The organism is Pseudomonas sp. M20 (genome assembly GCF_045037865.1).
In the GTDB taxonomy this organism is placed as follows: domain Bacteria; phylum Pseudomonadota; class Gammaproteobacteria; order Pseudomonadales; family Pseudomonadaceae; genus Aquipseudomonas.
Genome location: NZ_CP173611.1, coordinates 3,108,433 through 3,222,138, shown reverse-complemented (window position 1 = coordinate 3,222,138; position 113,706 = coordinate 3,108,433). Strand labels below are relative to the sequence as shown.

Annotated in this window: 107 protein-coding genes and 1 pseudogene (2 of these 108 cut by a window edge); 54 read left to right on the top strand and 54 right to left on the bottom strand. The window is 58.5% G+C overall.

Going from position 1 to position 113,706, the window contains the following annotated elements:
* A protein-coding gene (locus ACI514_RS14255; protein ID WP_405124118.1) for a DNA topoisomerase III crosses the window boundary here: on the bottom strand, positions 1-1,239 show its 5' portion. Its footprint begins 708 nt before the window's first position; 1,239 of the gene's 1,947 nt are visible here — the first part of the coding sequence; the start codon lies at positions 1,237-1,239; its stop codon lies beyond the left edge, outside the window.
* Between the two features lie 278 nt (positions 1,240-1,517).
* Here ACI514_RS14255 and ACI514_RS14250 point away from each other — a divergent pair, with 278 nt between their 5' ends.
* Positions 1,518-2,924: a serralysin family metalloprotease gene (locus ACI514_RS14250; RefSeq protein WP_405124117.1), complete on the top strand. Its 1,407-nt coding sequence runs from the start codon at positions 1,518-1,520 to the stop codon at positions 2,922-2,924.
* Positions 2,925-3,214: 290 nt separating this feature from the next.
* Entirely contained in the window at positions 3,215-3,583 is a 369-nt protein-coding gene (locus ACI514_RS14245; protein ID WP_093437143.1) for a DUF427 domain-containing protein, read from the top strand.
* 55 nt (positions 3,584-3,638) lie between these two features.
* Here ACI514_RS14245 and ACI514_RS14240 read toward each other — a convergent pair whose 3' ends face one another.
* Complete coding sequence (locus ACI514_RS14240; protein WP_095047447.1) at positions 3,639-5,261, bottom strand: MFS transporter; 1,623 nt, start codon at positions 5,259-5,261, stop codon at positions 3,639-3,641.
* Between the two features lie 139 nt (positions 5,262-5,400).
* Positions 5,401-7,053 (bottom strand): GMC family oxidoreductase, encoded by a 1,653-nt coding sequence (locus ACI514_RS14235; protein ID WP_405124116.1) that lies wholly within the window; start codon positions 7,051-7,053, stop codon positions 5,401-5,403.
* 133 nt (positions 7,054-7,186) lie between these two features.
* On the opposite strand from ACI514_RS14235, the gene ACI514_RS14230 reads away from it, so the two are divergent.
* From ACI514_RS14230 to ACI514_RS14170, 13 genes are all read left to right on the top strand, one after another.
* A complete protein-coding gene (locus ACI514_RS14230) occupies positions 7,187-8,071 on the top strand; it encodes a LysR family transcriptional regulator (protein WP_180699467.1) in 885 nt (294 codons plus the stop codon).
* 209 nt (positions 8,072-8,280) lie between these two features.
* Positions 8,281-8,628 (top strand): metalloregulator ArsR/SmtB family transcription factor, encoded by a 348-nt coding sequence (locus tag ACI514_RS14225; RefSeq protein ID WP_026000441.1) that lies wholly within the window; start codon positions 8,281-8,283, stop codon positions 8,626-8,628.
* A 15-nt stretch (positions 8,629-8,643) separates the two neighbouring features.
* Positions 8,644-9,114, top strand: coding sequence for an arsenate reductase ArsC (locus tag ACI514_RS14220; RefSeq protein ID WP_150794676.1), 471 nt, complete (start codon positions 8,644-8,646; stop codon positions 9,112-9,114).
* Between the two features lie 12 nt (positions 9,115-9,126).
* A complete protein-coding gene (gene arsH, locus ACI514_RS14215) occupies positions 9,127-9,819 on the top strand; it encodes an arsenical resistance protein ArsH (protein ID WP_405124115.1) in 693 nt (230 codons plus the stop codon).
* A gap of 58 nt (positions 9,820-9,877) precedes the next feature.
* Positions 9,878-11,005 (top strand): tetratricopeptide repeat protein, encoded by a 1,128-nt coding sequence (locus ACI514_RS14210; protein WP_405124114.1) that lies wholly within the window; start codon positions 9,878-9,880, stop codon positions 11,003-11,005.
* Positions 11,006-11,130: 125 nt separating this feature from the next.
* The gene (locus tag ACI514_RS14205) at positions 11,131-11,343 is read left to right on the top strand and encodes a DUF4287 domain-containing protein (protein WP_405124113.1); all 213 of its coding nucleotides are present in this window, start codon (positions 11,131-11,133) and stop codon (positions 11,341-11,343) included.
* 13 nt (positions 11,344-11,356) lie between these two features.
* Positions 11,357-11,836, top strand: coding sequence for a GNAT family N-acetyltransferase (locus ACI514_RS14200; protein ID WP_405124112.1), 480 nt, complete (start codon positions 11,357-11,359; stop codon positions 11,834-11,836).
* Between the two features lie 644 nt (positions 11,837-12,480).
* On the top strand, positions 12,481-12,843 hold the full coding sequence (locus tag ACI514_RS14195; RefSeq protein WP_016982978.1) for a DUF6124 family protein: 363 nt from the start codon (positions 12,481-12,483) through the stop codon (positions 12,841-12,843).
* Positions 12,844-12,979: 136 nt separating this feature from the next.
* The gene (locus ACI514_RS14190) at positions 12,980-14,521 is read left to right on the top strand and encodes a T6SS phospholipase effector Tle1-like catalytic domain-containing protein (protein ID WP_405124111.1); all 1,542 of its coding nucleotides are present in this window, start codon (positions 12,980-12,982) and stop codon (positions 14,519-14,521) included.
* Positions 14,521-15,177, top strand: a complete 657-nt coding sequence (locus ACI514_RS14185; protein ID WP_405124110.1) for a DUF2931 family protein — start codon at positions 14,521-14,523, stop codon at positions 15,175-15,177. Before ACI514_RS14190 ends, ACI514_RS14185 begins: the two co-directional genes overlap by 1 nt.
* A gap of 11 nt (positions 15,178-15,188) precedes the next feature.
* Positions 15,189-15,845: a DUF2931 family protein gene (locus ACI514_RS14180; protein ID WP_405124109.1), complete on the top strand. Its 657-nt coding sequence runs from the start codon at positions 15,189-15,191 to the stop codon at positions 15,843-15,845.
* An 11-nt stretch (positions 15,846-15,856) separates the two neighbouring features.
* Entirely contained in the window at positions 15,857-16,516 is a 660-nt protein-coding gene (locus tag ACI514_RS14175; protein ID WP_405124108.1) for a DUF2931 family protein, read from the top strand.
* 31 nt (positions 16,517-16,547) lie between these two features.
* Entirely contained in the window at positions 16,548-17,204 is a 657-nt protein-coding gene (locus tag ACI514_RS14170; RefSeq protein ID WP_405124107.1) for a DUF2931 family protein, read from the top strand.
* A 356-nt stretch (positions 17,205-17,560) separates the two neighbouring features.
* Here ACI514_RS14170 and ACI514_RS14165 read toward each other — a convergent pair whose 3' ends face one another.
* The 3 genes from ACI514_RS14165 to ACI514_RS14155 are packed head-to-tail and all read right to left on the bottom strand — an operon-like array spanning position 17,561 to position 20,943.
* Positions 17,561-18,043 (bottom strand): Mov34/MPN/PAD-1 family protein, encoded by a 483-nt coding sequence (locus ACI514_RS14165; protein WP_405124106.1) that lies wholly within the window; start codon positions 18,041-18,043, stop codon positions 17,561-17,563.
* Positions 18,025-19,743 carry a ThiF family adenylyltransferase gene (locus tag ACI514_RS14160; RefSeq protein ID WP_405124105.1) on the bottom strand — a complete coding sequence of 573 codons (1,719 nt, stop codon included), beginning with the start codon at positions 19,741-19,743 and terminating at the stop codon, positions 18,025-18,027. Before ACI514_RS14160 ends, ACI514_RS14165 begins: the two co-directional genes overlap by 19 nt.
* Entirely contained in the window at positions 19,744-20,943 is a 1,200-nt protein-coding gene (locus ACI514_RS14155) for a CBASS cGAMP synthase (RefSeq protein WP_405124104.1), read from the bottom strand.
* A gap of 86 nt (positions 20,944-21,029) precedes the next feature.
* Here ACI514_RS14155 and ACI514_RS14150 point away from each other — a divergent pair, with 86 nt between their 5' ends.
* Positions 21,030-21,734, top strand: a complete 705-nt coding sequence (locus ACI514_RS14150; protein WP_405124103.1) for a hypothetical protein — start codon at positions 21,030-21,032, stop codon at positions 21,732-21,734.
* A gap of 876 nt (positions 21,735-22,610) precedes the next feature.
* Positions 22,611-23,330, top strand: a complete 720-nt coding sequence (locus tag ACI514_RS14145; protein WP_405124102.1) for a hypothetical protein — start codon at positions 22,611-22,613, stop codon at positions 23,328-23,330.
* A 184-nt stretch (positions 23,331-23,514) separates the two neighbouring features.
* Here ACI514_RS14145 and ACI514_RS14140 read toward each other — a convergent pair whose 3' ends face one another.
* The 3 genes from ACI514_RS14140 to ACI514_RS14130 form a co-directional block, all read right to left on the bottom strand.
* Entirely contained in the window at positions 23,515-24,621 is a 1,107-nt protein-coding gene (locus ACI514_RS14140) for a DNA alkylation repair protein (protein ID WP_405124101.1), read from the bottom strand.
* Positions 24,622-24,623: 2 nt separating this feature from the next.
* A complete protein-coding gene (locus tag ACI514_RS14135; protein ID WP_405124100.1) occupies positions 24,624-25,229 on the bottom strand; it encodes a glutathione S-transferase in 606 nt (201 codons plus the stop codon).
* A 61-nt stretch (positions 25,230-25,290) separates the two neighbouring features.
* Positions 25,291-26,199 (bottom strand): MurR/RpiR family transcriptional regulator, encoded by a 909-nt coding sequence (locus ACI514_RS14130; RefSeq protein WP_405124099.1) that lies wholly within the window; start codon positions 26,197-26,199, stop codon positions 25,291-25,293.
* 402 nt (positions 26,200-26,601) lie between these two features.
* Here ACI514_RS14130 and ACI514_RS14125 point away from each other — a divergent pair, with 402 nt between their 5' ends.
* The 3 genes from ACI514_RS14125 to ACI514_RS14115 all read left to right on the top strand — a co-directional run bounded on the left by ACI514_RS14125 (position 26,602) and on the right by ACI514_RS14115 (position 29,156).
* The gene (locus ACI514_RS14125; protein WP_003225981.1) at positions 26,602-27,006 is read left to right on the top strand and encodes a TraR/DksA family transcriptional regulator; all 405 of its coding nucleotides are present in this window, start codon (positions 26,602-26,604) and stop codon (positions 27,004-27,006) included.
* Between the two features lie 228 nt (positions 27,007-27,234).
* Positions 27,235-28,839 (top strand): methyl-accepting chemotaxis protein, encoded by a 1,605-nt coding sequence (locus ACI514_RS14120; protein ID WP_405124098.1) that lies wholly within the window; start codon positions 27,235-27,237, stop codon positions 28,837-28,839.
* 113 nt (positions 28,840-28,952) lie between these two features.
* Positions 28,953-29,156 (top strand): hypothetical protein, encoded by a 204-nt coding sequence (locus ACI514_RS14115; protein ID WP_016982990.1) that lies wholly within the window; start codon positions 28,953-28,955, stop codon positions 29,154-29,156.
* 7 nt (positions 29,157-29,163) lie between these two features.
* On the opposite strand, the gene ACI514_RS14110 is transcribed toward ACI514_RS14115, so the two are convergent.
* Positions 29,164-29,400 (bottom strand): DUF2789 family protein, encoded by a 237-nt coding sequence (locus ACI514_RS14110; protein ID WP_405124097.1) that lies wholly within the window; start codon positions 29,398-29,400, stop codon positions 29,164-29,166.
* 48 nt (positions 29,401-29,448) lie between these two features.
* Positions 29,449-29,700, bottom strand: a complete 252-nt coding sequence (locus ACI514_RS14105) for a hypothetical protein (RefSeq protein ID WP_160057346.1) — start codon at positions 29,698-29,700, stop codon at positions 29,449-29,451.
* 401 nt (positions 29,701-30,101) lie between these two features.
* Between ACI514_RS14105 and ACI514_RS14100 the strand changes: the two genes are divergently transcribed.
* From ACI514_RS14100 to ACI514_RS14090, 3 genes are all read left to right on the top strand, one after another.
* On the top strand, positions 30,102-30,572 hold the full coding sequence (locus tag ACI514_RS14100) for a hypothetical protein (protein ID WP_038366424.1): 471 nt from the start codon (positions 30,102-30,104) through the stop codon (positions 30,570-30,572).
* Positions 30,569-30,766 (top strand): hypothetical protein, encoded by a 198-nt coding sequence (locus tag ACI514_RS14095; protein ID WP_405124096.1) that lies wholly within the window; start codon positions 30,569-30,571, stop codon positions 30,764-30,766. Before ACI514_RS14100 ends, ACI514_RS14095 begins: the two co-directional genes overlap by 4 nt.
* Before the next feature lie 127 nt (positions 30,767-30,893).
* Positions 30,894-31,910 carry an ABC transporter substrate-binding protein gene (locus ACI514_RS14090; RefSeq protein WP_405124095.1) on the top strand — a complete coding sequence of 339 codons (1,017 nt, stop codon included), beginning with the start codon at positions 30,894-30,896 and terminating at the stop codon, positions 31,908-31,910.
* Positions 31,911-31,999: 89 nt separating this feature from the next.
* Here ACI514_RS14090 and ACI514_RS14085 read toward each other — a convergent pair whose 3' ends face one another.
* On the bottom strand, positions 32,000-34,132 hold the full coding sequence (locus ACI514_RS14085) for a TonB-dependent receptor (protein WP_405124094.1): 2,133 nt from the start codon (positions 34,130-34,132) through the stop codon (positions 32,000-32,002).
* Positions 34,133-34,224: 92 nt separating this feature from the next.
* Positions 34,225-34,614 (bottom strand): DUF2946 domain-containing protein, encoded by a 390-nt coding sequence (locus ACI514_RS14080; protein WP_016982997.1) that lies wholly within the window; start codon positions 34,612-34,614, stop codon positions 34,225-34,227.
* 94 nt (positions 34,615-34,708) lie between these two features.
* Between ACI514_RS14080 and ACI514_RS14075 the strand changes: the two genes are divergently transcribed.
* The gene (locus ACI514_RS14075) at positions 34,709-35,149 is read left to right on the top strand and encodes a DUF3995 domain-containing protein (RefSeq protein WP_405124093.1); all 441 of its coding nucleotides are present in this window, start codon (positions 34,709-34,711) and stop codon (positions 35,147-35,149) included.
* A gap of 116 nt (positions 35,150-35,265) precedes the next feature.
* On the opposite strand, the gene ACI514_RS14070 is transcribed toward ACI514_RS14075, so the two are convergent.
* The 7 genes from ACI514_RS14070 to ACI514_RS14040 form a co-directional block, all read right to left on the bottom strand.
* A complete protein-coding gene (locus ACI514_RS14070) occupies positions 35,266-35,628 on the bottom strand; it encodes a Na+/H+ antiporter subunit G (RefSeq protein ID WP_405124092.1) in 363 nt (120 codons plus the stop codon).
* On the bottom strand, positions 35,625-35,903 hold the full coding sequence (locus tag ACI514_RS14065; RefSeq protein ID WP_011334688.1) for a K+/H+ antiporter subunit F: 279 nt from the start codon (positions 35,901-35,903) through the stop codon (positions 35,625-35,627). Before ACI514_RS14065 ends, ACI514_RS14070 begins: the two co-directional genes overlap by 4 nt.
* On the bottom strand, positions 35,900-36,388 hold the full coding sequence (locus ACI514_RS14060) for a Na+/H+ antiporter subunit E (protein ID WP_405124091.1): 489 nt from the start codon (positions 36,386-36,388) through the stop codon (positions 35,900-35,902). The genes ACI514_RS14065 and ACI514_RS14060 overlap by 4 nt, the downstream gene beginning before the upstream one ends.
* A complete protein-coding gene (locus tag ACI514_RS14055; protein WP_405124090.1) occupies positions 36,385-38,064 on the bottom strand; it encodes a monovalent cation/H+ antiporter subunit D in 1,680 nt (559 codons plus the stop codon). The genes ACI514_RS14060 and ACI514_RS14055 overlap by 4 nt, the downstream gene beginning before the upstream one ends.
* The gene (locus ACI514_RS14050; protein WP_007910763.1) at positions 38,061-38,405 is read right to left on the bottom strand and encodes a Na+/H+ antiporter subunit C; all 345 of its coding nucleotides are present in this window, start codon (positions 38,403-38,405) and stop codon (positions 38,061-38,063) included. The genes ACI514_RS14055 and ACI514_RS14050 overlap by 4 nt, the downstream gene beginning before the upstream one ends.
* Positions 38,405-41,323, bottom strand: coding sequence for a monovalent cation/H+ antiporter subunit A (locus tag ACI514_RS14045; RefSeq protein ID WP_405124089.1), 2,919 nt, complete (start codon positions 41,321-41,323; stop codon positions 38,405-38,407). Before ACI514_RS14045 ends, ACI514_RS14050 begins: the two co-directional genes overlap by 1 nt.
* Positions 41,324-41,570: 247 nt before the next feature.
* Entirely contained in the window at positions 41,571-42,506 is a 936-nt protein-coding gene (locus ACI514_RS14040; RefSeq protein ID WP_405124088.1) for a DMT family transporter, read from the bottom strand.
* An 85-nt stretch (positions 42,507-42,591) separates the two neighbouring features.
* On the opposite strand from ACI514_RS14040, the gene ACI514_RS14035 reads away from it, so the two are divergent.
* The 3 genes from ACI514_RS14035 to ACI514_RS14025 all read left to right on the top strand — a co-directional run bounded on the left by ACI514_RS14035 (position 42,592) and on the right by ACI514_RS14025 (position 45,196).
* Positions 42,592-43,155: a helix-turn-helix domain-containing protein gene (locus tag ACI514_RS14035; RefSeq protein WP_160057355.1), complete on the top strand. Its 564-nt coding sequence runs from the start codon at positions 42,592-42,594 to the stop codon at positions 43,153-43,155.
* Positions 43,156-43,272: 117 nt separating this feature from the next.
* Complete coding sequence (locus ACI514_RS14030) at positions 43,273-43,569, top strand: hypothetical protein (RefSeq protein WP_160057356.1); 297 nt, start codon at positions 43,273-43,275, stop codon at positions 43,567-43,569.
* Between the two features lie 199 nt (positions 43,570-43,768).
* Complete coding sequence (locus ACI514_RS14025) at positions 43,769-45,196, top strand: FAD/NAD(P)-binding protein (RefSeq protein WP_160057357.1); 1,428 nt, start codon at positions 43,769-43,771, stop codon at positions 45,194-45,196.
* A 201-nt stretch (positions 45,197-45,397) separates the two neighbouring features.
* On the opposite strand, the gene ppnN is transcribed toward ACI514_RS14025, so the two are convergent.
* Complete coding sequence (gene ppnN, locus ACI514_RS14020; protein WP_008085844.1) at positions 45,398-46,771, bottom strand: nucleotide 5'-monophosphate nucleosidase PpnN; 1,374 nt, start codon at positions 46,769-46,771, stop codon at positions 45,398-45,400.
* A 224-nt stretch (positions 46,772-46,995) separates the two neighbouring features.
* Here ppnN and ACI514_RS14015 point away from each other — a divergent pair, with 224 nt between their 5' ends.
* Positions 46,996-47,523 carry a DUF3087 family protein gene (locus tag ACI514_RS14015; protein ID WP_160057358.1) on the top strand — a complete coding sequence of 176 codons (528 nt, stop codon included), beginning with the start codon at positions 46,996-46,998 and terminating at the stop codon, positions 47,521-47,523.
* Here the strand turns inward: ACI514_RS14015 and ACI514_RS14010 are convergent, their stop codons facing one another.
* A complete protein-coding gene (locus tag ACI514_RS14010) occupies positions 47,524-47,898 on the bottom strand; it encodes a DUF2784 domain-containing protein (RefSeq protein WP_077573342.1) in 375 nt (124 codons plus the stop codon).
* A gap of 186 nt (positions 47,899-48,084) precedes the next feature.
* On the opposite strand from ACI514_RS14010, the gene ACI514_RS14005 reads away from it, so the two are divergent.
* Genes ACI514_RS14005 through ACI514_RS13995 form a run of 3 tightly spaced genes read left to right on the top strand, consistent with a single transcriptional unit; the run spans position 48,085 to position 49,294 of the window.
* Positions 48,085-48,783, top strand: a complete 699-nt coding sequence (locus ACI514_RS14005; protein WP_016983007.1) for an AzlC family ABC transporter permease — start codon at positions 48,085-48,087, stop codon at positions 48,781-48,783.
* Complete coding sequence (locus tag ACI514_RS14000; RefSeq protein ID WP_174244501.1) at positions 48,783-49,094, top strand: AzlD domain-containing protein; 312 nt, start codon at positions 48,783-48,785, stop codon at positions 49,092-49,094. The genes ACI514_RS14005 and ACI514_RS14000 overlap by 1 nt, the downstream gene beginning before the upstream one ends.
* A 53-nt stretch (positions 49,095-49,147) precedes the next feature.
* A complete protein-coding gene (locus ACI514_RS13995) occupies positions 49,148-49,294 on the top strand; it encodes a hypothetical protein (RefSeq protein WP_174244442.1) in 147 nt (48 codons plus the stop codon).
* Between the two features lie 46 nt (positions 49,295-49,340).
* Here the strand turns inward: ACI514_RS13995 and ACI514_RS13990 are convergent, their stop codons facing one another.
* From ACI514_RS13990 to ACI514_RS13975, 4 genes are all read right to left on the bottom strand, one after another.
* On the bottom strand, positions 49,341-49,613 hold the full coding sequence (locus ACI514_RS13990) for a hypothetical protein (RefSeq protein WP_160057359.1): 273 nt from the start codon (positions 49,611-49,613) through the stop codon (positions 49,341-49,343).
* Positions 49,614-49,943: 330 nt separating this feature from the next.
* On the bottom strand, positions 49,944-50,624 hold the full coding sequence (locus ACI514_RS13985; RefSeq protein ID WP_405124087.1) for an SOS response-associated peptidase: 681 nt from the start codon (positions 50,622-50,624) through the stop codon (positions 49,944-49,946).
* Between the two features lie 29 nt (positions 50,625-50,653).
* Positions 50,654-51,496 carry an ABC transporter permease gene (locus ACI514_RS13980; RefSeq protein WP_077573337.1) on the bottom strand — a complete coding sequence of 281 codons (843 nt, stop codon included), beginning with the start codon at positions 51,494-51,496 and terminating at the stop codon, positions 50,654-50,656.
* A 62-nt stretch (positions 51,497-51,558) separates the two neighbouring features.
* The gene (locus ACI514_RS13975; RefSeq protein WP_160057361.1) at positions 51,559-52,539 is read right to left on the bottom strand and encodes an aliphatic sulfonate ABC transporter substrate-binding protein; all 981 of its coding nucleotides are present in this window, start codon (positions 52,537-52,539) and stop codon (positions 51,559-51,561) included.
* A 293-nt stretch (positions 52,540-52,832) separates the two neighbouring features.
* Here ACI514_RS13975 and ACI514_RS13970 point away from each other — a divergent pair, with 293 nt between their 5' ends.
* The 3 genes from ACI514_RS13970 (at position 52,833) to ACI514_RS13960 (ending at position 55,165) form a co-directional block, all read left to right on the top strand.
* Entirely contained in the window at positions 52,833-53,780 is a 948-nt protein-coding gene (locus ACI514_RS13970; protein ID WP_405124086.1) for an ABC transporter substrate-binding protein, read from the top strand.
* 131 nt (positions 53,781-53,911) lie between these two features.
* Complete coding sequence (locus ACI514_RS13965; protein ID WP_405124085.1) at positions 53,912-54,811, top strand: polysaccharide deacetylase family protein; 900 nt, start codon at positions 53,912-53,914, stop codon at positions 54,809-54,811.
* Positions 54,812-54,922: 111 nt separating this feature from the next.
* Positions 54,923-55,165 carry a DUF1652 domain-containing protein gene (locus ACI514_RS13960; protein WP_016983016.1) on the top strand — a complete coding sequence of 81 codons (243 nt, stop codon included), beginning with the start codon at positions 54,923-54,925 and terminating at the stop codon, positions 55,163-55,165.
* A gap of 4 nt (positions 55,166-55,169) precedes the next feature.
* On the opposite strand, the gene ACI514_RS13955 is transcribed toward ACI514_RS13960, so the two are convergent.
* Positions 55,170-55,532: an NUDIX hydrolase gene (locus tag ACI514_RS13955; RefSeq protein WP_405124084.1), complete on the bottom strand. Its 363-nt coding sequence runs from the start codon at positions 55,530-55,532 to the stop codon at positions 55,170-55,172.
* Positions 55,533-55,756: 224 nt separating this feature from the next.
* Between ACI514_RS13955 and ACI514_RS13950 the strand changes: the two genes are divergently transcribed.
* On the top strand, positions 55,757-55,954 hold the full coding sequence (locus ACI514_RS13950) for a DUF2188 domain-containing protein (protein WP_160057365.1): 198 nt from the start codon (positions 55,757-55,759) through the stop codon (positions 55,952-55,954).
* Positions 55,955-56,018: 64 nt separating this feature from the next.
* On the opposite strand, the gene ACI514_RS13945 is transcribed toward ACI514_RS13950, so the two are convergent.
* Positions 56,019-56,258 (bottom strand): hypothetical protein, encoded by a 240-nt coding sequence (locus ACI514_RS13945; RefSeq protein WP_008085812.1) that lies wholly within the window; start codon positions 56,256-56,258, stop codon positions 56,019-56,021.
* 185 nt (positions 56,259-56,443) lie between these two features.
* On the opposite strand from ACI514_RS13945, the gene ACI514_RS13940 reads away from it, so the two are divergent.
* Both ACI514_RS13940 and ACI514_RS13935 read left to right on the top strand, forming a co-directional pair.
* Complete coding sequence (locus ACI514_RS13940) at positions 56,444-56,779, top strand: hypothetical protein (protein ID WP_405124083.1); 336 nt, start codon at positions 56,444-56,446, stop codon at positions 56,777-56,779.
* Positions 56,780-56,979: 200 nt separating this feature from the next.
* A complete protein-coding gene (locus ACI514_RS13935; RefSeq protein WP_405124082.1) occupies positions 56,980-57,585 on the top strand; it encodes a DUF6338 family protein in 606 nt (201 codons plus the stop codon).
* Between the two features lie 126 nt (positions 57,586-57,711).
* Here the strand turns inward: ACI514_RS13935 and ACI514_RS13930 are convergent, their stop codons facing one another.
* The gene (locus ACI514_RS13930; protein ID WP_405124081.1) at positions 57,712-58,611 is read right to left on the bottom strand and encodes a LysR substrate-binding domain-containing protein; all 900 of its coding nucleotides are present in this window, start codon (positions 58,609-58,611) and stop codon (positions 57,712-57,714) included.
* A 119-nt stretch (positions 58,612-58,730) separates the two neighbouring features.
* Between ACI514_RS13930 and ACI514_RS13925 the strand changes: the two genes are divergently transcribed.
* A complete protein-coding gene (locus ACI514_RS13925) occupies positions 58,731-60,098 on the top strand; it encodes an MFS transporter (protein WP_405124080.1) in 1,368 nt (455 codons plus the stop codon).
* A gap of 30 nt (positions 60,099-60,128) precedes the next feature.
* Positions 60,129-61,403, top strand: a complete 1,275-nt coding sequence (locus ACI514_RS13920; protein ID WP_405124079.1) for a glucarate dehydratase family protein — start codon at positions 60,129-60,131, stop codon at positions 61,401-61,403.
* Positions 61,404-61,500: 97 nt separating this feature from the next.
* Here the strand turns inward: ACI514_RS13920 and ACI514_RS13915 are convergent, their stop codons facing one another.
* The gene (locus tag ACI514_RS13915; RefSeq protein ID WP_405124078.1) at positions 61,501-62,385 is read right to left on the bottom strand and encodes a LysR substrate-binding domain-containing protein; all 885 of its coding nucleotides are present in this window, start codon (positions 62,383-62,385) and stop codon (positions 61,501-61,503) included.
* 158 nt (positions 62,386-62,543) lie between these two features.
* Between ACI514_RS13915 and ACI514_RS13910 the strand changes: the two genes are divergently transcribed.
* Positions 62,544-65,570: an FAD-binding and (Fe-S)-binding domain-containing protein gene (locus tag ACI514_RS13910; RefSeq protein WP_405124077.1), complete on the top strand. Its 3,027-nt coding sequence runs from the start codon at positions 62,544-62,546 to the stop codon at positions 65,568-65,570.
* Here the strand turns inward: ACI514_RS13910 and ACI514_RS13905 are convergent.
* Both ACI514_RS13905 and ACI514_RS13900 read right to left on the bottom strand, forming a co-directional pair.
* Positions 65,503-66,192, bottom strand: coding sequence for a paraquat-inducible protein A (locus ACI514_RS13905; protein WP_405124076.1), 690 nt, complete (start codon positions 66,190-66,192; stop codon positions 65,503-65,505). The two genes, ACI514_RS13910 and ACI514_RS13905, sit on opposite strands and share 68 nt — an antisense overlap.
* Positions 66,189-66,785, bottom strand: coding sequence for a paraquat-inducible protein A (locus tag ACI514_RS13900; RefSeq protein ID WP_160057371.1), 597 nt, complete (start codon positions 66,783-66,785; stop codon positions 66,189-66,191). Before ACI514_RS13900 ends, ACI514_RS13905 begins: the two co-directional genes overlap by 4 nt.
* A gap of 218 nt (positions 66,786-67,003) precedes the next feature.
* Between ACI514_RS13900 and ACI514_RS13895 the strand changes: the two genes are divergently transcribed.
* Positions 67,004-68,173, top strand: coding sequence for a DUF1624 domain-containing protein (locus tag ACI514_RS13895; protein WP_405124075.1), 1,170 nt, complete (start codon positions 67,004-67,006; stop codon positions 68,171-68,173).
* 3 nt (positions 68,174-68,176) lie between these two features.
* On the opposite strand, the gene ACI514_RS13890 is transcribed toward ACI514_RS13895, so the two are convergent.
* Positions 68,177-69,067: a LysR family transcriptional regulator gene (locus tag ACI514_RS13890; RefSeq protein WP_405124074.1), complete on the bottom strand. Its 891-nt coding sequence runs from the start codon at positions 69,065-69,067 to the stop codon at positions 68,177-68,179.
* 130 nt (positions 69,068-69,197) lie between these two features.
* On the opposite strand from ACI514_RS13890, the gene ACI514_RS13885 reads away from it, so the two are divergent.
* Both ACI514_RS13885 and ACI514_RS13880 read left to right on the top strand, forming a co-directional pair.
* Positions 69,198-70,028: an oxidoreductase gene (locus ACI514_RS13885; RefSeq protein WP_160057374.1), complete on the top strand. Its 831-nt coding sequence runs from the start codon at positions 69,198-69,200 to the stop codon at positions 70,026-70,028.
* 131 nt (positions 70,029-70,159) lie between these two features.
* A complete protein-coding gene (locus ACI514_RS13880; protein ID WP_405124073.1) occupies positions 70,160-71,704 on the top strand; it encodes an MFS transporter in 1,545 nt (514 codons plus the stop codon).
* Between the two features lie 114 nt (positions 71,705-71,818).
* Here the strand turns inward: ACI514_RS13880 and ACI514_RS13875 are convergent, their stop codons facing one another.
* Entirely contained in the window at positions 71,819-73,210 is a 1,392-nt protein-coding gene (locus ACI514_RS13875) for an aldehyde dehydrogenase family protein (protein WP_405124072.1), read from the bottom strand.
* A 103-nt stretch (positions 73,211-73,313) separates the two neighbouring features.
* On the opposite strand from ACI514_RS13875, the gene ACI514_RS13870 reads away from it, so the two are divergent.
* Positions 73,314-74,192: a putrescine utilization regulator PtrR gene (locus ACI514_RS13870; RefSeq protein WP_160060076.1), complete on the top strand. Its 879-nt coding sequence runs from the start codon at positions 73,314-73,316 to the stop codon at positions 74,190-74,192.
* Between the two features lie 26 nt (positions 74,193-74,218).
* Here ACI514_RS13870 and ACI514_RS13865 read toward each other — a convergent pair whose 3' ends face one another.
* On the bottom strand, positions 74,219-75,784 hold the full coding sequence (locus ACI514_RS13865; RefSeq protein WP_405124071.1) for an aldehyde dehydrogenase (NADP(+)): 1,566 nt from the start codon (positions 75,782-75,784) through the stop codon (positions 74,219-74,221).
* Positions 75,781-76,419, bottom strand: a complete 639-nt coding sequence (locus ACI514_RS13860) for an isochorismatase family cysteine hydrolase (RefSeq protein ID WP_405124070.1) — start codon at positions 76,417-76,419, stop codon at positions 75,781-75,783. The genes ACI514_RS13865 and ACI514_RS13860 overlap by 4 nt, the downstream gene beginning before the upstream one ends.
* 98 nt (positions 76,420-76,517) lie before the next feature.
* Here ACI514_RS13860 and ACI514_RS13855 point away from each other — a divergent pair, with 98 nt between their 5' ends.
* On the top strand, positions 76,518-77,015 hold the full coding sequence (locus ACI514_RS13855) for a helix-turn-helix domain-containing protein (RefSeq protein ID WP_160057379.1): 498 nt from the start codon (positions 76,518-76,520) through the stop codon (positions 77,013-77,015).
* Positions 77,016-77,021: 6 nt separating this feature from the next.
* On the opposite strand, the gene ACI514_RS13850 is transcribed toward ACI514_RS13855, so the two are convergent.
* Both ACI514_RS13850 and ACI514_RS13845 read right to left on the bottom strand, forming a co-directional pair.
* Positions 77,022-77,645 carry a glutathione S-transferase gene (locus tag ACI514_RS13850; protein ID WP_405124069.1) on the bottom strand — a complete coding sequence of 208 codons (624 nt, stop codon included), beginning with the start codon at positions 77,643-77,645 and terminating at the stop codon, positions 77,022-77,024.
* A 99-nt stretch (positions 77,646-77,744) separates the two neighbouring features.
* Positions 77,745-79,160 carry a cytosine permease gene (locus ACI514_RS13845; RefSeq protein WP_160057381.1) on the bottom strand — a complete coding sequence of 472 codons (1,416 nt, stop codon included), beginning with the start codon at positions 79,158-79,160 and terminating at the stop codon, positions 77,745-77,747.
* 234 nt (positions 79,161-79,394) lie between these two features.
* Here ACI514_RS13845 and ACI514_RS13840 point away from each other — a divergent pair, with 234 nt between their 5' ends.
* Entirely contained in the window at positions 79,395-80,306 is a 912-nt protein-coding gene (locus ACI514_RS13840) for a LysR family transcriptional regulator (RefSeq protein ID WP_160057382.1), read from the top strand.
* A gap of 18 nt (positions 80,307-80,324) precedes the next feature.
* Here ACI514_RS13840 and argE read toward each other — a convergent pair whose 3' ends face one another.
* The 6 genes from argE to ACI514_RS13810 form a co-directional block, all read right to left on the bottom strand.
* Positions 80,325-81,473, bottom strand: coding sequence for an acetylornithine deacetylase (gene argE, locus ACI514_RS13835; RefSeq protein WP_405124068.1), 1,149 nt, complete (start codon positions 81,471-81,473; stop codon positions 80,325-80,327).
* Positions 81,470-82,147: a DUF1028 domain-containing protein gene (locus tag ACI514_RS13830; RefSeq protein WP_160057384.1), complete on the bottom strand. Its 678-nt coding sequence runs from the start codon at positions 82,145-82,147 to the stop codon at positions 81,470-81,472. Before ACI514_RS13830 ends, argE begins: the two co-directional genes overlap by 4 nt.
* A gap of 63 nt (positions 82,148-82,210) precedes the next feature.
* Positions 82,211-82,627 (bottom strand): RidA family protein, encoded by a 417-nt coding sequence (locus tag ACI514_RS13825; protein WP_099758743.1) that lies wholly within the window; start codon positions 82,625-82,627, stop codon positions 82,211-82,213.
* A 58-nt stretch (positions 82,628-82,685) separates the two neighbouring features.
* Positions 82,686-84,005, bottom strand: a complete 1,320-nt coding sequence (locus ACI514_RS13820) for an NAD(P)/FAD-dependent oxidoreductase (protein ID WP_160057385.1) — start codon at positions 84,003-84,005, stop codon at positions 82,686-82,688.
* 206 nt (positions 84,006-84,211) lie between these two features.
* The gene (locus tag ACI514_RS13815) at positions 84,212-84,478 is read right to left on the bottom strand and encodes a DUF4880 domain-containing protein (protein WP_160057386.1); all 267 of its coding nucleotides are present in this window, start codon (positions 84,476-84,478) and stop codon (positions 84,212-84,214) included.
* Positions 84,479-84,541: 63 nt separating this feature from the next.
* Positions 84,542-85,360: an alpha/beta fold hydrolase gene (locus ACI514_RS13810; protein WP_160057387.1), complete on the bottom strand. Its 819-nt coding sequence runs from the start codon at positions 85,358-85,360 to the stop codon at positions 84,542-84,544.
* Between the two features lie 180 nt (positions 85,361-85,540).
* On the opposite strand from ACI514_RS13810, the gene ACI514_RS13805 reads away from it, so the two are divergent.
* The 4 genes from ACI514_RS13805 to ACI514_RS13790 all read left to right on the top strand — a co-directional run bounded on the left by ACI514_RS13805 (position 85,541) and on the right by ACI514_RS13790 (position 98,733).
* Positions 85,541-85,990 (top strand): helix-turn-helix domain-containing protein, encoded by a 450-nt coding sequence (locus ACI514_RS13805; RefSeq protein ID WP_160057388.1) that lies wholly within the window; start codon positions 85,541-85,543, stop codon positions 85,988-85,990.
* Positions 85,991-86,184: 194 nt separating this feature from the next.
* Positions 86,185-87,891, top strand: coding sequence for a ShlB/FhaC/HecB family hemolysin secretion/activation protein (locus ACI514_RS13800; protein ID WP_160057389.1), 1,707 nt, complete (start codon positions 86,185-86,187; stop codon positions 87,889-87,891).
* Positions 87,892-87,914: 23 nt separating this feature from the next.
* Complete coding sequence (locus tag ACI514_RS13795) at positions 87,915-98,441, top strand: DUF637 domain-containing protein (RefSeq protein WP_405124067.1); 10,527 nt, start codon at positions 87,915-87,917, stop codon at positions 98,439-98,441.
* Positions 98,425-98,733, top strand: a complete 309-nt coding sequence (locus tag ACI514_RS13790) for a hypothetical protein (RefSeq protein WP_405124066.1) — start codon at positions 98,425-98,427, stop codon at positions 98,731-98,733. The genes ACI514_RS13795 and ACI514_RS13790 overlap by 17 nt, the downstream gene beginning before the upstream one ends.
* Positions 98,734-98,948: 215 nt before the next feature.
* Here the strand turns inward: ACI514_RS13790 and ACI514_RS13785 are convergent, their stop codons facing one another.
* Positions 98,949-99,992: an LLM class flavin-dependent oxidoreductase gene (locus tag ACI514_RS13785; protein WP_160039505.1), complete on the bottom strand. Its 1,044-nt coding sequence runs from the start codon at positions 99,990-99,992 to the stop codon at positions 98,949-98,951.
* Between the two features lie 152 nt (positions 99,993-100,144).
* Positions 100,145-100,630, bottom strand: coding sequence for a flavin reductase family protein (locus ACI514_RS13780; RefSeq protein WP_016987069.1), 486 nt, complete (start codon positions 100,628-100,630; stop codon positions 100,145-100,147).
* Positions 100,631-100,954: 324 nt separating this feature from the next.
* Here ACI514_RS13780 and ACI514_RS13775 point away from each other — a divergent pair, with 324 nt between their 5' ends.
* The gene (locus ACI514_RS13775) at positions 100,955-102,361 is read left to right on the top strand and encodes a purine-cytosine permease family protein (protein WP_405124065.1); all 1,407 of its coding nucleotides are present in this window, start codon (positions 100,955-100,957) and stop codon (positions 102,359-102,361) included.
* 249 nt (positions 102,362-102,610) lie between these two features.
* Positions 102,611-103,711, top strand: coding sequence for a polyamine ABC transporter substrate-binding protein (locus tag ACI514_RS13770; protein WP_405124064.1), 1,101 nt, complete (start codon positions 102,611-102,613; stop codon positions 103,709-103,711).
* 20 nt (positions 103,712-103,731) lie between these two features.
* Here the strand turns inward: ACI514_RS13770 and ACI514_RS13765 are convergent.
* Together ACI514_RS13765 and ACI514_RS13760 are read right to left on the bottom strand one after the other, a co-directional pair.
* Positions 103,732-103,857: pseudogene (locus tag ACI514_RS13765) on the bottom strand (metal ABC transporter ATP-binding protein); the annotation flags it as partial.
* A complete protein-coding gene (locus tag ACI514_RS13760; RefSeq protein WP_212622333.1) occupies positions 103,835-104,809 on the bottom strand; it encodes a TerC family protein in 975 nt (324 codons plus the stop codon). The gene ACI514_RS13760 and the pseudogene ACI514_RS13765, both read right to left, overlap by 23 nt.
* Positions 104,810-104,974: 165 nt before the next feature.
* Between ACI514_RS13760 and ACI514_RS13755 the strand changes: the two genes are divergently transcribed.
* Positions 104,975-105,919 carry a Dyp-type peroxidase gene (locus tag ACI514_RS13755; RefSeq protein ID WP_405124063.1) on the top strand — a complete coding sequence of 315 codons (945 nt, stop codon included), beginning with the start codon at positions 104,975-104,977 and terminating at the stop codon, positions 105,917-105,919.
* Here the strand turns inward: ACI514_RS13755 and ACI514_RS13750 are convergent, their stop codons facing one another.
* Positions 105,920-106,708 carry a helix-turn-helix domain-containing protein gene (locus tag ACI514_RS13750; protein WP_123593825.1) on the bottom strand — a complete coding sequence of 263 codons (789 nt, stop codon included), beginning with the start codon at positions 106,706-106,708 and terminating at the stop codon, positions 105,920-105,922.
* Between the two features lie 84 nt (positions 106,709-106,792).
* Between ACI514_RS13750 and ACI514_RS13745 the strand changes: the two genes are divergently transcribed.
* Complete coding sequence (locus ACI514_RS13745) at positions 106,793-107,791, top strand: bile acid:sodium symporter family protein (RefSeq protein ID WP_160057397.1); 999 nt, start codon at positions 106,793-106,795, stop codon at positions 107,789-107,791.
* Positions 107,792-107,894: 103 nt separating this feature from the next.
* On the opposite strand, the gene ACI514_RS13740 is transcribed toward ACI514_RS13745, so the two are convergent.
* From ACI514_RS13740 to ACI514_RS13720, 5 genes are all read right to left on the bottom strand, one after another.
* Complete coding sequence (locus ACI514_RS13740; protein WP_405124062.1) at positions 107,895-108,650, bottom strand: ABC transporter ATP-binding protein; 756 nt, start codon at positions 108,648-108,650, stop codon at positions 107,895-107,897.
* Positions 108,644-109,705: an iron ABC transporter permease gene (locus ACI514_RS13735; protein ID WP_077573294.1), complete on the bottom strand. Its 1,062-nt coding sequence runs from the start codon at positions 109,703-109,705 to the stop codon at positions 108,644-108,646. Before ACI514_RS13735 ends, ACI514_RS13740 begins: the two co-directional genes overlap by 7 nt.
* Entirely contained in the window at positions 109,702-110,883 is a 1,182-nt protein-coding gene (locus tag ACI514_RS13730) for an ABC transporter substrate-binding protein (protein ID WP_405124223.1), read from the bottom strand. Before ACI514_RS13730 ends, ACI514_RS13735 begins: the two co-directional genes overlap by 4 nt.
* Positions 110,884-110,945: 62 nt before the next feature.
* A complete protein-coding gene (locus ACI514_RS13725) occupies positions 110,946-113,360 on the bottom strand; it encodes a TonB-dependent siderophore receptor (RefSeq protein ID WP_405124061.1) in 2,415 nt (804 codons plus the stop codon).
* A gap of 97 nt (positions 113,361-113,457) precedes the next feature.
* Positions 113,458-113,706: the end of a FecR domain-containing protein gene (locus tag ACI514_RS13720; RefSeq protein WP_160057401.1), read on the bottom strand. 729 nt of this gene lie beyond the right edge of the window; only the last 249 of its 978 coding nucleotides appear in the window; its start codon lies beyond the right edge, outside the window; it ends in the stop codon at positions 113,458-113,460.

The following is a 113,706-nucleotide window of genomic DNA, read 5'->3' as shown; positions in this document are numbered from 1 at the left end:
GTATTCGTGATTGGGCAGGAACTGCGCCAGATAGCGAGCGCGGATCAGGGTGTAGACCGCACGGTGTTTGCCTGTCAGGCGCTCTAGATTCTTCGCTGCAGCGGTGGGAATGATGCCGTGGTGCGCGCTGACCTTGGCGTCGTTCCACGCTCGGGAGCGGCGCTGGGGGTCGAGATGGCCTTGCAGTGCGTCAAGACTCGAGTCGGCCTGACGCAACGCCGCGAGAATTCCCGGCGCCTCACTGTGCTGGCTTAGCGGCAAGTAGCCGCAATCACTGCGCGGGTAGGTGATGACTTTGTAGGTTTCGTAGAGTGCCTGAGCAATGTCGAGGGTTTCCTGCGCGCCGAGGCCGAGCTTCTTCGAACAGACCTCCTGCAAGGTGCCGAGATCGAAGGGCAGGGGCGCCACTTCGCGCATGCGCTCGGTTTTCAGCTTGGCCACCCGGGCATTGGCAGCGCCGTTGATGGCGGCGGCCGCTTGTTGGGCCAGCGTTTGATTCAGGCAGCGCTCCTGATCATCGCAGGCATCCGGTGGTGCACGCCATTGCGCAGTAAACGGAATGCCGTTGTGCAGCAGATCGACATCGATCGCCCAGAACGGCACCGGCACGAAATCGGCGATGCTGCGGTCGCGATCCACCACCAGCCGCAAGGTCGGTGTCTGCACCCGGCCAACCGGTAACACGCCCTGATAACCCGATTGCCGACCGAGCAGCGTGAACAGTCGGCTCATGTTCATGCCGATCAGCCAGTCCGCCCGCGAGCGGCCCAGCGCCGAGTGATACAGGCTGAAGGTCTCGGCCCCCGGTTTCAATGCGGCCAGAGCCTTGCGGATCGAGGCTTCGTCCAGCGCCGACAGCCACAAGCGGCGGATCGGCCCGCGATAACGACAATGCTCGACCAGTTCCCGGGCAATCATCTCGCCCTCACGGTCGGCGTCGGTGGCGATGATCAGCTCGCTGGCCTCGCCGAGCAGGCGCTTGACCGCTTTGTACTGGCTGGCCGTGCGCGGTTTGACGGTCATTTTCCACTTGTCCGGAATGATCGGCAGATCGGCCAGTACCCAGCGCTTGTAGCGGGCGTCATAGGCATCCGGCGGCGCGGTTTCGAGCAAGTGGCCGATGCACCAGGTCACCGTGACGTCCGTTCCCAGCCAGCAGCCGTCGCCCCGACGCTTGGCGCCGAGCACGGCCGCAATGTCTTTGGCCTGGGAGGGTTTTTCACAGAGGTACAGCCGCATAACCACCATCGTCGATCAAGGTCCGAACAGGTGCACAGAATGGCCGGACTTGGCGTCAGGGGCAACTTTTATCTGTATGGATATACAGATAAAAAACATTGCAGCAGGTGACGGGCAATACAGGGACGCAGGCCCGGCTATCGAGAAATTGATTAGCGCCCGGTTTGCGCCTGTGTCAGGTTTTTCGCCGATTCAAAACACGCGAGTGACAGGACGATCTCGCCAGAAGATCGCCGTGGTCTGTCGACACTGACTACTCAGAAACAAGGAAGTCCATCATGGCTCAAGCCAAATCCAACACCAGCAGCGCCTTCGACGAAATCGATACCTTCAGCCATCTGTATGACCGTGGCGTCGGGCTGGTCAATGGCAAACCCTCATTCACTGCCGATCAGGCTGCGGATGAAATCCTGCGCAAAGGCCTGTCGTGGGGCGACAAGAACGCTGACGGCAAAGTAGACCTCAGTTACACCTTCCTGACCGAGAAACCGACGAACTACAACGTCAAACTGGGCAACTTCAGCGAGTTCAGCGCCCAGCAAAAGGCCCAGGCCGTGCTGGCCATGCAATCCTGGGCTGATGTCGCCAACGTCACCTTCACTGAAGGCAAGGGCGGCGATGGCCACATGACCTTCGGTAACTACGATGTCAGCACCGGTGGTGCGGCATTCGCTTACTTACCGAGCGGTGGCAGCTATGACGGCCAGTCGTGGTACCTGATCAACGATCAATACCAGGTCAACAAAACCCCGGACATCAACAACTACGGGCGCCAGACCCTGACCCACGAGATCGGTCACACCCTTGGCCTGTCGCATCCGGGCGCGTACAACGCCGGTAATGGCAACCCGACCTATAACGACGCAAAGTACGCCGAAGACACCCGTGGCTACAGCCTGATGAGCTACTGGAGCGAAGCCAACACCGAGCAAAACTTCAGCAAGGACGGCAGCGGCGCGTACGCCTCGGCGCCGTTGCTCGACGATATCGTCGCGGTGCAGAAACTGTATGGCGCCAACTACGCGACCCGCGCCGATGACACCACCTACGGCTTCAACTCCAATGCCGAGCGCGATTTCTACAGCGCCACTTCGGCGTCCTCCAAAGTGGTGTTCTCGGTGTGGGATGGCGGCGGTAATGACACGCTGGATTTCTCCGGCTTCAGCCAGAACCAGAAGATCAACCTCAATGAAGGTTCGTTCTCCGACATCGGTGGCCTCGTCGGTAATGTGTCCATCGCTTACGGTGTGACCGTGGAAAATGCCATCGGCGGTTCAGGCAATGACCTGCTGATCGGCAACACCGTTGCCAACGAACTGGTCGGCGGTGCCGGCAATGACATCCTTTACGGTGGTGGCGGTGGCGACACCTTGTGGGGTGGTGCAGGTGCGGACACCTTCGTGTTTGGCGCGGCCAGTGATTCGACCATGACCGCGCCGGACTGGATCATGGATTTCACCAGCGGCCTGGACAAGATCGACCTGTCGGGGATCGCCGGTTTCGCCACGGGCGCGGCGTCGCTGAACTTTGTCAGCGGCTTCACCGGGCATGCGGGCGACGCGATCCTGACCTACTTCGCGCAGACCAATCAGACCAGCCTGATGGTTGACCTGACGGGGCAGGGGGCGGTGGACTTTGCCGTGGGCGTGGTGGGGCAAGCGGTGGCAACTGATATCGTTGCGTGATGCCTGAAGAACGGCCCTCACCCTAACCCTCTCCCAGAGGTAGAGGGGACTGACCGAGTTGTCTGGCGAAATCCATCGACCTGGAAAACCGAGTCGATTATGGATTCAAAGCCAAACGTTCAAGTCGGTGAAGTTCGCCAATATCCCCCAATCGGCTCCCTCTCCCTCGGGGAGAGGGCTGGGGTGAGGGGCTTTTGATGTTGAAGGGCCGTTCGGCTGCAAACCCACCCCAACCAGAACCAATGAGCTATACCTGAACCGGTCTCTTCGCCGTATCCAGGAGAACCCCCATGAAAAGCTCCGGCCCTAGTCCCGTCATTGCCCTCGAACAACTTCCCGGCTGCCTGATAGTGAAATTCCACGGCATCCAGGTCGCCGCGTCCTCCCACGTACTGATCCTCAACGAAGCCAACTACCCGCCGGTCTATTACGTCCCTCGCGAAGACATCGACGAAAAGTACTTCGCCCGCACCGACCACACCAGTTATTGCCCGTACAAGGGCGACGCCAACTACTTCAGCCTGCAAGTGCCGGGGCATGAAGGGGCGAACGCGGTGTGGACTTATGAGAAGCCGAAAATCTCGGTCGGGCCGATCAAGGACTACGTGGCGTTTTATCCGGATCAGGTGAAATTCGAAGTGATCAAGGCTGATGCCTGAGCAAAAAAATCGGCGAGAGTAAAAACCCTCGCCGATTGAATTATCTGGTTGAGTTTCAGTTCTTGTCGAGATCGATATTCTTCGTCTCACGCAAACAGATCATCCCCACCACCAGGCTCACCCCGGTAATCAACACCGGATACCACAGCCCATAAAAGATGTCCCCGGTGTACACCACCAACGCGAACGACACCGTCGGCAGGAATCCGCCAAACCAGCCGTTGCCGATGTGATATGGCAGCGACATCGAGGTGTAGCGAATGCGCGTCGGGAACAGTTCGACCATCAGCGCCGCCAACGGGCCGTAGCACATCGCCGAGATGATGATCAACGCCACGATCAGGGCGACGATCATCGGTTTGTTGATCTGCTGCAGATCGGCCTGTTGCGGGTAGCCGGCCAGCGTGATCGCACCGCGCAGTGCAGCCTCATCGAAGCCGTCGAGTTTGACGTCGCCGACGCTCACTTGCACGGCGCTGCCAGCAGGCGCAGCGGCGCTGGAGTAGGGCAGGCCTTGCTTGACCAGGAAGGTCTTGACCTTGTCGCACGGGCTGTCGAATTTGGCTTTGCCGACCGGGTCGAACTGGAAGGTGCAGGTCGCCGGATCCGCCAGCACGGTGATCGGCGCCTGACGGCTGGCCTGATCGATCGCCGGGTTGGCGTAGTGCGCGAGGGATTTGAAGATCGGGAAGTACAACGCGGTGGCCAGCAGCAAGCCCAGCATCAGCACCGGTTTACGCCCGACCTTGTCCGACAGCCAGCCGAAAAAGATGAAGAACGGCGCGCCGATGACCACGCTGATGATCAGCAAGGTGTTGGCCACCGCCGGGTCCATTTTCAGGAACTGGGTGAGGAAGAACAGCACGTAGAACTGCGCCGCGTAAAAGGTCACCGCTTGCCCGGCGTTGATGCTGAACAGGGCGATCAGCACAACTTTGAGGTTTTCCCATTTGCCGAAGGATTCGCGTATCGGCGCTTTCGAGGTTTTACCTTCCTCTTTCATTTTCAGGTACGCCGGCGACTCGTGCAGGCTCAGGCGAATCCAAGTGGAAATGCCCAGCAGTACGATCGACAGCAGGAAGGGAATACGCCAGCCCCACACCTCAAACTGATCGCCGGTGAAGTAGCGGCAACCGAGCACCACCAGCAGCGACAGCAACAGGCCGAGAGTCGCGGTGGATTGAATCCAACTGGTGTGGAATCCGCGTTTGCCGATTGGCGCATGCTCGGCCACATAGGTCGCCGCGCCGCCGTATTCACCGCCAAGCGCCAGGCCCTGCAGCATGCGCAGCACCACCAGAATGATCGGCGCGGCGATGCCAATGCTGGCGTAGGTCGGCAGCAGACCGACGCAGAACGTCGCCACGCCCATCAGAATGATCGTCGCGAGAAAGGTGTATTTACGCCCGATCATGTCGCCCAACCGACCAAACACCAGCGCCCCGAACGGCCGCACGATAAAGCCTGCGGCGAAAGCCATCAGCGCAAAGATGAACGCCGTGGTGTCGTTGACTCCGGCGAAAAACTGCTTGCTGATCACCGCCGCGAGGGCGCCGTAGAGGAAGAAGTCATACCACTCGAACACCGTTCCCAGTGATGAGGCGAAGATGACTTTGCGTGTATCCGGGCTGGTCTCCGCGCTGCGCACGGCGTCCAGCGGCTGAACGTGTTCTGACATATCGGTATCCCTCACAGTGATTGTTTTTGTTGTTCCACTGGTGTTGCGTGTCCGGGTGATGCCTTGAATTAAACGCGGTCCCTTGTAGGAGTGAGCCTGCTCGCGATAGCGGTGTATCAGCCAACGCAGATGTTGAATGTTATTCAGTCATCGCGAGCAGGCTCACTCCTACAGGGGTTGTGTTCACAGCATTAGGGTTGAGGATGAGTTGTGCCGCTTTCTCGGCAATCATCAGCGTAGGCGAACAGGTGTTGCCCGAGGTGATGCGCGGCATGATCGACGCGTCGGCAATGCGCAAACCGGGCACGCCGTGGACGCGCAGCTGTGCGTCGACCACCGCATCGCCGTCATTGCCCATGCGGCAGGTACCGACTGGATGGAAAATCGTCGTGCCGATCGTCGCCGCTGCTTGCTGCAATTGTTCTTCACTTTGCAGGTTGGCGCCGGGCAGGTACTCCACCGGTTTGAACGCTTGCAGGGCAGGGGCGCTGACGATGCGGCGGGTCAGGCGAATCGCATCTGCCGCGACGCGCAAATCCTCTGGATGACTGAGGTAGTTGGGCTGAATCAACGGCGCTTCCTGCGGATCCGCCGAACGAATGTCGATGCGCCCACGACTCTGCGGACGCAGGTCGCACACAGAAGCGGTGAACGCCGGGAAACTGTGCAACGGCTCGCCAAAACGCTCCAGCGACAGTGGCTGCACGTGGTACTCAAGGTTCGCCGAAGTCTGCTCCGGCCCCGAGCGCGCAAACGCGCCCAACTGACTCGGCGCCATCGACAGCGGCCCGCTACGGTCATACAGATAACGCAGGCCCATGCCCATTTTGCCCCATACGCTGCCGGCGATCTGGTTTAGGGTGCGGGCGTTTTCCAGTTTGTAGATCAGGCGCAATTGCAGGTGATCCTGCAGGTTGCCGCCGACGCCCGGCAGCTCATGAATCACGCCGATACCCAAGCGTTCGAGCAGTGGCCGAGGACCAATCCCGGAGCGTTGCAAAATACTTGGTGAACCGACCGCGCCGGCGCACAAGACAATCTCTTTGCGCGCCTTGAACTGCTTGGCCTGACCTTCGTGACGCGCGCTGACTTTCGAGGCGCGACCGTCCTCCAGCAGAACACGATCCACCTCAACCCCGGTCAGCACCGTCAGATTCGTCCGGTCGCGCACCGGTTTCAAAAACGCCTTCGCCGCGTTCCAGCGCACGCCGGATTTCTGATTGACCTGGAAGTAGCCGCAACCCTCGTTGTCGCCCTGATTGAAGTCATCGATGCTGGCGATGCCGCTCTGCTCAGCCGCACTGCGAAAGGCATCCAGAATCGGCCACGACAGGCGCTGCTGTTCAACCCGCCATTCACCCTTGGCGCCGTGAAACTCAGCCGCGCCGGCAAAGTGGTTTTCGCTCTCTTTGAACAGCGGCAGCACATCATTCCAAGCCCAGCCCGGATTGCCCTCGGCAGCCCAGCCATCGTAATCGTTGGCCTGGCCACGCATGTAGATCATGCCGTTGATGGACGAACAACCGCCCAGCACTTTGCCGCGCGGATAGCTCAGCGCGCGGCCGTTGAGGCCCGGTTGTTCTTCAGTCTTGAAGCACCAGTCGGTGCGCGGGTTACCGATGCAGAACAGGTAACCGACAGGAATGTGAATCCACGCATAGTTGTCGCGCCCGCCGGCTTCGAGCAACAGCACGCGCTGCTGAGGATCTGCCGACAGCCGATTGGCCAGCAAGCACCCGGCAGGGCCGGCGCCGACCACGATGTAGTCGTATTCATCGAGGGAAGTCTGCATTCCCTGACCTCGCTTTTTGTTTTTATTGTCGGACACTCTAGTTGTTAGCTTTCGTTAAAAGAATGTTAGTTTTTGCGCAGCCGCTGTGCGTTTTCAAACAGCCTGCATAGACCATAGCCGACAAGGACACGCAATGTTCGACTGGAACGACCTGCGGTTTTTTCTCGAACTGCAACGCAGCGGCCGCCTGCTCACCGCCGCTCGCCGCCTCAACACCACCCACGCCACCGTCGCCCGCCATATCGAAGCCATCGAAAAAAGCCTCGGCACCGCACTGTTCGTCCAGCACGCCCAAGGCTACGAAATGACCCCGGCGGGGGAGGCTTTGCTCAAACATGCCGAAGCGATGGAAAACGTTGCGCTGTTGGCGCAGGAAGAGATCACCCAATCCACCGCGCCACTGGGCAAGATTCGTGTCGGCGTCACTGAAGGGCTGGGCATCAAGTTTCTCGCCAGTCGCATGATCGGCTTGTTCGAACGCTATCCGGGATTGGAAGTGGAACTGGTCGCCGTGCCGCGCTTTGTCAGCATCCTCAACCGTGAAGCGGAAATCAGCATCCATCTGGAGCGCCCGGCGGCCGACATGCTCGTCACGCGCAAACTCACGGACTATCGACTCGCGTTGTATGCCAGCCAACGCTATCTCGATAAGGCGCCGCCACTGCACAGCCGCGAAGACCTCGGGCGGCATGCGTGGATCGGTTATGTCGATGATTTGCTGTTCAGCCAGGAACTGATGTTTCTCAACAGCTTCTGCCGCAGCCCGCGCGTGGTGTTTCATAGCACCAGTGTCATTGCGCAGCAGGAAGCGGCGCGGTCGGGATTGGGCATTGCGGTGCTGCCTTGCTACATGGCCGAGTCGGATCCCGATCTGGTGCCGTTGCTGCCGGATGAAAGCATCGAGCGCAGTTACTGGATCAGCACGCGGCGCGAGCTGCACAAATCGGTGCGGCTGCGGGTGGTCTGGGATTATGTGGTGGGGTTATGTGAAGCGGAGCAGGGGCTTTTACGCGGTTAACCAGTTAGATCCAAATCCCCCTGTGGGAGCGAGCCTGCTCGCGAAAGCGATGTATCTGATACGCAAATCTCGCCTGACCCACCGCCTTCGCGAGCAGGCTCGCTCCCACAGGGGGTCTGCGCATATCACTCGAGATGTGTGTCATCTCCGGGTTGATTTATATATGGATATCCGTATATTCGAATTTCCGTATGTGTTGAGCCCGTTCCATGATCACCCCCACCGAAGTCTTCAAGAGCCTCGCCGATGAAACCCGCGTCCGCGCCATGCTGCTCATCGCCGATCAAGGTGAACTCTGCGTCTGCGAGCTGATGTGTGCGCTCGACGACAGCCAACCGAAAATCAGCCGCCATCTCGCGCAACTGCGCAGCAATGGTTTGCTGCTTGATCGCCGTCAGGGGCAATGGGTCTATTACCGCCTCAACCCTGATCTTCCTGCGTGGGTACGCGAAATCCTGCAAGTGACGTCCAAAGCCAACGCCGATTGGCTCAAGGACAATGCCGCGCGCCTGCAGAACATGGACGGTCGTCCCGTCCGTGAAACCGCCTGCTGCTGAGGAAGCAAGAAAACCATGCGAATTCTGTTTATGTGCACGGCCAACAGCTGCCGCAGCATCCTGTCCGAAGCCATGTTCAATCATCTGGCGCGCCCCGGATTCGAGGCCGTGAGTTCCGGAAGTTTCCCCAAGGGCCAAGTGTTGCCGCGCAGCCTGTCGACGCTGCAACAGGCCGGCATTGCCATCGATGGTCTGTATAGCAAGGGCAATGACGCGTTCGAAGACAATCCACCAGACATTGTCATCACCGTCTGTGACAAGGCCGCCGGTGAGAGCTGCCCGGTGTACTTCGGCCCCGCGCTCAAAGCCCATTGGGGGCTGGCAGATCCCTCGGATGTGCTCGGTGACGATGCCGCCGTGGACGCGGCATTTGCTGCCACGCTGGCGATCATCGAGCGGCGCTGCGCGACCTTCCTCGGCCTGCCATTTAAAGCACTCAGCCGCGCTGAACTCCAGCGTGAGCTGGATCGTATCGGCTCTCTCTGAGCTGGAGGACACATGTCAGAACACCTGCCCCATCTTGATCATTCGCTGTTCGAAGTAGCGTCCCCTTTGCGCGAACACAAACCGCGCATCCTGCTGCTCTACGGCTCGACCCGCGAACGCTCGTTCAGCCGTTTGCTGGTAGAGGAGGCCGCGCGCCTGCTCGAACATTTCGGCGCTGAAACGCGCATCTTCAACCCGTCCGGTCTGCCACTGCCCGACGACGTTCCGGTCGACCATCCCAAGGTGCAGGAATTGCGTGATCTGGTGCTGTGGTCGGAAGGCCAGGTCTGGTGCTCACCCGAACGTCATGGCGCCATGTCTGCCGTGTTCAAGGCGCAGATCGACTGGGTGCCGCTGGAACTCGGCGCGGTACGCCCGACTCAGGGTAAAACCCTGGCCGTGATGCAAGTCTGCGGCGGTTCGCAGTCGTTCAACGTGGTCAACCAGTTGCGTGTGTTGGGCCGCTGGATGCGCATGTTCACCATCCCCAACCAATCCTCGGTGCCCAAGGCCTACATGGAGTTCGACGACACCGGGCGGATGAACGCGTCGCCGTTTTATGATCGTGTGGTCGATGTGATGGAAGAACTGGTGAAGTTCACCGTGCTGCTGCGCGATCAACAGGCGCATCTGGTCGATCGTTACTCCGAGCGTAAGGAAAGTGCTGAGCAATTGATGGCGCGGGTCAATCAGCGTTCGACCTGAGGCCGTCCCTCGGCGAGGGACGGCAGACACCACTCTGCGGCGGCTCGCGGGTGCTACGTTGCGAAGCGGGTTAGACATCGACAAGGTGGCGCGCAGGCCGCCCTCAGCGCTGTCGGCCAAGGTGATTCGACCGCCCAACTGCGTGGCGATGGTGTTGATGATCTTGGCTGACACACCGCCTTCGCGAGCAAGCTCGCTCCCACAGGTTTTTGTGGTGTTTTCAAGTAACCGACACTTCAGGTTTTGCGCCTGCCTGCCGATGAAATCTGCACGATTTCAACGGATGCCATTCATGAACAAGGTAGTTGCTGTACTGGCGCTTACTGCCCTCGTTGCAGGCTGCAAATCCCACCATCACCCCAATTTTGCGGACGATGAATTCCCCAGCTTTCGTTGTGCGGCGTACTTCAAGCAAGCGTCGATCAGTGAGCAGCAGTTCGACGAAATCCGCTATCTCAGCACCCAGAACGCCAACTGCAAGGTGATCCTCGGTGAGATGTACGAGCAGGGACATGGCGTGCCGAAAAACATCGAGAAGGCCAAAGACATCTATGAGTCGGTGGCCCGACGTGCGCCGAATGTCTACAGCCGACTGGGCGATATGGCGGCAGCCGGTGTCGGCGGGCCGGTCGATCTGGTGGCTGCCCGGGACTTTTATGAGCGCTCTATCGCGGAGCCCGGCAATACCGCAATGGAACTCAAAGTCGCCGAGTTTCTGGAGAACGGCAAAGGCGGCCCGCAAGACCTTCAGGGGGCGCTGAAGCTGTATTTCAAAGCCGACTCATGGGACAACCTTCAACGCCTGCGCAGCAAAGGCGTGGTGATGACGATCGAACAACAACAGCAGTACAACAAGGTTTATCTCAACCGGATGCAGTATGGCGTCAGGGCGAAGATTGACGGTATCGAGAAGGCTCTGGCGCGAGAAAAGCTGTCGACCCCCGAGCGCAAGTCGGTGCAGCTGGAACTAACTTACACCCCCGGCTCGTTGGTGCCAGCGATCGCCTTGCGGCAAAGTTGCGGTAACAGTGCCATCGACCAAAAAGTCATGCAGGGCTTTAGCGATTACCGATACCCCGGCGAACCGATCCTTTCGCCGCAGCAGAAAAACCACACGACTGTCGCCAGCGTCAGGACCGATGGGCTGACCGATAGAGAGCGACTCAGAGCGCTATCGAAAAAATAAGGGGTGCCGTGTGGCCCGAACTGATCGGCGGGCCACTTGCCGGAACAGCGTCTCGCGTCCACTCTATGACCTGCCGACAAGGAGCGTCCGCCGACCCTCCGTCGTGACCACAGGGAGCTTGCAGCATGAGCGAAGACAACAAGGTAAAAGGCCCAGCCTCCTACTTCCCCTCCATTGAAAAGAAGTACGGCCAGCCTATCGATCACTGGCTGAACCTGCTCGCCGGCATCACCGACAAGAAACACATGGAACTGGTGGCGTGGCTCAAGGACGAACACGGCATCGGCCACGGTCATGCCAACGCCTTGGTGGCGCACCATCTGGCGGGTAAAAAGTGAGGACAGGGCAGCGATGAATTTCTCCCACCGGCCAGTGACGGCCGACGACGTCAACACCCTCTGCAGCTTTCCCCAAGGCGAACAAGAGTTGTTCTTCATGTTCCCGAAAGCCAACTTCCCGCTAACGGAAGAGCAGATGCACAGCGCAATCAGCCAACGCTTCGACTCCACGGCTTTTCTGGCCAACGGCGAGTTCGTCGGCTTCGCCAATTTCTACCGTGTTGAGCATGACGGCATCTGCTGTATTGGCAACGTCATCGTCGCGCCATATGCCCGAGGCCAGGGTGTGGCGCGGTACATCGTCGAGACCATGACCGCGCTGGGCTTCGAAAAATACCAGGCCAAGGAAGTGCGACTGTCCTGCTTCAACGAAAACACCGCAGGCCTGCTGCTCTACCCAAAACTTGGCTTCGTGCCTTACTCCATCGAAGAGCGCCCGGCTCCAAATGGTGGACGATCCGCCCTCATCAACATGACACGCCACCGACCATAGCCATCCGCCAATCCCTGTGGGAGCGGGCTTGCCCGCGATGACGCCAGCCCGCCCGCCGCGAACCCCGAGCCCAACACAAAACCTGTGGGAGCGAGCCTGCTCGCGAAGACGCCAGCCCAATCACTCCAAATCCCAAGCCAGACTCAATCCCCTGTAGGAGTGAGCCTGCTCGCGATAACGCCAGCCCAGCCACCACAAGTCTCGCGCCAACCACAAATCCCTGTGGGAGCGAGCTTGCTCGCGAAGACGCCCACCCAGTCACCCCATCAACCACTGACCGAAATAAACAGTAAAAACCACAACTGTTTAAACGAAGCCTCAAGTAGCCACCAAAACCCTACAACGCCTTGCGCCGTTACCTACGACTAAGCCAGAATCCGCCGGCTTGTGCGTCTAGGTCGCGGGTTCTATCGTCTGTCGGTCGCTGAAAAACAGTGATCGGGTTTGGTAGCCCTGAGTTTTCGTAGATTGCATAAGCATCATGATTCGCAGTGTCTGTTCGACACGGCTTTATGGTGGTCATGCACAGGGCGTCTTCGGGCGCGCCGGTTTTCTACGTCCCGGTCTACCAACCTGCGCATGGCCGCCACCCTCGTTTGGTAGCGAGAGTGATGGCTCCTTTTTTTGACGTAGGAGCTTCATCAATGATCAAACCAACACCCAACCCACCCGAAACCGACCCCACATCCCCCTACGAATCCCCCGACTCCAAGCGATTCCACGAAGCCGCCGAACGCGCCCTCGACCACTACCTCAAACCCGCGAGCCAAATCATGGCCAGCACCCAACAACCCGAACGCATGTACCTCGCCAACCCGAAGTACAACAGCGAATCCCTGCTCGCCAACGCCAGCGAAACCCTCGGCTCCGCCAGCGAAATGCTCCTCAACTTTGCCGCCATGCTCGACACCCCCCACCGCAAAACCGCACTGGGCATCGCCCAAGTCGTGATGCTCGGCGAAATCGCCGTCAATCAAGCGCTGGATAACGTCGAAATCGCCAGCTAACCCCCAGCCCGACGAGGGGAAACCCTCGTCGAACCCCGCTGTCACACCCTGGCTGGCACACGGCCACGGCTTGCGCCCCCCAGCCTCGGCTGTCACCCTTCGGGCCGTTCTCAAGGATCAGAACCAGGAATCACGGATGAGTGGCTACGTACCCAACCCCCCGAAAAATTATCGTTACGAAGAAGCCAAACCCGTCGATATTCACGCCCAGCGTTGGGCGGAATATGAGAAACACGGGAAAGAACCTGCGCGCGAACCTGAGAAAATCGGGATCGCGTTGAGGATTGGGGTTTTCTTTGATGGCACTGGCAATAATGCGAACAACACGGCGGCGGGATTGCTGTGTGGGGCGCAGCATCCGATTGCGCCTCAGGATATTCCTGCGAGTTGCCAGCCTTACATGAGCGACCCTGATAGCAGTTACGGCAACGATGTCAGCAATGTGAAAAGGCTGAGCGACTTGTATGACGCCGTACCCGACGCAGTAGGAGAGGGGCCGCTGAAGCGAACCTCCCGCGTCGTCTATATCGAGGGCATTGGCACCCGCTCCGGAGAGGAAGACAGTAAGTTCGGCTCTGGCACCGGACGCGGTGAAACAGGCGTTGCTGGTCGAGTCGAGTCCTCATTTCCAGTCATTCAACAAGCTATCAGCCGAGTCTTGATCGATAACCCAGGCAGTGAAATCGCTTCATTGACGTTCGACACGTTTGGCTTCAGTCGCGGCGCCGCAGCGGCTCGACATTTTGCCAATGAGATCGTCCGCACCAGTCGTGGCCCGCTTGGCACCGTGCTGAGAAACCTGCCCAGAGCCTTCAGCCCTAAATTTAACGAGCAGTATAAAAGTGACATCAACATGGGGTTTATCGGCTTGTTCGATACCGTCCCATCGATTGCTGGTTGGTCAAATCTTGGCAACATCAAAAGTGCTGTAGCGACCGGCGTCAAACTCTATCTTGATCGTCGTTTTTTTACCGATGTCGTCCAGTTGTCTGCCCGTGATGAATGCCGCGCCAACTTCGCACTCAGTCGCGTCAAAGCGGATCACTTGGAGATAACCTTGCCGGGTGTGCATTCGGATATCGGCGGAGGCTATCTGGAAGAGGCGCAGGAGTGTGTGCTTGTAAGTCCCATGCAAACTCTGATCGTGCCTTTGAATACTGATGTCACGACGACCTCGATCTACCGCGATGCCGTCAATGCCAAGGCCCAATGGTTAGCCAAAGGCTGGCCTACGGAAATGCTTGAAATCGTAACGCCCGACGCATTGCTGATGCCGAACAGCCCGCAAGATCGACTCAGTCCCAATGTGAAGCGTGTGTATGCCGCTCTGCAGCTTAAACGCCCGGTGAGTGGCATGTTGTCGAGGATCTACCTGCGAGTGATGCACCGTTTGGCAAAAGAAAAGGGCGCTCGATTCAACGACATTCCAGATACGCCTGATCTGGCCATTCCTGAAGAGCTGCAACCCCTGTGCGATAGGTTTTTGGCGGGGGACTACAGCGTCACACCGCAAGAAGATGAATTGTTGAAATTGAAGTACATTCACACCTCCGCCAATTGGAACCATCCGCTTGGCCGAAAAGATGGTAGCGGGATCAACGCGGTGTACATCAACGCCCCCACGGAAGACTCAATCCGCGTGCAACATCCTCATGTACCTGACTGGACGCTTTGGTAATGAAAGTTCTTGTGACCCTGCTGTGCGCGCTATTCATGACTGCCTGCCAATCTGCTGATCCGCTATCGGTGAAGAACGACCCCAAATCCGAATCTTGGGAGCTTGCGTTCACCGAGCCCTATTACATGAAAGTTTGGGTTGAGGACAGCGCCGTAGAAGACATCAACGGCAAGCTATTCAAGCGCACAGGATCCGGAACAGCCGCAGGCGGGGAGCCTGAAGACGGAAAAGAGTCTGCTCGGGGCTGGCATGCATTAGGTGGTGCTGCGAAAGCAGTGATTGGTGCTGATCTTCCCAAGCGCATTTACGTGCGCTGGCAATCAATTGTCGAGCCACAGACATATCAGGTTTGGGTTGATGTGCCAGAAGAGGCGAGGAACCTGATGGTGCAGTCAGTTAATCAGCGGTGTCCGGAAGCTCCGGAACAGCAGGCTAGCTACAGCGCTTCTATCTATTTGGGTCTGGCTCCTAGAGGCGTTGTGCAGGTTTTTGTCAGAGACTATTGCCACCGTCCAGTCAAGGTGGCTAGAGCTCAGGCGGAGATCGATCCGCTGGGGCCCAGTCAGGGGAAGAATCAAGGGCGCTATGCATATCCCATCAGCGAAAAGTCCAAGCGTTACATTGAAAAGTACGGCATTCCGTACGGGAGCTGGTAACCCGTCTGCCAATGAAGCAAATCATATTAATGTTGAGTGTTTTACTGGTAGCTGGATGCCAAGCTACCGACCCACTTTCAGCCGAGAACGATCCGAGATCCGATTGGTGGGGACTAGCCTTCACTGAACCGGCTTACATGAATGTTTGGGTAGAAGACAGCACAGTTCTGGACATCAAAAACAGGATGTTTTTCAAGGCAGGAGGGAGAACCGCTGCCGGAGGTGAACCCGAAGATGGCACAGAGTCCGCCCGTGGTTGGGGCACTGTCAGTGGCTCTGGTATTCCGGTAACCGGTGCCGATCTTCCCAAACTCATCTTCGTCCGTTGGCAGTCCATATCAGAGCAGAAGACCTACAAGGGTTTCATTGAAATCCCAGAATCAACCAGGCAGTTGATGGTGGACTCAACGCACCAACGTTGCCCGGAAACTCCTGAAAGAGCTGCACGGTATATGGCCTCTCTGTACGTGGGGCTAGCCCCGGGTGGTGTATTACAAGCGTGGGTCAGAGACTCATGCCACCGCCCGGTTCAAGTCGCTCATGCCCAAGGTGAAGTTGAACCACTTGGCCCAGAGCAGGGGAAACATGGAGGGCGCTATGCCTACCCGGTTAGTGAAAAAGCCAAGAGGTATATCGACAAGTTCGGCATTCCGTATGGGAGTTGGTAAGCCATCAGCCAATGAAGCAACTCATTACGATGCTTTGCATCTTGCTAGTCACGGGATGCCAGGTTGGTGATCCACTATCAGCCAAAAGCGATCCGAAATCCGAGTGGTGGGAGTTGGCGTTTACCGAGCCGGACTACATGAAAGTCTGGGTAGAGAACAGTTCTGTTCAAGACATTAATGGCAGGATTTTCTATAAAACCGGCGGCGGCACCGCTGCGGGGGGAGAGCCGGAAGATGGAACGGAGTCCGCCCGAGGGTGGACAGGTAGGGTAGGCGGCAGCGGAAGGAGGGTGGTGGGAGCAGATTTGCCTGTTCGCATCTGGGTCCGTTGGCAATCGACTGTCGAACAGAAAACGTGGCAGGCATGGGTAGAAATCCCAGAGGAAGCCAGGCAGTTGATGGTGGCGTCCGTCAATCAACGTTGCCCGCAGACGCCTGATCAGGAAGCGAGATTTATGGCGTCGGTTTATTTAGGGTTGGCCCCCGGTGGTGTTGTGCAGGTTTGGGTAAGAGACTCTTGCCACCACCCGGTTAAAGTCGCTCGAGCGCAGGCTGAAATTGAGCCACTGGGGCCGAGCCAAGGTAAGAACGAAGGGCGTTACGCTTATCCGGTGAGTGAAAAGGCAAAGCGGTATATCGATAAATATGGCATTCCATACGGAAGTTGGTAGTGGTGACACTTAACTGAATGGATCTTTTGTAATGAACGCAAGGATTGCGCTGCTGGGCGCTCTATTGTTGTCTGGTTGCCAAATCGCAGGCTCAGAAACCGGCGAAAATGACCCTAAATATCCATGGTGGGAGTTAGTGTTCGTTCAGCCGAATTACATGAAGGTCTGGGTAGAGGACAGCTCCGTCCAAGACATCAATAACAGAATTTTCTTTCGCGCTGGCAAGAGCACTGCTGCTAGCGGTGAGCCCGATATCAGCACAGAGTCTGCTCGTGGTTGGGGGACAGTATCGGGGACTGGGATGCCTGTAACGGGCGCTGATCTTCCAAAACAAATCTTTGTCCGCTGGCAATCCATAACAGAGCAAAAAACCTATCAAGGTTTCATCGAAATTCCGGAGGAAGGCAGGCAACTGATGGTGAAGTCAACACACCAGCGTTGCCCGGAAACACCGGAGAAAACCGCGCGGTTTATGGCGTCGCTGTACGTGGGGCTCGCTCCGGGCGGCGTACTCCAAGCATGGGTTAGAGATTCATGTCGAAATCCGGTTGAAGTCGCCCGAGGTCAAGGTGAATTAGAAGTTTTGGGGCCGGAACAAGGGAAGCACGGTGGTCGTTATGCCTATCCGGTAAGTGAGAAGGCTAAGCGATATGTGGAAAAATACGGCATTCCGTATGGAAGTTGGTAGGAAGCAGGCAGAAGATATTTCTCCTACCTATTTTCCAGTACCGTGGTTTTGAGTAACTATATTTGACAGTTGCCGCGTCAATGCTGGGTTCAACCGAGGTCCGCTTTCGGCCAATAGGAGACGGTCGCTAGTTTTCATGACCACCTATTTTGTAGCGGCGAGGTGCTTAGATTTTCTCTGAGGGCGCGGCCTATCGTTTCACTCATATTGATGATGATAGGCCTGGTCAGCTCTTTTGTTAGGCCAGTGCAAACCAGTAGCGACTTCGGTACCTATCTCTGCGACGATCGCCACTGCTGCATTGGTCGCATACTTGTCTCGTTAGTTGATTTGAACATCACGCCTACTGCACGGTGCTAAAGCCTCGAAATACTTCTCCTACACTCATTGAGTATATGGATTTCTGAGCCGGCCAAAAGGCCAAAATAGTTCGTTTCAATCCCGCCGATGATTACCAACAAAGGGACACGGTGTATTTTCGAAAGTCTTTTCCAATCACGTGTGTCAATGGTTGATGGCGTTGGATGATTTTCAGGGTGAGTGTGCCACTCGCCGATATAGTTCTCTTCTCCGTTTGTTACTCTAAATCTTTCCTCTGCAATCTCCTGATGACCGCCGGGCTGCCGATTGAATCGGCAGCGACTTCGGCTGTCTTTCGGTTGAGGAGCGGTCGCGAAGGTGATCTCAAAATGCTCCCCCCTGCGTTTCCCCATAAGGATGCCTCCCGCCTCACAACCATCGGGAGTAGACTGCCGATAACTTGATATCAGAGACAAGACTTCTTCGTTCACTAATACTAAGCGCTTAGAGTTTGGTTCGATTAGTGATTTATGGCGCATGCGGGGCACTTGAGGTTAGGTGTAGGTGAGATGGGCTTGACAGTTTTTCCACCTTCGTAATCCAGCGTGATGCTCCGAAAGCGAGGATTTGGCTTACCTTTGGCCCATCCAACCGCTAAGTCGGTAGCTAACGCTGCAGCGTGCATAGCCGCCGTTGCCGAAAACGGTACAAGCCAGTCCCCACAGCTTCCGGCAGAGTTCTTAAGCGTCATTTCGTATCCCTTTCGCATTACAGAAGACGAGCCCCCTGGAACGCTATAGTCCAAGCAGTTCAGACATGCATCCTTGCCGTTTGAAAAAAGATAGGCTTGAGCCCCGCAGCCTGCTCCTGCCACCCATGCGAAGACTATAGGTGCATCGAATTTTTCTTTCAGCTTAAGCTCGTTCAAGTAGAGCGAAAGCGCTTGGTTTCCCGTAGCGTCAACCACTAAATCTATACCCACCATCCCTGTTGCAACCACTTCCTGATCCGTTACTTCTGTCACTTCTATTCTTGGATAGCAGTCAAATAGCTGCTGTCTGATAGAACTGGTTTTCTTGTGTTCTAGATCGCCAAAGCCTAAAACGTGACGGCCGATGTTTCCCACTGACAATGTATCCGGATCAGATAGCATCAGTTTTCCGCCTACAAATCCAGCGCCACTCTTTGCGAGGAGATCGGCCAAGTGACCACCGATCGCACCACATCCGATCAAGAGAACATTCTTGCCTGCAAGCCCGGCTTTTGAGTCGGGCATGTTGCGTGTAAGCCAAGATCCTGGATCGGCAGGCATTGGTTCAAGTCTGGTGATTGCGGCTCTGTCAGCCCGAGACTTGATTACTTTCACTCCAGATTGATCAATCTTTTCTGAGGATCTAAAAACCGAACGCATGAAGTCAGCTGCATTTCGGCACGGCAGCATCTTTCTGACATATTCAATGTCGATTAGAACGCAACAGCTCGTGTTTGGAGCTCGGATTAGAAGAAGAAGCTTGTCTAATTTGTGCTCAAAGGCGTCTTTGACGGAATCATAAAGGCCCTTGACTGCAGAGTTTCTGTCACTGAGCAGCCACGTCTTGAGATCGGTAAGTGTTTTAGGAGGCCACGTGGAGGCCATGGCGCCAAGAGGTTTGTCTGAGTCCACAACCCTCATCTTCAAAGACGGGCTTAGAACCTCGAATCCCCAACGAGAATACAAGACCTGAAGTTTGGAAGCGTCTCGACCAAGTAAATACAGGCAGTCGCTTTCAGGGCTTTTGGGGCGCTTCAACAGAGCAACATCCGTGAGGAGGCCAGGCTTTGTTTCCTCCGGAATATCGATTAGGAGAGGTAGTCCGCCCCAGTAAACCGGAAACTCGTCCTGGAAGTCTGTGAGGGCGCCACCATTGGCGAGCCTTTCCAATAGCTGCTCGGCAACTTCCAGGCAACCTAACACAGCTCCCCCGAGGTTGTGTCGAGGGAGGTGAGCTTGGTCGTCGCGCAGATAGCACAGATAGCCATTGTGATTTATATGAGCGCAGACCGAGGGTATTTCTGTAGGGCGTTCAAGCAGTTGGATAGCAGGCAGTCGCTTGAAGCTTTTGTCGAAGATATCTAGGTTAATTGGTATCTGCCTTCCTTTAAAGGAGATGGTCCCAGTATACCGAAGGCTTAGGGGGCTTCTAACTTGCTTGAAGCCCGTTTCCGTCAGAGCCTTGTGAACAGAGCTTAAATCTGTCATTTAGCCCGCCGTCGCTTTTCCAAGCGGGGGAACCGCAGCGGTCTTCTGGGCAGGCTGGCTCTGAACTGTCGATTGAGTCACTCGATCGGGATCATTCGGAACACGCTTGCCCAAAAGTTCGATCAGAATCTCGCAAGCTTGGGATGGAACTCCACAGGTATCGATCGCATATTCAAGCTGGTCGGCAAAATGTTCGATTCTGGCGATGACGTCTTCTCGAATGCCCTTGTTGTCTAGCCGTTTCGCCAAATCTTCCTGCTCGTCCAGAGGCTTATCTCTGGTGGCTGGGTTGGTGACTTTCCCTCGAAGGATGTCTGGCAACCTCTGGAGAACCTTCAGCAGTGCAAGGTCATCGCGCTTTTCGATTGCCATATCGAAAGCAGCGTCTGCGGCAACCATCAGCAGGATCGACTTCGGATCATCTTTTTCCCATTTCTGGAAGTCGCGCCAAGCCTTCAAATAGCGCATGACGCGGCGAAGCTGTTCGCCCTTTAGCTCAACCTGCTCAATCACCCAGTCGCGTACCGGACGAGGATCTGAGTCCTGCCAGCCGCGATTTTTGGTGGCCATTAGTACGCCTTCAGTCGGCATTAGGTGCCACTCTTGCTCGTCAGCAAGCTCTTGAGATTCAGCGCTATCGAAGGCCAAGTGCTCCAGCCCAACGCGATACATTTCCATACTCGCTTTTACAAGCGTCGCGAACTCGATATCGGAAATGCTGTAGACGGGTACATCGATGTGCTTATCGCTATCGATGATCAGGCGGGTGCAATTGTCATTGCTCGTGTCAATTGTCCACCCTTTATCATCCGCAAGCTCCGAGAGAACTTCCTCGACGGCCTCGAAGAGTAGGGCGCTCATCTGTGCCGGTGGTTGGCTTTCGATGTAGCTAAACGGCAGGTAGGCGCCGTCATCTAGGTCAGCCTGCTGAGGAGAGCGACAAGGGGCATTGAGCGTCTTGTAAGCCCACGACCCTTGGGTGAAGAATCTGGGGTCAGGCACTTCAATATGACCCTGACCAGCGTCTTCGGCCTTCTTCTGGATCCGTTTTGGTAGGCGAGCTTTTAGGCGCTGACGGATGTCAGTACGTGCACTGAGCATCAGCTTCCGTTCTTCAGGGGCTAGAGTTAGGTTATCGAGGAAGGCCACCCGGCCTTCGACCCGCGTATCAAACAGGCTATGCAGATTGAGGCTCGGCATTAGTGGCGGTCTCCTAAGAAAGGGTGCAATGTGCCATTATGATATAGGCGCGAAATTAACAGGTTCAATGGCTCGCGAGGAATAAAATGTACGCTGTCTTCGGGCTGAGAAAGGTTCTCACCTTCATTACCGGATTGGTTGTTTTGGTGATCATCGGGCTGATGTTCAAAGAATCCCCTACCGATCTTCTAGAATTTGGCAAGACGGCCTGGAAGGTCGCCTCGGGCGTTGTAACGGCCTTCCTCCTTATAGGAAGCGTACCGTTCTGCTATCGGTGGGCTTGGAAATGCTATGAGTTTGTCTTCAGCGGTGCATATCCAGACCTGTCTGGCGTATGGATAGGCACTGTTGAGTCGAATTATTCAGTTCATCGGGCTATTCAATCGGCAGCATCCTCCTCAACTGATACATTGAGTCCGTTTGATCCGAAACAAATAGATGCGATACCACTTGAAGCTTTCGAAGCAAAGCTGACTATTAAAGCCAGCCTGCTAAAAATTAACATCCTTATGGAAGTCCAAGGTCTGACTGATAAGTCCGACTCGTATAGTATTTCTGCTGCACCGATCGTTGCACAAAATGACGAGCCGCATCGGCTTGTATACATATATAAGTCAAAGCACTTTAAGAAAGCTGCCGATGACGAGTCGAATCATACCGGCGCCGCGGACGTCCAGGTGAGACGCAATTCAGAGGGGGAAATGGAGATGACTGGCTATTACTGGACTGCGCGAAATTGGCGACGTGCAGGAAACACTGCTGGGATTTTGAGTTTCGTTAGAGCAGACTAAATTTTCGGGGCAAATGGGTAACCTCTCGCTGCACATGGGGTCCGCCCTCGTTCTCCGAATACTTGGCCATCCGATGGAGTAAATATGCCGCGCGGTTACGCTCAGCAGGCCTGGTTCAGTAAAGAGATGAGCTTTTGTATTGGCCAACAAGTTGAAACGGATCATGATAATCATCGCTTTCCATCGTTTAATGAAAGCGCTATCGGCCTAAAACCGCGCTGTAATAGCATTTCCAGATGATCTGGCAGCTTGGTGGAGCGGTTTAGTTCATCAGCCATAGAGTAAAGGGCCCTTGTTCAGGCTATTAAGCGGATAGCCCTCAGCCTTGAGGATTGCAATGGGGTCTAGCTTTAAGATATATGGCATTCCAGCTTTACCTCGACCGCCTCGAGATAGCATTATGGCTTCATCGGCCTCACCAAATGCAGGCTCAGCTAGTGGAATATTACACAGTGGAAACCAGCGCGGCATCGCAAGATCGAGACTTTCCAGTAATTTTGTTGGAACAGATCAAAAGGCTGAGATCAGAAGGGTTCTCTGGAGTCGGACTTGTCTTCTATTCCGATCTTGAAGAGTTGCCGAGAGTGCCCCTGGGACATCGGAACGCGATGAAACCAGATCTACCAATCTTCGGAGTTGAGGCAATTTCCCGCATATTAGCTGAGGTTTCAGACCAAGCTTCACCTTGGCACGACGGATTCCATATGATCGACATACAGTCGCAATCACTCACACATATTTCCCAGTTTCTAGCGCCTTCGTTGGAGTGTTTGGCGCAGCCTTCAGAGGATCTACCTAGCGGTGCAAGGCAGATGACAGCGCTACTAACTTCCATCATTCCGGGAATTATATATGTAGGGGTGCTCGGTATGGGGGATGAAATCGTTGTGTACAAAAATGGAAGAGTCTTGTCGCGAGCAACTGAGAAAGATGAATAATTTAAGCCTCACCGAAATCGAACTGCAGCGACTATTGAAGGTATACGTCAGCCTGGTTTTAGCTGTCGCGATCTCTCTCTACCTCGTTCACGTGTTGTTAGGATACGAACCGCTTACAGCGGGGTGGCGTGCCATTTCATACGCATTAACTTGCGTTACATTTCTATTTGGTGTTTTTTTTAAACTGGCGTGGAGATCCCCCCGGATTGCGCGGTGGATGCGAAGACCAATGGTGCATGGAGTATGGCGTGGCACACTTAGCTCTGACTTTCATCAGGCGGATAGAACGCCTTTGCAGATACCTATCATTTTCGTAATACGACAAACATACTTGACTATCTCGATAGAGTCTTTCACAAAGTCTCAAGAAGGTGAGTCAAAACTCGAAGCATTGATTCAAAACGGTAGAACTGAGGCTACCCGGCTTTGCTATGTTTTCGAACTTAAGAGGTTGTACCAAGGCGAAAACAAGCTTGCTACTGGAGCCGGTGACCTCCGCCTAATCAATAACTCCAAGCAACTTAGAGGTCATTACTGGACCAACTCACCGACTTTTGGCGAACTGCAGTTGGAGCTAATTTCCCGTGAATGCGACGGGGTGGATTGTTACGAGATGGCTGAACGGAAATGGCCCTCTGCTAACACCCAAAGCAGCTAGGTATTATAAATAGCGTTGCTAGCGGGGCGACTTCCTTGAATCGCCTCAGATTCCATTGACACATCGATAGATTACTCTTTGCCGGTATCGGCCGCTTGTGAACATCCGCTATGGCCGAAAGCCGCCCCATGCGCAATTTCCTCTCACTCCGAATATTGCCAGATCAACGAATCCACACACAGCCTCATCCAGCAACAATGTCAAACGCAGCGCTACCCAATACCTCCCCATTAACCATCACCCGCACTCTATGCAGCCCCTCAAAATGCTTCCGCGTCGTAAAATCCTTAATCACCTGCCGCCTCCCCACAACCACACTCCCAAACCCCACCAAAACCACCGTCTTCAACTTAAAAACCTTCCCCGAAACCCCACCATTCGCCTTCACATAGTCAATCGCATAATCAATCACCAACCGCTGCTCATGCGCCACCGTCGACTTCACCACAAACGACAACGTAATCGCTTCCCCCAACCTAACCACCGCCGGCTCAACCCGCACATCCAACAACTCAACCTTAGCCTTCGCCCCGGCACCAATCACCGTCAGCGCCCGCAAATCCCCCTGCTTGATCAAACTCCTCAAAGCATGCTTGGCAATCCACGCCGTGTTCTTGTTCTCCAACGACCAACCTTCAATCGTGTCCAACACCCACTCCGGATGCACCTTCGTCACGTCATTCAAATGATTCGCCACGGACTTGCGCACGTACAAACTCTCATCCGCTTTCAAACGATCGAGTATCCCGGCCGCTAAGTGCGGATCCGCCTGCACCGCTTCCAACCGAAACGACCAAGGCAGGCGAGGGCGGCTGCCTTCGCTGGCGAGTCGTCGGACGTGGTGGTTTTCGTCTCGGGTCCAGTCATGCATCAGCTCTAACGACCGTTCCAGGTCGCTGCGCAGAAAGTGGCGGATGGCGAATTCGGAGGAGCCGAAGGTGGTGAAGTACTTCAGGGCGTCCATGGAGGTGTCGAACGCATGTCCGCCGTAGCTCGCGACGTAGTGCGGCAGGCACATGCTGACGAATCCGCTGTTCAGCCGTGGTGCGAGTTCGAAAAGCACTTCTAGGGAATCTTGGTAATCCAGCGGCAACACGGCGTGCAGGCTTTCGCTGACACGCGCCATGCGTTGCATCACTGATAATTCAGCGAGTCCATCCTGGGCGTGTTTGAGAAACGCCTTGGCCTTGAACGCCGGGTACACGGCGCTCATTTCGCTGGCGATGTGCTGCAAGCGCTCGGCGTTGAAGATTTCCTTTAACGCCGGGGCGGCGGTGTCGGTGGTGCTCATGGTCAGGTCATCGGGGTGCTGACGAACGCTTCGAGGGTTTCGGCGTAGGCGGTGTATTGGGCGATGTGGGGGTAGCGGCGGGTGTCGATCTGGTCGGGGACGACGAGGTCGGTGAAGCTCCAGGCGACGGCGAGGCTGATGCCGGCCTGGGTGAGGGTGCCGTCGGTGGGCAGGCCGGTTTTTTCCAGTTCGTGTTCGAGGGCGGTGAAGGCGGCGGCGAGTTGGCCTTCGACGCGTTCGACCCACGGCTGGTATTGAATGTCGGCCGGGCGCAGGTTGCGTTCGTAATAGAGCTGCACGGCTTTTTCGCAGGCGGCGAGGCTGAGGCCGATCAGGCGCAGGGCGTGGGCGCGTTGTTTCAGGTCGGTTGGCAGCAGGCTTTTGCCGGAGCTGGCTTCGAGGTAGTCGAGGATGAGGGTCGAGTCCATCAGGACCACGCCGTCGTCGAGGATCAGTGTGGGGGCTTTGACCACCGGGTTGATCTGCTGGAATTGCTCGAAGTGGCGGAACACCGAGACCGACTCGTGTTCGAGGTCGATCCCCAAGCGTTTGGCGGAGATCGCCACGCGACGCACGTAAGGGGAGTCCAGCATGCCGATCAGTTTCATGACGCGTTCCTTCAAGTCAAACCGGTGGGAAGGCATAACCTAGCCGACGTTGAGGCAATTGTCAGTCGTCGAAGCCGGGTTGTTCGTGAATCTCATCAACATTCAGTTCCAGCCGATAGGCCACCGCTACAAACAACGCTTGGCACAAACACAGCGTCGCACTCAGCGAACGAAAGGCGAGGGCGCTGCCTTCGTTGACCAGCAATACGCTGTTGGCGAGTTTCGCCAGCGGCGAGAGGTGGCTGTCGGTGAGGATCAGGGTGTTGGCCTGTTGCTGGCGAGCGAAGCGCAGGCAGTGTTGGGTTTCCTTGGCGTAGGGCACGAAGCTGATGGCGATGACCAGATCCTTGGCGCGCACGCTGCGCATTTGCTCGCGATAGCTGCCGCCTAGCCCGGACACCAGATGAATTTTTTTCTGGGTGTGTTGCAAGTTGTAAACAAGGTAGTCGGCGACGGCGAAGGAGCGGCGCACGCCGACGACATAAATGTTGTCGGCGTTGACGATCAGGTCGACGGCTTTTTCGAATGCGGTGTCGTCGAGTTCGCGGCCCAGGCGTTCGATGCCGGAGCGGGTGGCGTCGATGCATTCGCGGGCGAGGTCACCGGCGCTGGCTTGCTGCGACTGGTCGGCGATCATGCTGCGGATGCGTTGCTGGTAGTTTTGCACCGGCGAGGCTTTGTGCGTGTAGGCGCTGCGGAACAAGGCCTGCATTTCGCTGAAGCCGCTAAAACCGAAGCGTTGCGAGAAGCGCACGATGGCGGACGGGTGGACTTCGCACTCGCGAGCGATGTCGCTGATGCGGTCGACCATGATCCGGTCGCTCTGTTGGCTGATGTAGCTGGCGATGCGTTTGAGCTGGCGCGGCAGGGCGTCGTATTCGTCGGTGATCAGTTGCAGCAGGCGCTCGGCATTGATCGGGGGGCTGGCGAGTGAAACCTCGTCGGTGGCCGGCAGATCGGGGCGGGGCATAGGTCATCCTTCAGGCTGTTTGATCTCACGGTGGGCCTGATAGTAGGGGGGCTTTTGCGGTTCTGCTTTGCTGAAACGATGCAGTGCGTGGTAAAAAATTGCGTCTGAACGCTGCGCGGTTAGCCGTTTGTCTTCTATATACAGCCGCTCGACTGAATTTCTTGCTATAAACGCACTCCGATTGCCCGTGTGAACGCTGTGTCAGAGCAGTTTCCGGACGTTGTCGGACAAATTCCCTGTATTTACAGTTGCTGAGGCCTCATTCGGGCCTTAGACTGCCGCCCCTCGTAAATTGAGTGCCGGGTGGCATTTGCAATAAACGATGCCTTTTCGCCGACCGCACGCGGTTCGCCGAAACGCTCCCTAATTCGCCTTAATGCACGTTTTTTTATAGAGATATCAATGACAAAGGACAAGTTGCTGGCCATGCCGGCAGATGACTACATGAATGCCGAGCAGCACGCTTTCTTCACTGAGCTGTTGCAGAACATGAAAGTCGAAACCCACGAGCGCATTGAGCAAAACCGTATCGCCATCGAAAGCCTGGACACCCCGGCTGACCCGGCGGACGCGGCTTCGGTTGAAGAAGAGCGCACTTGGCTGGTGAACGCGATCGATCGCGACCAGCGCATGCTGCCACAACTGGAACAAGCCCTTGAGCGCATCAAGGAAGACAGTTTTGGCTGGTGCGATGACAGCGGCGAGGCCATTGGCCTGAAACGCCTGCTGATCAGCCCGACCACCAAGTACTGCATCGAAGCTCAAGAGCGTCACGAGCAGATCGACAAGCACCAGCGTCAGGCCTGATTCTGTGAGGTGACCCTTTCGATAGGGGCGCCTTGAAAAGATCGCAGCCTTCGGCAGCTCCTACACAGGCGTTGCTGAAGGCTGCGATCTTTGTTTTTGCTCGTCCGCAATATTTCCCCGCGATTCCATTGACCTGCCACAGACCCCACGACTAACGGACCATGGATAATGGCGTTGTAGTGGCGTTTAATGCAGTCACAACAATGAGAACAAGCGTGGGGTGTTGATATGACGAGAGATGGATCTCTGGTTGGGGCTTTGCCTGCACCAGTGCCTTTGCCGAAAAACCGCTGGATCGCACCGACCCTGCAAAGCATCGCCCTGATGCTGTTGTTGGCCGGCATGACGCTGGGTGAATGGTCGCTGTACATTGGCATGCCGTTGGCGGTGCTGATTGTCTGGCTGCCGCGCCTGCGCTCCCGCGCTATCCCCGATGTTCAGCCTGCCGACACTGGCAGCGCAATGTCCGACCTGACCCGCGACCTTTCCTACACCACCAGTCATAACGCGTTGTCGGCAGCCGGCGTGGCGTTTTCGGTCAAGGAACTGGCGAGCAAACTCGAATCGCAACTCGATGCGGCGGCGCGGATTGTCAGCAATGCCGAGGTGATGATCGCGACCGAACACGCGACTTCGCAGCTCAGCCGTGCAGCGCTCGAGGCAGCGAGTCAGGCGCATCACAGCGGCGCGGCGGGGCGCACGGAGCTGGTGGATTCGATCTCGCGCATGCATCAGCTCAGTCAACGCGCCAATGCCAGCCGTGAATTGATCGAAGCCTTGAGTCTGCGCAGCGATGATATTCAGCGCGTGACCCTGGTAATTCAGTCGATTGCCAGCCAGACCAATCTGCTCGCATTGAACGCGGCGATCGAAGCGGCGCGGGCCGGTGAGCATGGTCGTGGTTTCGCGGTGGTGGCGGACGAAGTTCGCGGGTTGGCGGCACGCACAGCTTCGGCAACCGGTGAAGTGGGCGAGATGGTCGCGGACATTCAACAGCGCACGGCGCAGGTGGTTGAGCAGATTCGTGAGCTGTCCAGCGATCTGCAGACCGGTGTCGAGCAGGTCGAGCACACCGGTCAGCATCTGGAGAACATTGCACGATTGGCTGCCGGTGTGGAAAGTCAGGTCGGTGAAATTGCCCAGGGCGCGGAAACCAATCGCGAACAACTCGACAGTCTTTTTAAAGCCATTGAACAGATGCGCAGCGATCTGGCGATCAGCGATCAACAGACGCGCCGCCTCGCCGAAGCGGCGGTGCAGATGGAAGGGCAGGCGGAAACCATCAGCGAACGCTTGGCTGAAGTCGGTCTGGATGACTATCACCAGCGCATCTACGATCTGGCCCGCGAAGGGGCGAGCCAGATTGCCGCGCGTTTCGAGGCGGATGTCGAGCAGGGCCGGATCAGCCTCGAAGACCTGTTCGACCGCCAGTATCAGCCGATCCCGAATACGCAGCCGGCGAAATTCCAAACCCGTTTCGACCGTTACACCGATCAGGTGCTGCCGGCGATTCAGGAACCCTTGTTGCCGCGTCACGAGGGGCTGGTGTTCGCCATTGCCTGCACGCAGCAGGGTTATGTGCCGACGCACAATCAGTTGTTCAGCCAGCCGTTGACCGGCGATGCACAGGTCGACGCGGTGAACAATCGCACCAAACGCAAGTTTGCCGACCGCACGGGTATTCGCTGCGGCAGCCATCAGCAACCGGTGTTGTTGCAGACCTACACCCGCGACACCGGTGAGCTGATGCATGACCTGTCGGTGCCGATCATGATCAAGGGCCGGCACTGGGGTGGATTGCGTCTGGGCTATAAACCGGAAAAACCGCGCTGAGGGATTGTTACTGCCGGTGCAATGAATCTGTGCATGGAGCTTGCTGTTTCCGCTCGAAAGAAACCATTAATCTGACCGCTTAGTTAGGTTGCTAATGATTTCGGGAGAGCTGCATGCAGTGCAGAGTTGATGTTGCCGTGATGATCGGCAGTGGCGTGCCGGCCGGTTTGCGCGCAATGGGCCGCAGCGTCTGCTGGGTGGTGTTGCTCAATGGCGAGCGTCGCGGTACCGCGTTTGCCAGTCGCGACGAGGCGGAGGAGTGCAAGGCTGCGTGGCTCGCGCAATTGCACGCTGAGCCGGGTGACAGCCTTCACTGACTCCTGATTACTTGCCGTCGTGCAGGCGCACATTCAGTTCATCAACCACGATCGCCTCTTCACCGTCGGCCCTTAACCATTCCTTGAGTAATTGCGCCTGTTGCGGCGTCCAGAAATCGGCGTCGATCAGTTTGGTCTCAGAGGTCAACTGATGCTTTTCGATGAAATCGTCGATTGCTGTGCCATCTGAAGGCAACCCCAGTTGATCGAACAGGGTTTTTAGATCGTATGCTGGCAGTTCCATCGTGTACTCCTTCGGTGGGCGCCGGTACGGCGCGGTCGATCACTCTCTTTATCTGAGGCAGCCATTCGCCAGGAGTTCGATCTTCGATTCAAGTGAGCGGGCGAGGGCGCAGGCTTCGTTGTGATCTTCACGGAAACCTCTTACACGCCCGGTCGAGGTTTCCTTGATGTGGAAGAAGGCGTTGCCGGCCGGTACGACTTGAAAGCGTGGCCAATGCTCGTTGATGGCGCTGAGATGCAGGATCAGCGGCGATTCGATACGGGCGTCTGTGGTCATGGCAAAGTGAGTCCGAGTGCACATATGAAGTCCTTTTCATCAGTTGGCCGATATTTACAGGCCGTTTCGGGTAGTCGGAATGAGCATCGCTGCTCTAGAATCGCCAGTACCTGTTGACGACAGGGCTTATCTAAAGCAATTTTTCGCCAGCGATATGTCGGAAAAGTGCTTTTTTTCGTGAGAATTTTCCCTAAAGTTCGTAGTCAGACTGCTCTTGCCAACGGTGAGGATTTTTCCTTCAAGCTTTGGCGAAATCTGGATGAGTTTCGCGAGTGACAATCCAGTAGTCTTAGGGGCCTCGCGCTGAATCAGCACTCTGCTCGATTCGGGTATTTATTTGAGTCATTTGGTAGTTGCATTGGCCTGGCTTTTTTTTGCCGTGCGCGTTTTCCGTGTGCGGTTTTTTCAGATGTGGGGATGTTTCTTTGGCAGTCAGTAATCTCGATATGCATGCTTTGTTCGTGTTGGGTGATTTGCGTGCAAAGCTGGTCAAGTTGTTCCAGTCGCGTTTTGTTTACATCACCGAGCAGAACGCCGAAGGCATTTACGTGGCCGAGATCGACACCGAAAGCGCCTTGGTGGTCGATGACAAACCAGGGCTCAAGCTCAAGGTCGGCGATCATTTCAGTGCATCGGTCTTGCCCAGCCGTGAAGGCGGCAAGATGGATATCCGCTTTCGCGAAATCAAACTCACGGTCTATGGACTGGGCGATTACGCCTTCGTCGAAACTGCTGACGGGCACGCGATCCTGTTCAAGGAAGGCCACAGCGTGGTGACCGTGTTCGCCGCTCATCAGCAATTGCAGGAAGGCCTGACCAAAACCCTGAAAGCCGTGACCGCCAAAGCCGCCAAATGGCGCAAGGGCGAGCTGGTGACGTTCAAGGCCAGCGAGTGAGTCGCTCAGATTTCCATTCGCAGAACCTCGACACTGCACGCGAGGAAGCCCTGCGTTTGTTCGCCGCCAAGGCCGAATTGCAGGGCGCCTGGCTGAACTGGGTGGCTGCGCAGATCTACCAGTTACGTCCCGCGGAATACGCCAGCATGGTCAGACGCGAGCTGCAAAGCTTGCAGGAAAATTCTGATTCGTAACCTCGTCTGGGGCATGGCCCGGAAAAAGCAGGAACCTCGGCTACAGTCAGTTGACTGAGTATTCAGAGGCTTGCGGTCTTCTGTCAGGCCATCCTGCCATTGCTGTGAACAGCACGAGGTGCAATGCATGAACGGATTTCGACGGTTACTGGCCGCCAGCGTGGCCACGTTCGGTTTGCTGATATCAGCGCAATCGGTGACGGCCGCCCAGGCGCCGATCCATTTTGCCGACCTGAACTGGGAAAGCGGCAGCCTGATTACCGATGTGCTGCGGATCATCGTCGAGAAGGGTTACGGCTTGCCAACCGACACCTTGCCTGGCACCACCATCACGCTGGAAACCGCACTGGCCAACAATGACATTCAGGTCATTGGTGAGGAGTGGGCCGGGCGCAGTCCTGTGTGGGTCAAAGCCGAGGCCGAAGGCAAAGTCGTCAGCCTCGGTGATACCGTCAAGGGCGCTACCGAGGGCTGGTGGGTGCCGGAATACGTGATCAAGGGCGACCCAGCCAAAGGCATCAAGCCGCTGGCGCCGGATCTGCGCAGTGTCAGTGATCTGAAGAAGTACAAGGACGTGTTCAAGGATCCGGAAGCCCCGAACAAGGGGCGGTTCCTCAACAGCCCGATCGGCTGGACCTCGGAAGTGGTCAACAAACAGAAGTTGACGGCTTACGGATTGCAGGACGACTACACCAACTTCCGCAGTGGCTCGGGGGCGGCGCTGGATGCCGAGATCAGCTCATCGATTCGTCGTGGCAAACCGGTGTTGTTTTACTACTGGTCGCCGACGCCGCTGCTGGGCAAGTTCAAACTGGTGCAACTGGAAGAGCCGCCGTTTGATGCCGAGGCGTGGAAAACGCTGACCGATGCCGATAATCCCAATCCGAAACCGACCCGGTCGCTGGCGTCGAAGCTGTCGATTGGTGTGTCTACGCCGTTTCAAAAGCAGTATCCGCAGATTGCCGAGTTTTTCAGCAAAGTGGATTTCCCGATCGAGCCGCTGAACAAGGCGTTGGCCGAGATGAGCGAGAAGCACACGGCGCCGCGTGAGGCGGCGGAGGCATTCATGAAGGCGCACCCGGACGTTTGGCAGGCCTGGTTGCCGAAGGATGTGGCGGAGAAGGTTTCGGCTGATTTGAAATAGAGGCTGATGCGGCTGGCCTCATCGCGAGCAGGCTCACTCCTACAATTGGAATGCATTCCCCTGTAGGAGTGAGCCTGCTCGCGATGCTTTTAAAACTTCGTTTGCACCGCCAATTCAAAGGTGCGCGGTGTTCCGAGGTAATACGCCGGCGAAACATGCGCAAATTCCGCATACACCTCATTGGTCAGGTTACGCACGCGTCCGGTCACAGTGGTGTGCGAATCAACCTTGTAGCTAAGGAAGCTGCCGAACAAGGTGTACGACGGTACGGTCATGGTGTTGGCCGTGTCCGCGTACACCGACGCCACATACCGCGCATCCACCCCACCTTGCCACTGCGGCGAAAAGTCATAAGTCAGCCACAGATTACCGACCCGATCCGGCACATTGGTCGGCGTGTTGCCCTTGCGTGACACCACGACACCGGCGGCATTCTTTTCGGTGAAATCATCGTACTGCGCGTCGACCCAGGCGAAGTTGCCTTCGGCCAAAAGCTTATCGGTGATCCGCAACGAACTGGCGATTTCCACCCCTTTCGACGTCTGTTGACCGACCGGAATACTGCCGGCCGGATCTAGCGGGTCCGTCACCGCGAAGTCTTTTCGCTCGATGGTGTAAGCGGCAATCGTCGCCGAGCCGCGTCCATTCAGATAATCGAATTTACTACCAATCTCCCATTGCTTGCCGGTCGAGACGTCGAAATCCTGCGTGCCGTTCGGTTGCTCGGCGGCGGTGCTGTATTGCACGTAGACGTTGGCCGACGGAATGAACTGGTAGCTCAGGCCGGCGCGGCCGGTGACTGGCTCCCAACTGCGCTTGAGGTGCTTGGGATTGGCGGCGGTGACGGTGCGATGGTTGGTCACATCGAGGTCAATGTCGTCATAGCGCAGACCGGTGAGCAGCGACAGTTTGTCGGTCAACGCCAAACGGTTTTCCACAAACAATGCCTTGGTGGTGACCTCGTTGGTTTTGTCGCTGATCAATTTCGGGTTGGTGCCGGGAATGTCGTAGAAGTGCCCCGGGCGGTAGTTGTTCGGGTCAACGGTGCTCGCACCTTTGATGTTCAGCGGCGAGTTGGTGGTCTGGTTGACCTTGTATTCGAAGCCCCCCGACCACGTGGTGTCGAGACCTAAAAGCGTGTTGTCGTGGCGCAGTTCGAACTGGTTGCCGTTCTGTTCGCCCTGATGGCGAACCTGATAGGCGGTCGAACGGTTCACCGCGGTGTTGTCGGCGTTGTACTGGTAGGTTTCGAGGTTGCGGTAATCGCGCTGGCTGTCGAGGTGATACAGCGTGTTGCGCAGGGTGGTGTTGTCGTTGATGCGGTAGTCGATGATCGAGCGTACCCAGATCGTTCGCTGCTCGTAACGTCCGTCCTCGACGTTGTAGTTGTTGAAGCGATTGTGTTTGTCGATCTTCAATTCGCCGGCCTTGGGATTGAGCACGGGCGTGCCCCAGTAAGGGCTGTCTTCGTGTTCGTCCTGATATTCCAGCGCCAGCGTGTGCGACAGGTTCGGAGTGAGATCGCTGAGCAGCGAGAACGCCACGCTCCAGGCATCGCGCTCCTGGCGGTCGATGTAGCCGTTGCTGGTGTTGTGGCTGACGTCGAGTCGCGCGTAGTGCTGCACGTCGGCGCTTGGGTCGGTCAGGGTATGGTTGAGGCCGAACGCGGTTTCGGTGGTGTCGTAGGTGCCGTAGCTGACCCGGCCTTCAACAGCTTGTTCGTCGCGGCTGGCGAGTTTGGTCACGTAGTTCAGTGAGCCGCCGACGGAGCCTGCGCCATTGATCAGCGATGACGGGCCGCCGACCAGTTCAACGCGGTCATAGATCCACGAATCGACGGGCCGCGCGAGACCGCCGGAAACGTTGATGCCGTTGAACATCTGGGTGATCTGGCTGCTGGTGAAACCACGGTAGGAAACGAATCCGCCGAAGCCCGGCGGCGCGCTGGCGTTGACCCCGGGCAGGGTGTTGGCGGCGTCCTGGAAGTTCTGCGCGCCGTGGCGCTCGATGTCGTTGCGCTTGGCGATTGCCACCGAAGCCGGTGTGTCGCGCACGCTCAAACCCAGACGCGAGGCCATGCCGCTGGATTGGTCGAGGCTCAGGCCCGGTTCTATGCCGGACTCGCCATCGATGGTGATCGGCGCCAGATCCACAGTGGATTGCGCCCAAACGTTAACGGACAGGCAGCCGCACAGGCTCGCCAGCAGAGTGAGTTGTTTCATCATTGAATCCTGAATGCTTGTCTAGGAGTCAGCGCACAGGCAAACGCCGCGCGTTGGCGCAGTGGGCTGACAAATCAAAAAGGCAGGGATATTCAGGCGAGCGGTGGGGCGCGGGGGTTGGCCGAAGGCCAGGTGAAGCGGGCAGGGAGGTCAGCGCTGACGATGGGCGCCAGTGGCGGGCTGTGTTGTTCCGGCAGGATCGCCAGCGTGAGGCTGGAGTTGAACGCCGGGCCCATGCCGCCGCCGACCGAGCACAGCGGGCAGCCAAACGCCTTGGACAGCGTCGGCAGTTGTTCTTCGGTGGGATTGCTGGCGAGCGGCGCTTGAGTGGCCGGGTCGACTGTACAGAACTGGCCGCCGATGCCGTTGAGTTGCATGCCGACCATTTGTCCGTGACCGATGCTGCAGGCGAACACGTTGAACAGGACGCAGCAATAAAGCATCCAGGCCAGCAGTGAGCGATCGGAACGGGAGAATTTCATGGGGCGGCACTTTACCGTACCGCTGATCGGTCGTGCACTTGAAAAAAATCCGACTAGGATGATTTGTTCAAATCCCTTTCCAAGGATTTCAACCATGACCTTTGTGTTGGCTCAATGGCTGGTGACAACGTTTGCGGTGATCGCCTTGATGCATGTGTATTGGGCGTTGGGTGGGCAATGGGCGGCAGCGGTGGTGGTGCCGCAGGTGCCGGTGCGCGGATTTGTCGCAACGGTGCGACCGGCGTTCAAGCCATCGGGCTGGCTCACGTTGATCGTGGCGGCGGCGTTACTGGTGATTGCGGCGTTGGTGTGCATGCGGGTTGGCTGGGGCATGCCGGCGGTGACGCACAAGGCGCTGCAATGGGCGATCAGCGCGATTGCGCTGTTGATGTTTGCCCGGGCGATTGGTGATTCGAATCTGGTCGGGTTCTTCAAGGAAGTGAAGGATTCGCGGTTTGCGCGACTGGACACCTGGGTGTATTCGCCGTTGTGTGCGGTGTTGGGGGCCGGGTTGTTGGCGGTGGCTTGGGTTTGATATTTGAGGTGATCTGGAGATTGCTATCGCGAGCAGGCTCACTCCTACAGGGGAACGCATTCCAAATGTAGGAGTGAGCCTGCTCGCGATAGCGTCATTGCAGACAATACAAAACTTCAGCTACCACTCTCGGTGCGTCGGCTACTGACCTCAGCCGGCACATCATCCCCAGCCATGCGCTTGCGGAACAACGCCGCCCGCGCCAGCAGCAAAGTAGTCACCGGCACAGTGATCGCCAGCAATATCGGAATCAGCCAGGCGTGTATGACTGGCCCGGCCTTCAGCGCCGAAAAACAGATGATCGACGCCAGCGCCACACACCATGCACCCAGCGTTGAAGCCAGTGCCGGTGGGTGCATGCGCTGGAAATAATCCTTCATGCGCAATAATCCGACCGCACCGATCAGCGCGAACAGGCCGCTGAGTACCAGCAGGATCGCCACCGGAATCTCGACCCACAGAGACAATTCGGCATTCATTCGATCACCTCGCCACGCAGCAGGAATTTCGCCAGGGCAAACGAGCCGACGAAGCCGAACAGCGCAATCAGCAGCGCCGCTTCGAAGTAAGTGTCACTGGCATAACGAATGCCCAGGGTCAGCATCATCAGCATGGCGACGATGTACAGGTAATCCAGCGCCAAGACCCGATCCTGCGCCGACGGGCCTTTGAATAGGCGCACCAGCGTCAGCACCATGGCCAGCGAGAACAGGAACAGCGTCAGCAGGATCGCGTTCGACAGTAATGGGCTCATTCGAAAATCTCCATCAACGGCCGCTCGTAGGTGCTCTTGAAGTGCTCGATGAATTGCGCTTCGTCATCCAGATCCCAGACGTGCAACAACAGAATGCTGCGATCCAGCGACAGTTCCGACCACACCGTGCCGGGCACCACCGTGCAGATCATCGCCAGGGTCGCCAGGCCATGAGCGTCGCGCAGCTCCAGCGGCACTTTGACAAAACCCGAGCGGAGAGGGCGACGACCGGCATTCAACACACCCCACGCGACGATCAGGTTGGACATCACCACGTCACGACCGACGACCAGGAACAGGCGCAGGATCGTCCCCGGCCGGCGAATGCGCGCGCGCTTCGGACGCAATTTGCGCATCATCAACGGCGCAGCAAATCCCAATATTGCGCCGAGCAGCAGGTTGCCCGGGCTGACCGACAGGTTCAGGGTCAGCCATAAGGCGCACAGCGCCAGCGATAGCAACGGTGCAGGAAACACACGCTTCATGGCTGCACCTCCAGCATCGCCGATTTGGCTTCCGGGCTCGGTACGGCACGGGTGCCGAGCACCGCCATGACGTATTGCTGCGGGTTGTTCAGCGCTTCGGCGGTGGCCTGGGTGTAACGCAACAAAGGCTCAGCCTTAAAGGTCAGGACGATGCTCAGCCCGAGCAAAAGGAAAATCGGCGCGCATTCGAGTTTGCGCAGTAGCGGTGAAGGGCGCTCTTCTGGCGTCCAGAAGCGCTGAATGCCGAGACGCGAGAACGCCATCAACGACGCCAGCCCGGTGAGGATCAGCAGCGCCAGCAATGCCCAGGCCGCGTTGGAAATCGGCGCGCCAGTGCCCAGCCCCAGTGGATTGAGCAATGCACCGATCAGGCTCAGTTTGCCGATAAAGCCGGACAGCGGCGGCATGCCAATGATCAGCAGCGCGCAAGCAATGAAGCTCAGGCCGAGAAACGCCATGGTCCACGGAATGACCTGACCGACCACGGCTTTCTGCTCGTCATCGAGGTTGATGCCTTTGGGCGGCTGCAGGGATTCCTGTGGGCGCGGCAGCAGTTCGCTTTCGTCTTCCAGCGGAATCTCGTTGGCCGAGCGCGAACGCTCGATCAACTCCGCCAGCAGGAACAGCGCACTCAACGCCAGCGTCGAGCTGACCAGATAGAACAGCGCCGCGCCGATCAGATTCGGCTGCGCGAAACCGACGGCGGACAGCAGAATCCCGGCCGACACCAGAATGCTCAGGCTGGCCATGCGCTCCAGGCGTTGCGCGGCGAGAATCGCCAGCGCCGCGCAGGCCATGGTCGCCATGCCGCCGTAGATCAGCCATTCGCCGCCGAAGAATGCCGACGCTCCGGCCTGCCCGGAAAACAACAGGGTCCACAGGCGCAGCAGGGTGTAGACGCCGACCTTGGTCATGATCGCGAACATCGCCGCCACCGGTGCACTGGCCGAAGAGTAGGCTGGCACCAGCCAGAAGTTCAGCGGCCACATGCCGGCCTTGGCCAGGAACGCGACGGCGAGAATCCCCGCACCGGCGTGCAGCAAGCCCCGGTCGGCTTCCGGCACCAGCGGAATCTTCAGCGCCAGATCAGCCATGTTCAGCGTACCTGTCACGCCATAGATCAGCGCGGCGCCAATCAGAAACAGCGACGAGGCGAGCAGGTTGATCGAAATGTAATGCAGCCCCGATGAAACCCGCGCCCGCCCCGAGCCGTGCAGCAACAGGCCATAGGACGCGGCGAGCAACACTTCGAAGAACACGAACAGATTGAACAGGTCAGCGGTCAGGAATGCGCCATACAAGCCCATCAACTGAATCTGGAACAGTGCGTGAAAGCTCGAACCGGCGCCGTCCCAACGGGCCATGGCAAACAGCAAAGCGCTGACGCCGATGATACCGGTCAGCACCAGCATCAGCGCCGACAGGCGATCGACAACCAGCACAATGCCGAACGGCGCCTGCCAGTTGCCCGGCAGGTAAACGCCGATGGAACCGGGGACGCCAGTGGTTTGCGTCCATTGCAGCAGCATCACCGAAATGAACAGGCCGACGAGGCTGGAGAGCAGGTTGATCTTCGCCTTCAGCGGTCGGTGCCGCTCGCCGAGCATCAGCATGATGGCGGCGGTCAGCAGCGGCAGCAGAATCGGTGCGGCGATCAGGTGAGTCATCGCCATCATTCTTTAGGCTCCCGGCCGTCGACGTGGTCGGTGCCGGTCAGGCCGCGCGAGGCGAGCAGAACGACGAGGAACAGCGCGGTCATGGCGAAACTGATGACGATCGCGGTGAGTACCAGTGCCTGTGGCAGCGGGTCGGTGTAATGCAGCAAATCCTGGGTGACGCCATCCTTGATCACCGGCTCCTTGCCGATGAACAGGCTGCCCATGCTGAAGATGAACAGGTTGACGCCGTACGACAGCAGGCACAGGCCCATGACCACCTGGAAGGTCCGTGGTCGCAGGATCAACCAGACGCCGGACGCGGCGAGCACGCCGATGGCGATTGCGATGACTTCTTCCATCAGACGGCTCCTTTGCTGGCGACGGACTTGGGCAGCGATGCGGTCTTGTGACCTCGCACCGATTGGTGGGCGAGGGCGGTGAGGATCAACAGCGTCGAGCCGACCACAACACCGTATACGCCAATGTCGAAGAACAACGCGCTGGCGATATGGATGTCACCCAGCACCGGCAAGCTGAAATGCCAGGTGTGCGTGGTCAGGAACGGATAACCGACGACCATCGCCCCCAGGCCGGTGGCGGTGGCGAACAGTAACCCGGTGCCCATCCAGCGCAGCGGCCGCAGGCTCATTTGCGCCTCGACCCACTGTGTGCCAGCGACCATGTATTGCAGGATGAACGCCACCGACATCACCAGACCGGCGACGAAACCACCGCCCGGTTGGTTGTGTCCGCGCATAAACAGATAGAACGACACCACCAGCGCAATTGGCAGCAACAGACGCACCAGCACTGCAGGCACCATCATGAAGCCGAGCGCGGTGTCGCTGGCTGAACGCGGGTTGACCAGATCGGTGACCACGTCCGGCGCCAGCAAGCGTTGCTGGGCTGGCAATTGCAGGCTTTCTTTCGGCGGGCGGAAACGCCGCAGCAGGGCGAACACGGTCAGCGCCACGGCGACCAGCACGGTGATTTCACCGAGGGTGTCGAAGCCACGGAAATCCACCAGCATTACGTTGACCACGTTGCTGCCGCCGCCCTCGGGCATGGCGCGGCTGAGGTAGAACGAGGAGATGTCGTTCGGCGTCTGCCGCGTCAGCATCGCGTAGGACAGCAGCGCCATGCCACCGCCGACGGCAATCGACAGCAGCAAGTCGCGCAGACGACGAATCCGCGCCTTGCGCAGGCTGCTTGGCAGTGGCGAGACTTCTTCGATACGGCGTGGCAACCAGCGCAGGCCGAGCAGGATCAGCACGGTGGTGACCACTTCGACTGCGAGTTGTGTCAGCGCCAGATCAGGCGCGGAGAACCAGACGAAGGTCACGCAGGTCATCAAGCCGCAGACGCTGACCATGGTCAGGGCCGCGAGACGGTGATACTTGGCCTGCCACGCGGCGCCGAGGGCACAGGCAATTGCCAGCAGCCAAAGAGTCACGAAAACGATCGAACCAGGAATCTTCGGCCGGTCGCCCCAGCTAAGACTGCTGTGCAGCATCGGGATCAGGCCGGCGAGCACTGCCGCCAGTACCATCAGGAACAATTGCATCTGCAGACGCTTGGTGCCGAGTCGCCGCTCGACGCGCCGGGCCATGCGCATCATCACTACCAGACTGCGCTCGAACAGGCGCTTGCCGTTGAAGCGGCCTACCAGTGGCGGGTACTTGAAGCGACCGCGCTGGAGCTGATTGCGCAGCAACAGGTAGACGATGATGCCGCCGGACATGGCGATCAGGCTCATGATCATTGGCGCGTTGAGGCCATGCCAGATCGCCAGGCTGTATTCCGGCAGTTCGCCGCCGACGACAGGCAAGGCGGCTGCCGCGAGCAGTGGGCCGACGATCTGCGCGGGGAAAATCCCCACCAGCAAGCAAGTGAACACCAGCAGTTCTACCGGCGCACGCATCCAGCGCGGCGGCTCATGCGGGGTGTGCGGCAGTTCAGTGGCCGGTGGACCGAAGAACACATCGACGGTGAAACGCAGCGAGTAGGCAACGCTGAATGTACCGGCGATGGTCGCGACAATCGGCAGCGCCGCTTCAACCCACGCCGTGGCGTTGATGAACACGGTTTCGGCGAAGAACATCTCTTTCGACAGGAAACCGTTGAGCAATGGCACACCCGCCATCGAGGCGCTGGCAACCATGGCCAGCGTCGCGGTGAACGGAATCAGTTTGATCAGGCCGCTAAGTTTGCGGATATCCCGGGTACCGCTTTCATGGTCGATGATGCCTGCGGCCATGAACAGCGAAGCCTTGAACGTAGCGTGGTTGAGGATGTGGAACACCGCCGCCACGGCAGCCAGCGGACTGTTCAGGCCCAGTAACAGGGTGATCAAGCCGAGATGGCTGATGGTCGAGTAAGCGAGCAGACCTTTGAGATCGTTCTGGAACATCGCGCAATACGCGCCGAGCAACAGCGTGCACGCGCCGGCGCCGCTGACGATGTAGAACCATTCTTCACTGCCAGACAGCGATGGCCACAGACGCGCGAGCAGGAACACCCCGGCCTTGACCATGGTTGCCGAATGCAGATAGGCAGAAACCGGTGTCGGCGCCGCCATTGCGTGCGGCAACCAGAAATGGAAAGGGAACTGCGCACTTTTGCTGAGTGCGCCGATAAGAATCAGGGGTAAAAGAATAGGGTAGAGGGCGTGTGCACGAATCATGTCGCCGGCGGCCAGGACCTCGTCGAGGTCATAGCTGCCGACGACATGGCCGAGAATCATGACCCCCGCCAGCAGGCATAATCCGCCGGCACCGGTGACCATCAACGCCATATAGGCACCGCGACGGGCGTCGGCGCGGTGGTGCCAGTAGCCAATCAACAGGAATGAAAAGAGGCTGGTCAGTTCCCAGAAAAACACCATCTGGATGAGGTTGCCGGAGATCACCAGACCGAGCATGGCACCCATGAACGCCAGGAAAAACGCAAAGAAGCGCGGCACCGGATCGTCCGGCGACATGTAATAACGCGCATAGAGAGAAACGAGCGTGCCGATGCCGAGCACCAGCATCGAGAACAGCCAGGCGAAACCGTCCATGCGCAGAACGAAGTTCAGCCCGAGGCTGGGCAGCCACATGAATTCTTCGCGGATCACGCCGCCGTGGGCAATTTGCGGGTACAACAGCGCGACCTGGACGGTGCCGATCAGAGCGACCAGACCTGCCAGCAGGGATTCGGTATTACGCGCGTTGTGTGGCAGCACCGCTGCCAGACAGCTGCCAATGAATGGCAGAAGCAGTAGAACTATCAGGGACATAGGCTTCTAATCTGCGGAAGTTTGTGAAGCATCATACGTGCCAGCTCCCCGATCACCAAACGCCAGGATGTCTCAGAATCCTACAAAGTAGTCTGGAATTTTCTGTTTGGCATTGTTTCAGGGGCAGCGATGTTGTGGCAGATGGCCCTTTCGCGAGCAGGCTCGCTCCCACATTGGAATGTATTTCAAAATGTGGGAGCGAGCCTGCTCGCGAAAGCGTTGGGCCAGACGCTGAAGGTGATGCGGGTTAACCTTGGGTTTCCTGCTCCAACCCAGCTTCGGCTTCAGCAACCTTACCCTTGGTCTTCAACTCACTGACAATCACCGCCGCCACAATCAACCCCGCGCCCACCAGCGCAATCGCCGGCAAGCGCTCCCCGGCAATCCGTCCGACAATCCCGGCCCATACCGGCTCACCGGCATAGATCAACGTCGCCCGGGTTGGCGAAACACTCTTCTGCGCCCAGTTCATCGCCACCTGAATTGCTGCACTCGCTGCGCCCAGTCCCAGCGCGGTCACCAGCAGGGTCCAGGAAAAGTCCGGAATCATTTCCCCGGTCGGCACCACCAGCAGGAACGACAGCACGGAGGTCGTTGCCAGTTGCACGACGGTCACTCGGCGCACATCAACTTGACCGGCGTAGGTGCTGATCAGAATGATTTCGGCGGCAATGGCGATGGCGCTGATCAGCGTGGCGATTTCGCCGGGACTGAAATTCAGCGCTGCGCCGGACGGCCCGGACAGCAGCATCAAACCGGTGAACGCCAACATGATGCCGATGCTTGGCATCAACCCCGGACGGCGTCCAAGCACCAGCCATTGCAGCAACGGCACGAACGGGACGTATAGCGCGGTGATGAACGCCGACTGACTGCTCGGAATGGTTTGCAAGCCAACCGTCTGCAAGCCGTAACCGAGCATGATCGCCACGCCAATAAACGCGCCGGCCTTGAGTTCGAATAGGGTTAGTGCGCGCAGATGCCGCCACGAGAACAGCGCCACGATACAAGCCGCCGCCGCAAAACGCAGACCGACAAAAAACATCGGCCCGCTGACCGTCATCGCATGCTGAACCAGCAGAAAGGTGCCGCCCCAGATCATGGTGATCAGCACCAGCACGCACTCGGCTTTGCTGAAACGAGAGAAACGAAGGGGAGTGGGAGAGCTGTTCTGCGACGTCATGACCTTGCGCACTATAAAAAGGAGGCCGCACAATGCGCCCAACGTTGCGCAGTATACTGCCCAACCTCACCGAGTGAGCAATATAGTGCACAAAGATTCAACGCAACGGGCGTCCGTCCTGCAACACGTCAGCCTGAATGTGCGACGTCTACGCCATGCCGCTGACATGAGCCAGACCGCGCTGGCGGAAAAATCTGGCGTCAGCCGGCGCATGCTGGTGGCGATTGAGGCGGGCGAAAAGAACGTCAGTCTGACCACGCTTGATCGCGTTGCCGAGGCGCTTGATGTGGCGTTCAGCGATCTGATCCAGGCACCGGATGCGCGTGATCCAAGCCGCATCAACGAGGTGGCCTGGGCGGGCACGATCCCGGGCAGTAAAGCGGTGCTGCTCTCCAAAGCGACGGCGACTCGCGAAGTCGAGCAATGGGAATGGTGTCTGCAACCGGGCGAGGTCTACCCGTCGCAAGCGGATGCCGAGGGCTGGAGCGAGCAGATTTTCGTCTTTGAAGGTTGCCTGACGCTGATGCTCGGCGATCAGCCGCAGCACATCGGCACTGGGGAGTTTTTCATGTTTGCCAGCAACCAGCCGCATTCCTATCGCAATGATGGCGATGTTGCGGCGCGGTTTGTGCGCAATGTGGTCATATGACCGTTTGTCGGTAAAACGTGTCTACCTGTAATTTCTGACGGTAGACCTTAATCTTGGATACGGGCCATATTCTCTTCGCGGTATTCAAACCAAACTGCAATGGAAAGGAGTTGGAAAATGGCCTACGCACTCACTATCAAAGAAGCAAAAGAGGGGGCGATCAGCATGGGGGACGTACCCGCTCAGGGCGCGACAGCGGAAATTACTGTACATGGTGATGTTCGTGAAATTGAAATCCTGATCTCCGATAAAATTGTTGTGGAAATTCAACCTGTAAGTGCAGAGGTTTTCATTCCAAGAGCCCACCTGCATGATCACACCGGCCCACAGAAGTCATTTTCGTATGTCGGTTATGACCAACTCGGCAATTCGTATTATTCGGATGTTGTTTTTTACGACATTCTACCTTCTTGAAAGAGAGAAGGTCACGGTCTTCGACGTCTCGAATGTTGACGTCGAAGACACAACCGATCCGACAATAGGGGGACTGCATAAACGCTTCGTGAGATGGTCATCACTTGCGTTTCAATATTAGATCTCATCATTGTCTCTTCCTCAGCCAAACCTCTAAAGTGTTGGAACTATCAGGTTGACTCAGGCTGGCGAAATCAGCATGGACGAAGCGCAGCACAGGCAATTTTCCCCCTTAAACAAACAGGAAACTATCCTGATCATCGGCGGCGGCCTCAGCGGCACGATGCTGGCGGTGCAATTGTTGCGTCTGCCCGGCCAGCGCAAGGTCCTGATCATTGAGCCGCGTGCTGAATTGGGACGCGGCGAGGCCTACAGTGCAGTCGAGTTGGGCCACACACTCAACGGCAATGCGGCGCGCATGAGCGTCGATCCGGATAATCCTGATGATCTGACGCAATGGCTGACTGAACACATTGCCGGCGGAGGCTGGCCGGAGTCTGCAGAGCAGAACGTACCGGTCAGCGAACTGTTCCCGCCGCGTGGATTGTTCGGGGTCTATGTGCAGCAGCGTCTGGCTGAAGCCTGCACTGTCGGGGCGCGTTATGGTTCGAGCGTTGAACACATTCGTGCAGAGGTCGTCGATCTGCAGGTCGATGCCGATTCGGTGCAGCTGACGCTGAGCAATGGTCAGTCATTGTCTGGAGTCTGCGCAGTGCTGGCGACTGGAATGTTCCCTGCCGCACGAACTCCGCAGAAAGCCTCCAGCGGCCTCAACGCCGCCGCGCTTGATCCGTGGGATGTCGCGGCGATGCGTCAACTCGACCCGCAATCGACCGTGTTGATCATCGGCTCTGGCCTGACCATGGTCGATGCCGTGGTGTCGTTGGAGCAGGCGGGGCATCGCGGGCCGATCGAAGTGTTTTCGCGGCATGGCTTGTTACCCCATGTGCGCCGACAACCGCCGGCCTGGGTGGATTTTCTTGGCGACGATCACAGTACTCGCACGCCCCGACAGTTATTGCGCGAGTTGCGTCGGCAATGCCGGGCAGCCATCGCCCAAGGTATCGATTGGCAAGCGCCGCTGGACACGGTGCGGGTGCACATCGCCCGGTTGTGGAGTCAGGCGACTGACGTGCAGCGTCGACAATTCGTACGGCATGTGCGGCCGTGGTGGGAAAGCCATCATCACCGTTCGCCGCCGCTGAGTGCGGCGCTGGTTGAGCATCTTTATAAAGAAGGGCGATTGCGTATTCAGGCAGCGTCGTTCAAGGGGCTTGAGTCGAGCCCTGAAGATGGCGTCAGCATTCGTATTCGACGGCGCGGTGAGTCGGAAATCTGCGTGGTGCAGGGCGCCGCGCTGATCAATTCCAGTGGCATCGAATACGACTGGCGTCGGGTGGCGCGACCGTTGCCGCAGCAGGTGCTGGCGCGTGGTCTGGTGCAGCCGGGACCGTTGGCGTTGGGGATTGCGGCGGCAGGGGATGGCGCGGTGCTGGATGCCGAGGGGCTTGCGGCTAGCCGGTTGTTTGCAATGGGACCGCCATTGCGCGGGATGTGGTGGGAGAGTACGGCGGTGACGGATGTGGCGTTGCAGGCCAAGGCGTTGGCGGCGCGGTTGGTGGGTTGAGGTTGTTCTTTCGGGCCTCTTCGCGAGCAGGCTCGCTCCCACAGGGGGATTCAGGTTGCAAATACCATTTGCGCCACATAACAGAACCTGTGGGAGCGAGCCTGCTCGCGAAAGCGGTGGTTCAGTCAATATAAAAGGTGACTGATATACCGCTATCGCGAGCAGGCTCACTCCTACAAGGTCAGGTGGTAGCTGAAAGTATTACGCCACCACTCGATAACACGGCACATACGCCGCGCCACCCGGCAGTTTCATCCGGTGCTGGGCGACGAAGGCTTTGAGCAGGGCATCGAGCGGTTGCATGATCGCCGCATCCCCACGGATCTGGTACGGCCCGTGTTCCTCGATCAGACGAATGCCCTTGTCCTTGACGTTGCCAGCGACAATGCCGGAGAACGCCCGGCGCAGATTGGCCGCCAGTTCGTGCGGTGGCTGGTCGCGGTGCAGTTTCAGGTTGGCCATGTTCTCGTGGGTTGGATCGAACGGACGCTGGAAGCCTTCGTCGATTTTCAGCAGCCAGTTGAAGTGGAACGCGTCGTTGCGCTCGCGACGGAACTGCTTCACCGCTTTCAGCCCCTGAGTCATCTGCCGTGCCACTTCGGCCGGGTCGTCAATGATGATTTCGTAGTGCTGCTTGGCCGCTTCACCGAGGGTCGCGGTGACGAAAGCATCGAGTTGTTCCAGATACGGCGCGGCGTGTTTCGGCCCGGTGAGGATTACCGGGAACGGCAGCCCTTTATTGTCCGGGTGCATCAGGATGCCCAGCAGGTAGAGGAATTCTTCCGCGGTACCGGCACCGCCCGGGAAGATGATGATGCCGTGGCCAACACGGACGAAGGCTTCCAGACGTTTTTCGATGTCCGGCAGAATCACCAGCTCATTGACGATCGGGTTCGGCGCTTCGGCGGCAATGATGCCCGGCTCGGTGAGGCCGAGATAACGACCGCCGTGAATACGCTGTTTGGCGTGGGCGATGGTCGCGCCTTTCATCGGGCCTTTCATCACGCCGGGGCCGCAGCCGGTGCAGATGTCGAGGCTGCGCAGGCCGAGTTCGTGGCCGACTTTCTTGGTGTATTTGTATTCTTCGGTGTTGATCGAGTGACCGCCCCAGCACACGACGATTTTCGGCTCGACGCCCGGACGCAAAGTGCGCGCATTGCGCAGCAGGTGGAAAACGTAGTCGCTGATGCCTTGCGAGGTGGTCAGGTCGATGCGTTGGCTGTCGAGTTCGTTTTCGGTGTAGACGATGTCGCGCAGGGCGCTGAAGAGCATTTCGCGGGTGCTGGCGATCATTTCGCCGTCGACGAAGGCGTCGGCCGGAGCGTTCAGCAGCTCCAGGCGTACGCCGCGATCCTGTTGGTGAATGCGGATTTCGAAGTCCTTGTAGGCTTCGAGGATGGTTTTGGCATTGTCGACATGGGCGCCGGTATTGAGGATGGCCAGGGCGCACTGGCGGAAGAGGGTATAGGTGCTGCCGGATCCGGCTTCGCTCAGTTGTTGAACTTCACGTTGAGAAAGGGTTTCCAGGCTGCCTTTCGGGCTGACCGAGGCATTGATTACGTGTCGTTGGGTCATGCAATGATCCTTAAAACGATGTCATCCCAAAACCAGGCGAATGGCATCCGAATAGTGTGTATCCATGAATGAAGATGGCACGATCTGCGCTGTACCGCCATGTCCCCGTTGGACGCTGAAAAGATGAAAAGGAGCCCCAGCATAGCTAAATCCGCGGTAGAGGCGATAATGCGCCGGCCGGTTTTTTCTGTTAGCCCTTTTGTCGCTCAAGGAAGTCATTTGTGATGTTCGAGATTCAGCCGATGGACGCCGCCACTTTTCGTCAGCAGACACGCCGCAGCACGATCATCATCGCCGTGCTGTTCCTGGTGCTGGCGATGCTGTTTTCCAGCGTCGCGGTGGCGCTGTTCGGCGAGCCTGGCGGCGATAACCTGCGCTTCAATGTCGGCGGGGTTTTTCTGGCATTTCTGCTGACTGCGGCATTACTGCGCGGGCGCTTCTGGAATCAGAGCTGGATGGCGCCAGCGGTGTATAGCTGGCGACTCAAGCGCAACCTGATGAGCATCACCAATGTGATGCATCAGGTCAAGGCGGCGGTGGAGCAGAACGATGCGACGGCGATGAAGGTGCTGCGCTTCTACCATCTAGGGCTGACACAAATGCACGAACTGGATGGCAACTCCAGCGATCACGGGCAATTGTGGCGGGAAGCTGAAGCACACAAGGAGCGGATGCAGGCGCTGGGGCTCGATACCGCGCAGACGCGCCTGGATCCGGCCTGGCTTGAGGCCTTGAAGCAAACGGCGCGTTGATTACAGTGCTCGGCGCAGTTTCCACGACCGGATTAAACGGCCGTAAACCAACAGGTTCACCGCCAGTACCACGCTGCCGAGCGCCAGTTGAATCTGCGGGGTGAGCCCGGCCGGGTAAATGATCGGCCAGATGTAATGCTCGATGAAGCCGCCGGCGTATTCAGTCTGCCCGGCCGCGTGGCGCATAAGGTTTTCCCAGTAGGTCAGCGGGCAGGTCAAGTGCAGTACTTCGACCGCCACGCCCCAGGCGGCTGCCGGCAGATGCAGCCACATCAAACGCGGCCATTTGAGTACCAGCAGCCCGCCAAACAGCACGAACAAAATGAAGCACAAATGGAACAGCACCAGCCCGTCGGCTGCGATTCGGTACAGCATGTCGTCTCCCTGACGCGATTGTGAATAGCGCCATGTTACGCCGGTCAGGGGATCAAAGGTCAGTGCGAAAATCAGCGAATTGCGCGCGCATCCGGCCGATTTCCCACAAGTGCGCAAGATTGTTCAAGCCAGAAAGGCGAAATGGCTGGCACAGTCTTAGACCGTTTTCCTGGTTGAAGAACGTTTATGTCTGACTCACTCATGCCGCGCAGTGCGTTCCTTCGCGGCGCTGCGGCGATCATGCCGTTGTCTCTGGCCACCGCGCCGTGGGGGCTGTTGGCCGGCTCCATGGCGATCGAAGCCAATCTCACACCGCTGCAAGGCCAAGGCTTGTCGAGCATTGTGTTTGCCGGGGCGGCGCAATTGGTGGCGATTGGCATGCTCAAGGGCGGCGCGGGGATTTTTTCGATTCTGTTGACCACGCTGCTGCTGACGTCGCAGCACTTGCTGTATGGCATGAGCATGCGTTCGGTGATTTCGCCGCTGCCGGGGCGCTGGCGCATAGGTCTGGGTTTTTTGCTTACCGATGAGTTGTTTGCACTGACCAGTCAGCATGATCGTCAACAATTCAATCGCTGGTATGCGCTCGGCGTTGGCCTGACGTTCTACATCGCGTGGAATCTGTTCACTCTCGCCGGCATTGTCCTCGGCAGCAGCATTCCGGGGCTTGAGCACCTGGGGCTGGATTTTTCGATTGCCGCCACGTTTATCGCATTGATCACGCCGGTGGTGCGTAACGTGCCGACGGTGGTGTGTGTGGCGGTGTCGCTGTTTTGTTCGGTGTTGTTCAGTTACTGGCAATGGGGCTCGGCCCTGGTGTTGTCCGGGCTGGCCGGAATGACCGCAGGGTTTATCTGCAACAAGCTGTATCGGGAGCGCACATGATGGTTTGGGCGGTGATTTTCGGCATGGGGATTCTGGTCTTTCTTAATCGCTACGTGTTTCTCGAACCGCGTTTGCCGGTGCGTCTGAGCAGCAATGCGCGACAGTTTCTCGGGTTTGCGGTACCGGGGATGTTGACCGCTATCTGTGGGCCGATTGTCTTCATGCCCGACAAACAACTGAATCTGCAGTGGGATAATCCTTATCTGCTTAGTTCGCTGGTAGCGATCGCACTGGTGATATACACCCGCAGTACTTTGCTCAGCATGCTGTTGAGCATGGCGTTCTTCTTTTTGCTGCGCTGGTGGTTGTAAGTTGTCTGTTCTACGCTTCAGGGATGGAGATTAACTGATAACGGGAGGTGCACATGGCGACTGAGCAAAAGCATCCAGACACGGATGACGAAGATACGGACGAACCGACGCAAGAAGAAATAGAGCGTGAAAAGCACAAGGAACAGACCTGGAAGCACGATGATGGCCGAGAGCTTTCCGATCCTGACCGCAAGTTTTGAGTGACTTCTACGAAAAAGCCCCGCAAATGCAGGGCTTTTTTGTGGTTCAGAGATCGTCCAGCTGCGTGAAATCGGGGTGTGTGGCCCGATATCCCAAGGTTCGATCAATCCACGCATTCAGCTCGTTGACCATCACCGGCGCGTGGCCGGGATACCCTTCGAGGGTGGTGCGCAGGATGTGTTCGATATCGGGTACGGAACGCAGGTTTCGGGTCTTGATGTAGTGGCCGATAAAACAGTCGAGTTCAAAGCGTTCTGTCATCGACAGATGAATACACTCCAGGCCGCTGACCTGTTTGATTGCAAAATCGTCGCGCAACTTATTTCTCTGCAAGGCTTGTAGACGTTAGGGGTTCCTGGTTTGTTGACTCTTTGGTCAACTGGTATACCAAATGGAAATGCGGCGCGCATGCTAGCCGTAGTGCATATAAATGTATGTATGACGGTTGAAATGTCAGACAGGCGGTTAGTTCATTCGAACGTCTGTTTTATGTGCTCCGTCTCAAAAATGAAACAGTGTTTGTAACAACAGTGATTCGCTTTATGAGTCGCTAAAATTTGCAATAGTTTTATTGCTTGTAACGCTGCGTCAAAAGATCGCAGCCTTCGGCAGCTCCTACATTGATAAACGCTTGAAGTCGGCAAATGTTTAAGTCTGCTCGATAATCAAACTGGCCCCCTGATTGCGCACGTTACCGACAGCTTTGCCGACTTTGTACCATTCGAACACTTCGTTGCGTTCACCTTCGAACAGCAGCATTTGCTCGGCGCGCTCAAAGGGTGTCGCCGGATCCAGCCATTCATGCACCAAGTCTGCGCAGAAGACTACGGGTCGGCGATCATGGATATCGAGCATGCCGCCGACAGCATCGGCGGTGATTATCACGAAACCGTCGTCATCCCGAGCTGGCGTTTCGGCTGTAGGAAATTGCCCGATGGCTGCGCAGAAAACCGCTTCGTGATCCGCGCGACGGATCAGCCATGGTTGTCGTGTTTTGTCTGCGCTATCGACCCATTCAAACCAGTTGTCCACGGGCACAATCAAACGATGTCGCCAGATCGCCCGGAAGAATGGTCCATGGGCGACTTTCTCGACCCGGGCATTGATCGGTGGTGGACGATCCTTGGCCCAATGCGGGCGCCAGCCCCAGCGCAGATTGTCGGCATGCAGGTGTTGCCCTTGTTGATGCAGGACGGCCAGCGCGGTGGTCGGCGCCGCGTTGTAGCGATCGAGCGGCGCGTCGCCGACGTGATTGATCAACGCGTCGGGAATGCTCAGCACCGCGACGAAGTCGTGAATGCCCCGGTACTGCGAGAGTCTTCCGCACATGGGCTGAATCTCCGGTTGGAGAGTTCAGCTTAGTCGCTGGCGTCCTGCCCGGTGAAGGTGTCACGCCAGTTCAGCCAGCGGCGTTCGAGCATGGCCAGCAAGCCGTCGCTGAGTTTGCCGAGCAAGGCGAGCACGATGATCGCGGCCAGCACGATGTCCGGCCGCGAGGTTTCCCGGCCGTCACTGAGCAGATAGCCCAAACCCTTGGTGGCCGCGATCAACTCTGCTGCCACGAGAAACATCCATGCCAGGCTCATGCCGCTGCGCAATCCGGTGAACAGGCCGGGCAGGGCGGCGGGCAGCAATATTCGTCGCACCAGTTGCAAGCGGCTGAAACCATAGATGCGGCCGACTTCCACCAGTTTGCGATCAATATTTCGAATCGCCGCGACGACATTCACATACACCGGAAAGAACGCGCCGATCGCGATCAAGACAATTTTCGAGGTCTCGTCGATGCCCAGCCACAACAGCAGCAGTGGCACCCAGGCCAGGCTCGGAATGGAGCGCAGGGCGGCGAACGTCGGCTCCAGATAGGCCTCGGCTTCACGGCTCAAGCCGACCCAGGCAGCAAACACCAGCGCCAGACTGGCGCCAATGGCAAAACCCAGCAACACGCGAATCAGGCTGGCGCCGATGTGCTTCCACAGCGCGCCCTCAGCAAGGTCGGTGAGGGTCAGGGCGATTTCGCTCGGCGCCGGCATCTGGTAGGACGGCAGCCAACCGATGCGGACGATAATTTCCAGTGCAACGATGATCAGCAGCGGCAGGGCCAGGCCTTTGCCGCGGCGCTGCCACGTCGGATTCAAACTCGCAGGACGCTGGCGCGGTACGGCAAGTGGCGCGGGCAAGTCTTTGCTGTGAGTGGTCATGGTTTTGGCTCCGCTCACGACAAATCCGCGACGGGGCGCGGATTTGTCGTGAGGCTGATCGGTTACTGGTGGGCGACGGCTTGCTGCACACCGCTGTCGAGCAATTGATCGATGACTTGATCGACATTCACCCCACGGCGCACCAGTTCCTCGGAGACCAGAATCGGCGCCGCTGCCTTGGAGGCGCTGATGTCCTGTTGAGTGAGTTGCGGGCTGCTCAGGTCAGTGCGCGACAGTTGCAACTTGGCTACATCCAGCGGCAATCCGGACTCCTTGGCGAGAAGGGCGGCGAATTCATCGGGATTTTTCAGCGCCCAGTCGCGGGCCTGTTCGTAGGCTTTGATGACGGTGTCGATGGTTTGCGGATGTTCTTTGGCGTATTGCTCGGTGACGCTGACCACGCCGTAACTGTTGAACGCCGGGTTGCGATAGAGCAGGCGCGAACCGGCCTGCACCTGACTGGCGGCCATGTGCGGATCGAGTCCGGCCCAGGCGTCGACATCGCCTTTTTCCAGTGCGGTGCGGCCATCTGGATGTTGCAGATGAACCAGTTCCACATCGTCTTTTTTCAGCCCGGCCTGTTGCAGGCTGCGCAGGGTGAACAGGTACGGGTCGGTGCCTTTGGTGGCAGCGATCTTTTTGCCCTTGAGGTCGGCGACAGTCTGGTAAGGAGAATCCTTGCGCACCACCAATGCTGTCCATTCGGCGCGGCTGTAGACATAGACCGATTTGATCGGGCTGCCGTTTGCTCGGCTCAGCACGGCGGCGAGACTGGCGCTGGAAGCGAAATCCACGCCGCCGCTGTTGAGGTATTCCAGCGAGCGGTTGCTGCCCTGGCTCAGGACCCAGCTGACCTTGGTCTGCGGCAAGGCTTTTTCGAGGAAACCGAAGTGCTTGAGCACCAGACTGACTGGTGAGTAATAGGCGTAGTCCAGATGCACTTCTGCCGGCGCCGTTTCAGTCGCGTGGGCGAGCGGTTGCAGGCTCAGTGCCACTGCGCTGGCAGCCAGCAGGGTTTTGAGTCGAGGAAAGAACGATGTCATGGGGCGCTCCGGCAAAGGCACAGGTTTCTTATGTCCAAAAAGATATTTTTATCGAATGCTTCCTGCATGAATGGAATATTGCAGGCTCTGTGCCATGTGCTTGAAAGCCCCGGTTTGTAAGGGTTTTAACGTCAAGTGCAGGATTTCAGCTGTTGCGTGGGCAACAGTGTGATCTGCCACTGTTGCCAAGCAAACAGCAAGTATCAACCGTGATGAGCTTATGCATTTATCGAATTTCAAAACCTTGAATCAACAGCGTTATGGTCTATGCAATTACCTTTGCAGGACTCGCCATGAAGCTTTCTCGTTTCCTCCGCCGTGCGTTAATCACTGCAGTATTCACCTCGCCGCTTTCCTATGCAGCCGAGCCATTGGTCCTGCATGTGGGCGATCAGAACTACTACAACATCCGTGCCTCGGTGGAGGCATCCGGTGTGTTGAAAGACGCGCCTTATACCGTCGACTGGAAACACTTCCAGGCCGCTGCACCCTTGGCGGAAGCCTTGCAAACCGGTTCGCTCGACCTGGGCTTTTTGGGCGATTCCGGTTTTCTGTTTCTGGCTGCCAAGCAGGCGCCGGTGAAACTGATCGGCGTATCGCGGCAGAATCCGGACACCATCGCGTTGTTGGTGCCCAAGGATTCTCCGGTGAAAACCATCGCCGACTTGAAGGGCAAAAAGGTCGCTTATTGGCCCGGAGCCTGGAGTCAGCAGTTGACCTTGCGCGCGCTGGAGCAGGGCGGTCTGCCGGAAAACTACGTCGACTTCGTCAAGCTGATGCCGATCGATGCCGCCGCAGCCCTGCCACAGGGCAGTATTGATGCCTTCCCGGTGTGGGAACCGTATATTTCCCAGCAGATCGTGTTCTCCGGTGCGCGGCCGATCCTGACCGCAAAAAACCTGATGCCGGGGCTCAGTGCAATCGCGGCGTCGACACCGTCCATCGACAGCAAACGTGCAGCGATTGCGGATTTTCTCGGTCGTTTGAAACTGGCGCGGGCCTGGGTCGACAGCCACACCGATGAGTACGCCGATCTGTGGGCGAAGAAAGCCAATCTCGATCAGCAAGTGTCGCGGCATTGGTTGCGCCAGGCGCACATGACGGTCGGCCCTGTGGACACGCAAGCGGCGACGGATCTGCAAAGCACTGCCGATTTCCTGTTCAAAGTGAAAGCGCTGCCAGCTCCGTTGGCCACCGCTGGCATTATCGACACGTCTTTTCAGCAGGCATTGGCTCACTGAACGAGCGCCGGAACCAAACCCTGTGTACCTTATCCAACCTCGGCTCGAATATCCGAGCGCAGGGATGGATAAGGGCGAGGGAGTTTTGCCAATCGATCACATGACGGCAGCCGCCGTGCTCAAGGCAAAACATGACATCCGGATTCAAACTTTTTTGTGCCGCGCTGATTGCTCTCGGGCTGGCCGGTTGTATCGCCGCCCCGATCGAAATGACCGCGCAAACCGAAACGCGCCTGAAGAACCAGGCGCCAGTGCGCTTTCTGCTGACGTTCGACGACGGCCCCAGTGCCTCGAGTTTGTGGAATCCGTCGGCCACGGTACTCGACAGTCTCAAGGACAATCCGCTGATGCCTGACATCAAAGCGGTGTTCTTCGTGCAGACGCGTGCACCGCGAGCGGGCAACAGTGACATCGGTCGCGGCATCATGCACCGTGAGTATGAGGAGGGGCACATCCTCGCGTTTCACACCGCGACCCATTGGCACACCAATCATCGCTTGCTCGACCCGCAAGAACTGGAAGAGTCGCTGAGCAACGGCACAGCTGATATTGCCGCCATTACGGGGGCGCCGCCGACGCTACTGCGCCCGCCGTTCTGGAATTACGACAAGCGCACCTTCGCCGCCTATCAACAGCATGGCTTGCATGTATTGCTCACCGATTTAAGCGCCAATGACGGCAAGATCTGGGGCTTCAATGCCAGCCCGCGACGTCGGGCCAACATGCTGCGGCAATTATCGGAAGTCCGTGAACGTATCGCCCTTGGCGAATTGCCCACCGTGGACGGGGTCATCCCGGTCGTGGTGACGTTTCATGATCTCAACCGCTATACCGCGAGGCACACCCGCGAATACCTGCAGATTCTGCTGGAGAGCGCCGCTGCCACGGGCGTGAGGCTGGCGGACAAGCCTTTCTATGATGATCACGCTGAACTTGAGAAAGCCGCGTTGGCGCGTGCCGTGGAGAACAGTTCGGAGTCGGTGAATTTGCCGGGGATGTGGAACTGGATCTGGGATCATGACGCGCATTGACGGCGTGCTTGAAAGTTGTGATCGGGTTGGCATTTTTGTGTCGAGCGAGACACAAATTGCTCATCTATGCTCTACGAGTCGACCGACCCACCGCCTGCGAGGCGTCCACTCATGCTTGCCATTGACGATATCTGCCGGATTGTCGAATCCGGCTTTCCTGCGTTCAAGTGCGATTGCATCCCGAGCACGCAGGGGCTATTGCAAATCAAGGTGTATGAGCCGGACAGCGGGCGAGTCGAGTTGCTGTTGAATGGCGTCTCCCCGGAACACCTCGTCACGATTCGTGACATTTCCAACTTCATCGGTGAATTACGCACGGAAATGAGCGCCGGTCGTCGTGCGTTCGCTGGCTAATCCCTCATAACCGTCGCTGAAACGCTTGAACGATGCGTAGCGTCGCGTCGCTGGTATTCAAATTGCGCACTGCGTCCAGCGGATGCCAGATGCAATCGATGATCTCGTTCTGCGGCCGCGCTTGTTCGAGATCCTGCACTGACGCTTCGTAGACATGGTGTCGCGTGCTGCCGCTCTGCAGTTCCATCAAATACAACACGTCGTCGGCGTTCAGGCCGGTTTCTTCCTGCAGTTCGCGTACGGCGGCTTGCGCGCGGGTTTCTCCGGGCTCTACTTTGCCGCCGGGCAATGTCCAGCGGCAGTGGGGTTTGCGCACCAGGAGAATGTGGCGATCCTGTTCGCATATAACGGTGGCGCGTACTTTCATCTGTTACCTGTTTACTGCCTGTCACAAAAAAGAAATAAAACTGCAATATTTGAGCCGAGGCTTGCGGCAAAGGTTTCATTGGAGTTTGGAGCGTTCGCGGCGGCGAAAAGTGCCAGAGCCATGACGGATGCGGCTTGCGACACCCGGTCGGCATTTCGGGCGGATCAGGGTGTAAGGTAAAAGCGTGAAGCTGGATCTGACCGTTAGCAAAAATGGAGGTGTCCATGAGCATGCCAATGTTGAACAAGATGCACATGAACGGCTATGACGTGCTTAGCGTGAACAATGGCCCATGGCGGGTTTGCACCCAGGGTGATCGGCTGGCGTCGTTTGGCAGCCGGGAGGAGGCGCTGGCCTACGCCGCCGCATTGCCTGGCTACAAAAAACGCTCGACGCGCGTGCAGAGTCACAAAACCCACTGACAGGCTGCCTGTAATGAAAGAGCCCCGGCAATTGTCGGGGCTTCTGTTTTGGGGGAGGGTGCTCTCAGTGGACCTTGGTTCGGCTGATGGCGCGGGCTTTCACTTCCTTGGCATACAGTTGCAGCCGTTCTTCGTCGCTTTGCAGCACCTCGCAGGATCTCAGCACGGTTTGTGCGTCCGCCTCATTGCCGGATTTGCGCAGCTGTTCTGCGATTCGTTTCAGGTCGACCGCCGACCATCTCAAGTCCGATGCAACGCTTTGCAGGTCGCGTTGAAGTTCGTGTTCGTATTCATTGAGCCGCATGATCACCTCCAGAACATTCTCGGTAGAAAAGAGTAGTCGCATTTTTCGTCGATGGGCAAAGCCTGTTCGTCAGTAAGCCGGACGGTTGTGAAAAGTTGTGCAGATTGCGCCGAGGGCGCGGTGCCACGATGGATGTAGCGCCGCTTACACGCTACATTCACTTTTTTTCAGATCAGGAACACAGCATGCGGATATGGATCGGGAGTTTGGCGTTGACCCTGTTGGCGGGTTGCTCGTTGCCGGCATCGCTGGTGCCGGGTGAGCCGAATATCAGCAAGACCAGCGACAAGTCGCCCAAGGACTATGCTGCGTGTTTATTACCGTTGTGGCAGAAGGATGTCGCCAAAACCTCGCAGACATCGATTTCCAACGGCTACCGCATCACCGCGCCGAGCATCATTACGGCGGACGAGATCCTCGACATCGTCAAATACAAGGACGGCAGCCGGGTTTCGTTGTATCAGGGCCCGCCGTGGGCCAAGTCCGGGTCGTTGCGCCAGTCGGTGCGTGATTGCCTGTAACGACGCCTGCCGAGACAAAAAAGCAGAAGCCGTATCGTCGGTTTCTGTTTTTTTTTGCCTGCCTGGAGGCTGATAAGGTGTGGATTTGATTCGCGAAATGAACGGTGACAGTTGCGCACGAAGGGTTTCCTCGGTGTGCACTAGGCTTTTGCGGGGCGGTCGATAGTCAGGTCGGCCGGTCTTTCAAGGAGTCGCGGATCATGGATGATCTGGTCAAAGAAGTTATTCCGCTGTTGCAGTATCTGATTCCCGGGTTTTTGTCGGCGTGGATTTTTTATTCGCTGACGGCGTTCAAGCGACCGGATACGTTCGGGCAGATTGTGCAGGCGCTGATTTTTACGTTTGTGATTCAGGGCGCGGTTTGGGGCGTGGGCACTCTGTGTTTGTGGGTGGGTTCGAAGGGGTTTTCTGTCGGGCGCTGGGATGCCAAGAGCGAAACGATGTGGGCATTCGTTGTGTCGGTGACGCTCGGGCTGTTTTCCTGTTATCTGGCCACGAATGACAAATTGCACGGCTGGTTACGCAATCGAAATGTCACGAAACAAACTTCCTACCCCAGCGAATGGTTCAGCATTTTTGCCCAGCACCATCGTCTGGTCACACTGCATTTGATCGATGAAAGGCGCGTGTTTGGCTGGCCCGTGGAGTGGCCACCGGAATCCAGCAGTGGCCAGTTCGTCATGCAGAATCCCTGCTGGCTGGATGCGGAAGGGGCAGAAGTGCCTTTTGGCGCTGAGTTTTTGCTGATAGATTCCGGGAAGGTCAAGTGGGTCGAATTCGGCCCGAAATCGGAGGTTTCTATATGACAGCCAGAGCACCGCAACCAATGCCGGAATGGGTAGCGCGTCGCTACACGAAAGATGGCAAGCCAGTGGCAAATGCGCAGCCCAAGGCACCCAGTGCTCCACCACCTCTGAAGAACTAGTATTTCTTCAGCCCCAACCCTCAGCCACCGCCCGGCGAATCGCTTCCAGCAACATCGCAAACGCCGGGTTGTCGTTGTTCTCCCGCCAGATCAGATGCAGCTCGCTCTGCACTCCTTCGCCCAGATCGATATCGCGAAACATCACATTCTTGAACACCACACTGGTGGCGCAACGCGGCACCAGCGCCAGGCCCATGCCGGCGTTAACCAAAGCCAGAATTGTCAGCGATGACCCCAGCCACTGCACATAATCCGGCGCGACCCGTGCCGAGCGCAGCATGCCGGTCAGCAGTTCATTGAACGGCGGATACGCGGCGTGGGAATACATCAGGAACGGCTGTTTATCCAGATCACTGACCGCCACTTCAGCCGCCGTTGCCAATGGATGTCCACTCGGCACCGCCAATACAAACGGCTCGCGTACCAGGCATTCGGTGGCGTAGCCCGGCTCCAATAATGGCGCACGGGCAATGCCCAGATCGATGCGGCGGGCGCGCAGGGCTTCGTGTTGCTGGTAAGTGTTCATCTCCGACAGATCGATTTTCACCTGCGGCTGTTTCAGCCGTGCCTCGGCGATCACTTTGGGCAGAAACTCGTACACCGCGCTGCCGACAAAACTGATGTTCACCGAACCGATATCGCCCTCGGCAAAGCGTCGGGCGGTGACGGCTGCTTGCTGCGCGCGCTCCAGCAGGTTCTGTGCTTCGATGAAAAATGCACGGCCAGCGGCGGTCAGCGCGACGCTGCGGGTGCTGCGGGTGAACAACTCGACGCCAAGGTGATGCTCCAGCAACTGGATCTGCCGGCTCAGCGGCGGCTGCGTCATGTTCAGTCGCTCGGCGGCGCGGCGAAAGTTGAGTTCGGTGGCGACGGTGGTGAAGCAGCGCAATTGGGTCAGTTCGAACATTGATCTAATCCGGGTATCAATCGAATGCCAAGTTAGATTAGACGGGATCAATGATCGCCGTCCATGATCGGTCCATCGCTTTACGCCATCCCTAAAAAAACAAGATCGGGAGTCGCCCCTTGAAAACCCTCCAGAGTCCGCTGAACGTCACGGTTCTCGCCCGTGCCGCCGCCAAGGTCAAGCGCCACGTGCTGCCGCTGTTCGTGGTGATGTTCATCGTCAACTACATCGATCGGGTCAATATCGGTTTTGTGCGCAGCCACATGGAAACCGATCTGGGCATCGGCGCGGCGGCTTACGGCCTCGGCGCTGGATTGTTCTTTGTTGGCTACGCGCTGTTCGAAGTGCCGTCGAACATGCTTTTGCAGCGTTACGGCGCGCGGGTCTGGTTGACGCGGATCATGTTCACGTGGGGTGCAGCGGCCATGGCCATGGCCTTCGTCAGAGGTGAAACCAGTTTCTATGTGCTGCGCTTTATTCTCGGTGCGGCCGAGGCGGGTTTCTTCCCGGGGATTATTTATTACTTCACTCAGTGGCTGCCGGCCTCCGAGCGCGGCAAGACCATGGCGGTATTTCTCAGCGGTTCGGCCATTGCTTCGGTGATCTCCGGCCCGGTCTCCGGTGCGTTGCTGCACATCAGCGGCCTGGGCCTGCATGGCTGGCAATGGATGTTTTTGATCGAGGGCGCGGCTTCAGTGGTGCTCTGCGCATTCGTCTGGTTCTGGCTGCAATCGCATCCGCGTCAGGCCAAGTGGCTGAGCGAAGAAGAGCGCGAAGCACTGGTGGCGGCAATTGCCGAAGAGCAGCGCGCTCGTGAGGCGTCGCAAGTGGCCAAGCCGTCGATGTTCAAGCTGTTGGCGGATCGGCAGATTGCGCTGTTCTGCTTTATCTACTTTTCTATCGCCCTGACCATTTACGGCGCGACGTTCTGGCTGCCGAGCATGATCAAGAAGATGGGCAATCTCGGCGACTTCCAGGTCGGCCTGCTCAACTCGATCCCGTGGATCATTTCGATTGTCGCCATGTATGGCTTTGCGGCGATGGCCGGCAAGTGGAAGTTCCAGCAAGCCTGGGTCGCGCTGACGCTGGTGATTGCGGCGATTGGCATGTTCATGTCGACCACCGGTGGGCCGATCTTCGCCTTCGTCGCCATCTGCTTCGCCGCCATCGGCTTCAAGGCTGCGTCGGCGTTGTTCTGGCCGATTCCGCAAAGCTATCTGGATGCGCGTATCGCCGCTGCAGTGATCGCTTTGATCAACTCCATCGGCAACCTCGGCGGTTTCGTTGCGCCGACGGCGTTCGGCATCCTCGAAGAAACCACCGGCTCCATCGAGGGCGGACTGTACGGCCTGGCGGCGACGTCGCTGGTCGCTGCGGTGGTGATCTTTTTTGCCCGCACGGCGCCTGGCGCGAAAGGTAAAAACCTTGCAAAGCCGCATGACGAGGCCGCCGTTGTCGTGACGGCCAGCCCGGCCGCGAGCCATTGAATTGATTGTTGATCTGTCAGGAGCGTTATCTTGAAAATCACCCGCGTAACTGTGACCCCGATTGCCTTTCGCGATCCGCCGCTGCTCAACGCCAGCGGCATCCACGAACCCTTCGCTCTGCGCTCGATCATCGAGATCGAAAGCGACAACGGCTATATCGGCCTCGGCGAAAGCTATGGCGATGCCCCGGCGCTGGCGATTCAGCAGCAGTTGCAGGCACAGCTGATCGGCCTCGACCCGTTCAACCTCAATCAGTTACGCGCGATCGTGCAGGCCACCGTTGCCGCGAACAAACCGGCCAGTCTTGCCGGCGCCGAACTGGCACCCGGTTCCCACGCCAGCAAAGCGGTGAGCAATGCCTACTCGGCGTTCGAAGTGGCGTTTCTCGATTTGCAGGCGCATTACCTGAATGTGCCGCTGGTGGACCTGCTCGGCGGTGCTATTCGTGATGAAGTGCCGTTCAGCGCTTACCTGTTCTTCAAGTACGCGCAGCATGTCGATTCGCCGTACAAACCGGACAATTGGGGCGAGGCGCTCAGCGAGCAGCAGATCGTCGCGCAGGCTGCGCGGATGATCGAGGTGTACGGTTTCAAGAGCATCAAGCTCAAAGCCGGTACGTTGCCGCCGGAGCATGAAGTGGCATGCATCAAGGCACTGAAAAAAGCCTTTCCGGGATATCCGTTGCGCATCGATCCGAACGGCAACTGGTCACTGGAAACCTCGATTCGCATGGCCGAGTTGCTCGGCGATGATCTGCAATATTACGAAGACCCGACCCCGGGCCTCGACGGCATGGCCGAGCTGCACAAGCGCACTGGCCTGCCGCTGGCGACCAATATGGTGGTCACCGATTTCGACGAATTCCGCCGCAGCATCGCGCAAAACAGCGTGCAGATTGTTCTCGCCGACCACCATTACTGGGGCGGCCTGCGCGACACGCAGACCCTGGCGAAGATGTGCGACGTGTTTGGCCTCGGCGTGTCGATGCATTCCAATTCACACCTGGGCATCAGCCTGATGGCGATGGCGCATGTGGCGGCGGCGGTGCCGAATCTGGATTACGCCTGCGATACGCATTATCCGTGGCAGGAGCCGGATGAGGAGGTGATCAAGGGCGGCAAACTGCCGATTGTCGATGGCTGCGTGAAGATCACCCGCGCACCGGGGCTTGGGCTGGAACTGGATCAGGATCAGTTGGGCAAGCTGCATGATCAGTACCTGACGTGCGGGATTCGCCAGCGTGATGATGTGCGGCAGATGCAGCGCTACAAGCCGGACTGGAAGGCGGTCAAGCCACGGTTTTGAGGTGTTTGATTTGACGCCATCGCGAGCAGGCTCACTCCTACAGTTGGAATGCGCTTCCCTGTAGGAGTGAGCCTGCTCGCGATTGGCGTCCTCATGTTCACAACGTTTTTACCAGCCAATCCCGAAACGCTTTCAGCGACGGCAAATTCTCATTGCGCGGCGGATACACCAGGTAATAGCTGCGGCGACTGGTAATCGGCTCACCCAGTTGCAGCAGTTCACCCTTCAACAACTCATCTTCGACCAGAATCCGCGGCACCAACCCCACACCAATATTCGCCCGCACCGCCTGAATCAAGTGCGAGGTCATTTCAAAGCTCGGCCCGATACGCATGCTTCGGTGCGGCAGACCTTGATGGCTGAACCATTCCGCCCACGCCTGGGCATTGCTACTGACGTTGAGCAACAGTTGCCCGGCGATGTGTTGCTCGGCGTCGTCGCGCTCAGTGTCAGAGAGTTGCGCACTGGCGATCACCACCAGTTCCTCGGTGTGCAAGGGCAGGGCCGTCAGCCCCGGCCATTCACCACCACCGACGCAGATCGCCGCATCGATTTCGCTGGTATCGAAGTCGATTGCTTCGATACGCGAATGCAAGTGCACGGTCATGCCTGGATGTGCGGTGTAGAAATCCTTCAAGCGCGGCAGCAACCATTTCGAACCGAAAGTCGGCAGCGTCGCCAGGCGCAGACTGTGAATGCCCGAGCCAAACGCCATCGCCTGCAACGTCGCACTGCGAATCTGCCCGAGCGCTTCGGCGAGTTCGCGCTGATACATGCGTCCGACATCGGTCAGCACCACTTGCCTGCCTTCGCGCGTGAACAAACGCATGCCGAGCATTTTCTCCAGAATCTGCACCTGACGGCTGACCGCACTCTGCGTCAGCGACAGTTCGTGGGCGGCACGGGTGTAGCTTTCATGGCGCGCGGCGGCCTCAAAGGCCAGCAATAACGACATGGAAGGGGTGAGCGTGCGCGGATTCATTCGTAAAAGTCATCAATAGCGGGTCGAATTTACGGTTGTCCCGGCGTTCGCCAGCAATGAACATGGGCACCATGAGATGGCGGAGCCTGACGCAATCATTCGTTGCGTACAACTGTTCACCGCCGCGCGGCCCGATTTTGACCGAGATAACCTGACCGATGATTGCCCAGCTGTCCCCTGGCAAAGCCCTGACCAGCGATTACCAGCAGTTCCTCCAAGCCCTGAAAGCCAGCGGTTTTCGCGGTGAAATCAGCGCCGATTACGCCAGCCGCGTGGTGCTGGCGACCGACAACTCGATCTATCAGCGCCTGCCACAAGCGGCGGTGTTTCCGCTGGATGCCGAGGACGTGGCGCGGGTGGCGCGACTGATCGCCGAGCCGTCGTACCAGCAAGTGGTGATCACTCCGCGTGGCGGCGGCACCGGCACAAACGGCCAATCGCTGACGGACGGCATCGTCGTCGATCTGTCGCGGCACATGAACCGCATCCTCGAAATCAACGTCGAGGAACGCTGGGTGCGCGTGCAGGCCGGGGTGGTCAAGGATCAGCTCAACGCTGCGCTGAAATCCGCCGGACTGTTTTTCGCCCCGGAGCTGTCGACCTCCAACCGCGCCACCGTCGGCGGCATGATCAACACCGACGCCAGTGGCCAAGGCAGTTGCACCTACGGCAAGACCCGCGACCATGTGCTCGAACTCGACATGGTTTTGCGCGGCGGCGAACGTCTGCACGGTTTGCCGCTTGAGGAAAGTGAGCTTGAAGCGCTGTGTGCCCGCGAAGATCGCGTCGGTGAAGTCTATCGCTGCGCGCGGCAGATCATTGATGAGCAGGGCGAGCTGATCAAGGCGCGTTTTCCCGATCTCAACCGTTGCCTGACCGGTTATGACCTCGCGCACTTGCGTGAGGCGGACAACCGTTTCAACCTCAACAGCGTGCTCTGCGGCGCGGAAGGCTCGCTGGGATTTGTCGTCGAGGCGCGGCTGAACGTGTTGCCGATCCCCAAACACACGATGCTGGTGAACATCCGCTACGCCGGGTTCATGGATGCTTTGCGCGATGCGCGGGCCTTGATGGCGCTCAAGCCGTTGTCGATCGAAACCGTCGACTCGAAAGTGCTGTTGCTGGCGATGCAGGACATCGTCTGGCACGGCGTCGCCGAGTATTTCCCGGAAAGCGCCAAGCGCCCGACGCTGGGCATCAATCTGGTGGAGTTCTGCGGCGACGATCCCGAGGATTTACAGCGCCGGGTCGAAGCATTCGTCGAACACCTGAGCCGCGATCAAACCGTTGAGCGCCTGGGTCATACGCTGGCGGTCGGTCATGCGGCGGTGAACAAGGTCTACGGCATGCGCAAGCGTGCGGTAGGCCTGCTCGGCAACGTCGCCGGTGAAGCGCGGCCGCAGCCGTTTGTCGAAGATACTGCTGTGCCGCCGCAACACTTGGCCGAGTACATCGCCGAGTTGCGCGACCTGCTCGACAGCCATGGTTTGCAGTACGGCATGTTCGGTCATGTCGACGCGGGCGTGCTGCACGTGCGGCCGATTCTCGACATGAAAGACCCGCAGCAAGCGGCGCTGGTGCGCCCTGTGTCTGATGGCGTCGCCGCGCTGACCCAGCGTTACGGTGGGCTACTGTGGGGCGAGCACGGCAAAGGCCTGCGCTCGGAATATGCCCCGGCGTTTTTCGGCGAGTTGTATCCGGCACTGCAAGCCTTGAAGGCCGCGTTCGACCCGTTCAACCAGTTCAACCCGGGCAAGATCGCCACGCCGGCGAACACCGGTGCGGCGTTGCTGAAAATCGATGAAGTCACTCTGCGTGGCGAACTGGATCGGCAGATCGACGAAAAAGTCTGGCAAAGCTACGGCGCGGCCATGCACTGCAACGGCAACGGCGCCTGCTACAACTTCGATCCCGATGACGCCATGTGCCCGTCGTGGAAAGCCACCCGCGAGCGCGCTCAGTCGCCCAAGGGCCGCGCTTCGTTGATCCGTGAGTGGCTGCGTTTGCAGGGCGAGGCGGGCGTTGATGTGTTGTCCGATGCGATTCGCAAGCCGGCGTTTTTCAGCACGTTGTGGCAGCGCTGGCGCAACAGCCGTGCACAGTCCGAGGATTTCTCCCACGAAGTCTACGACGCCATGGCCGGTTGCCTGGCGTGCAAATCCTGCGCGGGGCAGTGTCCGGTGAAGGTCAATGTGCCGGAGTTTCGTTCGCGATTTCTTGAGCTGTATCACAGCCGTTATCTGCGTCCGGCGCGGGATTATCTGATTGCTTCGCTGGAGTACAGCATCCCGTACATGGCGCGGATTCCGGCGCTGTACAACGGTTTGATGGGCGCTTCATTCGTTCGTAGCTTGCTGGAACGGGTCGGCGGCATGATCGACGTGCCGTTGCTCAGTCGTTTTGATTTCCATGCGGCGATGCGCCGTTGGCAGGTGCAGCCGGCGACGGTGTCGACCTTGGCGGCGCTGACCCCGGCGCAACGCGAGCGCAGCGTGGTCATCGTGCAGGATGCCTTCACCCGCTACTTCGAAGCGCCATTGTTGGCCGATCTGGTCGAGTTGATTTCGCGTCTGGGTTATCAGGTGTATCTGGCACCGTTCAGCGCCAACGGCAAGCCGCTTCACGTGCAGGGCTTCCTTTCGGCGTTCAACCGCGCGGCATTGCGCAACGCTCGGCAGTTGCGTGAATTGGCCGATGTGGGCGTGCCGTTGCTGGGCCTCGATCCGGCGATGACGCTGGTGTATCGCCAGGAATACCTGAAAGTGCCGGGCATGGAGCAATGCCCGGAAGTGGCGCTGGTGCAGGAGTGGTTGCTCAAAGTGATGCCAGAGCAGGCGGTGCAGGATAAAAGCGCAGCGTTCCGACTGCTTGCCCATTGCACCGAGAAAACCAATGCCCCGGCCGCGACCCGCCAGTGGGAACAGGTGTTCGAACGCGCAGGTTTGAAGTTGGCCACGCAGGCCACCGGTTGCTGCGGCATGTCCGGGACTTATGGCCACGAGGCGCGCAACCGCCAAACCTCAGCGGTGATCTACGAGCAGTCGTGGGCACGTCAGGTAGACGCGCCGGCAGAGCATGGCGAAGCACTGGCCACGGGGTATTCCTGCCGCAGTCAGGTCAAGCGCCAGTCGGATCAGGCACTGCGCCATCCGTTGCAGGTGTTGCTGACGGCTCTGCGTCGCTGAGTGGTTCATCGACTGGAGCGTTGTCCCAGATCAGCCGAGGGTCGAAGCTCATTGCCGAGAGCATGGTCAGCACCACGACCATGCCGAAGAACAGGATGCCCGGTCGCGGTTCGATATCGCCCAGTGTCTGGAACTTCACCAACGCTGCCACCAGTGCGACCACCAGCACATCGAGCATTGACCAGTAGCCGATCAGCTCGACGAAGCGGAACATTTTCGAGCGTTCCCGGCGTGCCCAGCCACTGTCGCGTTGCACAGTGATCAACAACAGCGACAGGGCGACGAACTTGACGCCCGGCACGGCGATACTGGCAATAAAGATGATCAGTGCGATGTCCCACGCGCCATGCTGCCAGAACTCCAGCACGCCGCTCATGATCGTGCTGTCGGCGCCGCTGCCAAGCATGGTGGTGTTCATCACCGGCAGCAGATTGGCCGGCACGTAAAACGCCAGCGCCGCGAGCATGTAGGCCCAGGTGCGCGCCAGTGAATTGGTTTTGCGCCGGTGCAGCGGCGCATCGCAGCGCGGGCATTCATGTGGCTCGTCGGTCATGTCGCAGGCCAGGCCACAGCTGTGGCACAGGCACAGGTTGAGTTCGCTGGCAGTCGCGGGTCGGTTCATGGAATGTCCCATAGGTCGCGGATATCGCGGCCGGCAATCCTGATCATCATCAAACTCAGCACGGCCAATGCGAACAGGCCGATGCCGGGCAACACGTCGAGCAATCCCGCCAGTTTGAACACCGCGACCATCGCCCCCAGCAGGCACACTTCGAGCATGCTCCACGGCCGCAGGGTTTCCAGCCAGCGCATGCACAGCTTGAAGCCCGGCGCGCGTCGGGAGGACAGCGCGAAGCTGAGCACCCAGATCAGCAGCACCAGTTGAAATGCCGGGGCAATGATGATCGAAATTGCCGCGACCATCGCTATGAAGGTGATCGGCCCCTGACTCAGCGCCAGCACCGAATCCCACAGTGTCGCGCTGTTTTTCAGGCCTTTGAGGCTGATGCTCATCACCGGATAGAAATTGGCAAACAGCCACAGCATCGCCGCCGTGAAGGTCAGTGCCAGGCGCTGTTCGACGGTCAAACCGTTGAAGCGCTGGAGTACGCCGCCGCAGCGCACGCACGAGGTTTTCTGGTGTTTGGCCAGCACGGTTTTTTCGTACACACAATCGCAGTGCTCGCAGATGATCAGGTGTTCGGTGTTGACCATGGACAACGCTCGACAGCAAGCCGCAAGGGCAGGGGACTTGATCACTATAGAAGCCTGAGGCTATTGGGCAACTTGCCCGGCGTGATCAACTGAGGTTTTTCTGAGAATCACTATCGATTGAGCTTGGGTTTTTGCTGGTTATTGTTATAAGGTAACGCGAATTTTCAGGGGTGGTCCTTGTGGGCATCCGGTGTTAACCCTTCGATTGCGAAACGCTCATGACGATTGTGCTCCCTCGTTCTGCCCCGCTGGCCGCTGGCCGGCTGCTGTCCATTGACGCCCTCAGAGGCTTGGTCATTCTGTTCATGCTGCTCGACCACGTGCGCGAAACCTTTTTGCTGCACCGTCAGGTCAGCGACCCGATGGACATTGCCAGCACCGAGCCGGCGCTGTTTTTCAGCCGCACGTTGGCGCATCTGTGTGCGCCGGTGTTTGTGCTGCTGACGGGATTGTCGGCGTGGTTGTTCGGTGAAAAGTACGCGGGCAAGTCTGATGTCAGCGCCTTTCTGTTCAAGCGTGGTCTGTTTCTGGTGCTGCTGGAATTCACCCTGGTGAACTTCGCGTGGACGTTCCAGCTGCCACCGAGCGTGATTTATCTGCAAGTGATCTGGGCGATCGGTTTGAGCATGATCGCCTTGTCGCTGCTGGTCTGGCTGCCGCGCTGGCTGTTGCTGACGTTAAGCCTGACGATCATCGCCGGACACAACCTGCTCGACACTGTGCATTTCCCGGTGGAGTCGGCGCTGCATGTGCCGTGGGCGATTTTGCATGATCGCGGCTGGATCGACGTCAGCGACACTCTGCGCCTGCGCACCTCCTATCCGTTGTTGCCATGGATCGGTGTGATTGGTCTGGGTTATGCACTGGGGCCGTGGTTTGCTCGCGGCGTTGAAGCGGGTTTGCGTCAGAGCCACCTGTTGATCGCGGGTTGCGCCGGGCTGCTTGGCTTTGTCGGGCTGCGGCTGATCAATGGCTATGGCGAAAAACCGTGGGCCGTGGGCGACACGTCGGTGCAAACCCTGATGAGTTTTTTCAACATCACCAAGTACCCGCCGTCGTTGCTGTTTATCGCGCTGACCGTGAGCGTCAGCCTGTTGCTGCTACTGGCATTCGAACGTTTGCAGGATCGTCGCTGGATTCGCTGGCTGACCGTATTCGGTTCGGCGCCGATGTTTTTCTACCTGCTGCACCTGTACGCGTTGAAGGTGTTGTACCTGATCGGCGTGGCCTTGTTCGGGCTGAATCAGGGCAGCTATTTCGGTTTCTCGTCAGTCGCGGCCATCTGGCTGGCAGCAGCGCTTCTGTCGATAGCGCTGTACCCGGCCGTGCGCTGGTTCTCGGCGTTGAAGGCCCGTCGTCGCGACATCGCCTGGTTGAAGTACCTGTAAGCGCTAGCGCCGGTTGCGCACGAAGTCGATAAACGCCTTCAGCGCTGCCGGCACATGACGGCGGCTCGGGTAGTACAGGTGCAGACCTGGATAGAACGGGCACCAGTCTGCCAGCACTTGCACCAGAAGCCCGCTGGCGAGGTGTTCGCTGACCATGTCTTCGAACACATAGGCCAGGCCCAGCCCTTGCAGCGCTGGGCCGACCATCAGGCTGACATCGCCGAGGGTCAGCGGGCCGTTGACTTCGATTTCCTGGGCAATGCCGCCGCGCTCGAACTCCCAGCGATACATCGAACCGCTGGGGTAGCGGTGGCGGATGCACGGCAGTCCGTGCAGGTCTTCGGGCTTTTGCGGTGCTGCGTGACGTTCAAAAAACGCCGGTGAACCAACGACCACTGAACGCATTGGCGGGCCAATCGGCAGCGACACCATGTCGGCCTCCAGGCGATCACCGAAGCGCACGCCGGCATCGAACCCATTGGCGACGATATCCAGCAGCGCATCGCTCTCGACCACTTCCAGACGAATGTCCGGATACACCTGCAAAAACTCACTGGCAATCGGCAGCAACACCAGTTCGCAGGCTTGCCGCCCCGAAGTGATGCGCAAGTTGCCCGAGGGTTTATCGCGAAAATGGTTGAGGTCTTCCAGCGCATCGTCGATATCACGAAAGGCCGGTTTCAATCGCGCGTACAGGCGCTCGCCAGCCTCGGTCAACGCCACGCTGCGGGTGGTGCGATTGAACAGGCGCACGCCTAGACGGTTTTCCAGCGCCTTCACCGAATGGCTCAGGGCGGAGGGCGTCAGACCGAGTTCGATGGCGGCTTTACTGAAGTTCAGGTACTGCGCGGTGCAGAGGAAAACGCTGAGATCTGCCGCCGAAGGTGATTTCATCTGTGAATGCCTTTCACAAAGTCATGCAAAATTGTTGGGATTATCGCATCAGTAGCACGGCTTTAAAGTCGCATCAACTTATCAAACAGGCCCGGCACCCATGTCAGGGTTTCTAACAGGAGAAGTTGTTATGCGCACCTGGTTCATTACTGGCGCTTCCCGTGGCTTTGGCATTCTCATCGCCGAGCAGGCCCTGCGTTCCGGTGACGCGGTCATCGCTACCGCGCGCAACCCGCAAGACATCACTGACCGCCTCGGCGAGCAACCGAACCTGCTGGCATTGCGTCTCGACGTCACCCGTGAAGACGAAGCGCATCAAGCGGTCGCTGAAGGGATCAAGCGTTTTGGCCGTATCGATGTGCTGATCAACAACGCCGGGTTTGGCGTACTGGGCGCGGTAGAAGAAACCAGCGCCAGCGAGACCGAGCGCTTGTTCGCGACCAATGTGTTCGGTTTGCTCAATGTCACCCGCGCCGTGTTGCCGCATATGCGGGCGCATCGCAGTGGTCGGGTGATCAACATCTCGTCGATTGGCGGCTATCAGGCGTACATGGGCTGGGGCGTTTACGGCTCGACCAAGTTCGCCGTCGAAGGCATCACCGAAGCATTGCATCAGGAACTGGCGCCACTGGGCATTCAAGCCACGGTGGTCGAGCCGGGTTTCTTTCGCACTGATTTCCTTGATGAACAGTCGTTGATCAAGACGCAACTTGAGCTGCCGGACTACGACGAAACCGTGGGCAAGATGCGAGTGTTTGCCGAAGCTGCGAATCATGCACAACCGGGTGATCCGCAGAAGTTTGCCGAGGCGATGCTGGCGCTGGTCAATGCACCGAACCCGCCGCTGCGCCTGGCGCTGGGCAGCGATACGGTGGCGCGGATCGAGGCGAAGAATCGCCTGGTGGCGCAGGAGTTGGCCGAGTGGAATGAGCTGGCGCTGTCCACCGACTTCGCCAACTGAACGCCAGAGCTGTGAGAGCGAGGCTGCTCGCTCTCATCTTTTTCGTGCGCAAACTTCGGTGGATTTTTCTGTGTGCTTTGCGCCTTATTCGCTGCGCGACGCAGCTTTGTGATATCTCAAAGGATGGAATGATGAACGCTATGACTCAGCCGCACGGAGCGCGCGACAAGTTGCTCGTACTCGCGGCCGTGTGTCTCTCGGCACTGGTCCTGCCGTTGAGTTTTACCGGCGGCGCGGTGGCGACGCCGGCCATTGGTCGCGATCTGGGCGGCAGCCCGGTGGCGCTGACCTGGATCACCAATGCGTTCATGTTGTCGTTCGGCAGTTTGCTGATGGCCGCCGGCGCATTGGCTGATGTTTATGGGCGCAAACGCCTGTTCACCTTTGGCATGCTGCTGTTCACCGCCGCGTCGTTTGCGCAGAGTCTGGCGCCTTCGGTGTTCTGGCTGGACGTGTTGCGTGCCGTTCAAGGTGTGGCGGGGGCAGCGGCGCTGGCCAGCGGTTCGGCGGCGTTGGCGCAAGAGTTCGAAGGGCACGCCCGGACCCGCGCGTACAGCGTGCTTGGCACGACGTTCGGCATTGGTCTGGCGTTCGGACCCTTAGTGGCCGGGGCATTGATCGAGGTTTTCAACTGGCGAGCAATTTTTGTCTTTACGGCGTTGGTTGGAATGATCGCAATGGTCTTCGGTCTGCCACGCATGCGCGAAACCCGTGACCCCGATGCCAAAGGGCTGGACTGGCCGGGCACGTTGCTGTTCAGCACAATGCTGGCGCTGTTCACGTTTGGCCTGATTCAGGCGCCGGACAGTGGTTGGGGCAGTCCGCTGGTCATCGGTTTGTTGGGTGCTTCGGCAGTATTGCTGGCGGTGTTCGTGCGCGTCGAAATGCGTGTCGAGCGGCCGATGCTGGACTTGACCCTGTTTCGTTATCCGCGATTCATTGGCGTGCAGATGCTGCCGATCGGCACCTGTTTCTGCTACATCGTGCTGGTGGTGATGTTGCCGCTGCGCTTTATCGGCGTTGAGGGCTTGAGCGAGATCGATGCCGGTCTGCTGTTGCTGGCGTTGTCGGCGCCGATGCTGGTGGTACCGATGCTGGCCGCCGCGCTGGCGCGCTTTGTATCCGCTGGCATTTTGTCCGGCACCGGGTTCCTGATTGCCGCCTCGGGTCTGCATTGGCTGAGTTTGTACAGCGTCGGTGAGGCGAAATTCGCGCTAGTGGTGCCGATGCTGCTGATCGGTGTAGGCGCCGGTTTGCCCTGGGGGCTGATGGATGGTTTGTCGGTCAGCGTCGTGCCGAAAGAGCGCGCCGGCATGGCGGCGGGCATCTTCAGCACTGTGCGCGTGGCGGGTGAGGGGATTGCCTTGGCGATTGTCGCGGCAGTGCTGGCGTCATTGCTGCACGCTGATCTGTCGAGTGCCGTGCACGTGGTGACAGGCAGCGCCGAGGCATCGCTGATTGCCGAGACCGCGCACCGGGTGACGACGGGTGATATGGCGCATGCGATCAACACCGTGCCAGGTCTGGCCAATGAACGCCTGGTGCAAGGTTATGCGTCAGCGTTTCAATATCTACTGCATATCCTGACGGTGATCACGCTGGTGTCGGCGGTGGTGGTGCTGGGCTTGTTGAGCAAGGATCGCAGCGTCGCCGAGCCACAACAGGCTGCTGCATAAACCCAATGTGGGAGCGAGCTTGCTCGCGAAAGCGGTGAGTCAGCAACGGATGGGTTGACTGACATTGCCTCTTCGCTAGCAGGCTCGCTCCCACATGGTTTTCCGGTGTCTGGATTATTTGCGATCCAGCCACACAGTTTGCGCATTGCAGAACTCGCGCACGCCGAAGTGCGACAGCTCGCGACCGAAACCACTCTTCTTCACGCCGCCAAAGGTCACACGCGGATCGCTGGCGGAGTAGCCGTTGATGAACACGCCGCCAGTGTCCAGTTCGCTGGTCAGTTGCTGGGCCAGTGCCACGTTGGCGGTGTAGATCGTAGCGGTCAGGCCGAACTCGCTGTCATTGGCCAAGGCCACGGCATGCGCGCAATCGCGGGCGGTGATGATCGACGCGACCGGGCCGAACAGTTCCTGTCTGAACGAGGTCATACGATCGGTGACATCGGCCAGCACGGTTGGCTCGTAGTAGTTGCCCGGGCCTGCGGACTTGCCGCCGCCGAGCAGCAGGGTGGCGCCTTCTTCCAGGGTGTCACGCACTTGCTGGTCGAGTTCATCGCGCAGGTCGAAACGCGCCATCGGGCCGATGTATGTGTCGGCGGACAGCGGATCCCCGACCTTCAACTTGCGCGTGGCTTCGACAAACTTGCGGGTGAATTCTTCAACCACGCCTTCTTCGATGATCAGGCGTTTGGCTGCCGCGCAGACCTGACCGGAGTTCTGGTAGCGACCAATGACCGCCGCTTGCACCGCTTCGTCCAGATCGGCGTCGTTGAGCACGATAAACGGATCGGAACCGCCCAGTTCCAGCACGCATTTCTTCAACGCAGCACCGGCCTGCGCGCCGATTGCCATGCCGGCACGGACGCTGCCGGTCAGGGTCACGGCGGCAATGCGGGGATCAGCGATGGCGGTGGAAACGCCTTCCGGAGTGACGTTGATCACCTCAAAAACACCCTCGGCGAAACCGGCGCGGGTGAAGGCATCGCGCAACAGATAGGCGCTGCCCATCACGTTCGGCGCATGTTTGAGCACGTAAGTGTTGCCGGCGATCAGCGCCGGCACGGCACCGCGCAGTACTTGCCAGATCGGGAAGTTCCACGGCATCACCGCGAGAATCGGGCCGAGCGGACGGTACTCGATGCGCGCCTTGCCACCTTCAACCTGAGTCGGCTCAGCGTCGAGCATCGCCGGGCCGTGTTCGGCGTACCACTCGCAGAGCTTGGCGCATTTCTCGATTTCACCGCGGGCCTGAGCGATCGGCTTGCCCATTTCCTGAGTGATCATGGTGGCCATGGCGTCGCTGGTTTCACGCAGCGCACCGGCGAGGGCGGTCAACAAGCGCGAGCGATCCTGCAACGGCTTGCGCTTCCATTTGCCGAAGCCGTAGGCGGCGCGGATCAGCGCGGCGTCGAGGGCGGCAGCGGATTCAAATGCGTAATGACCGATCTGCTCGCCAGTGGCGGGGTTGATCGAGATGGCGTGGGTCTGGCTGGAAATCTGGCTCATGGCATCGTCCTGCATGTTCGTCGGATGAGCCTAGAGTAGGGTGGTGTTTGTTTTCTGGAAACTGAATAATAAAGATCGTTTCTTTCACAATTGGAGAATGAATGTGGATCTGGTGCAGCTGGAAATCTTCAAAGCCGTTGCCGAACACGGCAGCATCAGCGCCGCCGCCGCGCAGATCCATCGCGTGCCGTCGAACCTGACCACGCGGATCAAGCAACTTGAGCAGGATTTGGGCGTTGATCTGTTTATTCGCGAGAAAAGCCGTCTGCGTTTGTCCCCGGCGGGGTGGAGTTTTCTTGAATACGCGCGGCGCATTCTCGACCTGGTGCAGGAGGCTCGGGCGACGGTGGCGGGCGAGGAACCGCAGGGCGCTTTTCCATTGGGCTCGCTGGAAAGTACGGCCGCCGTACGCATTCCCGAATTGCTGGCGGCGTACAACCAGTTGCACCCGAAAGTCGATCTCGATCTGTCCACCGGACCGTCCGGCACGATGATCGACGGCGTGCTGTCCGGGCGTCTGGCTGCAGCGTTTGTCGACGGCCCGGTGCTGCATCCAACACTGGAAGGCGTGCCGGCGTTCGAGGAAGAAATGGTCATCATCGCCCCGATCAACCACCCGCCCGTGAAGCGCGCAGCGGACGTAAACGGCGAGAATATTTATGCCTTCCGTTCCAACTGCTCCTACCGTCACCACTTTGAAAAATGGTTCAGCACCGACGCCGCTGTGCCGGGCAAGATTTTCGAAATGGAGTCCTACCACGGCATGCTCGCCTGTGTCAGCGCCGGCGCCGGTCTGGCGCTGATGCCGCGCAAAATGCTGCAGAGCATGCCCGGGAGTGCGACCGTCAGCGTCTGGCCATTGGCAGCGGATTTTCGCTATTTGACCACCTGGCTGGTGTGGCGACGGGGCACGGTGTCGCGCAGTTTGAGCATGTTTGTGCGCTTGCTGGAAGAGCGCGGGGTCGTGCGCGCAGATGCATGATCGCGTGTGCCGCGCACTGGCTCCTGTTATTGCCCGTCGACGCTGCGCGGCAGATTCAGCGGATTACCTTCGCGCAACACTTGCGGCAACAACTCATCCGGAAAACCCTGATAAGCCACGGGCCGCAAGAAGCGTTCGATCGAGGTCATGCCGACCGAAGTGAAGCGGCTGTCCGATGTGGCCGGAAAAGGGCCGCCGTGCACCGTAGCAAAGGTCACTTCCTGTGGGTGGGCGAAGGCGTTGACCACGATGCGTCCGGTGCGCCGTTCCAGAATCGGCAGCAGGCGCCGCGCCAATTCCAGATCGACACTTTCAAGGTGAATCGCCGCGCTGAGCTGACCCTTGAATGAGCGGGCGACCGCCAGCAGTTCGGCTTCATCGTTGACCGCCACCAGCAGCGCCGACGGGCCGAAAACTTCATGGGCCAACCCCGGCTCGCTGAGCAATTGGTGTCCCTCGACTTCCAGCAACGCAGCACGTCCGGCGAATGTGGCATTGGCCGGTGTGCCTGCCGCGATCACCTGCGCGCCGGCACTTTTCATCACCATCAAGCCCTCGACGTAGGCGCCATGAATGCCCGGCGTCAGCATCGTCCGTGCCGGTGCCTCGCTGACCCGTTTACGCATGGCGCTGCGCAGTTCATCAAACCCCGCACCGCGTACGGCGATCAGGATCGACGGACACAAGCAGGCCTGACCGACATTGACCAACATCCGTTCGATAAAGCCGTCACCGATTTCGGCGCCGCGAGCCGCCATGGCCTCGGGCAGGATGAAGGTCGGGTTGACGCTGGTCATCTCGGTGAACACCGGGATTGGCTCGGGGCGCAATTGCGCGCGGCGATAGAGCGCCATGCCGCCCTGTTTGGAGCCGGTGAAGGTCACGGCTTTGATCAACGGATGATCGACCAGCGCTTCGCCAATGGCATTGCCGCCACCACGCACCATCGAGAAAACACCTTCGGGCAAGCCATGTGCCTGCACGGCTTTACGAATGGCTTGCGCCTGGATTTCCGAAGCGCCGGGATGCGCGTTGTGTGCTTTGAGAATCACCGGCGCCCCGGCCGCCAGTGCCGACGCGGTATCGCCACCCGCCACCGAGTAGGAGATCGGGAAGTTGCTCGCGCCGAAAATCGCCACCGGGCCAATGGCGATTTTTTGCAGGCGATGATCCATCCGTGGGCGCGGCTGACGCTCGGGTTGCGCCGGGTCGATGGCCAATTGCAGAAAGCGGCCCCGGCGCACCACATCGGCGAACTGGCGGAACTGGGTTGCCGCTTTCGCGGCTTCGCCTTCGAGCTGGGCTTGCGGCAGTCCGGTTTCCAGTGCGGCGCGTGCAGATAGTTCGCGGCGTACTTCATCGAGATTGTCAGCGATGCTTTCGAGGAACGCCGCGCGTTCGGCCAGCGAGGTGTGGCTGTAGCGGTCGAACGCTGCATCGGCGAGTGTTGCAGCCTGATCAACTTGTGCGGCACCGCCGAAGGCGAAGTCGGGTTCGATCAACTGATCAGTGGCCGGATTCAGCGCTTTCATCGTGCCTGCGGTGGCGGCGACATCCGCCGCGCCGATCAGCAAATGGCCGGACAGATTCATTGCGCTTCACCTTGGGATTGGAGGTTGGCAATCAGTTCGTCAGTGTTGGCAATCACGTGAGCGAATGTCGGGCCGTTGAGCTCGTGGGCGGCGTGCATCATTTCTGCTTTGAAGGCCGCTGTTGCATCGCGTACGAGGGTGACGTGGTAGCCCAGTTCCGCGGCATAGCGCGCGGTGGCTTCAATGCAGGTGTTGGCCAGCAGGCCGACGATGATCACGTGGGTGACGCCTTGCTGCTTCAGGCGAAAATCCAGGTCAGTGTTGGCGAAACCACTCGAACCCCAGTGTTCCTGAACCACGATATCGCCGTCCTTCGGGGCGAAATCAGGGTGCCATTCACCGCCCCATTCTCCGCGGGCAAAGTGGTGCATGTGCATGATCTTGCATTGGGTCGGGGTAGGGTGGTCCCAGCTTTCGTAGTCGCCTTTTTCCCAGCGATGATGGGGTACGATGACCACCGGCATTTTCAGCTCGCGCACGGTGCGGTCGAGTTTGCGCAGGTTATCGAGCAGGCCATTCTGTTCGGCCATGGGTTTGATCAAAGGGAAAATCTTACCGCCGTCCGAAAGAAAATCGTTGTACGGATCGACCAACAGGTAGGCGGTTCTGTCCAGCGGATAGGGGGTATTCGACATGGCGGCTTGCTCCGGCATTGGGATTATCGGTGCGCAGGGCTTGTCCCGGCATCGTGTAGATATGATAATCATAGTAACTGTAAAAGAGGCAAGCCCTGATGGCAGTAAACAATAGTCTTCCTGACACGCTGTGCCCGATCTCCCGGGCCGAGACGATCGTCGGAGACCGCTGGACAGTGCTGGTTTTGCGCGAGTTGTTCATGGCCAATCATCGCTATGACGAAATCCAGGCGCAGACCGGCGGTACCCCGCAAATGGTTGCCGCGCGTCTGAAATGTCTGGAAGCGGATGGGTTGGTCGAACGACGCTTGTACAACGAGCGGCCGAAACGCTACGAGTATCACCTCACCGCGAAAGGCGAGGCGTTCTATCCGGTGATCATCGCGTTGCGGGCTTGGGGTGAGACCTGGTGCAAAGCACCGGAGGAAGGGCTGGCAGTGAACATGACCCACAAAAACTGCAACCACGACGCCGGCCTCGGGCCGCTGTGCGATCACTGTGGCGAACCCTTGCGTCGGCAAGATCTGATCAGCCAGCCACAAGCTGCCTACGCCGCCGAACGACAGGCGCGGCGTGAGGCATTCAAAGGCAAATGATCTCTATCACGGCGTGCCGTTGCGACCGTGCAGCACGTAGCCGGGACGCAGGCTCAAGCGTTCGTAATAGACTTTCACTGCGGCAAAATCCGGGTGAGCCAGTGGCGTTTCGAACCAGCGGTTCACCGACAGCCCGATGGGAATGTCCGCCAGGGAAAACTGCTCGCCGCTGACGTAAGCGCCGGTCTTTTCCAGTTGCCGGTCGAGGATGGCCATGTTTTTTGACCATTGCTCAATCCCGACCGCCAGCGTGGCATTGTCCTGATAGTCGGGCGACTGACGCACCAGTGACATGAAGGCGTACGACCACGAACGATTCAGCTCCGACGCTTGCCAGTCGATCCACTGATCAATCCGCGCTCGAGCCATCGGCTCCGTCGGATAAAACTGCGCGCCGTCATAGCGCGACACCAGATAACGAATGATCGTGTTCGATTCCCATAGCGTGAAATCCCCGTCCTGAATTACCGGCACCATGGCACAGGGATTGAGCGCGAGAAACTGCGCATCGTTCGTCGATCTGAACCCCGAACCCCAGTCTTCTCGCTTAAAGGGAATCTGCAATTCAGCGCATGTCCACAGCACTTTACGCACGTTGATCGATGAGGCTTTACCGAGTATTCGCAGCATTGGATGTCCCTTACCCAATCGTCGTCAGGGGTAAAGAAATACCACACCGCAACGGAGAAGGCCCGCACAGTGCGGGCCTTCATTTTCAGCGAATCAATCTCACAGACTGCTCGCCAGTTTCCCGCCCATCATCCGCCGACGATAGGAGGTGTCCCGATTGGCCAGCCAGAAATACAACGGCGAGGTCACCAGCAGTCCCACCAGCCACGACAGATCCGCGCCGTTGATGTGCGCCGACACCGGGCCGACGTACAGCGGCGTGTTCATGAACGGGATCTGCACGGCGATACCGATCGCGTAGGCCAGCAGGGCTTGCGGGTTGTACCGGCCGTAAATACCGCCATCGACCTGGAAGATCGACTGGATGTCGTACTGGCCTTTGTGGATCGCGTAGAAGTCGATCAGGTTGATCGCCGTCCACGGCACCAGCACCACCAACAACACCAGCACCATGTCGACGAAGTGGCCGATGAAGTCTTTCGAGGCGCCAACGGCGGCAAAGCAGCAGGCCAGCAAGACGATGATCGAGATCACCGCGCGGCTCTTGGCGGTGGGGATCCAGCGATAGGCGAAGGTCTGCACCAGGGTGATCAGCGACAGCACCGCGCCGTACAGGTTGAGAGCGTTGTGACTGATCACGCTGAGCAGGAACAGCACCAGCATCAGCGGGCCGATGGAGCCAGTGGCGAGTTTGACCGCGTCCATGGTGTCCATGCCCACCGGCGTCGCCAGCACTGCGACGGCACCGAAGATGAACGCCAGACTCGACCCCAGCGCCGACCCCAGGTACGTGGTCCAGAACGTCGACGAGACTTTCACGTCCGCCGGCAGGTAACGCGAATAATCAGACACGTAAGGCGCAAACGCGATCTGCCACAAAGCCGCCAGCGACACCGTGGCGAGCCAACCGGAGAGGTTGAAGCTGCCACGAGTGAGGAAATCATCGGTCTGAATATGCGTGAAGATATAGCCGAAACCGACGACGATGCCGATCCCCAACACCCACGTGCCGATGCGGTTGAGCACGTGGATAAAGCGGTAGCCGATGATGCCGATGACTCCCGAACCGACTGCGCCAATGACGATGCCGACCGGCACAGGAACGCTGTCGACCACGCCATGCAGCGACTTGCCGGCCAGCACGATGTTGGAGGCGAAAAAGCCGATGTACATGACGCCGGCAATCAACACCACCAGCAACGCACCGAGGGAGCCGAACTGCGCGCGGCTCTGGATCATTTGCGGGATGCCCATTTGCGGGCCTTGCGCCGAGTGCAGCGCCATCAGTACGCCGCCAACCAGATGGCCGACCAGAATCGCGACGATGCCCCAGAGCAGATTCAAGTGAAACAACTGCACGCCCAGCGCACCGGTGACGATGGGCAACGGCGCGATATTGCCGCCGAACCAGAGCGTGAACAGATCCCTGACCTTTCCGTGGCGATCTTCGTGGGGCACGTATCCTATCGTGTGTTTTTCAATCAGCGGAGCGGAGGATGCTGCAGGGGTAGCCATGACGAACTCCAAGGCAAGGATGAGTACGTGGACGTACTTCGGCAAGCGCCGGCACGGGCGGCGCATTTCTTGTTGAAGTGATCATGTGCAAAGCGTCGGGATAGATAAATTAGTAAGTTTGTTGCTTCAGACCTTAAAAAAAATATGCTTCGACGGATGCGCGCGTCCGGTATGTTCAAACCTGATCGTGCGCCAGGGAACAGGGCGAACACTCGCGCTCTTCGGGAGACTCACATGGCTGCCTACAACCTGCGTCAGCTCAAATACTTCGTCACCACGGCCGACTGCGGCAGCGTCGCCGAAGCCTCGCGCAAGCTGTACATCGCGCAGCCGTCGGTCTCCACGGCCATCAAGCACCTGGAGGAAAGCTTCGGCGTGCAGTTGTTCATCCGCCATCACGCTCAAGGCGTCTCTCTGACGCCCAGCGGTTCGCGGTTCTATCGCAAGGCGCTGGAGCTGCTGCGCGTGGCTCACGAATTCGAGCAGAACGCGCTGGCCGACAATGATGTGGTCGCGGGGCAGATCGATATCGGCTGTTTCGAAACCGTTGCTCCGCTGTACCTGCCGCGTCTGATCGCCGGGTTCAAGGCGCGTTGGCCGGGGGTGGAAATCCGCATTCGTGATGGCGAGCAACAAGAACTGGTGCAGGCCCTGACCGCTGGCAGCATCGACGTGGCGATGCTGTTCGAACACGATCTGGACAGCACTATCGAAACTGCGCCGCTGATGCCGCCGCAACAGCCTTACGCGTTGCTGCCGGCCAGCCACCGCTTCGCGCAACAGGCGAAAGTCTCGCTGGATGATCTGGTGCTGGAACCGATGATCCTGCTCGACGTGGTGCCGAGCCGCACCTATTTCGTGAGTATCTTCGAAGAGCGCGGGCTGACGCCGAACATCGTCTTCAGCTCACCGTCGATCGAGATGGTGCGCGGCATGGTCGGCAATGGTTTCGGCTTTTCGATTCTGGTGACCAAACCGTTCAGCGACTACACCTACGACGGTCAGCAAGTCGTCTGTGTGCCGCTGGCGGAAAACGTCACCGGTTCGGGCTTGTCGGCGGCCTGGTTGCGTCGTGTGCAATTGACCAAACCGGCGCAGTTGTTTGTCGATCATTGCCGCGAAGAACTGGCCCGAGAGCACCCGTGAGGGCGGTCGGGCCAGGGTTCAAGCTCTGATAAACGCAAGCATGCGCTGGAGCATCTGATCGCAAGCCTGCAACTGATCGAGGCTGACAAACTCATCGGGTTTGTGGCCCTGATCCATGCTACCGGGCCCGCAGACCACGGTCGGAATGCCGACAGCATCAAACAGACCGCCTTCAGTTCCGAACGCCACAGTGCCGAAATCCTTCGAACCGCAAAAAGCCGAAATCAACTCGGCGGCCTGACTTTGCGCATCAGTGGCCAACCCCGGATACGCCGACAAGGCGCTGAAGCGAATATCACTCTGCGCACTGACCGCTCGCATACGCGGTAGCACTTCGCGCTCGGCATAGGCTTGCAGCGCTTCGGCAACGAGGATCGGGTCCTGTGAGGGCAGGGCGCGGATTTCGAAATCGAAACGGCAATCGGCCGGGACGATATTCAAGGCCTTGCCGCCGCTGATCACGCCGGTCTGCACCGTGCTGTAGGGCGGATCGAAGCGCGCATCGTGATGCTCCGGCGCTTTCAACTGCTGGCCGAGGCGGCCCAGTTCAGCGATCAGTTCGGCGGCGTATTCAATCGCGTTGACCCCGAGCGGGGCATAGGCCGAATGGCACGGATGGCCATGCACATCGCAGCGCATTGCCAGTTTGCCCTTGTGGCCGAGCACCGGTTTCAGTTCGGTCGGCTCGCCGATGATGCACAGCAACGGTTTGATCGGACGTTGCTGCAAGACCTTGAGCAACGAGCGCACGCCGAGGCAGCCGACTTCTTCGTCATAGGACAAGGCAATGTGCACCGGCATGCGCAGCGGCGTTTTAACCAGTGACGGCACCAGGGCGAGCACGCAGGCGACATAACCCTTCATGTCTGCGGTACCGCGCCCGAATACTTTGCCGTCGCGTTCCGTCAGTTCGAACGGCGGCAGCGTCCACGGCTGGCCATCGACCGGCACCACATCGGTATGCCCGGACAGCACAATGCCCGGTTGATCCACCGGGCCGATCGTGGCGAACAGGTTGGCTTTGCTGCGCTCATCGTTATAGATCAGCGCGCACGGCACGTCGAAACCCGCGAGGTAATTGCGAACGAATTCGATCAACTGCAAGTTGGATTCACGGCTGGTGGTGTCGAACGCCACCAACGCTTTGAGCAACTCGACGCTGTTCATCGGTTATCACCGGCCACGCCATAACCCGGCGCTTTGGCCGGATCGAGGGCGCGGTCGATGTAGTCCTGAAGCTGCGGCTCGTAGGCATCCCAGAGCTTTTGCAACTGACCGATCGGGTCTTCATCAGCCCAGTCGACGCGCAGGTTGACGATCGGCCAGGTCTGTTCGCCGACTACCACGACAGCGGCCGAATGCACCGGGCCGGCTTCGCCACCGAGTGCTTGCGCGGCGTGCAGGGCTTGGAGCAGGCGATCAGCGAGTTGACCTTCGCCGCCCTCAAAGGCACTGACCATCGCTTCGATGACCGAACGCCCGGCGAGCATGTTGCCAGCGGCGACGCACTGTTCGCCGCTGACGGCGTTGTGTATGCCGAGGGTTTGCGCACCGCTGAAATGTGCGGTCTGGCCGAGGTGGTTGATCGCGGTGATCTGACGGTACTGGCTGTAGCCGTTGCGCGTGAGGACTTTGTCCAGCGCATCGTCGGGTGCCAGGCCTTGTTCCATCAAAGCAAGGACTTCCGGGCCGAGGGACGGCAGAGTGATGTTCTGGCTCGACACCGCGCCAACACCCGGCAGCAGCCACGGGCAGCGCGCGCCGACGGCGATGCTGGAGGAACTGATGGCGACACCGAACTGGCCGGTTTCCGCGCAGCGGGCTGCGATTGAAAAGGTCATCTAATGAACTCCTTGTGTGTCTGGGCTGGCCTGCTCGCGAAGGCCGCGACTCGGTGTGATGCCTTACTCAGGAATCACCGCAATCACATCAATCTCCATCAACCACTGCGGCTGCCCCAGCGCCGACACCACCAGTCCGGTTGAAATCGGGAACACACCCTTGAGCCATTTGCCGACTTCGCCATACACCGCTTCGCGATAACGCGGGTCGATCAGGTACGTCGTGGTCTTGACGATATGACTCATGTCGCTGCCGGCTTCTTCGAGCAGTTGCTTGACGTTGCGCATCGCTTGTTCAGCCTGCGCGCGCGGATCGCCAAGACCGATCAGATTGCCGTCGAAATCAGTGCCGACCTGACCGCGCACATACACCGTGTTGCCGGCGCGCACGGCCTGGCACAAATCGTTGTCCAGCGTCTGGTTGGGGTAGGTGTCTTTGGTGTTGAACATGCGGATGCGAGTGTGGGTTGGCTGGCTCATTGAGCGCTCCTGAAGAAGGTTTGCCCCGGCGCCATCGGCGCCGGTACGAAAAGGGACATCAAGCGTCGACGGTGTCGGTAGCTTTGCTGTGGGTGTTCTGGTGCAACTCCGCTTCACGCTGCTCGGCATCGCGGTAGTCCAGATACTTGCGCTGGGTGGCGATGTGATCGGCGACGTGTTTGGCGTCGTGCCAAACACCCCAGATAAACGACGAGCCACGACGCGACTGCCACGGCAGACCAAGGAAATACACCCCCGGCTCACTCGACACGCCACGCTGATGCACAGGCTTGCCCTTGTCGTCGAACGCGGCGACTTGCAGCCAGGAGTAATCCACGGCGAACCCGGTGGCCCAGATGATCGAGGTCACGCCAGCCTTGGCCAGATCGAGATCGGCCAATGGGTTTTTCACGCACTCGGGATCCGGATAGGTTTCGCGCGCTTCCGGTTCTTCCGGCAGATCGAGGCCGTTACGCTCGATGTAGGCATCGGCAGCATCCAGCAGCGCCAGGTAGTTTTCGTCGCCGCGAGTAAGGTTGCCGACGAGGTCCTGCTTGAAACTCACCACGCCTTTATTGAACGACTCGGTAACGCCAACCAGGGTCATGCCGCGATGGGCCAGACCACGGAAATCGATGGTGCGACCGCCATGGGCACCACTGACTGCGATGGTCACGTGCTCGCGACCGGGTTTCATCGCCGCTTGATCCCACTCGCCGAGCACACCCAGCCACCAGCAGAAATCCCGGTTGCGATAAGCGCGAGGCGGGCGGTCGTGAGCGCCGACCGACAGGTAAACCTGCTTGCCGCTACGTTGTAGCTCATCGGCGATCTGCACACCGGAAGAACCGGCACCGACCACCAGCACCGCGCCTGCCGGCAATTGCTGCGGGTTGCGGTAGTCGGCGGAGTGGATTTGCAGCAGACGTTCGTCTTGCGGGGCAATCGCCGGGATCACCGGTTTCTGGAACGGCCCGGTCGCGGCGACTACGCGGTTGGCTTCGATTACACCTTCGGAGGTCTCGACGGTGAAACCCGGGCGACCGACATTGCGCACCACGCTTTTCACCTCAACACCGGTGCGGATCGGTGCATTGAATTTCTTCGCATAGGCTTCGAAGTAGTCGGCTACACGTTCTTTCGGGGCGAAACCGTCGGGATCGACGTCATCGAATTCCAGGCCCGGGAAGCGGTCGTGCCACGCCGGGCCGTTGGCGACCAGCGAGTCCCAGCGCCCGGTGCGCCAGCGTTCGGCGATGCGATTGCGCTCCAGCACAAGGTGCGGCACGCCGAGTTTGCTCAGGTGCTCGCTCATGGCGACGCCTGCCTGGCCGGCACCCACGATCAACGTGTCTGTTTTTATTATTTCAGGGGTCATCTCTACATCCTTCCTAGCAAGGCAGTGGGATTCGGGCCGCTGTTGGCTTGTCCGTTTGGCTTGAGGTCAGACTAGGGAGAGGGGGGATATCGGTAAAATATTATTAAGCTGGGATGTGAAGATAAAATTCTGATGCAGAGGGGCGAAAGCCTTGAACCATGCGGGCTACAGCTTTGCAGGCGGGAAGGTCGGGGTGAACCTGACTCTTAAATTTCACGCTTGCGCTCAAGCGCCAGACCATGACCGGTGAGGAGTTTTTTCGCCGTCTCGGGTTCATCCGGCAATTGGCCGCTGAGATCCCAGATCTCGAGCATTTTGGCGTATTCGAAAGCGTGGCGCGGGTCGAGTTGTACCCAGCGCTGGAAATCCTGGCGTACAGCCGGCGAACACTCATCATCGTGCAGACGCATGCACCAATCGGCGGCTTGCAGAGAGATGTCTTCGTCCATTTCGTTGCGGTCGGAAGGGGTCATTGAACGAGGGTAACAAAAAAGTCCGTCAAGCCGATGCCGACGGACTTTTTTAATGCCGAATTTTCAGCGTTTGAGAAACGCTAGCAAATCCTCATTCAAGGCCTGCGCATGTGTCACCGCAAAGCCGTGTGGCGCTCCTGCGTAGACCTTCAACTCGGCGCCTTTGATTTGTGCAGCAGCCTGTTTGCCGGTGGTTTCGAGCGGCACGATCTGATCGCCGTCGCCATGGATCACCAGCGTCGGTACATCGATTTTCGCCATGTCCGGACGGAAGTCGGTTTCCGAGAACGCGGTTACGCAATCCACCGTGCCTTTGAGCGACGCTAGCAGGGCGACATTCAGGGTTTGTGTGAGCACGCCGTCAGATACTTTCTGGCCCTGATTGGTGCCATAGAACGGCGCAGCGAAATCCGCAATGAACTGCGCGCGATCCTGCAGCAGGCCGGCCTTGATGCCGTCGAACACCGAGGTGTCGACGCCCTGCGGGAAATCGGCTTTCTTGCCGAACAACGGCGTCACCGCGCCCAGCAACACCAGCCCGGCGACCCGCTCGCTGCCATGTCGGGCGATGTAGCGGCTGACGTCGCCGCCGCCCATCGAGAAGCCCACCAACGTCACGTCGCGCAGGTCCAGATGATTGATCAGTTGCGCGATGTCATCGGCGAAAGTGTCGTAGTCATAACCGGTCCACGGCTGGTCGGAACGACCGAAACCGCGGCGATCGAAGGCAATGGTGCGATAGCCACGGCTGCTCAGGTATTCCATCTGGTATTCCCACATGTCGGCATCCAGCGGCCAGCCGTGGCTGAACAGCACGGGTTTACCGCTGCCCCAATCCTTGTAGTAGATATCGGTGCCGTCTTGCGTGGTGAAGGTGCTCATGGAAACTCCTGCTTCGGGGTTCATTGCCGAAATGGCGGCATTCACTATCAGCGCAAAGCGCTCCGGCTACTTGTATGCAGGTGCTGGTTTTGCGTCGGTCCAGTCGTGAACGTATCCTGGAGTTGTATGATGCAACTGAGAGCCGCGAGGCCAATCGACGAATGCATGGAGTACTCATACGTGAAACGCAAAAGTTTGCAGGGCAATGCCTGCCCGGTGGCCCGGACGCTGGACCTGATCGGCGACTGGTGGTCACTGCTGATCATTCGTGACGCGCTGGACGGGATTCGCCGTTTCAATGATTTTCAGAAGAGTCTGGATATCGCCAAGAACATGCTCAGCGCGCGCCTCAAAGGGCTGGTGGAGCAGGGGATCCTGCAAGCGCTGCCTGCGGCCGATGGCGGCGCGTATAAGGAATACGTGCTGACTGAGCGCGGCAAAGCCTTGCAGACGGTGATCGTCGCGCTGTCGCAGTGGGGTGGTGAATTCATGTATGCGCCGGGTGAGCCGGGTTCGGTGATGGTCGATGCGAAGAATCGTCAGCCGATTCGCAAGCTGACCTTAACGGCGGCCGATGGCCGCGTGCTGGCCCCCGAGGACGTCGCCACACGACTGGGTGTTGAACACTGAAAGGCGGGGCTGCTTGACTGAGTCACCCGCTGCCGCCAGATCAATGAAAACGGGCCCTCGCTGCACCGAAACCGGTCGTACATTCCTCGATACAAACCCGACAAGCGGTCGACACGATTGTTTGACGTCAAAATGATGGCCATCTAATATCGCGCCACTATTTTGATGTCACTTTTCGTCTCGAGGGATCGAACATGTCCTCACCCGCCCTCGTGGCGAGGTTGTGCGTAGCGTTGCTGTGCCTGTCTCCACTTCAGATTGCCGTCGCCGCTCCGACTCCCGGTGACACCGACCTTATCCGTGACCGGCAGAACCGCTTGCTCGAAGAGCAGCAGCGGCGCCTCGAAGAACTCAAGGATCTGCCCGGCAAGGACGCCAGGCCTGCGCAACCGGCAGCCCCCAACGATACCCGCTGTTTCCCGATCAAAGACATCGAACTCAAAGGTGCCGACAGCCTTTCCGAGCGCGACAAGACTCGCCTGCTCAAACCCTATATCGGTGAATGCCTCGGTGTGCCGCAGCTCAACGAACTGCTCAAAGTCATCACCGATCACTACATCGAGAAAGGTCTGGTCACCAGCCGCGCTTACTTGCCACAGCAGGATCTGTCCAGCGGGCACCTGCAAGTGCTGGTGGTCGAAGGCAAGCTCGAAGGCATGAAAGGCGCGGAAAACAGCCGGCTCTCGGAGCGGGAACTGGCCATGGCCTTTCCCGGCAAAACCGGTGAACTGGTCAACCTGCGCGAGATCGAGCAAATGGTCGATCAGCTCAACCGTCTGCCATCGAATCAGGCAAAAATGGAGCTGGCGCCCGGCCAGAACGTCGGTGGCAGCAAAGTGTTGGTCACCAACACCCCGCAGAAGCCATGGCGAGTCGGGCTGTCGCGCAACAACGACGGTCAGCGCAGCACCGGTGAGCAGCAATGGGGCACGACTTTTGATTGGGATAGCCCGCTTGGCCTGGCGGATCAGTTGAGCCTGCGCGGCGGTCACGATGCGATGACTGACCATCAACACACCTCCAATAACGCCATGCTCAATTACAGCTTGCCATGGGGTTGGTGGACATTTGGCTACACGTACAGCCAGAGCGAGTACCGCTCGCAAATCGCCGCCAATGGCTACAACTTCAAACAGACCGGCGACAGCGAAAACCATCAGTTGCGCGCCGAGCGGGTGATCCATCGCGACGCCGTCAGCAAAACCTCGCTCAGCGCTGGCCTGTCGTACCTGCGCACCAACAACTTCATCGAAGACAGCAAACTCAAACTGAGCAGCAACCGCATCAGCGAAGCACAATTTGGCTTCAACCACGGTCGCCGTGTCGGCAGTGCCTTCGTCAACTTTGACGCGGGCATGCAGGAAGGCATCGGCGCCTTCGACGCACAGGGTAGCCATGACCCCGGCCCCGGCGAGCCGAATGCGCGCTACCGCAAATACACCGCGACCCTGAGCTATCTGCAGCCCTTCAAAGTGTGGGGCGAGTCGTTCAGTTTCAGCAGTTTGATGACCGGTCAACGCAGTGAAGACGTGTTGTTCAGCTCACAGCGCACCAGTCTCGGCGGATCGTCGTCGATCCGTGGCTACAAGGATCAATCGCTGTCCGGCGACAGCGGCGGCTACTGGCGCAACGACCTGCGCTGGAGCCGTCCGGTGACTGCCGAGTGGCTGCAACCGGTGTTCGCCGAGTACGGCACCAGCCTCGGTTACGACCAAGGCGTGATCCAGAACAATCAGTACAACGGCAATCAGCATGGGCGCATGTCGAGCAACTCGCTGGAACTGTTCACCCGTGGCCAGCACGTCGCCGCCAGCGTGACATTTGCCCATTCCCTGGAACGACCGGACGCGCTGACCGAGCGTGAAGCACCGATCTATTTCCGCCTCGACTTTTTTATCTAAAACAACTTTTCGAGATCATCGACATGGATGTTCGTCAGTTCGCCTTCCTTGCAGACCAACCTTCTGCGGCCGTGAAAACACGTGAGTCTTTTTTGGGCATGCCCAAACGCGGGTTGGCGTTCCTGTTGGCGAACGTGATGTTCTGGCAACCGATGTGGGCGCAGGCTGACGGCATTGTCGTAGCCAACCCCAACACCTCGCTGGATCGCGCCGGCAATGGCGTGCCGATCATCAACATCGCAACGCCCAACGCCAGCGGCCTGTCGCATAACCAGTTCCACGACTATAACGTCGGTGCGCAGGGGCTGATCCTCAACAACGGCTCCACGCAGAATAACGTCACCCAATTGGGCGGGCACATCGTCGACAACCCGAACCTGAAGAACAGCGGTTCGGCGCAAGCAATTCTCAATGAAGTCATCAGCGGAAACCCGAGCCAGTTGCGCGGGTACACGGAAGTGGCGGGGCAGTCGGCGCGTGTGATTGTCGCCAACCCGTATGGCATCACCTGCAACGGTTGCGGCTTCATCAACTCGCCTCGAGTGACGCTGACCACTGGCAAACCGGTGCTCGACAACGGCCGGCTGGATCGCTTTCAGGTTGATCAGGGCTCGGTGGCCATCGAGGGCGCCGGGCTTAACGCCAGCAACGTCGACCGTTTCGAAATCATCACCCGCAGCGCGAAAATCAACGCACAGATTCAGGCACAGAACCTGGCCATCGTCGCAGGTCGCAACGACGTCAATGCGCAAACCCTCAACGCCACCGCACGCGTTGAGGACGGCAGCAGCAAACCGCAGTTGGCCATCGACTCCTCGGCACTCGGCGGCATGTACGCCGGGGCGATCAAACTGGTCGGCACCGAAGCCGGGGTCGGGGTGAAACTCGACGGCAAACTGATCGCCAGCGGTGGCGACATCCAGCTTGATGCCAATGGGCAACTGAGTCTGGTCGATACCTCGGCCACCGGCGCGGTCAACGTCAAAGCCGCCAGCCTCGATGCGCGCGGTCCGGTCTATGCGGGGACCGCACTGAACGTGCAAACCCAAGGTGATCTGAATAACCGGCAAAGCCTTGCGGCCCGCGACAACATCACACTCAGTGCTGGCGGCCGCTTGACCAACAACGGTGTGATTGAAGCCGGCATCAATGCTGATGGCAGTCGCAATGCTACGGGGGATTTGAGCCTGACCGCGCAGAACCTCGATAACACCGGCAAGAGCCTGGTGGCGAGCCGCTATTTGGCGGTCAACGCTGCGACTCTGAACAACCGCAGCGGTTCGCTCAGTGCACAAGCCATCGCCATGGGCGGCGGGACTGTAGACAATCGCAGCGGCCAGATTCTTGGCGATCTGGGCCTCAACATTGATCTGAGCGGGGCGCTGGACAACCGTGACGGCATGCTCGGGTCCGGGCGGTCAGTGAGCTTCAAAGCGGCCGGTCTGGATAACCGCGATGGCGGCGTGGTGGTCAGCGATGGCGGCCTGACGGTGCGTGTCAGCGGATTGCTCGACAACCGCAACAAAGGCGAGATCTCGGCCAAGGGCGCAACGTCTGTGAGCGGGCGCACACTGAACAACAGCGGCGGCATCCTCAGTGGCCTCAACGGTCTGGTGATAACCCTTGATGATGCACTGACCAACGCCACGGGTGTCATCAGCAGTGAAGGCACGCTGACCCTCAATGCCGGACGTATCGATAACAGCACAGGCAACCTGAGCAGTGCCGGCATGCTCACGATCACCAGCGCGGGAGCGTTGCTCAACCGGGCCGGTTCGATCAGCACCGACAGCGCATTGGCCGTCAACAGCGCAAGCCTGGACAACAGTCAAAAAGGCCTGATCATCGCTAAACAGAACAGCCGGATTGATACCGGCCTGTTCGACAACAGCAACGGTCAACTCCTCGGGCAACAAGGCTTGACGCTACGCATGGCGCAAGCATTGAACAACGTCAAAGGGGTAATTTCCGCCGCCGCCGTGGACAGCCACAGCGTCAGCCTCGATAACCATGAAGGTCTGATCAGCAGTCGCGGTGTGTTGCTGTTGGCTACCGACAAAACGCTGGATAACCAGCTGGGCACAGTGATTGCCGACGGCCAGCTCACGCTCACGGCCGGTGTTCTCGACAACCGGGTCGGCAACATCGCCGGCAAATCTGACGTCAACGTGCAGGCACCGAACGTCAATAACCAGAAAGGCAAGTTGATCGCCACCGGCGTGCTCAAACTCAACGCCGCTCAACTGGATAACCGCCAGAGCGGTCTGTTGGGTTCGACCAAAGCCATGACCCTGACCGTGGGTGAACTGGATAACCGCGGCGGTGAAATCAGCACCAACAGCGATCTGCTGCTCACCGGTAAAAAACTCGACAGCAGTGACGGCGGCAAGGTCTTCACCGGCAAAGCCTTGACGCTGACTGTCGATGACGTGCTCAACCGCAATAAAGGCCTGATCGATGCGGGCACGTTGTTGACGCTGAGATCGCGCACCCTGGCCAACAACGGCGGTGAATTGCGCAGTCAGCAAACCATGCTCCTGACCGCCACCGACGCCTTTGATAACACCCAGGGCAAGGTCAGCAGTGAAGCGACATTGACGGTCGACACCGCGCAGATGACCAATGCTCAAGGCAGTCTTTCCAGTGCCGCCGATTTGAAGCTGGTCAGCCGTGATGGCGTTGATAACCAGGGCGGCAAGGTTGTCACCGACGGTGCACTGGTCATTGAAAGTGGCAGCCTCGACAATCGCCAGCAGGGCACGCTAAGCGGTAAAGGTGCAGTCACGGTTACCACCGGCGCCTTCGATAACAGCAACGGTCTGCTCAGCAGTGCCGACACCCTGAACCTCGTCGCCGCTCAGGTCACCAATGCCGGTGACGGCAGTATCGGCAGTCAAGGTGCTTTGACGGCTTCGGTTACAGGACTCGATCAACAGGGCGGCAAGCTGTTCAGCAACACGCGCCTGAGTCTGGATTTGAATCACGGTCAGCTGAACAATGGTGGTTTGATCAGCGCCCCTGGCACTCTGCTGCTCAAACAACTCAACGGCATCAACAACCAGGGCGGTACGATTTCCAGCGCTGAAGCCTTCACGCTGACCGCGCAAAGTCTGGATAACGGCAACGGCAATCTTTTGAGCAATCAGGGGCTGATCCTGCGCATTGCCGCAGCGCTGGATAACGTCAAAGGCATGATCGGCGCCGCATCGATCGATGCCCGCGCCGCCAGCCTGAACAACAGCGGCGGTAACCTGATCAGCCGTGGCGGCCTGGAACTCACGGTCGATGGCCTGCTGCGTAACGATGCCAAAGGCTTGATTAGCGCCGCGCAGGCGCTGCACATCGACAGTGCCGAACTGAACAACCGCGACAGTGGCTTGATCAACAGCAAAGGCAACCTGACGCTGAGGGCGACCGGTCTCGATTCCAGCAATGATGGCGAAGTCTCCAGCAATGGCGACATAGACCTGACGCTGACCTCGCTGACGCAGAACGGCGGGCGACTGCTGGGTGACAGATCGATCACATTGGATCTGGCCAACGGCGACCTCGACAACCAGAACGGTCAGCTCACCGCCAAAGGTCCGCTGACCCTCCAGCGTCTGCGCGACCTGCGCAACCAGAATGGCGAACTCTCGAGCAATCTCGGTTTCGATGTGATCGCCAGAGCGGTGAACAACAGCGCCGGCAAAATCATCAGCGGTGAAAAACTGCTCGTGCGCGGCACGAACCTGATCAACCAGAAAGGCCTGATGTCCGGCTGGCAAGGGCTCACTGTCAACGGCAACAGCCTGGACAACCGCGACAGCGGCACGCTGTCCAGCAAGTACGCCGATGTCAGCGTGGATTTGACGGGCGCGCTGCTCAACAGTGGCGCGGGTGCTGTGGTCGCTCAGGGCAATTTGAGTATCAACGCTGACAATGTCGATAACAGCAACAAAGGTAATCTCAGCAGTGGGGCGGGGCAGACCCTGACGTTGTCCGGTGCGCTTGATAACAATCAGGGCGGCCTGATTGCCAGTGGCGCGGCGCTGGATATCGTCAGCACGGCATTCAGCAATATCGGCGGTGTGATCAATGCACAGCAGGTCTTCAATGCCACGGCATCGAGCCTCGATAATCGTGGCGGACAGATCGCCAGCAACAATGCTATCACCCTCAACCTGAGCGGTGACCTGAACAACAACGCCGGTAAACTCGCTGCTGCCGGTCCGCTGTTGATCAAGGGCGTAACCGATCTGCACAACCAGAACGGCCAACTCGCCAGCCAGAAAACCCTGGACCTGCGCACGGGGTCGCTGGACAACGGCAACAAGGGCACCGTCGCCGCCAATGACCAGTTGCTGATAACCGCCACTGGCGCCGTCAGCAACAATGCCGACGGCCTGATCTACAGCCAGAAAGCCGATGTGCAACTGAAAGCGGCAAGCTTGCTCAACGCTAAAGGCTCGATCCAGAGCGACAGCGCGCTGACGCTGGAGATCAGCGGCGATTTCGACAACCAGAGCGGCAAAGCCATCGCCCAGAATGGCGATGTGCTGATCAACGCCGCCAACATCGATAACCGTGGCGGCACACTCGCCAGCATCAAAGGTGCACTGGAAGCACGCACGGTTGGTGTTCTGCGCAATGGTTTCGACCTGAACAACAACCGTCAGGGCGGCATCATTCAGGCACAGGGCCTGACGCTGTCGGCACTGGCCGGCCTGAACAACAACGGCGGGCGGATCTCGGCGCAAGCGGCAGACAGCAGCATCACCACGGCGGCGCTGGATAACGGCGCTGGGGTGCTTTACGCGAAAGGGCTGCTGGGTGTTACCGCCGCAAGCCTCGATAACAGTGGCGGCCAGATCGCCGCCGAACGTATCGACTTCGGCCTCAGTGGTGCGCTGCGCAATGGCACGGGCGTCATCGAAAGCAACAGCCAACTGAGCGTCAAAGCCGCCAGCGTCGACAACCAGAACGGTCGCCTGCGCTCCCTGGGCACCTCCGGCAAGACCGAATTTCAGCTCGGCGGTCTGCTCGACAACCGTAATGGCGTACTGGAAACCGCCAACACTGACATGACCCTCGCGGTCGGTAGCTTCCTCAATGCCGGTGGGCAACTCAACCACGTCGGGCGCGGCAAGTTCGATATCTCTACGGCCAATGTGCTGGGGGCCGGCGGCAGCATCGTCACCGGCGGCCTGCTGGAGCTCAATGCCGATACCTGGAACAACACCAGCACGATTCAGGCCGGTCGCCTGAACGTTAACGTGCGCGAGTTCAGCCAGAGCGCCAGCGGCAAGCTGCTGGCTTCGGAGTCTCTACAGGCCCGTGGCGGCAATTGGACCAACCACGGTTTGATCGCCAGTGACGGCATTATCGACATGCAGCTGTCGGGCAGTTACGGCGGCAGCGGCCGCTTGACCAGCCAGCGAGGGACCGAACTGTCTGTCGCGCAGATGAACATCGGTGCAGGCGGCAGTTTTGCCGCCGGTGCGACGTCGACCATTCGTGTCAGCGGGCAACTGATCAACTCGGGCCGCATCACGTCCAGTGAAGACCTGACCGTCAACGCTGGCAGCGTTGCCAACTACGGCAGTCTGGGGGCGGCGCAGAACCTGACCATCAACACGCCTTCATTGCTCAACGATCGCGGACTGATTTTCAGCGGCAATGACATGACGCTCGGCGTCAGTACATTGACCAACCAGAACGGTGATTTCTACAGCCTGGGCAATGTAGTCATCGGCGGATATGGCGGTGCGGCGCGGGCTGCCGGGGTCTACAACATTTCCGGCTCGATGGAGAGCGTGGGCGGGTTCACGCTCAATGCCGATGTGTTCGAGAACCGAACTGAAGGCTCGGCGGCTTCGTCTGAGCGCAAGCTGATATCGGGGTATATCGCGGCCAGTTGTGGCGACTGCGTCGGCAGCACTTTCAGCAACTTCCTCACGGCTCGTGAGATTTATGAAAGTGTCGACACTGACGCCAGCGCCTCTGCCGTGCTCAACGTCGGCAAGGATTTTGTATTTCAGGGTGGCACGTTTCTCAACAGTAAAAGCACGGTGGCGGCCAGTGGCAACATCGATATCAACGCTACGAGTCTGAAGAATATCGGCGCAAAAAGCGGGACTATCGAAGTCACCCGCGAGTACGCCTTTGAAATGGGCGCCGGCAGCACGGAAAATTTCATGGCCAACTACGTTGCGCCTTACAACCAGCACAACAACCCCGATTTTCCGTATGTGTATTACCTCGCCCCTGATAGCACGGTGCGCAAAGCCATCGCGAAATCAGGCAGTAAAAGGGAGGGCGGGCGAGACGGGGAGACGTTTCGAGTCGTTATTCTCACAGACAGTGAAACAGGCGAAGTCGTCAGTGATCGCAAGTATGGTCGGGGGCTATCGGGGCTGAAATATGGCTTTGAAACCTCGATGCCATCGCTGTACGACCCCAATAACCTGGTTGCGTTACCGAGCGAACTGGCGCCATACCAGCAAGGCGATGCCATCGAGCTACCCACTGACAGCACCGGCTCCACCGGTACAGTCACCAGTCGCAACGCGGTCATCCAGGCGGGCGGCAAAGTCTCGATCACGGCCACCCGGGAAGTCGAAAACAGCGTTATCCATGAGGACTACAACTCCGCTGGGGGTACTAACAAAATCGCCGACACCAACGTCGGCAAGAGTGGCACTACCGTTGTCCGCATCAACAGCCAATTGCCGCCAGATCTTGCACAGCAGCAAGTCAATCCGCTGAGCTTGCCCGGTTTCTCCCTGCCCACCGGCGAAAACGGTTTGTTCCGTTTGAGCGGGCAGGGCAGTAGCACGGCATCGCCCGGCAACGGCCCCGCGCCAACCTGGACGGTGGGCGGTCAAGCGGTCAGCGCTCAGGACCACATGGTCGCCGCCACCAGTGGCGGTCCGCGCAATCTGTTCATTGACGCGCCGGCTCAGGTCTCCGACAGCACCCGCGCAGTCGATACATTCCGTCGCACGCCGAGTGCTGGCAACGACGCCAAAGACTCGATCGACAACCGCCCGGTGACCCGCGTCACCGGCCTGCCGGACACCAGGGCGCCGTCCAACGCGCACAAATACCTGATCGAAACCAACCCGGTGCTGACCGACCTCAAGTCGTTCATGAGCTCCGACTACCTGCTGGAAAAACTCGGCTATGACCCCGACCAAAGCGCCAAGCGCCTCGGTGACGGTCTCTACGAACAACGCCTGATCCAGCAAGCCGTCACCGCACGCACCGGCCAGGCTTTCATCGACGGCCAGACCTCCAACGAGGGCATGTTCAAGTACCTGATGAACAACGCCATCGCCAGCAAGGACGCACTCAACCTGTCGGTAGGCGTCGGCCTCACGTCGCAGCAAGTCGCGGCACTGACCCACGACATCGTCTGGCTCGAAGAGCACGAAGTGAATGGCGAAAAAGTGTTGGTGCCGGTGGTGTATCTGGCCCAGGCCAATGGCCGTTTGGGCCCGACCGGGGCGTTGATTGCCGGTAACGATGTGACGCTGATTGCCGGTGAGAACCTGGATAACGTCGGGACGTTGAAGGCGACGAATAATCTGTCGGCCACCGCAAGTAAAGATCTTGTTAACAGTGGATTGATCGAAGCGAACGGACGAGTGGATTTGTTAGCCAGTGAGAATCTGGTGAACAAGGCCGGCGGGATCATCACCGGGGGTGATGTCAGCATGGTGGCTGTTCGTGGCGACGTGATCAATGAGCGAACGATTATCGGAATGGATCGCAGCGGTCTTGGTATAACCCAACATCAGGACTACGGCGACTCTGCCGCGCGCGTGGAGGCTGCAAACGATCTGACAATCAAAGCCGGGCGTGACGTAACTATTGCGGGTGGAGTACTGCAGAGTGGGCGTGACATGCTTTTGGATGCCGGGCGGGATGTCAATATTCTGTCGATGGAAGAGCGCTCCTACAAAGGTAACTCTGTAAATTTCAAAGAATCGGTTGATCAGTTGAGCTCTTACGTCGATGCGGGTCGAAATCTTTCAGTGGAAAGTGGCCGAAACATCGCTGTAATCGCAAGTGAAATTACGGCCAAGCAGAATATCTCGATGAGTGCGGGCCAAGATATTCTCTTTGCTTCTGCGGCCGACGAAGAGCACTCGGCCTCGAAAAATCGCAAAATTGTCCGCAAGGAAGATCACGTTGACCAGGTTCAGACGACTGTCGAAGCGGGTGGGAAAATATCCCTTAGCGCTCGGGATGACATGACGCTGATAGCCAGTCGTGTCACCGCCGGCGAAGAGGCTTATTTGATCGCGGGAGATCAGCTCAATTTACTGGCGGCACAGGACAGTGACTATTCTCTATATGACAAAAAGAAAAAGAGTAGCTGGGGTAAAAAGGAAACCAAGCGGGATGAAGTCACCAAGATAACTAATATTGGTACGCAAATTTCCAGTGGCGGCAATTTGACTCTTGTCAGCGCTGGTGATCAGCGCTATCAAGCAGCTGAACTCACCAGTGCAAAAGATCTGTCCCTTTTCAGTGGCGGCTCTATCACTTTTGAAGGCGTCAAAGACCTCAAGCAGGAAAGTCACAATAAAAGCAGCAGCAGCCTTGCCTGGAATTCTGCCAAAGGCAAAGGTACAACCGATGAGACTTTACGCCAGAGTGAATTGACTGCCGAAGGTAACCTGGTCATTCATGCGGTTAATGGATTGACTGTCGATATCAAGCAGTTAGACCAGCACACTATCAGTCAGACAATCGATGTAATGGTCAACGCAGACCCAAAGCTCGCGTGGCTTAAGGATCTGGAAGCTCGCGGGGACGTGGACTGGCGTCTGGTCAAGGAAACGCACGACTCATACCAGTACAGTAGCTCCGGCATGGGGCCCGGTTTGATGCTGGCGGTGCTCATCATTATCACTGTTCTTACTGCAGGTGCTGCCAGTGGTGCTGTAGGGGCAGCCGCAGGTGCAACTGCCGGATCAGGGACCACCATGGCGGCTGCGACTACCGCGCAGGCCGTTGCGGCAGGCGCTCAGTTCACTGCAGCTGGATGGGGTAACGTGATGGCCTCCAGTGTTCTGACATCAATGGCCGGAACTGCTTCAATCAGTTTCATCAATAACCAGGGAGATATAGGTGCTGTCTTCAAAGATCTCCTGGCTGAAGACAATTTGAAGAACTATCTGACCGGGGCTGCAACAGCCGGCTTCACGTCTTCCTTCTTGAATGATTTTTTCGGCGTTCAAGGCATTGAAGTCGTTCAGCCTGAACATGGATTCAACCTTAGTACGCTCGACGGGATGCTGGGCTTTACGGCTTATTCGTTGAGTCAGGGCGCTACTCAGGCAACAATCAGTACTGCTCTGAACGGTGGGGATTTGGGGCGCAATCTAGGCAACGCTTTAGCATCGCAGGCCGGTAACTCGGCCATGGCGATCGGATTCAAACTGGTAGGCGACTACGTCTCTTACCCTGAAGGCAGTCCGCAGAAAATTCTCGCGCACGCCATTATGGGTGGGCTACTTTCGAAAGCGACAGGCAGTGACTTCGCCACTGGTGCGGCTTCGGCAGGGCTCAATCAGGCAATGATAAACGTGCTGGCCAGTATGGCTAATGGCGACAAAAACATTGAAGGCGTGCTTTCTCAACTCACCGGTATTCTGGCTTCATCCGCGGTGGGAGGGGACGTCGACACTGGTGCTCAGATCGCCATGAACGCCACCACGTTCAACCGCCAGTTACACCCGGAAGAGAAGGCTCTGGCACGGCGACTGGCTGCTGAAAGCAATGGCAAGTACACGGTGGAGCAGATTGAAGCTCAGTTGCGATTGTCTTTTGTCAAAGGGACGAAGATCGGCCCAGGCAGCGATATCGTAGCGACTCAAGAAGGTATGTATGATCCCGATGGTAATTGGTTGCCGCTGGGTAATAGTGGACTCTTTGTACAGAACTTCACTGGTAGCGATCATGATGTTGTGGCGTACATACAAGGGAAAACCGACCTCTATTCATGGACACTGGAAGCGGAGATGGGGTTTTCATCAATCGTCAAAGATGGATGGTCTCAGTTCAGTTCTGATGGTTCTGGCGGTCGTGACCGGCTCACTGGGTACCCCATGGATAGCAATGGCGGGTATCGTGTACCCATCACCATCGACGGCAAGAACTACACACCACGGTTTTATCCCTGTGCAACTGCTGAATGCATCGCAACGGGAGGTAATATTGATCTGAAGGATCCACAGACACTCAAGTGGATCAGAGCTGCAAACATTCAAATGGTCAAGGATGTTGGGTATGCGATGAGTTGGGGAGCAGTCATGGGGCCGGCGAAAGCATCGGTAATTTTGTCGAACTCATCAATGGCTGCATCGATGCTCGCGGGATATTTGGACAGTGATCTGCCAAAAACAACCGCCAGTAATATCTTGAGCACAGGGTTTGAGAAATTTCTGGTAGCTAAGGGCATTCCGGCCGTGGATGCGGGAAGGATCTCCAATTACTTAGGAACGCAAGAGGTGTGGGACAATCTTGTAAAGGAAGCGGCTGATGCCTATTCCCATTAAATCAATAATTGCAGCGCTTTTTAAACACCACCACATGGTGGGTGTTGCATTGCTTGTCGCCGCAGTCATAAATGGTTATCTGCAATTCAATAGTAGCTGGGGGCGCTTTTTCACTGTGCTGGCAACCCAGTTATGGTTTGCACAAGGTGTCTATTGCTACTTTCGTGGCGCGGGTATTTCAATCGCCCCGGGTGGGCTGGGCAGAGATGCAGATCCCACCTGGCGAGCCGGTTTGGCGTCTTTTGCTTTCTTTCTATACGCAATATTCTTCTTTTTGGATTACCAGTATTGAATCGTAATAATCGGCCAACTTCCTGCTCTTTCGGGAATGAAGAGGGAAAAATGACTGGGGACAGACCACGTTTAGAAAACACTCCGAAAACGTGGTCTGTTGCTTGGGCGATGCGTTGCAATTTCGGCTTCACGTTCAGGAATTGAATCGCAGGTTAGAAAACGCCCCGAACAATGTCGGGGCGTTTTCATTTACGGGCTGAACCAGCATAGTGTTTACCGAAACGCTGGCACCACATGCTTGATAAACAGCTCCAGTGATTTCTTTTTCTCTTCATGCGGCAAGCTGTTGTCACACCAGAAACTGAACTCATCCACCCCCAGTTCCTGGTAATACTTGATCCGCGGAATAATCTCTTCCGGCGTACCAATCATCGCCGTCTTGTGCAGACTCTCCAGTTCGAACTCCGGACGTCCGGCAAACTTCTCTTCCGGGCTCGGCGCCAGAAAGCCATTGACCGGTGTTTCTTTGTTGCCAAACCACGCATCGAACGTGCGATAAAACCGTGAGATCGCTTTCGCGCCGATTTTCCAGCCATCCGGGTTATCAGCGGTGTGCACGTGGGTGTGACGCAGCACCATCAATTGCGGACGTGGCACATCTGGATTGTTATCCAGCGCAGTCTGGAACTTGTTCTTCAGGTCGAGGACTTCTTCGTCGCCCTTCATCAATGGTGTGACCATCACATTGCAGCCGTTGGCCACGGCGAAGTTGTGTGAATCCGGGTCGCGGGCGGCGATCCACATTGGCGGATTCGGCTTTTGGATCGGTTTTGGCACGCTGGTCGAGGTGGGGAATTTCCAGATGTCGCCGTCGTGGGCGTAGTCGCCTTGCCACAGGGCGCGGACCACCGGGACCATTTCGCGCAATGCCTGGCCACCAGATGAGGCAGGCATGCCGCCGGCCATACGATCGAATTCAACCTGATAAGCGCCACGGGCGAGGCCGACTTCCATACGCCCGTTGCTGATCACGTCGAGCAACGCGCATTCGCCGGCAACGCGTAGCGGATGCCAGAACGGCGCGATGATGGTGCCGGCGCCGAGGTGGATGGTGGTGGTTTTGGCCGCGAGGTAGGCGAGCAATGGCATCGGGCTGGGCGAGATGGTGTATTCCATGGCGTGGTGTTCGCCGATCCACACGGTGCTGAAACCGCCGGCCTCGGCCATCAGGGTCAGTTCGGTGAGGTCTTCGAACAGTTGGCGGTGGCTGACGCTTTCGTCCCAGCGTTCCATGTGGATGAACAGGGAAAATTTCATGACGCTTCCTCGGATCTTTTGTTGTTGAGGCTACAAAACTTGTAGGAGTGAGCCTGCTCGCGATGGCGGTGTGTCAGAAAACATATCGACATCGGATAAATCGCTATCGCGAGCAGGCTCACTCCTACAGTTGATTTGTGCGGGGCTGACGATCAGGCCAGGACGGGCAGGGCGCCCATCTTGCCGTGGCAATACACCAGCGGCCCGGCGATTTGTTCGGGGACGATCAGGTTCTTCACCGCGCCGACCATGATGGCGTGGTCGCCGCCTTCGTATTCGCGCCACAGCTCACACTCGATGATAGCTGTCGCGTTGGCCAGGATCGGGTTACCCAGTTCGCTCAAGGTCCATTCGATGCCTTGCGCCTTGTCCTTGCCTTTGCGGGCGAAGGCGTAGGCCTCGCTTTGCTGGCCGCCGGACAGAACGTGGATGGCAAAACGTTTGTTCTTGATCAGTACCGGGTAGGAATCAGAGCTGTAGTTGGGGCAGAACAGCACCAGCGCCGGGTCCATCGACAGCGAGCTGAACGCACTGGCAGTCAGGCCGACGATCTGACCGTCATCGTCCAGGGTGGTGATAACGGTTACGCCGGACGGGAACGAGCCCATGACTTGTTTGTAGATGGCGGCATCGATCATTGGTCGGTCCTCGGGTGTGGTGCTGCTGTTTTTATGTGTTTGTTGGTCTGATGGTATACCACTATTCGATCTTTGCAAGGCCTTTTAAGCTGAACCGATAAACGTGCCGCGTTCGTCGGAAACTCAGCATTTACGGGGCTTTCGGCTGGTCTGCAAGCCGCGGTTTCAGTAAGGATGGCGTATCAGATAGCGCCGCAAACTACGGATCAGTCTTGTGAATTGTTTGGAATACCATAATATGGTCTGCATCTGAGGGGCGGCCAGAGAGTCCCCCCGGTTTGGCTTCATACAACGATAAGAACAGACAAACTCGAGTTCATGCATATGTCCCAGATGTCCCGGCAAGATCCGTTGATCGAGAACCATACGGTCGACTACGTCCCACTCGCGGAACGCCACGGGAAGGCCCGCGACCTATTCACCCTTTGGTTCAGCACCAACATTGCGCCACTGCCCATCGTCACCGGCGCCATGGTGGTTCAAGTGTTCCATCTCGATTTGCTTTGGGGGCTGCTGGCGATTGCGCTGGGGCACATGATTGGCGGCGTGATCATTGCGCTGGCCTCGGCGCAAGGCCCGCGCATGGGCATTCCGCAGATGGTTCAGAGTCGCGGCCAGTTCGGCCGTTATGGCGCGCTGTTAATCGTGTTCTTTGCCGCACTGATCTACATTGGTTTCTTTATTTCCAATATCGTCCTGGCGGGCAAATCCATCGTCGGCATCGCGCCGTCGGTGCCGGCGCCGTTGAGCATTCTGATCGGTGCACTGGCAGCTACGGCGATCGGTGTGATCGGCTACAACTTCATCCACACGCTGAACCGTATCGGCACTTGGGTGATGGGCAGCGCGTTGTTGGCGGGGTTCATCTATATCTTTGCCCATGACTTGCCGGCGGATTTTCTCACTCGCGGCAGCTTCAACTTGTCCGGCTGGCTGGCAACGGTGTCGCTGGGGATCATCTGGCAGATCAGTTTCTCGCCGTACGTGTCTGACTATTCGCGTTACTTGCCGGCGGACATTGGCATTGCCAAACCATTTTGGGCGACCTATCTGGGCGCGACGCTGGGCACGATTCTGTCGTTCAGCTTCGGCGCCGTTGCCGTGTTGGCGACCCCGGAAGGTACTGAAGCGATGGTCGCGGTCAAGCAGTCGACGGGTTGGCTCGGGCCGATTCTGATGGTGCTGTTTCTGCTCAACATCATCAGCCACAACGCGCTGAATCTGTATGGTGCGGTGCTGTCGATCATCACCTCGATCCAGACCTTTGCCAGCCAATGGACGCCGAGCATCAAGGTGCGCGTGGTGTTGTCGAGCGTAGTGTTGGCGGGTTGCTGCGTGGTTGCGCTGGGTGCGTCGGCGGATTTCATTTCCGAGTTCATCGGTTTGATTCTGGCACTGCTGTTGGTGCTGGTGCCGTGGGCGTCGATCAACCTGATCGACTTCTACCTGATCAAGCGCGGGTGCTACGACATCACCTCGATCTTCTGCGCCGATGGCGGGGTTTACGGGCGCTTTAATCTGCACGCGATCATTGCTTACTTCATCGGCATCCTCGTGCAGTTGCCGTTCGCCAATACCTCTCTGTACGTCGGCCCTTACGCCAATCTGGTCGAGGGCGCGGACTTGTCCTGGCTGGTTGGACTGGTGGTCACCGTGCCGTTGTATTACTGCCTGGCCACACGCGGCCAGACACAGCAGAGCAGGGCGGCAAGGCTGGGTTACACCGACTGAGCTGGTCCGCTTCACGACAATGCCCGGCCATTCGCCGGGCATTGTTGTTTCCGCATCCCGGCGGTCAATCAAATTGGCCACATCGATCCCCTTTTGGCCCATCCCCTACTGTGCTCCAGCTACGCTGTCAGCAAGAATCAAAACCATAACCAGACGCTGAACCTTTTTTACCCTTGGCTACCTTTACAGCCGCTGCCGTGTACAGAACATAAAAACCATCGAACTCACGCTGCCTTTTGGGGAACAACCATGGTCACGATGAAACGCATTCTGGGTGCCACTGTGTGTGGGCTGTCGCTGTTGGCCGGCGCGGTCCAGGCCGAGCAACGCGAACTGCGCGTGTACAACTGGGCGGACTACATCCTGCCGTCCGTGCCCAAGGATTTCGCCGCCAAAAGCGGCATCAAAGTGACTTGGGACACCTTCGACACCAACGAATCCCTGGAAGCCAAACTGCTGACCGGCAACTCCGGTTACGACTTGGTGGTGCCGTCCAACCAGTTCCTTGAAACGCAGATCAAGGCTGGCGTGTTTCAGAAGCTGGATAAATCCAAACTGCCGAACTGGAGCCACCAGGATCCGGAGTTGTTGAAACTGCTGGGCAAGAACGATCCGGGCAACCAGTACGGCGTGCCCTACATGGTCGGCACCGTGCTGATCGGCTTCAACCCGGCCAAGGTCAAAGCCGCACTGGGCGACAACGCGCCGGTCGACAGCTGGGATCTGGTGTTCAAACCGGAGAACATGGAAAAACTCAAATCCTGCGGCGTGGCGATGCTCGATTCACCGACGGAAATCCTGCCGTTAGCCCTGCATTACCTGGGCCTCGACCCGAACAGCCAGAACCCCGCCGACTATGAAAAAGCCAAAGAGCTGATGCTCAAGGTTCGTCCGTACGTGACCTATTTCAACTCGGCCAAGTACATGACCGACATTGCCAATGGCGACATCTGCGTGGCCATCGGTTACTCCGGCAGCTTCTACCAGTTCGGCAATCGCGCCAAAGAGGCAAAAAATGGCGTGGTGGTCGACTGGCGCTTGCCGAAGGAGGGCGCGCCGATCTGGTTCGACACCTTCGCCATTCCGAAGAGCGCGAAGAACGTCGCCGAGGCGCATGAATTCCTCAACAACCTGCTCGACCCGAAAGTGATCGCACCGATCAGTGACTTCCTCGGCTACCCGAATGCGAACAAGGATTCGATACCGCTGATCAACAAGGAAATCACCGATAACCCGAACCTGACGCCGACACCTGAGGCGCTGAAAAACCTCTACGTCGTGCAGCCGTTGCCGCAGAAGCTTGAGCGTGTGCGTACGCGCGTGTGGACCAGTATCAAGTCCGACAAGTAACAATCACCGCAATCCAAATGTGGGAGCGAGCCTGCTCGCGAAAGCGGAGTGTCATTCAACATCGATGTTGACTGGTCCGACGCCTTCGCGAGCAGGCTCGCTCCCACAGGGTTTTGTGGTGTGTCATTCGGTGCTGCGTTCAGCATTTCGGGTGATGACAAGGCTCAGCAAAACCGACCCCAGAATCACCCCTCCCACCACCGCCAGCGACCACTCCACCGGCATGTGCAGCCACGGCATCAACACCATCTTCCCTCCGATAAACACCAGCACAATCGCCAGCCCATACTTGAGCAAGTGAAAGCGGTCCGCCATGTCCGCCAGCAGGAAATACAACGCCCGCAGGCCCATGATTGCGAAGATATTCGACGTGAAGACAATGAACGGGTCAGTCGTCACGGCGAAAATTGCCGGGATGCTGTCGACCGCAAACATCAAGTCACTGGCCTCGATCAGCACCAGCACCAGAAACATCGGCGTGGCCCAGCGCACGCCGTTCTGCAGGACGAAAAAGCGTTCGCCATGAAAGCCACTGGTGATGCGCATATGCCCGCGCACCCAGCGCAGCAACGGATTTTTGTCCAGGTCCGGCTGGTGGTCGGCAAACACCAGCATCTTGATCCCGGTGAAGATCAGGAACACGCCGAACGCATACAGCAGCCATTCGAACTGCGACACCAGCCACACGCCGGCAAAAATCATCACCGCGCGCATCACGATCGCCCCAAGTACACCGTACAGCAGCACCCGCCGCTGTAACTCCGGCGGTACGGCGAAGTAGCTGAAGATCATTACGAAGACGAACATGTTGTCGATAGACAGCGATTGTTCGATCAGATAACCGGTGAGGAACTCGAGGGTCTTTTCCCGGGCGATCTCGGCGCCGAACGCACCGTGCAAATACCACCAGAGCAGTGCCGCGAAACTCAGCGCCAACAGGCACCAGGCAATGACCCAGGACAAGGCTTCGCGCACTGAGACCCGATGCGCCTTGCGCCCACCGAAGACAAACAGGTCCAATGCCAGCATGGCAAGCACGAAGACGATGAAGGCGCCCCACATCCACGGTTCGCCGATATTGATGTTTGTGGCTGGCATGTCACGCTCCCTGTCTATTTCTTGGATTGGGGTCAGACGAGGCCATGCTAGCGACGAGTTTGCAGCAAAGAAAAATCGTTTATTTCTGCGCAACAGTTCGATAAAAACGAACTATCCGCCCTCGTTAAGAGCTCGGGCACTTTTTACGGAGCAATGTTTTCAGCGATGAATACCGACATTCTCGAACCTCAAGCGGTGTGCAGTCCGATCACCAGCAGCGCGATTTTCATCGTCGCGACGCTGAATGCGGGGGCTGAAGCCGCGCAAACCGTCAAAGACTGGTGCGGCGATGTCGCCGGGCTGGTGCGTTCGGTTGGCAAACGTGTACCGACTGGCAATCTGACCTGCATTTGCGGCTTTTCCTCGAACGCCTGGGATCGCCTGTTCGGCCATCCACGGCCAGCGGCGCTGCATGGTTTTCGCGAGTTTGGCGGGGAAGGGCGCCACGCCCCTGCGACACCTGGCGATCTCCTGCTGCACATCCGCGCCGATCAAATGGACCTGTGTTTTGAGCTGGCCACACAAATCATGGCGGCCCTCGGCGATGCGGTGACCGTGGTCGATGAGGTGCAGGGTTTCCGCTATTTCGACATGCGCAGCATCATCGGATTTGTCGACGGCACGGAAAACCCGGTCGGGCGCAAAGCGCTCAACTTCACCATCGTCGGTGACGAAGATCCGGGTTTCAGCGGCGGCAGTTACGTGCTGGTGCAGAAGTACCTGCACAACATGACCGCGTGGAACGGTTTGAGCGTTGAAGCGCAGGAACGCGTGATCGGTCGCACGAAACTCTCCGATATCGAACTGGATGATGCGGTCAAACCGAGCAACTCGCACAGTGCACTGACCACCATCACCAACGCTGCCGGCGAGGAAGTGAAAATCCTCCGTGACAACATGCCGTTCGGCCGGCCAGGAGCAGGGGAGTTCGGCACCTTCTTCATCGGCTACGCACGCTCGCCGGAGCCGCTGGAGCAGATGCTGGAAAACATGTTTGTCGGCAAGCCACCGGGCAACTACGACAAGTTGCTGGATTTCAGCACGGCCGTGACTGGGAGTCTGTATTTCGTGCCGTCGGCGGATTTGCTGGAAGAACTGGCGGATCGCTGATCAGCGAAAAAACTCCCCCGGTGTTTCGCCAAACTGCTGACGAAACGCCGCGATAAACGCCGACGTCGAGTCGTAACCACAGGCCAGTGCGACATCGGTAACCCGTTCACCTTTCTCCAGCGGTGTCAGCGCACCGAGCAGGCGCAAGCGCTGGCGCCAGGCGCGGAAGGTCAGGCCGGTGTCGCGCAGAAACAGGCGGGTGAGGGTCTTTTCGGTGACGCCGAACTTCTCGCTCCAGTGGCTCAGCGTGGTTTGCTGTTCCGGATGTTGTTCCAGGCTCTGGTAGATCTGCTTTAAGCGCGCGTCTTGTGGCAACGGCAGCATCAGGTCGATCTGCGGCGCCTCGGCCAGTTGATCGAGGATCACTTGAGCCAAGCGCCCGTGCGGGCCGCTCTGGTCGTATTCCACCGGAACCTGACTGAACGCGCGGATCAGTTCCCTGAGCAGATCGCTGACGCCGAGCACGTGGCAGCGCTCGAGCGCCCATCCGGCGACGCTGCAATCGATGTAGAGGCTGCGCATTTCCGTGTGCGGCGAGCTGAACACCCGATGCGGCACGCCCGCCGGGATCCACACGGCGCGCTCCGGCGGCGCGACGAAGCGGCCGACGCTGGTCTGGATTTCAAGCACACCTTGAATCGCGTAGGACAACTGCACCCACGGGTGGCTGTGGCGTCGGGTCAGGGCGCGATTGGGTAGCGATTCGGTGCGCCCGTAGAGTGGACGCGGCAGGCTGGGCAGCCCGGGAATGCTACGACGGACGCTTTTGTCATGTCCTTTAGGCGGCATCTTGTGGCCCTTCGGCGTTAGTCGGTAATTGGCAGTCACGTTAGAGTCGTCGGCACGCACTGGCAACCCTCGGATGAACCGACCATGACTCGCCCACGTTTTTTGCCCGATAACTTCACCCTGACGCTGATTGGCGTCGTGCTGCTGGCCAGTTTTCTACCGGCCAGCGGCCAAGTCGCCGTCGGCTTCGGCTGGCTGACCAACATCGCCATCGCCCTGCTGTTTTTCCTGCATGGCGCCAAACTGTCCCGCGAATCGATCATTGCCGGTGCCGGCCACTGGCGCCTGCATCTGCTGGTGTTCGGCCTGACGTTTGTTCTTTTCCCGTTACTGGGCCTGGCGCTGAAACCGCTGCTGTCACCGCTGATCGGCGACAAGCTGTACATGGGCATGCTTTACCTGTGTGCACTGCCGGCCACGGTGCAGTCGGCCATTGCTTTCACTTCGCTGGCGCGCGGCAATATCCCAGCGGCGATCTGCAGCGCGGCGGCATCGAGCCTGTTCGGGATTTTCCTCACGCCGCTGTTGGTGACGCTGCTGCTCAACGTCCACGATGATGGCGGCTCAACCCTCGATGCGATCCTGAAAATCAGCGTGCAATTGCTCCTGCCGTTCATTGCCGGGCAGATCGCCCGTCGCTGGATCGGCGCGTGGGTGGGGCGCAACAAGAACTGGCTGAAGTTCGTTGATCAGGGTTCGATTCTGTTGGTGGTTTACGGCGCGTTCAGCGAGGCGGTCAACGAAGGTATCTGGCATCAGATTCCGCTGTTCGAGTTGCTGGGGCTGGTGGTGGTCTGCTGCATTCTGCTGGCGCTGGTGCTGTTGGCGTCGACGTTGCTGGGCAAGGCATTCGGCTTCAGCCAGGAAGACCGCATCACCATTCTGTTCTGCGGTTCGAAAAAGAGTCTGGCCACCGGTGTGCCGATGGCGCAAGTGTTGTTTGCCGGCAGCACGATTGGCGTGCTGATTCTGCCGTTGATGCTGTTCCATCAGATTCAACTGATGGTCTGCGCGGTGCTGGCTCAGCGCTACGCCAAGCGCCCGGAATCGGTGCCAGAGCTGATGGCCCAAGTCGATCCATAACACACCCCACCGTGTAGGAGCTGCCGCAGGCTGCGATCTTTTGATCTTGTCTTTTAAAAAACAAAGATCGCAGCCTTCGGCAGCTCCTACAGGGGCGGGGAGATCAGACGATGTCGTCGATCAGGATATGCGACAGCCCTTTGCTGCACTGCTCGATCCTCGCCTCGACCTGATAGACATCGCGCAGCATCTGTTCGGTGATCACCTCATTGCTCGGGCCGCTGCCCTGACTGGTGCCATCAGCAATCACCAGCACCTGATCGGCGAAGCGCAACGCCTGATTCAGATCATGGATGGCAATGAACACAATCACCTCGCGTTTGCGCGCGAGGCTGCGCATGAAGTTCAGCACCTGCACTTGTCGATGCATGTCGAGGGCGCTGGTCGGTTCGTCCATCAGCAGGATTTCCGGTTCGCGCACCAGCGTCTGGGCGATGGAGACCAACTGCTGCTGACCGCCGCTGAGTTCACCAAGGTTACGGAACGACAGCCCGGTGATGCCCAGTGCGGCGAGAATCTCGTCGACCAGTTTCAGCTCATCATCGTGGACCACCCAGCCTGGCGTCAGCTGCTTGCGCGCCAGCAGCACCGATTCGTACACCGTCAAACGCGCACTGGCGTTCAAGCCTTGCGGCATGTAACTGATGCCGCTCGGGCCTTTTTTCGAGTCCTGCAAAATCACCTGCCCGGGGCCATCGATCAGCCCGGCCATGCGTTTGAACAGGGTCGATTTACCGGCCGCATTGGGCCCGACCACGGCCACCACCTGACCGCCAGAAAACGTCGCCGTCGAGACGCCACGAATGATCTCGCGCTGACCGTAGCGCGCGCCCAGATTGTCCAGTTGCAGCGTCACCATGAGTTTTTCTTCCCGCCGAGAATCAGTGAAATGAAGAACGGCACGCCGATCAGCGAGGTGACCACGCCGATAGGGAAAATCGCACCGGGGATCAGGGTCTTGCTGACCACCGAACTGGCCGAGAGAATCAACGAACCGGTGAGCAAGGAGGCCGGCAAAAAGAAGCGCTGATCTTCACCGATCAGCATGCGCGCGATGTGCGGCCCGACCAGACCGATGAAGCCGATGGTGCCGACGAAGGCCACGGGAAACGAGGCGAGCAGGCTGACCATGATCAGTGTCTGAAAGCGCAGGCTGCGCACGTTGATGCCGAAACTGGCAGCCTTGTCGTCGCCCAGGCGCAGGGCGGTCAGGGCCCAGGCGCGTTTGGCGAAGATCGGCAGGGTGATCAGGATCACCAGGCAGATCACCCCGAGTTTCGGCCAAGTAGCTTTGGTCAGGCTGCCCATGGTCCAGAACACCACGGCGGCGACGGCTTGCTCGGTGGCGAAGAACTGCACCAGCGCCAGCAGAGCATTGAAAGTGAATACCAGCGCGATGCCGAGCAGCACGATGGTTTCGGCAGTGACGCCACGGCGCATGCTCAGGAAGTGAATCAACAGCGCCGAGAGCATGGCCATGATGAAGGCGTTGAGCGGCACCATGAATTGCGCGGCCAGCGGGAACAGCGCAACGCCGAAGGCCAGGCCCAGTGCCGCGCCGAAACTGGCGGCGGCGGAAATGCCCAAGGTGAATGGACTGGCCAACGGGTTGTTGAGGATGGTCTGCATCTGCGCGCCGGCCAGCGATAACGCCGCGCCGACGGCCACGGCCATCAACGCCACCGGCAGACGAATGTCCCACATCACCACGCGCACTTGTGGCGAGGCGCTGTCCGGCGAAAACAGGGCGCCGAGCACTTCGCTGAAACTGTAACTCGCCGGGCCCAGTGCCAGATCGAGCAGCACACTGCACAGCAACAGAACCACCAGCCCGGCGAGGATCAGGCGTTTACGCAGCACCAGTCGCCGATAGGTTTCGCGCTGCACCTCGACGGTGTCGGTCAACGAACTCATGGTTTGACCTCAGGATTGCGCAGGCTGACGAAGTAGCCCGACTCATACGGCACGGGCAGAAAACGTTCGTGCAGTTCACGGAAGGAGGCGTCCGGGTCGAGATCGGCAAACAGCTCCGGGTGAAACCATTTGGCCAATTGCTGAATGGCCACGAACTGGTAGGGGCTGTTGTAGAACTGATGCCAGATGGCGTGGAAGGCTTGTGTCTCCTGAGCCTTGATCCCGGCGTAGGCCGAACGCTGCGTATACCACGCGAGTTTTTTCCGTGCCTGGTTCATGTCGGCGCCGGGCCCGACACCGACCCAATGGCCACCGGGTGCAAAGGCTTCCCAGTTGGCCGTGGTGACCACCACGTGCGCCGGATTGGCGACGATGACCTGCTCGGGATTCAACTGGCCGAACGTGGTCGGAATGATCCCCCGGGCGATGTTGTTGCCGCCGGCCATATCGACAAACAGGCCAAAGTTCTCGTTGCCGAAACTCAGGCAGCAATCGTCGGTATAGCCGCCGATGCGCTCGATGAACACGCTTGGACGCGGTGGGTGCTGTTTCTCGATGACGTCGGTGACGCGGTGAATCTGCTGGTTGCGAAAATCAATGAAGGCTTCGGCGCGTTGCTCTTTACCGAACAGTTTGCCGAACAGGCGCATGGTCGGTTCGGTGTTCTGCATCGGGTTGTTGCGAAAATCTACGTACACCACCGGGATGCCCAAAGCGTCGAGCTTCTCGATGTAGCGCGCATCTTCGGTGGCGTGCTGCGCTTCGATATTGAGGATGATCACATCCGGGCGCTGCGAGATCGCTTGTTCGATATCAAAGGTGCCGTCTTCAAAGCCGCCGAAGGTGGGGATTTTGGCAATGCCGGGAAATTTGCGCAGGTAGGCATTGTAGGTGTCCGGGTCGGACTGGATCAGATCCTTGCGCCAGCCGACGATGCGTTCGATCGGATTCTGTGTGTCCAGCGCGGCGAGCAGATACAACTGCCGGCCTTCACCGAGAATGACCCGTCTGACCGGCAGATGCACCTTGACCTTGCGCCCGAGCAGATCGGTCACTTCGGTGCGCGCCGTATCCGCTTCGCTGGCGTTTGCATTGCGCGGCGCCAGCGCAGACAGGCTCAGCAGTCCTGCCAGTAACAGCGCAGCCATCGCGAGGCTGCGTCGATCGAAAATCACCATGGTCAAAGCCTTTGCAAAGGTCAGTTCGGCCAACGGCTCACACCGCTGGCCGGCTGAACGTTTCAGAAATCGACAGTCGCCGACAGTAATAAGGTGCGCGGTGAGCCTTGGGAGAACGCGCCGTAGGAAGCGACGCCCGACCAATACTCGTGGTCGAACACGTTCTGCACGGTGGCGCGAAACGTGGTCGGTCGATCATCGATGCGCGTGCTGTAGCGGGCGCCGACATCGAAGCGGGTCCAGTCATCGAGTTTTTGTGTGTTGGCCTGGTTCACGTACTGGCTGCCGGTGTGGATCGCGCCTCCGGTCAGCGTCAGCCCCTCGACCCATGAGGTGTCCCATTCGGCCCAGAGGTTGGCCTGAACCTCGGGCACGCCGACCGGTTTGTTGCCGCGGTTGGCGGCCACGCCGGTTTTCGTCAGTTCGGCATCGAGCAGGGTCACGCCGCCGAGCAGGCGAGTGCCCGGCGTGACTTCGCCGAACACGTTCAGCTCCAGCCCGCGATTGCGTTGTTCGCCCTGCACCGAGAACACCCCGGAGGCCAGTTCGCCGCTGGGTTTGGTGATCTGAAACAGGCTGATGGTGGAGGTAAACGTGCCGTAGTCGGCTTTGACCCCGAGTTCGTGCTGGCGGGAAACATAAGGGGCAAAGATCTCGCCAGCGTTGGACGCGGTGGAAGGCGCGATGTCGCCCTTGCTCAGCCCTTCGAGGTAGTTGTAGTAGAACGAAACGTGATCCCAAGGCTTGATCACCGCGCCGAACAACGGGGTCGTCCGGCCGTCGTCATAGGACGTGGTCACCACGCCGGCGGCGTTGTAGTTGTCGGATTTGATGTTCTGTTTGCGCAAGCCCAGGGTTACCTGCGCGCGATCATCGAGAATCGACAGCGTGTCGGCAAGCGCCACGCCAGTCAGTTCGCTCTGCGAGACCTTCGGCGTATCCGGCTTGGGAATGTAAGGTTGCGGGCGATCCACCGGGTGATAAATGTTCGACAGGATCGGTGCTCCGGAAATGATCCCGCGCGACAACACATCGCGATAGCGACTGACCTGCACGGTGGTGCGGTGACTGATCGGCCCGGTATCGAAGCGCAGCCGCGCACCGGCATCAACGGTGTAACGCTCGACTTCGAACTTGTAGTAACCGGGGATCGACGAGGTGTCGCCAGCGGCATTGATAATGGTCGGCGTCTGGTCGGACATCCGCGCCACATCGGATTTGCCGCCACCGGCATGGGCGAACACCGTCAATGCGTCGCTGAGGTCATATTCGCCGCTGAGCAGCGCCGATTTGTCACGGGTTTTCGACCAGCCCCAATCCTGACTGACGTTGCTGCGACCATTGGCGGCGGAAGGAATGTCCACGCCTGAAGCAATCAGGAACGGCCGCGAAGCGGCGTCGAAGCTTTCTTTCTGGTTGAGCCAGTCGAAGGTTGTGCGCAGGCGTTCGCCCTGATAGTCGAGGGAAATCGCGCCGATGTCGACGTGGCGCGATTGATCGTCGATCGCCGTGTTGCCCAGTTGCGTACTGCCGTTGAAGCGCACGCCAAAACGGCGCTCTTCACCGAAGCGGCGACTTACATCGAGATGGCCACCGGCCTGAGCATCCATGGCGTAACTGGCGGTGAAACGGGTCAGGTCTTCATCGAGGGAGCGTTTCGGCACCACGTTGATTACGCCGCCCACCGCGTTGTTGGGGGACATGCCGTAGAGCAGGGCGCCGGGGCCTTTGACCAGTTCGATGCGCTCGGCGTATTCGGTGAACACGCGGTAATTGGGCGCCACTCCGTACACGCCGTCGAAGGCCAGTTCACCGAGGTTGCCTTCGCCGACGGGAAAGCCACGGATGAAGAACGAGTCGACAATCCCCCCGGTCTGGCCAGTGGAGCGCACCGAAGAATCACGTTCCAGCACATCGCCGACGGTGACGGCCTGTTGATCCTTGATCAGCGCCGAGGTGTAGGTGCTGACGCTGAATGGCGCGTCCATCACATCCGTATTGCCAAGAATGCCCAGGCGCCCGCCATTGGCCACCTGGCCACCGGCATACACCTCTGGCAGGGCATCGCTGCGCTTGTCGGTGCCGATCACGGCGGTTTCATCCAACGTCACCCGGCGCTGCACCAACGTATAGCTGCCGTCGCTGCGTAAGACCATGTCCAGGCCACTGCCGGCCAGCAAGCGATTGACCGCCTCCTGCGTCGAGTAATGACCGATCAGCGCAGGGCTGGTCAGGCCTTCGGCCAGCGAGGGCTGGAACGACAGGGCAATGTTGGCGTCCACGGCGAAGCTCGACAGGGTCGCACCCAGTGGCCCGGCAGGAATGTTGTAGGCACGAACCGCGACAGCGTCCAGTTGCACCGGCACGGCGGCCAAGGCAAACGGGCAAACGGCACCGATCAGGACAAGGCTTAGCAACGCACTGCGAACAACGGGTTTGAGCTGACGTTCCGGGCGCAGGTGGCGTGCGGCAAGCATGGATGAATGAGCCTATGAACAGGACGAAAAGGTGCTTCTCCCCAGTAGCCAGTCGAGATCGGAAAAAGTATCACCGCTGCGGCAAATATTTTTTCACTCAGGCGGGGGAAAGCATGACCCAGTAGCCATTCAGGTGGCCGCTGACGAGGATCGGGTAGGTTTGCGCCAGCATGTTCAGGGTGCGCTGGCTGTCGCTGATCGGGTAGGCGCCGGAAATGCGCAGATCGGCAAGCGCCGGATCGAGGCGCACGAAGCCACGGCGATAGCGCGTCAGTTCTTCGACGAAGTCGGCCAGACGCATCTTGTCGGCCATCAGCATGCCTTGACTCCAGGCTCCGACATAGCG

Excerpts from the sequence above, each read along its gene's own strand:
- ACI514_RS14250 (WP_405124117.1), top strand. The coding sequence starts at position 1,518 with ATGGCTCAAGCCAAATCCAACACCAGCAGCGCCTTCGACGAAATCGAT.
- ACI514_RS14245 (WP_093437143.1), top strand. The coding sequence starts at position 3,215 with ATGAAAAGCTCCGGCCCTAGTCCCGTCATTGCCCTCGAACAACTTCCC.
- ACI514_RS14240 (WP_095047447.1), bottom strand. The coding sequence starts at position 5,261 with ATGTCAGAACACGTTCAGCCGCTGGACGCCGTGCGCAGCGCGGAGACC.
- ACI514_RS14235 (WP_405124116.1), bottom strand. The coding sequence starts at position 7,053 with ATGCAGACTTCCCTCGATGAATACGACTACATCGTGGTCGGCGCCGGC.
- ACI514_RS14230 (WP_180699467.1), top strand. The coding sequence starts at position 7,187 with ATGTTCGACTGGAACGACCTGCGGTTTTTTCTCGAACTGCAACGCAGC.
- ACI514_RS14225 (WP_026000441.1), top strand. The coding sequence starts at position 8,281 with ATGATCACCCCCACCGAAGTCTTCAAGAGCCTCGCCGATGAAACCCGC.
- ACI514_RS14220 (WP_150794676.1), top strand. The coding sequence starts at position 8,644 with ATGCGAATTCTGTTTATGTGCACGGCCAACAGCTGCCGCAGCATCCTG.
- arsH (WP_405124115.1), top strand. The coding sequence starts at position 9,127 with ATGTCAGAACACCTGCCCCATCTTGATCATTCGCTGTTCGAAGTAGCG.
- ACI514_RS14205 (WP_405124113.1), top strand. The coding sequence starts at position 11,131 with ATGAGCGAAGACAACAAGGTAAAAGGCCCAGCCTCCTACTTCCCCTCC.
- ACI514_RS14200 (WP_405124112.1), top strand. The coding sequence starts at position 11,357 with ATGAATTTCTCCCACCGGCCAGTGACGGCCGACGACGTCAACACCCTC.
- ACI514_RS14195 (WP_016982978.1), top strand. The coding sequence starts at position 12,481 with ATGATCAAACCAACACCCAACCCACCCGAAACCGACCCCACATCCCCC.
- ACI514_RS14190 (WP_405124111.1), top strand. The coding sequence starts at position 12,980 with ATGAGTGGCTACGTACCCAACCCCCCGAAAAATTATCGTTACGAAGAA.
- ACI514_RS14185 (WP_405124110.1), top strand. The coding sequence starts at position 14,521 with ATGAAAGTTCTTGTGACCCTGCTGTGCGCGCTATTCATGACTGCCTGC.
- ACI514_RS14180 (WP_405124109.1), top strand. The coding sequence starts at position 15,189 with ATGAAGCAAATCATATTAATGTTGAGTGTTTTACTGGTAGCTGGATGC.
- ACI514_RS14175 (WP_405124108.1), top strand. The coding sequence starts at position 15,857 with ATGAAGCAACTCATTACGATGCTTTGCATCTTGCTAGTCACGGGATGC.
- ACI514_RS14170 (WP_405124107.1), top strand. The coding sequence starts at position 16,548 with ATGAACGCAAGGATTGCGCTGCTGGGCGCTCTATTGTTGTCTGGTTGC.
- ACI514_RS14165 (WP_405124106.1), bottom strand. The coding sequence starts at position 18,043 with ATGCGCCATAAATCACTAATCGAACCAAACTCTAAGCGCTTAGTATTA.
- ACI514_RS14160 (WP_405124105.1), bottom strand. The coding sequence starts at position 19,743 with ATGACAGATTTAAGCTCTGTTCACAAGGCTCTGACGGAAACGGGCTTC.
- ACI514_RS14155 (WP_405124104.1), bottom strand. The coding sequence starts at position 20,943 with ATGCCGAGCCTCAATCTGCATAGCCTGTTTGATACGCGGGTCGAAGGC.
- ACI514_RS14150 (WP_405124103.1), top strand. The coding sequence starts at position 21,030 with ATGTACGCTGTCTTCGGGCTGAGAAAGGTTCTCACCTTCATTACCGGA.
- ACI514_RS14145 (WP_405124102.1), top strand. The coding sequence starts at position 22,611 with ATGAAATCGTTGTGTACAAAAATGGAAGAGTCTTGTCGCGAGCAACTG.
- ACI514_RS14140 (WP_405124101.1), bottom strand. The coding sequence starts at position 24,621 with ATGAGCACCACCGACACCGCCGCCCCGGCGTTAAAGGAAATCTTCAAC.
- ACI514_RS14135 (WP_405124100.1), bottom strand. The coding sequence starts at position 25,229 with ATGAAACTGATCGGCATGCTGGACTCCCCTTACGTGCGTCGCGTGGCG.
- ACI514_RS14130 (WP_405124099.1), bottom strand. The coding sequence starts at position 26,199 with ATGCCCCGCCCCGATCTGCCGGCCACCGACGAGGTTTCACTCGCCAGC.
- ACI514_RS14125 (WP_003225981.1), top strand. The coding sequence starts at position 26,602 with ATGACAAAGGACAAGTTGCTGGCCATGCCGGCAGATGACTACATGAAT.
- ACI514_RS14120 (WP_405124098.1), top strand. The coding sequence starts at position 27,235 with ATGACGAGAGATGGATCTCTGGTTGGGGCTTTGCCTGCACCAGTGCCT.
- ACI514_RS14115 (WP_016982990.1), top strand. The coding sequence starts at position 28,953 with ATGCAGTGCAGAGTTGATGTTGCCGTGATGATCGGCAGTGGCGTGCCG.
- ACI514_RS14110 (WP_405124097.1), bottom strand. The coding sequence starts at position 29,400 with ATGGAACTGCCAGCATACGATCTAAAAACCCTGTTCGATCAACTGGGG.
- ACI514_RS14105 (WP_160057346.1), bottom strand. The coding sequence starts at position 29,700 with ATGTGCACTCGGACTCACTTTGCCATGACCACAGACGCCCGTATCGAA.
- ACI514_RS14090 (WP_405124095.1), top strand. The coding sequence starts at position 30,894 with ATGAACGGATTTCGACGGTTACTGGCCGCCAGCGTGGCCACGTTCGGT.
- ACI514_RS14085 (WP_405124094.1), bottom strand. The coding sequence starts at position 34,132 with ATGAAACAACTCACTCTGCTGGCGAGCCTGTGCGGCTGCCTGTCCGTT.
- ACI514_RS14080 (WP_016982997.1), bottom strand. The coding sequence starts at position 34,614 with ATGAAATTCTCCCGTTCCGATCGCTCACTGCTGGCCTGGATGCTTTAT.
- ACI514_RS14075 (WP_405124093.1), top strand. The coding sequence starts at position 34,709 with ATGACCTTTGTGTTGGCTCAATGGCTGGTGACAACGTTTGCGGTGATC.
- ACI514_RS14070 (WP_405124092.1), bottom strand. The coding sequence starts at position 35,628 with ATGAATGCCGAATTGTCTCTGTGGGTCGAGATTCCGGTGGCGATCCTG.
- ACI514_RS14065 (WP_011334688.1), bottom strand. The coding sequence starts at position 35,903 with ATGAGCCCATTACTGTCGAACGCGATCCTGCTGACGCTGTTCCTGTTC.
- ACI514_RS14060 (WP_405124091.1), bottom strand. The coding sequence starts at position 36,388 with ATGAAGCGTGTGTTTCCTGCACCGTTGCTATCGCTGGCGCTGTGCGCC.
- ACI514_RS14055 (WP_405124090.1), bottom strand. The coding sequence starts at position 38,064 with ATGATGGCGATGACTCACCTGATCGCCGCACCGATTCTGCTGCCGCTG.
- ACI514_RS14050 (WP_007910763.1), bottom strand. The coding sequence starts at position 38,405 with ATGGAAGAAGTCATCGCAATCGCCATCGGCGTGCTCGCCGCGTCCGGC.
- ACI514_RS14045 (WP_405124089.1), bottom strand. The coding sequence starts at position 41,323 with ATGTCCCTGATAGTTCTACTGCTTCTGCCATTCATTGGCAGCTGTCTG.
- ACI514_RS14040 (WP_405124088.1), bottom strand. The coding sequence starts at position 42,506 with ATGACGTCGCAGAACAGCTCTCCCACTCCCCTTCGTTTCTCTCGTTTC.
- ACI514_RS14030 (WP_160057356.1), top strand. The coding sequence starts at position 43,273 with ATGGCCTACGCACTCACTATCAAAGAAGCAAAAGAGGGGGCGATCAGC.
- ACI514_RS14025 (WP_160057357.1), top strand. The coding sequence starts at position 43,769 with ATGGACGAAGCGCAGCACAGGCAATTTTCCCCCTTAAACAAACAGGAA.
- ppnN (WP_008085844.1), bottom strand. The coding sequence starts at position 46,771 with ATGACCCAACGACACGTAATCAATGCCTCGGTCAGCCCGAAAGGCAGC.
- ACI514_RS14015 (WP_160057358.1), top strand. The coding sequence starts at position 46,996 with ATGTTCGAGATTCAGCCGATGGACGCCGCCACTTTTCGTCAGCAGACA.
- ACI514_RS14010 (WP_077573342.1), bottom strand. The coding sequence starts at position 47,898 with ATGCTGTACCGAATCGCAGCCGACGGGCTGGTGCTGTTCCATTTGTGC.
- ACI514_RS14005 (WP_016983007.1), top strand. The coding sequence starts at position 48,085 with ATGTCTGACTCACTCATGCCGCGCAGTGCGTTCCTTCGCGGCGCTGCG.
- ACI514_RS14000 (WP_174244501.1), top strand. The coding sequence starts at position 48,783 with ATGGTTTGGGCGGTGATTTTCGGCATGGGGATTCTGGTCTTTCTTAAT.
- ACI514_RS13995 (WP_174244442.1), top strand. The coding sequence starts at position 49,148 with ATGGCGACTGAGCAAAAGCATCCAGACACGGATGACGAAGATACGGAC.
- ACI514_RS13985 (WP_405124087.1), bottom strand. The coding sequence starts at position 50,624 with ATGTGCGGAAGACTCTCGCAGTACCGGGGCATTCACGACTTCGTCGCG.
- ACI514_RS13980 (WP_077573337.1), bottom strand. The coding sequence starts at position 51,496 with ATGACCACTCACAGCAAAGACTTGCCCGCGCCACTTGCCGTACCGCGC.
- ACI514_RS13975 (WP_160057361.1), bottom strand. The coding sequence starts at position 52,539 with ATGACATCGTTCTTTCCTCGACTCAAAACCCTGCTGGCTGCCAGCGCA.
- ACI514_RS13970 (WP_405124086.1), top strand. The coding sequence starts at position 52,833 with ATGAAGCTTTCTCGTTTCCTCCGCCGTGCGTTAATCACTGCAGTATTC.
- ACI514_RS13965 (WP_405124085.1), top strand. The coding sequence starts at position 53,912 with ATGACATCCGGATTCAAACTTTTTTGTGCCGCGCTGATTGCTCTCGGG.
- ACI514_RS13960 (WP_016983016.1), top strand. The coding sequence starts at position 54,923 with ATGCTTGCCATTGACGATATCTGCCGGATTGTCGAATCCGGCTTTCCT.
- ACI514_RS13955 (WP_405124084.1), bottom strand. The coding sequence starts at position 55,532 with ATGAAAGTACGCGCCACCGTTATATGCGAACAGGATCGCCACATTCTC.
- ACI514_RS13950 (WP_160057365.1), top strand. The coding sequence starts at position 55,757 with ATGAGCATGCCAATGTTGAACAAGATGCACATGAACGGCTATGACGTG.
- ACI514_RS13945 (WP_008085812.1), bottom strand. The coding sequence starts at position 56,258 with ATGCGGCTCAATGAATACGAACACGAACTTCAACGCGACCTGCAAAGC.
- ACI514_RS13940 (WP_405124083.1), top strand. The coding sequence starts at position 56,444 with ATGCGGATATGGATCGGGAGTTTGGCGTTGACCCTGTTGGCGGGTTGC.
- ACI514_RS13935 (WP_405124082.1), top strand. The coding sequence starts at position 56,980 with ATGGATGATCTGGTCAAAGAAGTTATTCCGCTGTTGCAGTATCTGATT.
- ACI514_RS13930 (WP_405124081.1), bottom strand. The coding sequence starts at position 58,611 with ATGTTCGAACTGACCCAATTGCGCTGCTTCACCACCGTCGCCACCGAA.
- ACI514_RS13915 (WP_405124078.1), bottom strand. The coding sequence starts at position 62,385 with ATGAATCCGCGCACGCTCACCCCTTCCATGTCGTTATTGCTGGCCTTT.
- ACI514_RS13910 (WP_405124077.1), top strand. The coding sequence starts at position 62,544 with ATGATTGCCCAGCTGTCCCCTGGCAAAGCCCTGACCAGCGATTACCAG.
- ACI514_RS13905 (WP_405124076.1), bottom strand. The coding sequence starts at position 66,192 with ATGAACCGACCCGCGACTGCCAGCGAACTCAACCTGTGCCTGTGCCAC.
- ACI514_RS13900 (WP_160057371.1), bottom strand. The coding sequence starts at position 66,785 with ATGGTCAACACCGAACACCTGATCATCTGCGAGCACTGCGATTGTGTG.
- ACI514_RS13895 (WP_405124075.1), top strand. The coding sequence starts at position 67,004 with ATGACGATTGTGCTCCCTCGTTCTGCCCCGCTGGCCGCTGGCCGGCTG.
- ACI514_RS13890 (WP_405124074.1), bottom strand. The coding sequence starts at position 69,067 with ATGAAATCACCTTCGGCGGCAGATCTCAGCGTTTTCCTCTGCACCGCG.
- ACI514_RS13885 (WP_160057374.1), top strand. The coding sequence starts at position 69,198 with ATGCGCACCTGGTTCATTACTGGCGCTTCCCGTGGCTTTGGCATTCTC.
- ACI514_RS13880 (WP_405124073.1), top strand. The coding sequence starts at position 70,160 with ATGAACGCTATGACTCAGCCGCACGGAGCGCGCGACAAGTTGCTCGTA.
- ACI514_RS13875 (WP_405124072.1), bottom strand. The coding sequence starts at position 73,210 with ATGAGCCAGATTTCCAGCCAGACCCACGCCATCTCGATCAACCCCGCC.
- ACI514_RS13865 (WP_405124071.1), bottom strand. The coding sequence starts at position 75,784 with ATGAATCTGTCCGGCCATTTGCTGATCGGCGCGGCGGATGTCGCCGCC.
- ACI514_RS13860 (WP_405124070.1), bottom strand. The coding sequence starts at position 76,419 with ATGTCGAATACCCCCTATCCGCTGGACAGAACCGCCTACCTGTTGGTC.
- ACI514_RS13855 (WP_160057379.1), top strand. The coding sequence starts at position 76,518 with ATGGCAGTAAACAATAGTCTTCCTGACACGCTGTGCCCGATCTCCCGG.
- ACI514_RS13850 (WP_405124069.1), bottom strand. The coding sequence starts at position 77,645 with ATGCTGCGAATACTCGGTAAAGCCTCATCGATCAACGTGCGTAAAGTG.
- ACI514_RS13845 (WP_160057381.1), bottom strand. The coding sequence starts at position 79,160 with ATGGCTACCCCTGCAGCATCCTCCGCTCCGCTGATTGAAAAACACACG.
- ACI514_RS13840 (WP_160057382.1), top strand. The coding sequence starts at position 79,395 with ATGGCTGCCTACAACCTGCGTCAGCTCAAATACTTCGTCACCACGGCC.
- argE (WP_405124068.1), bottom strand. The coding sequence starts at position 81,473 with ATGAACAGCGTCGAGTTGCTCAAAGCGTTGGTGGCGTTCGACACCACC.
- ACI514_RS13830 (WP_160057384.1), bottom strand. The coding sequence starts at position 82,147 with ATGACCTTTTCAATCGCAGCCCGCTGCGCGGAAACCGGCCAGTTCGGT.
- ACI514_RS13825 (WP_099758743.1), bottom strand. The coding sequence starts at position 82,627 with ATGAGCCAGCCAACCCACACTCGCATCCGCATGTTCAACACCAAAGAC.
- ACI514_RS13820 (WP_160057385.1), bottom strand. The coding sequence starts at position 84,005 with ATGACCCCTGAAATAATAAAAACAGACACGTTGATCGTGGGTGCCGGC.
- ACI514_RS13815 (WP_160057386.1), bottom strand. The coding sequence starts at position 84,478 with ATGACCCCTTCCGACCGCAACGAAATGGACGAAGACATCTCTCTGCAA.
- ACI514_RS13810 (WP_160057387.1), bottom strand. The coding sequence starts at position 85,360 with ATGAGCACCTTCACCACGCAAGACGGCACCGATATCTACTACAAGGAT.
- ACI514_RS13800 (WP_160057389.1), top strand. The coding sequence starts at position 86,185 with ATGTCCTCACCCGCCCTCGTGGCGAGGTTGTGCGTAGCGTTGCTGTGC.
- ACI514_RS13795 (WP_405124067.1), top strand. The coding sequence starts at position 87,915 with ATGGATGTTCGTCAGTTCGCCTTCCTTGCAGACCAACCTTCTGCGGCC.
- ACI514_RS13790 (WP_405124066.1), top strand. The coding sequence starts at position 98,425 with ATGCCTATTCCCATTAAATCAATAATTGCAGCGCTTTTTAAACACCAC.
- ACI514_RS13785 (WP_160039505.1), bottom strand. The coding sequence starts at position 99,992 with ATGAAATTTTCCCTGTTCATCCACATGGAACGCTGGGACGAAAGCGTC.
- ACI514_RS13780 (WP_016987069.1), bottom strand. The coding sequence starts at position 100,630 with ATGATCGATGCCGCCATCTACAAACAAGTCATGGGCTCGTTCCCGTCC.
- ACI514_RS13775 (WP_405124065.1), top strand. The coding sequence starts at position 100,955 with ATGTCCCAGATGTCCCGGCAAGATCCGTTGATCGAGAACCATACGGTC.
- ACI514_RS13770 (WP_405124064.1), top strand. The coding sequence starts at position 102,611 with ATGGTCACGATGAAACGCATTCTGGGTGCCACTGTGTGTGGGCTGTCG.
- ACI514_RS13760 (WP_212622333.1), bottom strand. The coding sequence starts at position 104,809 with ATGCCAGCCACAAACATCAATATCGGCGAACCGTGGATGTGGGGCGCC.
- ACI514_RS13755 (WP_405124063.1), top strand. The coding sequence starts at position 104,975 with ATGAATACCGACATTCTCGAACCTCAAGCGGTGTGCAGTCCGATCACC.
- ACI514_RS13750 (WP_123593825.1), bottom strand. The coding sequence starts at position 106,708 with ATGCCGCCTAAAGGACATGACAAAAGCGTCCGTCGTAGCATTCCCGGG.
- ACI514_RS13745 (WP_160057397.1), top strand. The coding sequence starts at position 106,793 with ATGACTCGCCCACGTTTTTTGCCCGATAACTTCACCCTGACGCTGATT.
- ACI514_RS13740 (WP_405124062.1), bottom strand. The coding sequence starts at position 108,650 with ATGGTGACGCTGCAACTGGACAATCTGGGCGCGCGCTACGGTCAGCGC.
- ACI514_RS13735 (WP_077573294.1), bottom strand. The coding sequence starts at position 109,705 with ATGAGTTCGTTGACCGACACCGTCGAGGTGCAGCGCGAAACCTATCGG.
- ACI514_RS13730 (WP_405124223.1), bottom strand. The coding sequence starts at position 110,883 with ATGGTGATTTTCGATCGACGCAGCCTCGCGATGGCTGCGCTGTTACTG.
- ACI514_RS13725 (WP_405124061.1), bottom strand. The coding sequence starts at position 113,360 with ATGCTTGCCGCACGCCACCTGCGCCCGGAACGTCAGCTCAAACCCGTT.